The organism is Streptomyces sp. NPDC017676, from assembly GCF_044329325.1.
In the GTDB taxonomy this organism is placed as follows: Bacteria; Actinomycetota; Actinomycetes; order Streptomycetales; family Streptomycetaceae; genus Streptomyces.
In genome coordinates, this window is sequence record NZ_JBIRJA010000019.1 from 1 (window position 1) to 115,343 (window position 115,343).

A 115,343-nucleotide genomic window follows, 5' to 3' on the forward strand; every position below is an offset into this window, starting at 1 on the left:
GCGCCGTTGTTGCGGGATCTTTCGGTGGCTTATGGGGCGCGTGTCGGGGGTGGTGTTCCGGGGTGGGTTCCGTTGCCGGTGCAGTATGCGGATTACACGTTGTGGCAGCGGGAGGTGCTGGGTTCGGAGGGTGATCCGGGCAGTGTGGTGTCGCGTCAGTTGGAGTACTGGCGTGGGGTGTTGGCGGGTTTGCCGGAGGAGTTGGGGTTGCCGTTCGATCGGTCGCGGGGTGGGGTGGCGTCGTTCGAGGGTGGTGTGGTGTGGGGTGGTGTGGATGCGGGGGTGGGCCGGCGGTTGGTGGGGTTGGGGGGTGATTGTGGTGTGACGTTGTTCATGGTGGTGCAGGCTGCGGTGGCGGTGGCGTTGTCGCGGCTTGGTGCGGGTGGGGATGTTCCGTTGGGTACTCCGGTGGCGGGTCGTATGGATGACGCGTTGGAGGATCTGGTCGGGTTCTTTGTGAATACGTTGGTGTTGCGGACGGATGTGTCGGGTGATCCGTCGTTCCGTGAGGTGTTGGCGCGGGTTCGTGAGGTGGATCTGGGGGCTTTTGAGCATCAGGATGTTCCGTTCGAGAAGTTGGTGGAGGTGTTGAATCCGGCGCGTTCGGTGGCGCGGCATCCGTTGTTCCAGGTGTTGGTGCAGATGGAGGATGCCGGGGGTGCCGGGGGACTGGAATTCGCCGGAGTGGAGGCGGTGCCGGAACGGTGCGGCCCGGTGGCGTCGAAATTCGATCTCTCGGTGTGTTTCTTCCGCGAAGCTGAAGAAGGGCTGACGGTTTCGCTGGAGTACGCGGCGGATCTGTTCGACCGTTCGACGGCGGAGCGGATTCTGGGGTGTCTGCTGCGGGTGCTGGAGTCGGTGGCGGCGGACCCGGATGTCCGGGTGGGTGAGTTGGAGGTGCTGTCGGCGGGGGAGCGGCGCCGGCTCCTTGAGGACTGGAACGGTGCCGCGGTGGCGGTGCCGGAGGGTTCGTTGCCGGAGGCGTTCGCGGCCCGGGTGGCGGCGGTGCCGGACGCGGTGGCGGTGGTGTGCGGGCCGGAGTCGGTGACGTACGCGGAGCTGAACGCGCGTGCGAACCGGCTGGCCCGGCTGCTGCTGGAGCACGGAGTGGGGCCGGAATCACTGGTCGCGGTCCTCATGGAACGCTCGGTGGAGACGGTCGTGGCACTTCTCGCCGTACTCAAGGCCGGCGCGGCGTATCTGCCGGTCGACCCGGAGTATCCGCGGGAACGCATCGAGTACATGCTCGCCGACGCCCGACCCGCGCTCCTCCTCACCGACACGTCCTGCGGCACCACCTCGGCGGCGCCGGCCGGAATCCCCCTGGTCGTCACGGACGGCCCGGAGACGGCCGCCGCACTCCTGCGGTACCCGGACGCCGACCCCACCGACGCCGACCGCACCCGCCCGCTCCACCCGTCCCATCCCGCCTACGTCATCTACACCTCCGGATCGACCGGCCGGCCCAAGGGCGTGGTCGTCCCGCACCGTGGCCTGCTGAACTTCCTGGCGGCCATCGAGGAACCGACGGCACTCGGCCCGAAGGACCGGCTGCTCGCGGTGACCACCGTGGCGTTCGACATCCATGTGCTGGAGCTGTTCGCCCCGCTGCTCGCCGGGGCCTGCGTCGTCCTGGCGGACCGTGCCGCCGTGCGCGATCCGGCCGCCCTGGCCCGCATGGCCGAGCGGCACGAGGTGACGATCATGCAGGCCACACCGACCCTGTGGCAGGCGCTGCTCGCGGAGCACGCCGCCGCGGTCCGGGGACTGCGCATGCTCGTCGGCGGCGAGCAACTCTCCTCGGCCCTGGCCGAACGCATGCGGGAGACGGCCTCCGAGGTCGTCAACCTGTACGGTCCCACCGAGGCCACCGTGTGGTCGACCCGGGCCCGGGTGACAGCGGAGCACCAGGGCAATCCGCCGATCGGGCGCCCCCTGGACCGTACCCGCGCGTACGTCCTCGACGAGGGGCTGCGGCTCGCGCCCGTCGGAGTGGCCGGCGACCTGTATCTGGCGGGCGACCAACTGGCCCGTGGATATCTGAACCGTCCCGGACTGAGCGCCGAGCGGTTCGTGGCGGACCCGTACGGCCCGGCGGGGACGCGGATGTACCGCACGGGGGACCGGGCGCGGTGGACGGCGGTCGGGACCCTGGAGTACCTGGGCCGGACCGACGACCAGGTCAAGGTGCGGGGCTTCCGGATCGAGCTGGGCGAGGTGGAGGCCGCGCTGGCCCGGGTCCCGGGTGTCCGGCAGGCGGCCGTTGCGGTGCGTGCGGACGCCGGGGGCGGTCAGCGGCTGGTGGGTTACGTGGTGCCGGCCGAGGAGGGCGCCGTCGACCTGGCGACGGTCGCGCGTGCCGGGGTGGCGTCGGTGCTGCCGGGGCACATGGTGCCCTCGGTGGTCATGGTGCTGGAGGCGTTGCCGTTGACGCCGAACGGGAAGCTGGACCGCAAGGCGCTTCCCGCCCCGCGGGTGGTGGCCTCGGCGGAGGCGCGGCTGCCGCGCACCCCGCGCGAGGAGATCCTGTGCTCGCTCTTCGCCGAGGTCCTGGGCGCGGAATCGGTCGGCGTCGACGACGGCTTCTTCGACCTGGGCGGCCACTCGCTCCTCGCGATGCGGCTGATGAGCCGCGTCCGCAGCGTGCTGGGCGCCGAGCTCACCATCCGCGACCTGTTCGCCCACCCCACCGTCGCCGAACTCGCCGCACACCTGGACGACGGCGTTCGGAGCGACCCGCTCGACGTGCTGCTGCCGCTGCGCACACGGGGCTCGGCCACACCCCTGTTCTGTGTGCACCCGGCCGCCGGCATCAGCTGGGTCTACGCCGGCCTGCTGCGCGACCTCGATCCCCGGTGCCCGGTCTACGGTCTTCAGGCCCGCGGGCTCACGCGTCCCGAGGACCGCCCGGCGACCGTCGCCGAGATGGCCGCCGACTATCTCGACCGGATACGGGCCGTGCAGCCCGAGGGCCCGTACCGGCTCCTGGGCTGGTCCTTCGGCGGACTGGTCGCCCACGCCATGGCCGTCGAACTTCAAGCGGCGGGCCAGCAGGTCGAGTTGCTGGCGCTGCTCGACAGCTACCCCGGCGGCGCCGGGGCGCACGAACCGGCCATGACCGCCGACGCCCCCGAGACCCTCGCCGCGCTGCTGGTGTCCCTCGGGTGCGAACCGCCCGCGGCGCCCGACGGCACACCCCCGCTGGACCCCGCCCGGTTCCTCGACACGCTGCGCACGGCCGGCCACCCGCTGTCGGGTCTCGACGAGCGGCAGGTCCGCAGGATGGCCGAGGTGTTCGCCGCCAGTGACACCCTGATGCGCGCCGGGGCGCGGGGCGTCCACGCCGGCGAGACGCTGCACTTCACCGCCGCGCACGGCAGGACGGCGGACGCGCCACGGCCGGAGGACTGGCGGCCGTACGTGTCCGGCACCCTCACCACGTACGAGGTGGCCTGCACGCACGGGGAGATGACCCGCCCTGAGCCGGTCGCGTTCATCTGCGCCGTGCTCAACGAGCGCCTCGCCGACCCGGCCCCGGAGGACATCGCACCGGCGAGCTGACCGGCCTCTTCCGTCGCGGCGGCGCGCGGGGGGAGGACACGGCGGCTCAGGACCAGGCAGCCACCCCCCTGGGCGCCCGCGCAGCTCAGGGGGGTGGTCCGGTGCGCTCCCGACCCGCCCGATCCGTCACCCCGGGCACCGCTCCCGACCGCCCGATCCGCCACTCCCGGCACCTCTCTCGACGTGCCCGATCCGTCACCCCGGGCACCGCTCCCGACCGCCCGATCCGCCACCCCCGGCACCCCTCCCGGCATGCCGGCCCTCCCCCTCTCCGGTCGCTCTCCCCTCGATCCGCAACCGGATCTCCGTCCTCCGGGGCGCCCGCGCCGGCCGCACCACGGATCCGCGAAGCGCCGGCGCGGAGATCCGGAGTCGAGAGCCGGTGAAGATGGGCCGCCGATCCCGGTCACCGAAACTCACCCCATCACGTAGTCCGCGGCAGTCGCTCGACGACTGGCCGTCATTTCGCCGATCTGAGAGACACCATGGTCTTCGCAGTGCTTTTCCCCGGGCAGGGCGCGCAGACGAAGGGAATGGGGACGGAGCTGTTCGGCCGTTACCCCGGGATCACGCGTTTCGCCTCAGACCTTCTGGGATACGACCTCGTCGCGCTGTGCCGCGACAACCCTGACAACCGGCTCGCGCGCACCGAGTACACGCAGCCGGCGCTGTTCACCGTGAACGCACTGCACATGTTCGAGCGCACCCACCGGGAAGAACGGGAGCCGGACTTCCTCCTCGGTCACAGCCTCGGCGAGTACAACGCGCTCCTGGCCGCCGGTGCGTTCGACTTCGAGACGGGGCTCCGCCTCGTCCAGAGACGAGGCGAACTGATGGCCTCGGCGTCCGGCGGCGGGATGACCGCGGTCATGGACGTCCCGGCGAGCCGGCTGCTGGACATGCTCGGCGCGGACGGGATCGAGGGGATCGACCTCGCGGGGTTCAACAGCCCGGGCCAGACCGTCATCGCCGGCCCCGCCGAGGAGCTGCGCGCCGCGCACGACGTGTTCCGGCGCAGGGGGATCCGCTTCGCCCCGCTGAACGTCAGCGCGCCCTTCCACTCCCGCTACATGGAGCCGGCACGCGCGGAGTTCGAGCGTCATCTGCGCCGGTTCACCTTCCGGGAGCCCACGGTGCCGGTCATCGCCAACGTGACCGGGCGCCCGTACGCGCGGGGGTCGATCGTCCAGACCCTGTGCGACCAACTCGTCCAGCCGGTGCGGTGGGTGGACAGCGTCCAGCACCTGCTGGCCATCGACCCTCGGGTGACGTGTGAGGAAATCGGCGGCCGGGCCCTTCTCCGCATGGTGGACCGCATTCGGGACGAATTCGTCCCCGATCGACTCAGCGAAGCGAGGAATTAAGGACTGTGGACAGGAAAGAACGGATTCGCCGGTTCATGGAGGACCAGTTCCTCATCGACTTCGACCGGGACGTGGCGGCCGACACCGATCTCTTCAAGGCAGGGGTCATCGACTCCTTCGGATACATCCAGCTGATGGCCTTCATCGGGGACGAATTCGGCTTCGAGGTCGCCGCCGAGGACATGCTCATGAACGTCCTCGTCTCCCTGGAGGCGATCGAGGAATTCGTGGCCGGCAGGACCGCCGAGCTCGCTGCCGCGCGGCAGGGGGACGTCACGTGTGCGGAATAGCAGGGTTCCTCTCGCCCCGGACGAGCGCCGGTGCGGCCCCGGACGTCATCACCTCCATGCTGGGTCTCATCCGGCACCGCGGACCGGACGAGGCGGGGTACTACCTCGACGACGGGTGCGCGATGGGCACGGTCCGCCTGGCCGTGGTCGACATCGCCGAGGGGGCACAGCCCATGGCGGACCCGGCGGAACGCTACTGGATCTGCTTCAACGGCGAGCTGTACAACCACCGTGAACTGCGCGCGGAGCTGGAGCGACTGGGCCGTGTGTTCCGCACCCGGTCGGACACCGAGGTGGTCCTCCAGGCCTGGGCGCAGTGGGGCCCCGCGTGCCTGCCGCGCTTCAACGGCGCGTTCGCCCTCGCCGTCCGGGACGCGGTCACGGACGAACTCGTGCTGGCCCGGGACCGCTTCGGCAAGCGCCCGCTGTTCTACACGGAGTGCGGCGGCGACTTCCTGTTCGCCTCCGAGATGAAGGCCTTCCACGCCTTCCCCGGCTTCCGCTTCGCCCTCGACCCCGCGCAGCTCCTGTCGATCTACGCCGCATGGACGCCACTGCCCGACGGCACCCCGTTCGCCGGCATCCGCCAGCTCCCGCCGGGCAGCCTGCTCACCGTCCGGGACGGGCGACAACTGCTGGAGACGTACGAGGAGTTGCGGCTGGACGTGCCCCTGTTCGCGGGCACCGAGGCGGAGGCGGTCGCCCGCGTCCACGAGACGCTGCGCGAGAGCGTCGAGCTGCGGCTGGGCGGCGATGTCGAGGTCGCCGTCTACCTGAGCGGCGGACTGGACTCCACCATCGTCACCCGGCTCGCCGCCGAGCTCTCACCCGGCAAGCTGCGCACCTTCTCGGTCTCCTTCGACGACCCGGCCTTCGACGAGTCGGACAGCCAGCGCGTGGTGGCGTCCCGCTTCGGCACCCGGCACTCGTCGCTCAGGGTCACGGACGCCGACATCGCCCGGCACTTCCCGGCGGCGGTGCGGCACGCCGAGGTCCCCGCGTTCCGCACCGCCTTCGTGCCCATGTACCTCCTGTCGCGCCGGGTGCGGGACGAGGGCATCAAGGTGGTCCTCAGCGGCGAGGGCGCCGACGAGGCGTTCCTCGGCTACTCCCTGTTCCGCGAGACCCTGCTGCGGGCGGCCTGGAACGAGCTGTCCCCGGACGAGCGGGCGGCGCGGATCGCCGGCCTCCACCCCGAGCTGAGCCACTTCGGCCCCGCGCACCGGGCGAGCGTCATGGGCCTGATGCACCAGTTCTCCACCGAACGCCTCCCCGGTCTCTTCTCGCACGAGATGCGGTACCAGAACGGCCGGTTCGCCGCGCGCCTGCTGAAGGACCGGGACGACCCCTTCGCCGCCCTCCTCGCGCTCGTGCGGGAGACACCCGGCTACGCGGAACTGACCCCGGTGCAGAAGGCGCAGTGGCTGGAGTACAAGACCCTCCTCCCCGGATACCTGCTCTCCACACAGGGGGAGCGGATGAGCCTGGCACACGGCGTCGAGAACCGGTGCCCGTTCCTCGACCCCGCCGTGGTGCGGCTCGCGGCGTCGGTGAACTTCCGCTTCGACGACGGGTCCGACGAGAAGGCCATCCTGAAGAAGGCCTTCCGCGGCGAGCTGCCGGAATCCAGCCTGACGCGTCCCAAGCAGCCCTACCGCGCGCCCGGGAGCGCCGTCTTCAAGGACCAGCGGCCGGACTACCTGGAGCTGCTGCTCTCCGACACCGAACTCCGCGCGCTCGACTGCGTCGAGCCGGTCTTCGCCAGAAAGCTGACCGACAAGATCATGTCCACTCCCGCAGCCCAGATCAGCACGAAAGAGGACCAGGCGTTCGTCTACCTGCTGTCGACGGTGGTCCTGAACCAGCAGTTCGTCATGAATCCGGAGAGCCACATGGGCACGCCCTCCCGAGCCGCCGTACCGATGCGGACCGTCGCCGACCGGCGCGACAGCAGCAAGCTCGCCGGAGCGCTGCGATGAGCGCCCCGACGCCGACGCCCGGCGAGGGCGACATCGCGGTCATCGGCCTGGCGCTGCGCCTGCCCGGCGCGGAGACGCTGGACGAGCTGTGGCGGCACCTCGTCGCGGGCCGCTCGCTGATCAGCGAGGTGCCGGCCGAACGCTGGTCGAAGGAGCGGTACTTCGGCGACCCCAGGACGGCGAAGGACAGGACCAGCAGCATCTGGGGCGGCTTCATCGAGCAGGCGGACTGCTTCGACGCCTCCTTCTTCAACATCTCCCCCCGCGAGGCGGAGTCCATGGACCCGCAGCAGCGCTTCGCGCTGGAGCTGTCCTGGAAGGCGCTGGAGGACGCCGGATACCCCGCGAGCCGGCTCGCCGGCACCGACACGGGCGTCTTCATGGGCGTCTGCCACGCGGACTACGCCGAACTGATGGAGAGCCACGACGTCCCCACCGACGTCTACTTCCCCACCGGCACGGCCTACTCGATCATCTCCAACCGCGTCTCGTACTTCTTCGACCTGCACGGGCCCAGCATCACCAACGACACCGCCTGCTCCAGCTCCCTGGTCTCGGTGTACGAGGCGGTCAGCGCGCTGCGCAACGGCGAGTGCGGCCTCGCCCTGGCCGGCGGTGTGAACCTGTGCTGGTCGCCGAAGCACTTCATCGCGTTCAGCCAGGCCAACATGCTCTCGCGCACCGGCCGCAGCCGGGCCTTCGACCGGTCGGCCGACGGCTACGTCCGCGGCGAGGGCGGCGCCGTCCTGCTGCTCAAGCCGCTCGCGCGGGCCCTGGCGGACGGCGACCCCGTCCACGCCGTCATCAAGGGGATCGCCACCAACCACGGCGGACGCACGAACTCCCTCACGGTCACCAACCCGGCGGCGCAGGCGGACCTGATCGAGGGCCTCTACACCCGCGAGGGCATCCGGCCCGAGACGGTCACCTACATCGAGGCACACGGACCGGGAACGCCGGTCGGCGACCCGATCGAGACGACCGCGCTCACCCGCGCGTTCCAGCGCCTGCACGCCGCCCAGGGCACCACGGCGGAGCCGGACACCTGCGGGATCGGCTCCGTCAAGAGCAACATCGGCCACCTGGAGGGTGCCGCGGGCGTCGCCGGGATGGTCAAGGTGATCGCCGCGATGGCGGGCCGTACCCTCCCGGCGACCGCCGGCTTCGAGGAGCGCAACCCGCTGGTCAGACTCGATGGCAGCCCCTTCTACATCGTCGGTGGGACGCGCCCGTGGACCGCGCCGCCCACCGGCGCCGACGGCCGGCCGGCACCCCGCCGGGCCGGCGTGAGCTCCTTCGGGTTCGGCGGCACCAACGCCCATGTGGTGCTGGAGGAACACCCCCTCGGCGAGGACGAGCGCGCCGCGGCGCCCACGGGACCGCAGGTCGTACCGCTCTCGGCGAAGAGCCCCGAGCAGCTGCGCGTCCTGGCGGGCCTGCTCCGCGACCGCCTGCGCGCGGCCGGACCGGACGAGGTCACGCTGGAGTGGCCGGAGGAGCTGGCGGACGTCGCCCACACCCTGCAGACCGGCCGGGAGGCCCTGCCGGTACGGGTGGCCTTCCTGGTCGCCGACACCGGCGAACTCCTGGAACTGCTGGACGCCTTCGCGGCCGGCGACCTGCCGGAGTCCGAGGTGCACACGGGCGCCCGGGCGGCGGAGGGCGACGACACCGACGACACCGACGAGGCCGGGCCGGCCCGGACCGCCGCCCGCTGGGCCGGGGGCGGAACGGTCGACTGGGCGCGCCTGCACCAGGACGCGGCAGCGCCTCCGCGCCGCGTGCGCCTGCCCTCGTACCCCTTCGCGCGTGAGCGCCACTGGTTCTCGGCACCCGGCACGCCGTCGGCCCCGGGCGAGCCGCGGACCTCCGCACGGCTGCACCCGCTCGTCCACCGGAACGTCCCGGACCTGGACGGACCGCGCTACGCCTCGACCTTCACCGGGGACGAACCCTTCCTCGCCGACCACCGGGTGCGCGGCCGGCGCGTACTGCCCGCTGCCGCCCAGATCGAGATGGCCCGGGCCGCGGCCCGCGAAGCCTGGCCCGCCCTCGGGGGCGCGGGGTCCGTCCGCCTGCGCGACCTCGCCTGGCTGCGCCCCCTCAAGGCCGGTGACGCCCCGCTCGACGTACAGACGTGCCTGACGGCGGCCGAGGGCGGCCACCACCGGTTCGAGGTCCGCACCACCGCGCCCGCCGGCGACGGGGCGGCTGCCGTCGTCCACAGCCGGGGCACGGTGGAGGCGTGCGCGTCCGCCGCCCCCGAGACCCTCGACCTCCCAGCGCTGCGCGCCGCCTGCGCCACCGTCCGCGAGCCGGCCGACGTCTACGCGGCGTTCCGGGCCGCCGGGCTGGAGTACGGCCCGGCGATGCGCGGGCTGCGGGAGATCCTGATCGGCGACGGCGCGCTGCTCGCCCGCATCGCGCAGCCCGCGGAGGCGGAAGCGGACGGCGGCCTGGTGCTGCCCCCGAGCGTGCTGGACGCGGCCCTGCAGGCCTCCCTCGTGCTGATGGACGGTCAGGACGCGGGCCCGGCCCTGCCGTTCACGCTCGACCGGATCGACATCCACGGGCCGTGCACGGGCGAGACCTGGGCATGGGTCCGGCGGCGCGGGGGCGGCAGCGGCTTCGGGACCTTCGACATCGACCTGTGCGACGCCGACGGAGTCGTCGGCGCCCGACTGCGCGGGCTGACCCAGCGAGTGGACGAGGGACCGGCCGTCCCGCGCGTGGTCACGGCCACCTCCCGGCTCGCCGAGGCACCGCTCGGCGCGGGCGGCGCACCGGCCGCCGTCGTCCACTGCTACGTGCTGGGCGGCGACTCCGCGACCCTCGCCGACGTGGCGGAGAGCACCGGGGCGGTGCTCACGCGGCTGCCCCAGCCCGCCTCGGGAAGCGGCCCCGAGGACGCGCAGGCGGCCCTGGAGTTCGTCTTCCGGCGCGTGCAGGAGGTCATGACGGCGAGCCCCCGGCAGAGCAACCGGTTCCTGGTCCTCGTGGACGAACAGGTGCCGCGCCCGGTGCACGCGCCCCTCACCGGTCTGTTCCGTACCGCCGCCGTGGAGAACCCCCTGGTCTCCGGGCGGGTGGTCCGCGTGGCCGGGCTGGACACGGCGACACCGCAGCGGCTGGCCGGGATCGTCCGGGGCGAGGCGGCGGACGCCGGGCAGACGGTGGAACCGCACCACGCCGCCGACGGAACCCGCCGAGCCTGGGAGATCGTCCACGCACCGCTCGCCGAGGGACCGCGGGTCCCGCCCCTGCGGGACGGCGGCGTCTACTGGGTGACGGGGGGCCTCGGCGGGATCGGCCGCCACGTCGCCCGGTACTTCGGGCGGCATCCGGGGACGACCGTCGTGCTGAGCGGGAGGAGCGCCGCCGACGCGGACACCGAACGCGCCGTGGCCGAGCTCCGGACGGCCGGCGTCGACGCCCACTACCTCGCCGTCGACGTGTCGGACCGCGCGGACACGGCACGGGCACTCGGCGTCATCGCCGACCGGTACGGGCCGCCGAACGGCGTCGTGCACGCGGCGGGCGTCCTGCGGGACGCCTACATCCTGCGCAAGGACCCGGCGGACCTGGCCGAGGTGACGGCGCCGAAGACACACGGCACGGTCAACCTCGACGCGGTGACGCACGACCTGGATCTCGACTTCTTCGCGGTCTTCTCCTCGGTCGCGGGCGTCTACGGCAACGCCGGGCAGGCCGACTACGCCGCGGCGAACGCCTTCCTGGACGCCTTCGCCCGGCACCGGCAGGACCTGGTCGACCGCGGCGAGCGGTCCGGCCGGACCGTCGCCGTGAGCTGGCCCCTGTGGGCCGACGGCGGGATGACCGCCGGCACGGTGACACGCGACCTGATGCGCAGGCAGCGGGGCTGGGAGCCGCTTCCCACCGAGGAGGCCCTGCGGCTGCTCGGCCGGGTGCTGACGGACGGACCCGTGCACGTCGTCGCCGCGTACGGCAGCGAGGCCACCCTCGCCCTCCAGGGCCGGGAGCCTGCCGCCACCACGGCGGACGGCACCGCCCGGCCCCTCGCCGACACGCCTCCCGCCGACGGTACGACGCTCTCCGAGGACGCGCTGACGGAGCGGGCCTCGGCCCTGCTGAAGCGCCATGTGGGCGAGGTGCTGCACCACAGCCCCGCCGACCTGGACGGCTCCACGAACCTCGTCGAGTACGGCATCGACTCGCTCAGCATCCTGGAACTGACGGCGCGTCTGGAGGAGGTCTTCGGCCCGCTGCCCAAGACGATCTTCTTCGAGTACCTGACCATCGAGGAGGTCGCGCGCTACTTCGCCGAGGCGCACCGCGCCCGGCTGGAGACGGTCCTCGCCGCCGGCCGGGCCCCGCGGGAACCGGAGGCGGCGCCGGCGCGGCCCGCGTCCGGGACCGGGCAGCCGGCGCAGGACGGCACCGCCCCCGCCGTCGGCACCACCCCCGCCGTCGGCACCGGTGCCGTCGTCCATGACCGCCCCGGGCGGGACGCCCACCACGACATCGCGGTGATCGGACTGTCCGGCCGCTACCCGGGCGCCGAGACGACCGAGGAGTTCTGGACGCTGCTGGCCGAGGGCCGGCACGCGTTCGAGGAGGTCCCGCGCGACCGCTGGGACCACGACGCCCTCTACAGCCGTGACCGCGGCGTCCTCGGCAGGAGCGTCATCCGCACCGGGGCGTTCCTGCGCGACATCGACCGGTTCGACCCCCGCTACTTCCGCGTCTCCAAGCGCGAGGCGGAACAGATGTCACCCGAGGTCCGCCTCTTCCTCCAGGCGGGGGTGGAGGCGCTGGAGGACGCGGGCTACTCGCGCGAGACGATCCAGCGGCAGTACCAGGGCGACGTCGGCGTGCTCGTCGGCACGATGAGCAACCACTACAACCTCTACGGCTTCCAGAACAACCTGGTCCGGGGCGCCCCGGCCAGCGGCAGCTACACCGGGACGCTGCCCAACATGCTGTCGTACTACTACGGGCTGACCGGGCCGTCCATCTTCCTGGACACCATGTGCTCGGCCTCCTCCACCTGCATCCACCAGGCCGTGCAGATGCTCCGGGCCGGCGAGTGCAAGATGGTCGTGGCCGGCGGGGTCAACCTGCTGCTGCACCCGTACAACCTCGTCACCTCCTCCCAGGAGCACTTCACGACCGCCACGTCGGACGTGATCCGCAGCTTCGGCCGCGGCGCGGACGGCACGATCCTGGGCGAGGGGGTCGGCGCCGTCGTACTCAAGCCGCTGGTCGAGGCCGAGCGCGACGGCGACCACATCTACGCCGTCATCAAGGGCACCGCGATCACCAACGCGGGCGTGCGCAACGGGTTCACCGTGCCCAGCCCCCGCATGCAGGCCCGGGCCGTGGAGAAGGCCCTCGACGACGCGGGCGTCGACCCGCGGACCATCTCCTACGTCGAGGGCCACGGGTCGGGCACCGCGCTGGGCGACCCCATCGAGGTCAAGGCGCTGACCACCGCCTTCCGCGCGCACACCGACGACTCCGGGTACTGCGCCCTCGGCTCGGTCAAGTCGAACGTGGCCCACCTGCTCGCGGCGGCCGGCGTGGTCGCGTTCACCAAGGTGCTCCTGCAACTGCGCGAGGGCAAGATCGCGCCCTCCCTGCACAGCTCCGAACTCAACCCCGACATCGACTTCACCGACACCCCCTTCCACGTCCCGCAGCAGCTCACCGACTGGAAGCCCGCGGTGACCGTGGACGAGGACGGACGCACTCACGTCCACCCGCGGCGTGCCGGGATCACCTCGATCGGCGCCGGCGGGATGAACTCCCACATCATCGTCGAGGAGTACCGGGGCGGTGAGCCGGCCACCCGCGGCACCGGGAGCGAGGGCCGGGAGGAGCTGTTCGTCTTCTCCGCGATGACCGACCAGGCCCTGGAGGCCGTCCTGCGCCGCTTCCGGGACTTCGTCCGCGCGGCGGACCGGCCCGGTCTCGCGCCGATCGCCTTCACCCTCCGCGTCGGCAAGAACGAACTGCCGCGGCGCTGGGCGTTCGTCGCCGCGGACGTCCACGGTGTGCGTGCGGCCGTCGAGCGCTACCTCGCGGGCGACCGCGATCTCGACACCGCGCTCGCCGGCCAGGACCCGCGGTCGGCGAAGGCCCGGGAGCTGGCGCGTGCCTGGGTGGGCGGGAAGAGCGTCGACTGGCGCTCGCTGGACGGGCCGGAGACCCCCGGACGCGTCTCGCTCCCGGCCTACCCGTTCGAGCGCGTGCGCTGCTGGGTGCCGCGGGAGACCGGTGCCCCGTCGGTCACCGCGCCGCTGGCCCTGCGCGAGAAGGCACACCCCTTCCTCGGCCGCAACGAGTCCGACGTCGACGGCCTGCGCTATGGTCTCGACCTCCACCTCGACGACCTGGCCGACTACGCCCACCAGCGGGACAGGGCCGCCGAGATCGCCTCGACGTACTGTGTCGATCTCGCCCTGGCCTGCGCCAAGGTCTCGGGCTTCGCCGCCGACCCCGTGGTGCACGACCTTCGGGTGCTCGACGAGGTCCCGTGGACGTCCGCCGCCCGCCTGGTGACCTCCCTCTCCGTCACCGGACCCGCCGCGGCCCGCGGCACGGTGTTCGCCGAGGACGCCTCGGGACGGCGTACGGCCGTCCTGGAGTTCGGCGCCCGCCCGCACGACGGGCGGACGTCCCAGCACGAGCCGGTCCGGGTGGACGCGCTGCGCCGGCAGGCGGTGAGCGTCCTCGACACCGCCGGGTTCCTCACCGCGCTCGCCGACGGCGGGGTGACCGCGCCCGCGGCCCACTGCGGTGTCCGGGCCGCGAGCCGGCTGCCGGACGGGCGGCTGCTGCTCGACGTGGGCGCCCCCGAGCGCCGGCACGACCACGCCGCGCGGAACACCACCGTGGCCCCGCACGTCCTGACGGCGGTGGCCCAGGGCCTCATGCTCACGGCCGAGCGGGCCGGCACCCCCGGCTGGGAGCTGACCGCGATGCGGGAGGCCGACGAGATCCATGTGACCGGTGACCCCGGCGACGTGGCCTACGTCCTCCTGGAGGCGGCAGCGGAGCCGGACGGGCTGAACGGCGGCGTCCTGCTGCTCGACGCCGCCGGACTGGTCCTCGGCCGCCTGGACGGGGTGCGGTGCGGCACCCCGCTCCCGGGCGCGCGGGTGAGCCCCGTGACGCCCGCCGAGAGGCCCGGCACCGGGCCCGCGGAGGGCGACAGCACCACCGCGTTCGCGGTGGAGGTCCTGCGGGAGATCGCCGCCGGCATCCTCAAGTTCGACGCCGGGGAACTCGAAGGCGACACCCGGTTCGACGCCTTCGGCTTCGACTCCGTCTCGCTCGTCGCGTTCTCCGACCGCGTCAGGGACAGGTTCGGCATCGAGCTGAGCCCCGCGGTGCTGTTCGACGTCAACACGCTGGACGCGCTCGGCGGCCACCTCGCGGCCGAGCACCCGGAGGCGGTCCGCGCGGAGCGGGAACGCTCGCTCCGCTCCGCCGTACGGCCGTCCGGGCGCCCGGAGCGCGGGCGCGACGGCACGGAGCGGGCGCGTGCCGCGTCGGCACCCGGCCGGCCCGCCGGGACCGGGCAGCCCCTGCCCATCGCGGTCGTCGGAGCTGCCGGCCGTTTCCCCGGCGCGCCCGACCTCGACACCTACTGGGCCAACCTGATCGCCGGGCGGGACTCGGTCAGCGACTACCCCGCGCACCGGCACGGCGACGCCTACCGGAAGACCGTCGACTCCTCCGACTTCCCCAAGCGCGCGGGCGTCCTCGACGACGTCGACGCCTTCGACGCCGGCTTCTTCGGGATCTACCCGCGCGAGGCCGAGCTGATGGACCCCCAGCACCGCCTGGCGCTGGAGACCGTGTGGAACGCCCTGGAGGACAGCGCGCACCGGCCGGCGGACCTGCCGCGGAACACCGGCGTCTTCCTCGGGGTCTCGGGGCACGACTACGAGACCCTGCTGACCACCCACGGGGTCCCGGCGGACGCCTACACCTCGACGGGCAACGCGCACTCGATGCTGGCCAACCGCGTCTCGTACGTCCTGGACCTGCGCGGGCCGAGCGAGCCGGTGGACACCGCGTGCTCCAGTTCGCTCGTCGCGGTGCACCGCGCCATGGAGGCGATCCGGTCCGGAGCGTGCGACGCCGCGATCGCCGGCGGTGTCAATCTCCTGCTCAGCGTCGACACGTTCGTCAGCGCGCACCGCGCGGGCATGCTCAGCCCCGACGGCCGCTGCAAGGCGTTCGCGAAGGGCGCGGACGGTTACGTGCGCGGCGAGGGCGTCGGCGCCGTCGTCCTCAAACCGCTCGCCGCGGCGGAGCGGGACGGCGACGCGATCCTCGGCGTGCTCGTCGGCAGCGCCGAGAACCACGGCGGCCGGGCGAACTCGCTGACCGCGCCGAACGCCGACGCGCAGGCCGATGTCGTGACCCGGGCGATGGGCTCGGTGGATCCCGGCACGGTCGGGTACGTCGAGGCCCACGGCACGGGAACCGCGCTCGGCGATCCCGTCGAGGTGCGCGCCCTCCAGACCGCCTTCCGGCGCCTGGGCGCGACCGGGTCGGGCACCGTGGGGATCGGCTCCGTGAAGGGGAACATCGGCCACCTGGAGGCCGCGGCCGGGATCGCCGGCCTGCTGAAGGTGCTGCTGGCGATGCGCCACGGGGTCATCCCGGCGACGCTCCACTGCCCGGAGATCAATCCGTACATCCAGCTCGGAGAGGGACCGGTCCGCATCGTGCGCGAGAACGAGCGCTGGCAGTCCCCGCGCGACCGCACGGGCGACCGCGCACCGCGGCGCGCCGGGGTGAGCAGCTTCGGCTTCGGCGGCGCCAACTGCCATGTCGTGGTGGAGGAGTACGTCGAGGAGCACATCGTGGAGCACGCCGAGCAGCACCTCGCGGAACACATCGAGCAGCACCTCGCGGAGCACGCCGAGGGGCAGGTCGCGGAGTACGCCGAGGAGCCCACGGTCCGCGGGGGCGCCCCCGGTACCGGACCGGCCGCCGGCGAGGCGGTGGTCGTACCGCTCTCCGCCCGCACGGACGAGCAACTGCGGCAGCGCGCCGCCGACCTGCTCCGGTACCTGGAGCGCTCACGTCCGCCGGCCACGCTGCCCTCGATCGCCTGGACCCTCCAGACGGGACGCGAGGCGATGGCCGAGCGTGTGGGCTGGGTGGTCACCTCCCACGACCGGCTCGCCGGCTGCCTGCGCGCCTTCGTCGCCGGTGACGACCGGCTCCGGGACGGCGCCCGTGGCCGGGTCCCGCGCGTGACCGTGCCCGCGCCCCGCTCGGCGAAGGCTCCGTCGGGCGTGCCCGAGCGCGAGCCGGCCACCGCGCTGGCGCGCTGGGTCGCGGGGGACGACCCCGACTGGCGTGCCCTGTACGGGAGTACGACCCCGCCGCGGGCCCACCTGCCGGGTTACCCCTTCGCCCGGGAGCGCCACTGGATCCCCGGCGACCACCGGCCCGCCGAGCCGCCGGCGACACCCGGGGGTACGGCACCGGCCACGACGTCCGGACCCGGGGTGGCGACCGCGCTCCTCGTCCCGTCCTGGACACCCGCCCCCGTACCGCCGCCGCGGGCCGCCGGGAAGCCGGCCGGTGCCGGCCGTGTCGTCATCCTCTGCGGAGCGGCGGCGGCGACTCGGGAGCCGGTCGAACGGGCCCTGCCCGAGGCCCGCTGCTTCGCCGTCGACTCGGCCCGGCAACGGCCGGACAGCGCCTTCACCGATCTCTCCGCGCAGGTCTTCAAGATCGTCCGCGATCTCGCCACCGCCCCGGACCGGCGCCCCGTCCTCGTCCAGGTCGTCACCGCCACGCACGGCGAGGACGCCCCCCACCTGGCGCTCGCGGCGCTGCTGCGCACCGCGGCCCTCGAACACCCGTGGCTCGGCGGACAGGTCATCGGCCTGGACCGCACGGGTGCCGACGACGTGGTCGCCGCGCTGCTCGCCGAGGACGACCGTCACCCCGGCGCCGACCTGGTGCGCCACCAGGACGGCCGGCGCCTGGTGCGCACCTGGGACCGGGCCGTGCCGCAGGACGGTACGGCGGACACGCCCTGGCGCGACGGCGGCGTGTACCTGATCACCGGTGGTGCCGGAGGCATCGGCACGGCCGTGGCGCACCGGATCGCCCGTGATGCCGCGCGGCCGACCCTGATCCTGGCCGGGAGGTCACCTCAGGACGCCGGCATCGACGCGACCCTGGCCGAGCTGCGGGCCGCCGGTGCCGAGGCCAGGTACGAGCCCGTGGACGTCTCCCGCTGGGAGGAGGTCCGCCACCTGGTCCAGAAGATCCGCGCCGAGGCCGGCGGGCTGGACGGGATCATCCATTCCGCAGGGGTGGTCCACGACGCCCTGCTGGTGCGGAAGACCGGCGAGCAGTGGACGGACGTCCTCGCGCCCAAGGTCGCCGGCCTGGTCAACCTCGACCGCGCCGTCGGCACCGCGCCGGTCGACTTCCTCGTCGTCTTCTCGTCCGGCTCCGGGATCACCGGGAACACCGGTCAGGCCGACTACGCCACGGCGAACGCGTTCCTCGACGAGTTCGCCGCGCTCCGCGCCGCACGCGTCGCGGCGGGCGAGCGGTCGGGACGCACCCTCTCCGTCGCCTGGCCGCTGTGGAAGGACGGCGGGATGCGGGTGGACGAGGCGGCACGGGCCCGTCTGTGGCGAAGCCGCGGACTGTCGCCCATGGAGACGGCGGAGGGCCTGGAAGCCCTGCTGGACGCCTGGCGGCTCGGGACGCACCAGGTGTGGGTCCACCACGGCGACAGCACCCGGATGCCGGCGACCCCGGCGGCCCCCGCGGAACCACCGCCCGTACCGGCCCCGTCCGCCGCACGGCCCTCCGAACGGCTGCGCCGGGACACCCTCCGGCTCCTCGCGGACCTGTTCGCGACGGTCACCAAACTGCCCGCTGCCGCGGTCGACGTCGATCGGCCGCTGGATGAGCTGGGCCTGGAATCGATCATGGTCATCCAGTTGAAGACGGCACTGTCACCCACGTTCCCCGACCTCTCACCGACGGTCTTCTACGAGTTCCCGACGCTGCGCGCCATCGCCGACCACCTGGCGTCCGCACACGGACCGCAGGCCCTGGCCTGGACCGGCGGCGGCACCGAGGACCCGGCGCTCGACCGGCCGCGCCCGCCGCGCACCGCGACCGGCCCCGCGCCGGCGGCCCCCACGCCCCCGGCCGGTACCCCCGAACCCATCGCCGTCATCGGCATGAGCGGGCGCTACCCGAAGGCGGCGAACCTCGCCGAGTTCTGGGAGAACCTGCAAGCGGGCCGTGACTGCGTCGGCGAGATCCCGGCCGACCGCTGGTCACTCGACGGCTTCTTCGAACCCGACCGCGCCAAGGCGATCGCCACCGGGCGCAGTTACAGCAAGTGGGGCGGTTTCGTCGACGGGTTCGCGGACTTCGACCCGCTCTTCTTCCGGATCGCCCCGCGCGACGCCTACGCCATGGACCCGCAGGAGCGGCTCTTCCTCCAGGCCGCGTGGGAGGTGCTGGAGGACGCCGGTTACTCCCCGGAGGAGATCGCGCGCCGCCACCGCCGGCGGGTCGGTGTCTTCGCCGGCGTGACCAAGTCCGGCCACGCCCGCCACGACGCGGCGCGTCTGCCGTCGGGGGAGACGGTGGTCCCCGCGCTGTCGTTCGCCTCGGTCAGCCAGCGGACCTCCTACGTCCTGGACCTGACCGGGCCGAGCCTGACGATCGACACCATGTGCTCGGCGTCGCTCACCGCGATCCACGAGGCGTGCGAGCACCTGCGCCAGGGCTCCTGCGAGGTCGCCATCGCCGGCGGCGTCAACCTCTACCTCCACCCGCAGGACTACGTGGAGCTGTGCCGCTCCACCATGCTGGCGGCGGATGCGCGGTGCCGGAGCTTCGGCAGCGGAGGCCACGGGTTCGTCCCCGGCGAAGGGGTCGGCTGCGTCCTGCTCAAGCCGCTGGCGCGGGCCGTGGCCGACGGCGACCAGATCCACGCGGTGATCCGCGGGACGGGGGTCAACCACGGCGGCCGGTCCAACGGGTACACCGTGCCCAACCCCGCCGCCCAGGCCGAGCTGATCCGCGAGGTGCTGGACCGGGCGGGGGTCTCGGCCGCCGACGTCGGATACGTCGAGGCGCACGGCACCGGTACGGAACTCGGCGACCCGATCGAGGTGGAAGGGCTGACGCGGGCCTTCCGGAACGACACGGACGCCACGCGGTTCTGCGCGATCGGCTCCGCCAAGTCGGCGATCGGGCACCTGGAGGCCGCCGCCGGCATCGCCGGCTTCACCAAGGCCGTCCTCCAGCTCCGGCACCGCAGGCTGGTGCCCACCCTGCACGCCGACCCCGGGAACCCGGACATCCCCTTCGACCGGACGCCGTTCAGGGTCCAGCACGAGGCGGCCGACTGGACCGGCGACCGCCCGCGGATCGCCGCGGTCTCCTCGTTCGGCGCGGGCGGCTCGAACGCGCACGTCGTCCTGGAGGAGTACGTGGCGCCGGCGAGTCCACCGGACGGCGCCGGCGGCGACCGGCTGGTCGTGCTCTCGGCACGGACACCGAGCCGGCTCCGTGACTCCGTCGCCCGCCTCGCCGACTTCCTCGACCGCGAGGACGTCGACCTGGAGTCCCTGGCCTACACGCTCCAGGTGGGCCGCGCGGCGATGGAGGAGCGGCTGGCGATCGTCACCGCCTCCACGCGGGAGCTGCGCGACACCCTGCGCGCCTACCTGGACCGGGGTGCCGAGGCTCCCGGTGTCCTGCTGGGCACGGCCGGCACCGGGGGCCTGGTCTCCGAGATCGCGGCCGACGCCGACCTCCAGCGGATGCTCGTCGAGCGCTGGGCCGAACAGGGCAAGCTCGACAAGCTCGGCGCCCTGTGGGCCGACGGCGCGGCACTGGACTGGAGTGCGCTGCACGGAGGCCGGGTCCCGGGACGCGTCTCCCTGCCGACGTACCCGTTCGCGCGCGACCGGTACTGGATCGCCGACCTGGAGCCCGTGGCCCGCGCCAGCGTCAGCGGCGGACCGTCCGGCACCGGCGCACAGGCCGCCGTGGCCGCCGGAGACGGTACCCACCCCGCCGCGTCCACCGGAACCGTGGGTCCGGATCCGGTGCCGCGGACGCGCCCGTCGCTTGAGGAGCACGTCACCCGGGTGGTGCGCGAACGGCTGGCCCAGGCGCTCGCCATGGACGAGGACGACATCGACGGGACCCGGGCCTTCGCCGACTACGGCGTGGACTCCATCATCGGCGTCCGTCTGGTGCACGAGCTCAACGAGGCCCTGTCGGTCGGACTCACGACGAGCGCCATCTACGACCACAGCACCGCCGACCGGCTCGTCGCCCACCTGCTGACGGACCACACCCCCGCCGTCGAGTGGCCCGCGGACGACGCCACGACGTCCCCGGCGGACAGCGCGAGCGGTCCACGACCCTCGCCGTCCCCGGGGCGCGAGCCGATCGCCGTCGTCGGCATGAGCGGCCGGTTCGCCGGCGCCGACTCGCTCGACGAACTGTGGAAGCACCTGGAGAACGGGGACGACCTGGTGCGCGAGGCCACCCGGTGGGACGCGCCGGCGGCCGGCGCGGCACCGCGCGGGGGCTTCCTCGACCGGATCGACGCGTTCGACCCGCTCTTCTTCGGCATCTCCGGCGTCGAGGCCGCCAGCATGGACCCCCAGCAGCGGCTCTTCCTTGAGGAGTCGTGGAAGGCGCTGGAGGACGCCGGGTACGCCGCGAACCGCGTGCGCGGAAGCCGCTGCGGGGTCTACGCCGGCTGCTGGTCCGGCGACTACGAGCCGCCGGGGGGCCCGCAGGCACCGGCACAGGCGCTGTGGGGCACCATGGCGTCCGTCATCCCCGGCCGGGTGTCCTACACCCTGGACCTCAGGGGCCCCGCGATCGCGGTCGACACCTCGTGCTCCAGTTCACTGGTCGCCGTCGACCTCGCCTGCAAGGACCTGTGGTCCGGCACGACCGACATGGCACTCGCGGGCGGCGTGTACGTCCAGTCGACACCGCGCCTGTACGGACTGGCCGAGCGGGCCGGCATGCTGTCGCCGACCGGCCGCTGCCACACCTTCGACCACCGCGCCGACGGCTTCGTGCCGGGCGAGGGCGTCGGCGTCGTCGTACTGAAGCGGCTGTCGGACGCCCTCGCCGCCGGCGACCACATCCACGGGCTGATCAGCGGATCCGGCGTCAACCACGACGGGGCGACCAACGGGATCACCGCCCCCAGCTCCCTGTCCCAGGAACGCCTGCTGCGCGAGGTCTACCGGTCGTCCGGGATCAGCGCCGGTGACATCCAGCTCGTCGAGGCGCACGGCACGGGCACCGGCCTGGGCGACCCGATCGAGTTCCAGGCCCTCACCCGCGCCTTCCGGGCCGACACCGACGCGACCGGCTACTGCGCCCTGGGCTCGGTCAAGACGAACATCGGCCACGCCCAGTTCGCCGCGGGCATCGCCGGTGTGCTGAAGGTGCTCCTCGCGCTGAGGCACCACCGGATACCGAAGTCCCTCCACTTCGAGAAGCCGAACGAGGCGATCCGCTTCGACGGCAGCCCCTTCTACCCGAGCACCTCCACCCACGACTGGAAGGCACCGGCCGCGGGCCCGCGCCGGGGTGTCGTCAGCGCCTTCGGCGCCAGCGGGACCAACGCCCACCTCGTCATCGAGGAGGCCCCGTCCGCCGATCCCGGCCGCGCTTCCCGCGCCCACCAGCTCGTGGTGCTCTCGGCCCGCTCACGCGAGCAACTCGCCGAGCAGGTCGAACGGTTGAAGGAGCACTGCCGGCGCGGCACCGACCCCGGCTGCGGTGACATCGCCCACACGCTCGCCGTCGGCCGGGAACACCTCGCCCACCGCTTCGCCTGCGTCGTCCGGGACCGCGCCGAACTCCTGCGCACCCTCGACGAAGGACTGGACGGCCCGCGGGCGTTCGTGGGCCGGGCCCCCGCGCGGCGGACCGGCCGCGGCGCCGCGCGGGACACGGCCGTACCGCCCCTCGGCGCCGCGACCCGCGAGGACCTGGCGGCGCTCGCGCGGCACTTCGTCGCGGGCGCCGACCTCGACACGGACGCGCTGTTCCCGGCGGGCGAGTACCGGCGCGTCCCGCTGCCCCCCTATCCGTTCGCCCGGGAGAGCCACGGAACCGTGGGAGCGGAACGCGCCCCCGCCCTGCCGCACCCCGCGCACCGCGTCACCGACGACCACCCCGGGACCGGCCGGCCCGACCACCCCATGGCCGGCCCCACCGCGCCGGTGCCGGGCGAACCGGGAGCGCTGCGGGCCACGACGACGCTGACCGGCGAGGAGTCCTTCCTCCGCGACCACCTGGTGCGCGGACGCCGGGTCCTGCCCGCCGTCGCCCACCTGGAGATCGTCCGGGAGACGGCGGCCCGTGCGCTCGGTACCGACGACGGGCAGCCGCTGACCCTGCGGAACGTCACCTGGGTACGCCCGCTGACCGTCGACGGCACACCCGTGGCCGTCGAGACGACCGTGCGCCCCGCTCCCGGCGGTGGGCTCTCCTTCGAGCTCGCCTCGGTGACGGGACAGGACAGGACCGTCTTCAGCGAAGGGCAGGTGGTCCGCTCCGGCGGCGCGCGTCCGTACTCCGTCGATCTCACGGCCGTCCGGGCCGAGTGCCCCACCCCGGTGCCGCCGGAGGCGATCAGCCGCGCGCTGAGGTCGATGGGGATCAGCCACGGTCCGTCGCTCCGCGCTATCGAGGGGGCCTGGGCCGGCCCGGGCGTCGTGCTCGCCGAGCTCCGCGTACCGGCGGGCGTCCCGTCCGGCGCACCGTACGTCCTGCACCCGTCGCTGCTGGACGCGGCGATCCAGGCGTCCGCGGCGATGCAGCTCGCCGCGGGCGGCGCGGCACCCGAGACCGCCGTGCCGTTCTTCCTCGACCGGCTGGAGATCCTCGCCCCCTGCCCCCGTTCGATGTGGGCCGTGGTCCGGCTGGCGGACGGCGGCACCGAGGCCACCGCGACGAGCACGCTCCACATCGACCTGCTCGACCCCGACGGCGAGGTCCGCGTCCGCATGACCGGGTACACCTCGCGCGTCGTCCCCGCGCAGCCGCCCGCGCTCCTCGCCCCGGTCTGGGACCCCGTCACCGCCGGCCCGGACGACCGGCCGGTGCCGGCCGCCGACGACCGCGTGCTCGTCATCGGCGGCACGGACGGCCAACGGGCCGCGCTCACCCGGATCTTCCCCCGCGCGGTGTTCCTCGCCTCGGTACCGTCCGCCTCACCCGAGGAGACGGACGACGCGCTGCGGACCGCCGGACCGGTCGACCACCTGGTCTGGATCGCCCCCGGCACCCGCGTCGAGGCGACCGACCTGCCCGGTTTCTCCGCCGCCCAGGAGGACGGCGTCATCGCGGCGTTCCGCACCGTCAAGGCGCTGCTGCGCGCCGGCTACGACGCGCGTCCGCTCGGGATCACGCTGGTCACCCGGCAGTGCCTCGCCACCCACCCGGAGGAGGAGGTGCGGCCCGCCCACGCCGGCCTTCACGGACTGTTCGGATCACTCGGGCGCGAGTACACCAACTGGACCGTCCGCAGCGTCGACCTGGACGGCGACGCGTGGCCCGAGGACCTGACGGCGCTTCCCGCCCACGCGGACGGCGACAGCTGGGCACGGCGCGCGGGCCAGTGGCTCGTACGCCGCTGGGCGCCGTACGAGAGCGGGGCGCACGGCCCGGACGCCTACCGTGAGGGCGGCGTCTACGTGGTGATCGGCGGCGCCGGCGGCCTGGGCACCGCATGGACCCGGCACGTCGTCGAACACCACGGCGCCCACGTGGTCTGGATCGGACGCCGCCCCCAGGACGCCACGGTCGACGCCGCGCTCAAGAGCGTCCACGGCAGGGGCGACGTCCGCTACATCGCGGCCGACGCGGGAGACGTACAGGCGCTGCGCCGGGCCCGCGACGAGATCAGGGAGCGGCACGGGCGTGTCGACGGTGTCGTCCTCGCCGCGCTCGACCTGCGCGACCGGACGCTGGCCACCATGGACGAGGCGGACCTGCGCGCGAGCCTGACGGCCAAGGTCGACGTCACGGTCGCCGCGGCCCACATCTTCGCGGACGACGCGCTGGACTTCATGCTCTCCTTCTCCTCGATCCAGTCGTTCACGACCGCCGCGGGACAGGCCAACTACGCCGCCGGATCCACCTTCAGCGACGCCTACGCGCACCTGCTGTCCCACAGCGTGCCCGCAGCGGTGCGGGTGATGAACTGGGGCTGGTGGGGGAGCCTCGGCAGTGTCTCCTCCGACTTCTACCGGGAGCGGATGACGCGCGCCGGCCTGGTGTCGATCGAGCCACCGGAGGCCATGGCCGCACTCGGCCGGCTCCTCGGCGGACCGCTGACCCAGCTCAGCTTCGTCCCGACGTCCCGTCCCGACGCCCTCGCGGCCGTCTCCCCCACGACCCGGGTCACGGTCCACGAGAGCGGGCATCAGCCGGCCGAGGACGACGCGGTCGAACCCCTCGCCGCCTCGCGGGCCGATCGGGAACTGGCGCGTGAGACGGCCCGGTGGCGGCGCGACGAGCGCGATCCCCTGCTGGCCCGGCTCACCCGCGCGCACCTGGCGGCGCTGGGCGCCGTGCCCGGGGAAGGGGAGGCGGACACGGACCTCGCCCGTCTGCGCGACCGCGCCGGAATCCTGGAGCGCTACACGACGTGGCTCGACCACGCGCTGCGGACGGCTCCCCCCTCGGCACCGCCGCTCGGGGAGGTCGTGCGCGAGTGGGACGAGCGCCGCGCGGTGTGGTCGGCGGATCCGGACAGGAAGGCGGAACTCGCCCTGGTCGACGCCACCTTGCGGGCCCTGCCGGACATCCTCACCGGCACGACGCGTCCCACGGACGTCATGTTCCCGCGCGGCTCGATGGAACTCGTCGAGGGCTGCTACCGGGACAACCGGGTCGCCGACCTGTTCAACCGCGCCATGACCGACACCGCCGCCGGCCTGGTGGCGGAGCGCCTACGACGCGACCCCGGGGCGCGCCTGCGCATCCTGGAGATCGGCGCGGGCACCGGCGGAACGAGCGCCGGCATGTTCGAAGCGCTGCGCCCCTACCAGGACAGCATCGAGACCTACACCTACACCGACCTGTCCAAGGCGTTCCTGAACCACGCCCGGACCGCCTACGGCCCCCGGGTGCCGTACCTCGACTACGCGCTCTTCGACGCCGAGCGCCCGGTCGCGGACCAGGGCATCGTGCCCGGGAGCTACGACCTCGTCGTGGCCGCCAACGTCCTGCACGCCACCCGGGACACCCGCAACACCCTCCGCAACGCGAAGGCGGCGCTGCGCGAGGGGGGCTGGCTGCTGCTGAACGAGCTGGCCGCCTTCGACGTGTTCAGCCACCTCACCTTCGGCCTGCTGGAGGGCTGGTGGCTCTTCACGGACGCGGCACTGCGGATCCCGGGTTCGCCGGCGCTGTCGCCCGACACCTGGCGGCAGGTGCTGCGGGGCGAGGGCTTCTCGCGGGTCGTACCGGTGCTGCCGCACGCCCTTCCGCTCGGGCAGCAGGTCATCGCGGCGCGGAGCGACGGCGTCGTGCGACAGCAGGGCCCCACGGGGACGCCCCGTACGTCCGTGCCGCTGTCGTCGGAACCGCGTCGGCCAGGGCCGCAGCCGCAGTCACGCCCGCAGCCGCAGCCGCAGTCACACCCGCAGCCGCAGTCACGCCGGCAGTCACAGGCCACGCCCGCACCGGCCACGTCGGCCACGCCGACCCCGGCCACCGCCGCCCCGCAGGCCGCGCCCCCCGTCGACGCGATGGTCGGGTACCTGCGGCACAAGGCGGCGGCGACGCTCGGCATCCCCGCGGAGAAGATCGCCGCCGACGAACCCCTGAGCGCCTACGGGATGGACTCGATCCTCGTCCTGCGACTGACGAACGAACTGCGCGAGGATCTCGGTGACATCCCCTCCACGCTCCTCTTCGAGCGGGAGACCCTCGACGAGCTGGCCGACCACTTCCTGGCCACGCATGGCGAGCGGGCACAGGCCCTGCTGGCGCGCCTGCGCCCGGCGGACACCGCCCCGACGACGGCACCGGACGCACCCCCCGCACCGGCGCGCTCCCCGCTGTCGCAGGTGCAGACGGGCATCTGGACGGAGCAGCGGACCAGCCCGGAGCTGACCGCCTACAACGTTCCCGTCGCCTGGGAGCTGACCGGCGACCTGGACGAGCGGGCCCTGGAAGAGGCGTGCCGTGCCCAGCTCCGGCTGCACCCGGTGCTCGGCGCGGTCGTCCGCGAGGAGGACGGCGTGCCCCACCTGGAGTTCGGCCGGTCGCACGGGCCGCTGTTCGAGAAGGTCGAGGTCACGTCGGCATCCCTGGAGAAGCAGATCGAGGCCCTGCGGGAACTCGCGAGCGCCCCCTTCGACCTGGAGAACGGACCGCTCCTGCGGGTGCACCTGGTGACCGCCCCCGCGTCCGACGGCGGCGGTGAGCGCCGCCTGCTGCTCGTCACCGCGCACCACATCGTCCTCGACGGGACCTCGGCCGCGCTGCTGGCCGGCTCCATCGCCTCGGCGTACCGCGCGGCGCTGCGGCCGGGGGACGCGCAGGACCCGCCGGTGAGCGCCGACTACACCGAGTTCGTCGAGTGGGAGGCCCGGATGCTGGCCGGCCCCGAGGGCGAGGCCCATCGCGCCTACTGGGTCCGGGAGCTGCGCGCGCCGCGCGCACCCCTGGCCCTGCCCATGGCCCGGCCCGCCGAGGAGCGGTCGCGGACCCGGACGGAAGTCGCCGTGGTGACCCTGACGCCGGAGCTCTCCGCGGCGCTCACGCGGCGCGCCCGGGAGACCCGGGTCAGTGCCACGGTGCTCTTCCTCGCCTCCTACCTGGCGTTCCTGCACCGGGCCACCGGACAGAGCGACCTGACGGTCGGCCTGCCGAACGCGGGCCGGGCGCAGGCGCGGTTCTCCGAGGTCATCGGCCACTTCGTGAACCTCCTGCCGATCCGCGTCACGGTCGGCGCCGGCCCCTTCACCGATCTGCTGACGGCGGTCCGGCGGGCCGTCGTGAACGGCCTGGAGCACGGCGCGTACCCGTTCTCGGAGATCGTCCGGGCGCTCGGTGAGGAGCGCGGGGGTACCGCGGCCGGCCTCGTCCGGACCTGCCTGTCGTTCCAGAACTTCGAAGGGGCCGAGCTCTTCTCCGAGGAGGCCACGGCGGAACCGGGTGAACTGGGTCTGCGGCCCCTGGACGGCGTGTTCCAGCAGAGCGCGTTCGAGCTGACGGCCGAGATCTACCAGCAGGCCGGGGTCTTCAAGATCCTCTGGAAGTACGACGCGGGCCGCTACGACGCCGCCACGGCGCGGGACCTGCTCGACGAGTGGCTGGACCTGCTCGAACAGGTGGCACACGACACCGGTCTGCGACTGGAGACCCCCACGGCTCCGAAGACCGCCGTGGAGTCCGGGACGCCGATGGCGGACGGGGCGTCCACGGGGGATGGGACCCCCACGGCGGATGGGACGCCCATGGCGGACGGGACCCTCGCGGCGGACGGGACGCCCACGGCGGATGGGACGCCCATGGCGGATGAGACGCCCACGGAGGTTGGGACGCCGACGGCGGATGGGACGCCCACGGCCTCCGAGCCCTCCACGTCGGATGGGGCCTCCGCGGCGGATGGGACGCCCACGGAGGTTGGGACGCCCACGGCCTCCGAGCCCTCCACGGCGGCCGAGCCCCCCACGGCCTCGGAGCCTCCCACGGCGGCCGAGCCCCCCACGGCCCCGGAGAGCCCCGCCACCCCGGAACGGGCCCCGCGGGAACGAGCCCCGCGCCCCCCGCGGAACGCCCGCGAGGAGACGCTGTGCCGGCTGTTCGGTGACGTCCTCGGCCGGGACGGCGTCGGGGTGGACGACAACTTCTTCGCCCTGGGCGGCTATTCGCTCCTGGCGATCCGGCTGGCCTCCCGCGCGCGTGCCGCGCTCGGCGTGGAGGTGCCGGTCAGAGACGTGTTCCGGGCGCCGACCCCCGCGGGGCTGGCGGCGCTGCTGGACCAGCCGGCCGCCCGGCGACAGCGACCGAAGCTCCGCAAGGTGACCAACAAGGGAGAGACCTCATGATTCCGTTGTCCTACGCACAGCGGGGACTGTGGTTCCAGCACAGGTTCGAGGGCCCCAGCGCCACCTACAACATGCCCCTGGTGCTGCGGCTCGCCGGGGAGCTCGACCGGGACGCGCTGGAGTCGGCGCTGCGGGACGTCGTCGCCCGGCACGAGGCGCTGCGGACGGTCTTCCCGGAGGAGGCCGGGGAGGCCCGACAACTGGTCCTCGACCCCGACGCCGGCTGGACCGGGATGCGGACGCTCTCGCTCGCGCCGCGGGACGTGCCGCGGGCCGTGGAGGCGGCGGCCCGGCACGCCTTCGACCTGTCCGCCGAGCCTCCCCTGCGCGCGACGCTGATCGAGGTCACGCCGCGCGACCGGGTGCTGGTGCTGGTGCTCCACCACATCGCCTGCGACGGCGCCTCACTGGGCCCGCTGGCCCGGGACCTGTCCGAGGCCTACCGCGCGCGGCTGGCCGGCCGGGCGCCGGCCTGGACCCCGCTGCCGGTGCAGTACTCCGACTACACCCTGTGGCAGCGCGAGCTGCTGGGAGACCCGGACGACCCCGACAGCGCGCTCTCGCAGCAGGTCGCCTACTGGCGCGAGGCGCTGGACGGCATCCCCGAGGAGCTGTCGCTGCCGTACGACAGACCGCGCCCCGCGGTCGCGTCCTACGCGGGCGGCTACGTGCCGTTCGAGATCCCCGCCACCGTGCACGAGAGCCTGCGGCAGGTCGCGCGCGGGCACGACGCGACGCTGTTCATGGTGCTGCACGCCGCGCTGGCCGCCCTGCTCTCCCGGCTGGGCGCGGGCGACGACGTGCCGATCGGCTTCGACGTGGCCGGCCGGCAGGAGGAAGACCTCCAGGACCTCGTCGGCTTCTTCGTGAACACGCTGGTCCTGCGGGCGGACGTGTCCGGGGACCCGTCCTTCGGCGAACTGCTCGCCCGGGTGCGCCGCACCGCGCTGGCCGCCTACGCGCACCAGGACGTGCCCTTCGAGCACCTGGTCGGCACACTGGCCCCGGCCCGGTCGGCGGCCCGCCACCCGCTGTTCCAGGTGGAGCTGGTCGTGGAGGCCGGGGAGCGCACCGGCTTCGCCCTGCCCGGGCTCGGGGTGAGCGCGGAGATGGAGGGCACCGGCCGCTCCCGCTTCGACCTGATGTTCTCCGTGCACGAGCGGACCACGCCCGACGGTTCCGGGGCGGGGATGTCGGGTGTCGTCGAGTACGCCGCCGACCTGTTCGACCGGGACACCGTCGAGCGGCTCGTCGCCCGCTTCGTCCGCGTCCTGGAACAGGTGTCGGCCGACCCGGCGACGCGCGTACGGCAGCTGGAACTGCTCTCGGCCGAGGAGCGCCACCAGGTGCTGTCCGGCTGGAACGACACGGCGGGTGCCGCCGACGCCGAGGACCTGGTGGAACGCGTCCGCAAGGCCGCCGCCGAGACACCGGACGCGACAGCGGTGGTGGACGCCTCGGGCGAACTCACCTACGCCGAACTGCTCGCCCGCGCGGCCGGCGTGTCCGCCGCGCTGCGGGAGGTGCCCGGCTGGGCACCCGGTGAGGTGGTCGCGATCCTCGCCGACCCCGGCGCCTGGTTCGTCGCCGGCGTCCTCGGCGTGCTGGGCGCCGCGGGGGCCTACGTGCCGCTCGATCCCCAGGCCCCGGAGGCCCGCTCCGCCGCCGCGCTCGCGGACTCCGGCGCACGGGTCCTGCTGGCGGGCACCGGCCGGGAGACCGCCGCCGCCCGGATCGCGGCCGAGTCCGGCGGCGGGGCCCAGGTGCTGGCACTCGGCGGGGACACGGGCGCGTGGGCCGGGCCGTGGCCCGCGCTGTCGGCCGATCCGCTGGACCTGGCCTACGTGATTTTCACCTCGGGCTCCACCGGCCGCCCGAAGGGCGCCATGGTCCACCGGGCGGGCATGGCCAACCACCTCGCCGCGAAGACCGAGGACCTGCGGCTGACCGCCGGGGACCTGGTGGTGCAGAACGCGCCGCTCACCTTCGACGTCTCCGTCTGGCAGATGCTCGCCCCGCTCGCGGTGGGCGGCCGGGTCCGTGTCGTCGACCACGCCACGGCCACCGACCCCCGTGCGCTGTTCGGCCTGGTGGAGAGCGAGGGCGTCACCGTCCTCGAAGTGGTGCCCTCCCTGCTGCTCACCGCGCTCGACACCTGGGACGAGACGCCGTTCGCCCCGGATCTCACCGGCCTGCGCCTGCTGGTGGTCACCGGTGAGGAGCTGCCGCCGGAGCTGTGCGAGCGGTGGTTCGCCCGCTACCCCGAGGTGCCGCTGGTCAACGCGTACGGCCCCACCGAGTGCTCGGACGACGTGACCCACGCGGTGCTGACCGGGCCGGTGGGCGCCGCACGGGTGCCGATCGGCCGCCCGGTGCGCCACACCCGGCTCCACGTGCTGGACGACGCCCTGCGACCGGTGCCGGTCGGCGTGGCCGGCGAGCTGTACGTGGCCGGTGCGGGAGTGGGGCGCGGTTACGTGGGCGACCCCGCGCGCACCGCGGTGACCTTCGTGCCCGACCCGTACTCCCCGGACCCCGGCGGACGGATGTACCGCACGGGCGACCAGGTGCGCCGGCGCGCCGACGGCCAGCTCGAATTCCTCGGCCGCCGCGACTTCCAGGTGAAGATACGCGGCCACCGCGTCGAACTGGGCGAGATCGAGGCCGTACTGCGCGGCGCTCCCGGGGTGACCGGTGCGATCGTCGTCGCCCGGCACGACCAGGCCGGCCGCGCCCAGCTGTGCGGCTACGTCACCGGTGCCGCCGACGCCGCAGCCGTCCGCGCCCACGCGGCCGGCCACCTGCCCGGCCACATGGTTCCCGCAGCGGTCCTCGTCCTGGGCGCGTTCCCGCTGACCCCGCACGGAAAGATCGACCGCCGGGCGCTGCCCGAGCCCGAGCTGGGAACGGACGGCGCGTCCCGTCCCGCGCGCACCGCCGCCGAGGAGATGCTCTGCGGCCTCTTCGCCGAGGTCCTGAAGGTGCCGCAGGTCGGTGTCGACGACGGCTTCTTCGACCTGGGCGGCCACTCGCTGCTGGCGACCCGGCTGGCCTCCCGCGTGCGCAGCGTCTTCGGCGTCGAACTCCCCGTCCGCGAGGTCTTCGAGGCTCCGACGCCGGCGGCGCTGGCGCCGCGCCTGGACACCTCGTCCGCCGCCCGGCCGGAACTCTCCCGCAGGACCCGCCCCGACGCCGTTCCGCTGTCCTACGCGCAGCAGCGGCTGTGGTTCCTGCACCGCATGGAGGGACCCACCGCCACGTACAACATGCCCGTGGTCATGCGGCTGACCGGCGACCTGGACACGGCCGCGCTGGAGGCGTCCCTGCGCGACCTCATGGCCCGGCACGAGAGCCTGCGCACCGTCTTCCCCGAGGCGGCGGGGGTGCCCCGGCAGCAGGTGCTGGAGGTCGAACAGGCCTGGCCGGGTCTGGAGATCGTGCCCGTGCCCGAGGACGGCGTCGGCGCGGCCGTCGAGGCCGCCGCCCGGTACGGATTCGACCTGTCCCGCGAGGCCCCGCTGAGGGCGACGCTGCTGGAGGTGTCCGCACGCGAGCGGACCCTCGTCCTGCTGCTGCACCACATCGCCAGTGACGGCTGGTCGCTGTCGCCCCTCGCGCGGGACCTCGCGCAGGCCTACGAGGCCCGCGCGCAAGGCCGCGCCCCGGACTGGTCCGGGCTGCCGGTCCAGTACGCGGACTACGCGCTGTGGCAGCGGGAGATCCTCGGCGAACCGGATGATCCGGACAGCGTGCTGGCCCGGCAGGTGGCGTACTGGCGGCAGGAGCTGGCCGGCGCGCCCGAGGAACTCGTCCTGCCCCACGACCGGCCCCGCCCGGCGGTGGCGTCGCACGAGGGCGGCTTCGTCACCTTCACCCTGGGCGCCGAACTGCACGAGGGCATGCTGCGGATCGCCCGCGAGCACGATGTCACCCTCTTCATGGTCCTCCAGGCCGGGCTGGCCGCGCTGCTGTCACGGCTGGGCGCCGGTGAGGACGTGCCGATCGGCTTCGGTGCCGCCGGGCGGCTGGACGAGGCCCTCGACGACCTGGTGGGCTTCTTCGTCAACACGCTCGTGCTCCGCGCGGACCTGACCGGGAACCCGACCGTCGCCGAGCTGCTGGCACGCGTCCGGCGGACGTCGCTCGCCGCGTACGCCCACCAGGACGTGCCGTTCGAACACCTGGTCAGTGCCCTGGCCCCGGCCCGCTCGGCCTCGCGCCACCCGCTCTACCAGGTCGCGCTCGTCCTGCAGAACAACCAGCACGCCGAGTTCGAACTGCACGGCCTGGAGGCCGGACTGGAGTGGGCGCGGAAGGGCACGTCCCAGATCGACCTGCTCTTCTCGCTGAGCGAGCGGGAGCACGCGGACCGCTCCGTGGCCGGCCTGCACGGCTTCGTCGAGTACGCCACCGATCTGTTCGACCGCTCCACGGTGGAACAGATGGTCGGGCGCCTGCTGCGGGTCCTGGAACAGATGGTGGCCGACACCGGCGCGCGCGTCGGCCGTCTGGAGGTCCTGGACGCGGACGAGCGCCGGGCGCTGCTGAGCGCGCGCGGCGAGACGACGGTGAGCCGAGCGGGTGCCCCCGGCACCTTCCCCGCGCTGTTCGAGGCGCACGTCGTCGCGGCGCCGCACGCGCCGGCCGTCGTCCACGACGAGCGGATCCTGACGTACGCGGAGCTGGACGCCCGGGCCAACCGGCTGGCCCGGCACCTGGCGGGCACGGGCGTGGGACCGGAGGACGTGGTCGCGGTGGTCCTGCCGCGTTCGGCGGACCTGGTGGTGACCGCGCTCGGCGTGCTCAAGGCCGGCGCGGCGTACCTGCCGGTGGACCCCGGTTACCCGGCCGAGCGGATGGCGTACATGCTGGCGGACGCCGGCCCGGTGGCCCTGATCACCGACGGCCGCACCGCCGCCCGGCTGCCGCACTCCGGCGGCCCGCGCCTCCTCCTGGACAGCCCCGGCCTGGCCCGGACGCTGGCGGAGCTGCCGGGCACGCCCCTGACCGACGCCGAGCGCGTGGGGCCGCTGCGGCCCGCGAACGCCGGGTACGTCATCTACACCTCCGGGTCCACCGGCCGCCCCAAGGGCGTCGTCGTCCCCCACTCCGGCCTGCCCAGCCTGGCAGCGGCCCAGGCGGCGCACCTCGGCGCCGACGCCTCCAGCAGGGTGCTGCAACTGGCCTCGCCGGGCTTCGACGCGTCCGTGTGGGAGATGCTGATGGCGCTCGCCTCCGGGGGCACCCTGGTGGTCCCGGACGTCGAGGGCCCGCTGGCCGGGGAGGAACTGGCGGCCGCGCTGGCGTCCGGAGGGGTCACCCACCTGACGGTCACCCCGTCCGCGCTGGAGTCCCTGCCCGAGGGAAGCGAGACGTCCCTGGACGACCTGCGCGTCCTCGTGGCCGCCGGGGAGGCGTGCTCGCCCGCGCTGGCGGCGCGGTGGTCCGCCGGACGCCGGATGGTCAACGCGTACGGGCCGACCGAGACGACGGTGTGCGCCACCATGAGCGAGGCGCTGACCGGCGGGGCGGCCGACGGCGGAGCCGTCCCGATCGGCCGTCCCGTCCACGACGCGCGGGTGTACGTCCTGGACGAGCATCTCCGCCCGGTCCCCACCGGGGTCGCCGGCGAGCTGTACGTGGCCGGCGCCGGGATCGCGCGCGGCTACCGGGGGCAGGCGCCGCTCACCGCGAGCCGGTTCGTCGCCTGTCCGTTCGGCGCGCCGGGCGAGCGCATGTACCGCACCGGAGACCTGGCGGCCTGGACGCGGGACGGACAGCTGGTCTTCCGGGGACGCGCGGACGACCAGGTGAAGGTCCGCGGCCACCGGGTGGAGCCCGGCGAGGTCGAGGCGCGGCTCTCCGAGCACCCCTGGGTGCGCCGGGCGGCCGTGGTGCCGCGCGAGGACGTACCCGGTGACACCCGGCTGGTGGCGTACGTCGTCCCGGACACCGGCACCGACGACGACACCGGCACCGACCCCCGGGCCGGCACCGGCGGGGAGCTGGTGGGTGACTGGCGGGAGATCCACGACCAGGTGTACGCCGGAGCCGGGGACGCGCCCTGGGACGAGGACTTCCGAGGCTGGGACAGCAGCTACGACGGCCGTCCGATCCCCGTCGAGCAGATGCGGCAGTGGCGGGACTCGGCGGTCCGGCTGATCCGGGAACTGCGTCCGCGCCGCGTCCTGGAGATCGGTGTGGGATCCGGGCTGCTGCTGGCGCGGCTGGCGGGCTCGTGCGAGACCTACTGGGGCACGGACCTCTCCCAGGAGGCCGTGGACCGGCTGGAACGGCACCTGGCCGACGTGCCGGCACTCGCCGGACGCGTCCGGCTGAGCTGCCTGCCCGCCGACTCCCTCGACGGCCTGCCCACCGGTCACTTCGACACCGTGGTGCTCAACTCGGTGGCGCAGTACTTCCCCGACGCCCGGTACCTGACCCAGGTCATCGACCGTGCCCTGGACCTGCTGGCACCGGGCGGGGCCATGGTCGTCGGAGACGTGCGCAACCTCAGGACGCTCCGTGCTCTGCGGACCGGCGTCGCCTGCCGGCGCCTGCCCGCCGCGACACCCCCCGCCCGGCTGCGGGCGGCGGTGGACCAGTCGGTGGCGGCGGAGGAGGAGCTCGTCGTCGCCCCCGGGTTCTTCACCGCGCTGGCGGCCGGCGACCCCCGCGTGGCCGGGGTCGACATCCGGCTCAAGCGCGGCTCGTTCCACAACGAACTGACCTGCCACCGCTACGAGGTGGTGCTGCACAAGGCGGCTCCGGACCAGAACGGACTGCCCGCACCGGCACGGGAGGTGCCCGGGGACGAGGCCCGGAGGGGCCAGGTCCCGGTGGGCGAGGTCCCGCACCGGCGGTGGGAGGACATCGCCACGGAGGGCTCCGACGCCTCCGTGGATCTCGCCGCCCTGCTGGCCTCCTCCCCGTCCGGGCTGCGCGTCACCGGGATCCCCAACGGCCGGATCACGGGCGAGTTCCACGCGGCCGAGGCGATGCTCCGGGACGAGGACGCGCACGGAGCGCTGGAACTGCTCCGCGGGGCGGGCCTGGACCCCGAGGAACTGTGCCGTCTCGGCGAGGCCCACGGCATGCGCTCCGTGCCCACCTGGAACGCCGGCCGCGACGACCTGTTCGACATCCTGTACCTGCCCGCCGACGCCACCGGACCGGTGCAGGCCTACGCCGGGGCGGCGGCGGCAGGCACCGCACTCGCCAACGACCCGTCGGCCGCCCGCCGGCGCCGGCGCCGTGCCGCCGGCACCCCCGCCGTCCTCCAGGAGTACCTGGCGGACGTCCTGCCGGCCGCCATGGTGCCCGCGGCGATCGTGGTCCTGGACGACCTGCCGGTCACGCCGAACGGAAAGGTGGACCGGCGGGCGCTGCCGGCACCGGACTTCGGTGCGCCGGCACAGCCCTCCCGGGCACCGGGCAATCCGCGGGAGGAGGCCCTGTGCGCGCTGTTCGCCGAGATCCTCGGCCTCGAACGGGTGGGCGCCGAGGACGACTTCTTCCGGATGGGCGGCCACTCGCTGCTGGCGACCCGGCTCGCGTCCCGGGTGCGCAGCGTGCTGGGGGCGGAACTGCCCGTGCGCGCGGTGTTCGAGGCGCCGACGCCCGCCCGGCTGGCGGTCCGGCTGTCCGCCGGGAGCAGCGCCCCGGCCCGCCCCCGGCTGCGCCGGATGGCGCGCTGACCCCCCATTTCGTAATCGACCTGAAAACCTGTGAAAAGGGAGATCCGCTGTGACGAACCCGTTCGACAACCCCGAAGGGCGCTTTCTCGTTCTCGTCAACCACGAGGGCCAGCATTCACTGTGGCCGGCCTTCGCGGATGTGCCGGCCGGATGGCAGACGGTGTTCGGCGAGGACAGCCGGGAGGCCTGCCTCGCCCACATCGAGGCGAACTGGACGGACATGCGTCCCAAGAGCCTGATCGCGGCCATGGACTCAGCGGCACGGGGAACGACCGACCGATGACAGGCGAGACCCGAGCACCCGGCATTCTCTCGACGATCGGATCCACACCGCTCGTCGAACTCACCAGGATTTTCCCGGACGACCGCGTCAAGGTCTATGCCAAGCTGGAAGGCTTCAATCCCGCGGGCAGTATCAAGGACCGTCCCGCGGTCACCATGCTCCGCGAGAAAATCCGCCGGGGGGAGCTGATCCCGGGAAAGTCCGTGGTCGTGGAGTCCAGTTCGGGCAACCTCGGAATCGGCCTGGCCCAGGTCTGCCGGTACTTCGATCTGCGCTTCATCTGTGTGGTCGACCCGCGGGCCAACCAGCAGAACCTCGCGATCATGCGCGCCCTCGGTGCCGAGGTCGACCTGGTCACCGAGCCGGACGAGGCGACCGGCGACTACCTGCCGAGCCGGCTGCGCAGGGTGCGCGAACTGGTGCGCGCCGTACCGGGCGCCTACTGGCCCGATCAGTACGGCAACGAACTCAACGCCGCCGCCCACTGGACCACCATGCGGGAGATCGTCGAGGGACTGCCCGGCGGGCACCTGGACTACCTGTTCTGCTCGGCGAGTTCCTGCGGGACCCTGCGGGGCTGCGCGGAGTACGCGCGCGAGCACCGGCTGCCGGCGGAGATCGTCGCCGTGGACGCGCTCGGCAGCGCGATCTTCGACGCGTTCCCCCCGGCGGTGCGGCGCAAGCTCCCCGGCCACGGCGCCGCCCTCCGGCCGGCGCTGTACGCGCCCGGCCTGGCCGACCGGGTCGTCCACGTCAGCGACCAGGAGAGCGTCGCCGGCTGCCGCCACCTGGTGGCCACGGAGGCGATCCTGGCCGGCGGTTCGTCGGGGGCCGTGGTCGCGGCGCTGGCCCGGCTGCGTCCGCACCTGCCGGCCGGCTCGACCTGCGTCCTCGTCTTCCCCGACCGCGGCGAGCGCTACCTGAACACCGTCTACGACGACACCTGGACCGCCGCCCACCTGGGTCCCATCCCGGTCGTCCCCGGCACCGCAAAAGAGGAGCAGTTCGCATGCTTGTGATCGGAAACGCCATCGTCCGCGAGGTGCTGGACGGACGTGACGGCGACGTCCTGGACGCCGTCCGGCGCGCCTACACGGCCCACGCGGCGGGACGGTCCGCCGTTCCCCACTCCGTCTTCCTCCGCTTCCCGGAGCACCCCAAAAACCGCATCATCGGACTCCCCGCGCATCTGGGCGGCGCGGACGAGATCGCGGGAATCAAGTGGATCTCCTCCTTCCCCGACAACGTCGAGGCGGGCCTGGAGCGGGCCTCGGCGGCGATCATCCTCAACTCGCTGCGCACCGGTCACCCGGAGGCACTGATCGAGGCCTCGGTCGTCTCGGCACGCCGTACGGCGGCGAGTGCGGCACTCGCCGCGGCGGCGATGCCCGGTGCCGCCGCGGAGACCTCGGTGTCGCTGATCGGCTGCGGTGTGATCAACCGGGAGGTCCTCCGCTTCCTGCGCGTGGCCGTACCGGGGATCCGGTCGGTCCGCCTCTTCGACCTGAACCGCCGGCGAGCCCTGGACTTCGCGCGGTCCTGCCCACCCGGCCTGGAGGTCGAGGTGGCCGAGACGATCGGTGAGGCGATGGCGGCGAGCCCGCTGGTGTCCCTCGCCTCGACGGCGGCCGTCCCGCACGTCGGCCTCGAACACTGCCGGCCCGGGACGCTCGTACTGCACCTGTCCCTGCGGGACCTGACACCCGAGTCGGTGCTGGAGGCCGTGAACGTCGTCGACGACGCGGACCATGTCTGCCGCGCCGCCACCTCCGTCCACCTGGCCGAACAACTCGTCGGCAACCGCGACTTCATCAGCGCCGCCATCGGCGGGATCCTCTCCACGGGGGAGCCGTACCGGCGCGACCCCGGCAAGGTCACCGTCTTCTCCCCGTTCGGCCTGGGCATCCTGGACCTCGCGGTGGCGCGGCTGGTCCGCGACGTGGCGGTCGACCGCGGATGGGGCGTGCGGCACGACGACTTCCTGCCGCACAGCCGGGCGGCGGCACCCGACGTGCTGGGCGCGGCCGGGTAGAGCCGCGGGGCCGGGGCCGCCCTGTCCCGGTCACGGGCCGGCCGTGGCTTGGAAGCACCAGGCCGCGGCCCGCCGGACGCTGCGCACAGCGCCCCGAGGACGCCCCGGCGACCCGTGGCGTGCGGCCGGGCCCGGCCGTCAGGCGGACGGTTCCACCGGGGCCTCAGCATCCCGTGCGCCGGGCCGCGTGTCCGAGGGCGAGCCGGTGGACCGGGAGGCCCCCGCCGCCAGGCGTGGGCTGATCAGCGCGGCCACGAGCAGCAGGACACCACCCGTGAGGAACGGAGCACGCAGCCCGAACGCGTGCGCGGCCAGGCCACCCGTCGCGGCACCGAGCGCGCTGGCGCATCCGGTGACCATCTGGTAGGCCACCGTCACACGTCCCAGCAGCACGTTGGGCACGAGCGACTGACGCTGTGTCAGCACGGTGACGTTCCAGACGGCGTTGACGGCGCCGTACACGGCGATGCCGCATCCGGCGGCCAGGCCCCACGGCGCGGCACCGGTGGCCACGACGGAGAGCGCGCCCCCCACCAGCGCCAGCCGCAGCAGGCGTCCGGGGCCGGCCCACCGGACCATGCGCGGTGTCACGGCGGCTCCGGCGACGGCGCCGAGGGCGGACCCGGCGAGCAGCAGGGAGTAGCCGAAGCCGGACATGCCCAGGGTGTTCCGGGCGTACAGGACCAGAACGGAGATCACTCCGACGCCGACGAGATTGCAGATGCCCGTCACCAGGCACAGCCGGCGCAGCTGCCGATGCCGCCAGAGCCATCGGACGCCCTCGACCGTGTCGCGTCGCAGCAGTGCGGCGGTGGGCTTCGGTCCCCCCGCCGCACGCGGCCGGAAGTCCCCGCTCAGGGTCATGACGAGGAGCGCGGCGAGCCCGAAGGAGACCGCGTCCAGGGCGAAAGGAAGAGCGGCGGAGACGGCGAACACCACGGAGCCCAGGGGAGTCCCGATGAGGGTGTTGCTCGTCAGCGCGCCCATGTGCAGGCGGGCGTTGGCAGAGGCGCGCGCCTCGGGCGGCACCAGCGTCGGCACGAGCCCCGACCACGCCCCTCCGTGCAGGACGAAACCGCATCCCAGGAGGAAGGCGAAGACCGCGAGAGCGGGGACCGACACCATGTGTGCCGCCACCGCGAACGCGAGGGAGCCGGCCACGACCGCCCGTCCGGAGTCGACCGCCGCCATGATCCCGCGGCGGTCGAAGCGATCCGCGAGCGCTCCGGCCACCGGGCCGAGCAGCAACCAGGGGAGTTGTTCGGCCAAGGAGACCATGGCGGTCCGCACCGGGTCGTCGGTGAGCTGAGCGGCGAGCAGGGGCAGGGAGACCAGGCGCAGGCCGTCCCCGAGGCCGGACACGACCACGGCGGCCCAGGCCCGTCGGAATCCTGAGCCCAGCCGCTTGCCACGGCTGACATGAGACATGGGGGTCCTTGCAGTAGGAGGTGGAGCCCGCCGGAACCTTCACGGCGAACCGCCCGGCGGGACGGCTGACGTGGCTCGCCCGGTGGGACGGCTGACGCGAATTGCCTGGCGGGACCTTCACGGCGAACCGCCCGGCGGGACGGCTGACGTGGCTCGCCCGGTGGGACGGCCGACGCGGCCCGCCCGGTGGGACGGCCGACGCGAACCGCCCGGCGGGACGGCCCACGCGGCCCGCCCGGCAGGGCGTTCGCCCGCCCGGTCGGCGGCATTGTCCCGAGCCCGGATCTTCGGGTGATCCGCGCTGATCGAGCAGGCCCGGGCGCTGCCGCCGCGGGTGCGCCGCCGACGGTCCGCCGGCCGTTGATGCGTTGCGTATCGCGCTGGAAAACAGTGGTGCCCTCCATCGGCGCCCAGGCGCCCATCAAGAGAGGCCGGATGCCATGCCCGTCGAGTTCGTCGGCGCCCTCTTCACCGGTGACGGTTCCGAGGTCCGCCCCCGTACCACCGCTGTCCTCGACCGCGACTACGCCCTGCGACTGGCCCGGGCCCACGAGGACCACGGCTGGGACCGGGTGCTCGTCGCCTACTCCGCCGGAACCCCCGACCCGGTGACCGTCTCCACCTACATCGCGGCCAGGCTCGACAGGCTCCGGATCCTGCTGGCGCACCGTCCGAACGCCTGCCACCCCACCGTGGCCGCGCGGACCTTCGCCACCCTGGACCAGCTCAGCGGCGGCCGGCTCGCCGTCCACTTCATCTCGGGCGGCAGCCAGGCGGACCAGGAGCGCGAGGGCGACTTCCTGACGAAGGACGAACGCTACGCCCGCACCGGCGAGTACATGCGCATCGTCAAGAAGGCCTGGACGGCCCGGGAACCCTTCAGTCACGAGGGCACCCACTACCGCTTCAAGGACTTCCACCCCCTGTTCCCGCCGGCCCAGCCCGCCGGCCCCCGCATCTCCTTCGGCGGCTCGTCCCCCGCGGCGTTCGCGGTCGGCGGAGCCGAGGCCGACGTCTACGCCTTCTGGGGTGAGCCGCTCGCCCACACCGCCGCCGAGATCGAGAAGGTGAGGGCGGCCGCACGCGCGGCCGGGCGGACCGACATGCCGCGCATCCAGGTGGGTTTCCGCCCGATCATCGCGCCGACCGAGGAACTCGCCTGGGAGAAGGCGCGCCGCCTCGGGGCCGCGGTCGCGGCGAGGAGGTTCTCCCTGGGTGAGGCCGAGAACACCGCCTCCCGGCGGCTCGCGGCGATCGCCAGGGAGGGCGAACGGTACGACCGCGCGCTGTGGACCGGGATCGCCTCCCTCGTCGGCGGGATCAACGACTGCAACGCGCTGGTCGGCACCCCGGAGACGGTCGCGCAGGCCCTGCTCGACTACTACGACCTCGGCGTCGACGTCTTCACCCTCCGCGGCTACGACTACATCGACGACACGATCGACATCGGCCGGTACGTGATCCCGATCGTCCGGGAGGAGGTGGCCAAGCGGGACTCCGAGGCCGGCGGGCGGCGCGCCGACGGCTGATCGTCGCCGACGGCTCGGCGGCGGCTACGGCATCCGGCCGACCCGGCCCCGGTGGAAGCTGAGCACCGGTCCGCCGGACTCGGCCATGCCGACGACCTGACCGACCAGGATGACGTGGTCCCCGGCGTCGTACTGCTGCCATGTCCGGCACTCCAGGTGCGCGGCACAGCCCGGCAGCAGTGGCGCCCCGGTGGTCCCGGTCACCCAGTCGAGTCCGGCGAACTTGTCGCCGTCCTTGCGTGAGAACCGGGTCACCAGATCGGACCGCCCGGCGGGGAGGATGTGCACGGCGAACGCGCGGGCCCGCAGCCAGACGCCCAGACGCGACGACTCTTTGCCGACGCACCACGACACCAGCGGAGGGGACAGGGAGACCGAGGTGAAACTGTTGCACACCAGCCCCGCCGGCTCTCCCGCGTGCTGGGCGGTGACCACGGCGATGCCCGTCGGCCATGCGGAGAGGACCCTGCGGAAATCGAGCGGAGAGAACGCGGCGGTTCCGGCGTCGGGCGGGGCCGCGTGGTCACGCGTGGCCGGCGGAGGACCGACCGCGGACTCGTCGGAGAGCGTCATGACACCTCATCTGCGTACGGGTGTTCAGGGCGACCCCGGTCAGGAGCCGGTGCTGTTCCACTCGTCCGTGGTGACGCCGTCGCCCGGGCCGTCGGCGCGGACCACCGAGGCGGTGTGGTCGGACGCCGTGCCGCCGGTGAACAGCGGGCCGGCGAAGAGGGCCATCGCGAGAGCGGTCACCGCCACCGACGCGGTGAGCCGCGCCTTGGTACGGAGGGAGAGCTTGCCCTGGCGGGTGGTGGAGGCCTGCTGCTGCGTCATCGGTCTGTCCTTCCAACGGTCCGGTTCGACGCGAGAAGACTCGCAAGGCGTGTTCAGCACGGGATCTGTCGTGAATACAGGCCGATATACGCGCGATCGACGCCCCGTCAACCCGGTGTCGCGGGATCCGTTCCGGACGATGGGCCGGTGGCCGGATGCTGCTGAATCCAGAAGTTCGCTCCTAACCGCGGTGCGGCGCTCTGATACATTTTCGTAAAATGGACAAGAAGCGGCTAGTGCACGGCAACTAGACTCGCGAAAGGAAAGCGTGACCGGCATGACGTCACGTATCGTCATCGTATCGGACTGTACCGATGTCGCCTATGTTGAGATGCGTCTGGCCATCCTGAATGCCGCGTCGACGTTGAATCCCGAAGCAGATGTGAGAATTGAGCCACTGGTGGCGGCCCAGCCCTTCTCGGAAATCAACGCGGCTTTCCTGATGCGACTGATAGCGGAATCCGCCGCCCCGGGAACGACGATCATGTGCGTCCTCAACAGCCTCCCCGAGAGGACCGAACGCCTCGTGGGCCGTACGGGGCGGGGCGGTCTGGTCTTCACCGGAGCGAACACCGGCGCCCTCGGCTGGCTGGCCGAGGACTTCGGAGTGGCCGAATGCTTCCACATCGACGATCCCGGTTTCGTCCCGTTCGGCGGCAGGACGATCCACGCACCCGCGGTGGGGGCTCTGGCCGCCGGCCGGCGGCCGGCGGACCTGGGAAAGCCGTTCCCAGCCGGCGCGGTGCGCCGTATCCCGGTGTCCGAGGGCCTGATCGTCCACGTCGACAACTTCGGCAACGCCAAGTTCGCCTTCGACGCGGACGGCTTGCTCCCGGGCGACCCGCTGAGAGTCACCCTCGGCGACCGGACGATCGACGCGGTCTACGGGCGGCGCATGATGGATCACGAGGACGGGACATGGGTGGTGTACCCGGGCAGTTCCTTCGGGCTCCACGAGCTCGGCCAGGTCCGGTCCCGAGGCCTGCTGGACCACGACTGCGGCGCGGGCCACACCGTGGAGATCCGGCGTCGGCGCTCCCGTGTGCCGTCGGCATCCACGGGACGCTGGCCGCACACCGTGTGAGCGCACCGGTGGACAACTCCCGGGCCGCTTGGGAATCATGGGCTCTGCTGAGACGTGCAGCCGCAGACCGGGACCACGCGGAGCGTGCGGCGCTCGGCGCTCGCGCGGCCGGCGCCGGGAGCTCGGCCACCGGCGCGGAGGCGCCCCTGCGCCATGTCGCCCCCGCAAAGGTCACCCACCTGTGACCAGCCTGTCGAGCCCCGTCGCTCGCGTGCGGCCCACAAAGCCCGCCTCCCGTGCGAACAACCCTCCTGTCGCGCTCCCCGGTCCAAGGTGAAAGGTTCGTGTCATGTTGCATGTGTGTGAGGACGACTCGTCAGCCGTGGTGCGGGACTTCTTCGAGCGCAAGGCCATCGGCTACGACGAGAACTGGCGTGGAGCGTACGGACGTCTGGTCGACGCCCTGCAGTGGTCGGCGCTGGAGCTGTCGGTGTTCTCCCGGCTACCGCCCGGCTTCACCTTCCTGGACATCGGGGGCGGAGCGGGGCGCTGGACCCACCGGATAGCCACACACTTCCCGGACAGCACGGGAATGCTGTACGACCTGTCGTCCGGAATGGTCGGCCAGGCCAGGGACCGGGCGGCCAGGAACGGTTACGACCACCGGGTCCGCTTCCGGAACGCCGATGTCCACGACGCGGCCGACCTGCTCGCCGGACAGACCTTCGACCTCGTCTTCAACAGCCACCATCTGCTCGGCTTCGTCCCCGACCCGGGGTCGGTGATCGCGTCGCTCACCCGGTTGCTCGCGCTGGACGGGCTGATGGTCTCGTTCCTGCCGAACCGCTGGCACGCGGCCTTCGAGGATCTGGCCGCGGGCGAGACCGAACACGTCGTGCGGAGCCTCGAAGGCAGCCGGTGGGCCACCAACTCCGCGCCGTACCGGCATCTGTTCACGCCGGGGGAGATCCGTGCCACGCACGCGGCGTCGAACCTGAGCGTCGACCTGCTCACCGGATTCCCCAGCCTCATCTACCCCGACGTCCCCGACACACCGGGTGCGCGGTCGGAACGCGTGCTCCAGGACGAGAAGGTCTTCCAGCGCGTCCTGTCCATGGAGAAGGAACTGCTCATCGACCCCGACTCGGGAGGCCGGGGCGCCAACCTCTTCGTGGTCGCCTCGCACGCGACACCCCGCATCCGCTGACCGGGCCGGGCGCACACGGACCCCGCACTCACGGCCGGCCCCCCGCCCCCCGGCCGCTGAGCAATGCCGTGAGCCGGGCGGGCTGTCCCGCGCCGGGAGGCAGCCGCAGACCGGCGAAGACCTCGTCGGCGCGGGTGAGGCTCTCCTGGGCGGCCGGCTCCTGCCCGAGATCGCGCAGCGCGTGGCCCAGCACCGTCAGTGCCCGGCCGAGGTTGCGCATGTCGGACACCTCCTCGCACAGCTCGACCGACTGCTTGGCTTCGGCGATGGCCCGGTCGAGCAGCTTGACCGCCCTCAGCGACTCCGCGAGCCGCAGCCGGGCCTGGCCCTCGCGAGCGCGCAGCCCGTGGGAGATGCAGACGGAAAGGCACTCCTCGAACCAGCTCAACGCCGACTCGTACCCGCCGAGACTGTGGTTCGCCAGCCCCAGCACGTAATAGGTGTAGGCGATCCCGGCGGTGTCCTCCTGCGACACCAGCCCGGTGAGGACCTCCTGACAGATCTGCTCGGCCTCACGCGCCTCGCCCATCTGCACCTTCAGCAGGGCGACGTTCACCGTGGTGGCCACCTCGCCCGTCGTGTGGCCGAGCCGGCGAGCCAGGTCGATGGCTTCGTCGTAGCACTCGACGGCCTCCTGGAACCTGCCCTGCATCTGCTTGGCCAGGCCCAGGTCGTTGAGCGCCTGGCGCAGGATGACCAGGTCCTCGGCGGCACGGCAGTGCTGCACCGCGACCGACGCCTGCTGCTCCGCGCGCGCGAAGTGGCTCATCGCGAGTTCGTAGTTGCCGCGCAGGAACCGCACCCTGCCCATGACGTGCGGGTCCCCCGTGCCGGCGACGGCCCGCTCCAGCAGGTCGACGGCGTCCTGGAAATAGGTGGAGTTCAGGCTCTGCCGGTGCGCGCTGAGGACGATCAGCAGGTCGACGTTGGAACGCAGCAGGCTGCGGACGTCGTACTGCGGCTCGGTGCCGTGCGCTCCGGCCCCGGTCGCCATGGCCCGGGCCAACTGCCGCACCAGGGCGAGCGCGCACTCACCGTCCTCCGCGGCCCAGCTCCGCGCCTCCTCGGGCCCGGCGAACCACAGACCGGCGGCATGCGTCGGGCAGAGGGCACGCTCGATGGGATCTCCGGCCACCACCTGGGCGAAGGCGTTCTTCGCCGAGGCCAGCAGGAAGTCCAGCAATCTGGCCATCGCCTCGTGCCGCTCGTCCGGAAGGGCCTTGCGCCGGGCGAAGCCGCGCAGCAGACCGTGGAACCGGTAGCGGCCGGGCTCCGGCGACTCCAGCATCGCCTGGTCCACGAGCGCGTCGAGCAGTATCTCCGCGTCCTCCTCCGACGCGTCCAGCAGCGCCGCGGCGCACGACAGCGAGAGCGAGGGGCTGTCGACGGTGGCCGCCCGGCGCAACGCGCTCGCCTGCTCCTCGGGCAGATGCCGGTACGTGAGGTCGAAGACGGCGGAGATCGTCATGCTCCCCGACCGGAGTTCATCGACGCGTTTGAACTCGTCGGCGAGGCGGGTGCTGAGCGACCGGAGCGACCAGTTGGGCCGGGCGGCCAGCCGGGCGGCGACGATCCGGATGGCGAGCGGCAGCATCGCGCAGGACTCGACGATCTCCACCGCCGCCGCACGTTCGGCCTCGACGCGTCCGGAACCGATGGTGTGCGCCAGCAGGTCCAGCGCCTCCGACGGGTAGAACGCCTCGACCTCCACCTGGAGCGCCGGCAGGCCACCGAGCCGGGTGCGCGTGGTGATGAGCACACCGCACTCCGGCGAACCCGGCAGCAGCGGGCGCACCTGCTCGGCGGTGACCGCGTCGTCCAGAAGGAGCAGCACACGGCGCCCATTGAGCACGGTCCGCAACAGGGCGGTCCGTGCCTCCAGGGTCGCCGGCAGATCGTCGGGACGGTAGCCGAGCGAGACGAGGAAACCCGCCAGCACGTCGTCCGGCGGTACGGGGCCGCCGTCACCGGCCCGCAGGTTGGCGTAGAGCTGGCCGTCGGGGTACGAGTCGCGGATGGTGTGGGCGACGTGCAGGGCGAGGGCCGACTTGCCGACGCCCGCCATCCCCACCAGCACCACCAGGGGCAGCGCCGACCGGTGGGGGCTGTTCATCAGCGAGCTGATCGTCAGGGTGAGGTGGCCGCGCCCGGTGAAGTCGACCAGGTCGGGCGGCAGTTGCGCGGGGTGCGGGTACGGCTGGTCGTCGCGGCCGGGCGACGCGGCGGACGCCTCCTCGGCCGCGGGCGCCGCGTCCTCGCCGGCCGCCGCGGACGAGGGCGGCTCGGCCGGGGGAGTCACCTCGGGCCGCGGCGCCGGCGGGGTCGCCAGCAGCTCCTGGGCCCCCGCCAGGACGCGCTGGTGCAACGCGTGCAGTTCCGGCCCCGGCTCCACACCCAGTTCGTCGATCAGCACCTCGCGCGCCCGGCGATAGGTGTCGAGCGCGTCGGCTCTCCGCCCGGACTGGTACTGGGCGTGCATGAGCAGCGTGTAGAGCCGTTCCCGCAGGGGGTAGCGGTGGATCAGGCCGGGCAGCTCGGACAGGTACCGGATGCCCCGGCCGAGCGCGAGACCTATCTCCATGCGTTCTTCCTGCAACAACAGGCGCACTTCGTTCAGCCGGTCCCGCTGGCGGGCGGCGAACGGCCCGGGAATCGCCGCCAGCGGCTCACCGCGCCACAGCGAGAGTGCCGCCTCCAGCAGGTCGTACGCACCCTCCAGGTCGTCGGCCTGCCGCGCGCGCTGTGCGTTGCGCGCCAGCTCCTCCACGTCCTGGAAGTCGACGTAGTCACCGTCCAGGACCAGGCGGTAGCCGTCCCCGACCGACACCAGGACGCAGGGTGACTTGGTGTCCTCCTCCAGTACCTTGCGCAGCCGCCAGGCGTACGTGCGCAGCGTCCTCGTCGCCGAGGTGGGCTCGTCGTCACCCCACAGTGCCTCGATGAGGTCCCCCGCGGTGGCGGTCCTGCCCTCTCTCATCAGCAGTGCCACGAACAGGGACTGCTGCTGCGGGCTGCCCAGATCCACCTGCGTTCCGTCCCGGTCCAGTCGAAGCAGGCCGAGGATGGAAACGTGAAGTTTTGGCACCCTTCGTCCTTACTGCAGGAGGGGTTTGCCCTGGGAATGTGAACACTGCCATGCCGTTGCGATGATCAGAGTAACGGATGAGGCTTCCTGCGGGAATGTGAACGCCCCGACGGCGTGGCGGGAGTTGGGGCGGTCGCGCGCGACGGCCGTGAGCACGACTTCTCCACCTCTTCTTCACCCGCGCCATCAGCGGATCCGTCATTGACCGCGCCTTCCCCCTGTGTTGACCGCGCATTGATCACCGCTCGCGAACATGGATGCCGCCGGACATGAACCCCGCCCCGAGGAGGAGACCATGAGCAACCCGTTCGACAACCCCGACGGCACCTTTCTGGTCCTGGTGAACGACGAGAACCAGCACTCGCTGTGGCCGGAATTCGCCGAGGTGCCCGAGGGCTGGACGGTCGTCCATTCCGCGGACACCCGGCAGTCCTGCCTCGACTACATCGAGACCCACTGGACGGACCTGCGCCCCAAGAGCCTGAGGGAGCGCACGGGGTGAACCCGCACCGTCACGTCGCCTCCGCCACGGCACGGCGGACCCTGGTCGACAACACCGATCCCTGGTTCCGCCGGTACCCGGTCGACGCGCCCGTGGCCCGCCTGGTCTGCCTTCCCCACGCGGGAGGCACCGCCGGCGTGTTCCACCACCTGGCCGCGAGCCTCGCACCCGGCATCGAACTGCTCGCCGTGCAGTACCCCGGCCGGCAGGACCGGCTGGAGCACTCGTGGCCGCGGAGCCTGGAGCACCTCGCGGAGGAGATCGCCGCCCGGCTGCCGCCCTATCTCGACGTGCCGGTCGCCGTGTTCGGCCACAGCCTCGGAGCGTCCGTCGCCTACGAGACGGCCCGCAGGATCGAGGACTGGTATCCGGGCTCCCTGACCCGGGTGTGCGTCTCGGGGCGGGCCGCCCCCTCCGGGGACGCGTACGACCCCGGGCCCCTGGACGACGAGGCCCTGGTCGACTGGGCGATCGGACTGGGAGGACCGGGCTCCGAGGTGTACACCGACCCCGGACTGCGCGCGCTGCTGCTGCCCGCGCTCCGCGGCGACCTGCGGCTCCTGCGCGCCTACAGTCCCGCCGGGATCGTACGGCTCAAGGCGCCGGTCACGGCCTTCGGCGGCGCCGCGGACCCCACCTGCCCGCCCGAGGAGCTGGCCACGTGGGCGGACGTCACCGCCTCCGGCTTCGACTTCCGCATCTTCCAGGGAGACCACTTCTACCTGGTGCCCCAGGCGGCGGCGCTGGCCGCCGAGATCTCCTCCCGGATCCGCGGATGACCCTCCTCGACCGCCGGGGCGGCGTCCATGACCGTCATGGACGCCGCCCGGGACGGGGAGGGGCGCGGAGGTCCCCGCCCGCCGTGCTCAGGCCCGGCTCACCGGAGCCTGCAGTTCCGTCACCCAGTCGTCGCGGTTCTCCGGGCACTCCAGGTTGACCTCCCGGGGATACCCGGTCGACCGGTAGCCGCCCGCGTCGATCCAGCGGGTCAGGGTCTGGGCGGTGGGCAGCACGGTGTCCGGGGAGCCGCGGTGCACGATGGTCGCCGCCTGGTCGAGGGCAGGCAGGTCGAGGACGCGGAAGGCGCCGTCCTCCTGGAGGGGCGCGGAGACCTGGACGGCCGCGTGGACGGTGATCCTGCCGCCACCCTCCGGGGCGTCCTCGTAGAAGGCGACGCCGGCGCCCGTGGGCGTGATGCCCGCCGAGTCCAGGCGCCGGAACAGCTCGGCGTAGAGCGGTTCGATGACCGGGCCGATGTCCTCGGGGTCGAAACTGGCGGCGGTCGCGGTCAGTTCGGCCACCCGGACGCCGGGGACGCTCTTGATGACGACGTCGTTCGTGGGCATGTGCCCCTCGCTCTCGATCGCTCGGAGCCTCGCCTCGACCTGCACCAGCCGCGCTTCCGCGGCGGCCACGGCGGTCTCCAGTTCGGCCCGCCGCAGCCGCAGCATGCCGCGCAGCTCCTCGGTGCCGACCTTCTCGTCCACGATGTCCCGGACCTGCTGGAGGGTGAATCCGAGGTCCTTCAGCGCGATGATCCGGTTGAGCCGGGCGAGCTGGGCGGCGGTGTAGTGGCGGTAGCCGCTGGCGGGGTCGACGTGGGCCGGGCGCAGCAGACCCGTCGCGTCGTAGTGACGCAGCATCCGGACCGATACGCGGCCGTGCCGGGCGAAGTCTCCGATGGTGAACATGATGTCTCCGAGTCGACCGCCTGACACGGTGTGAGGGTCAAGCAACCCCTCGGCTCGGAACACGTCCCGGCCGGGGGCTGTTCACCAGTGTTCCGGGAATCCGGTTCGCGCGGCCCACCTCCCCCGGTCCGCCGGGGGACGAGGGCCGCGCGTCGTACCGGCGTGGTCCACGGGGACCCGCCCGTGGTGTACGAGGCCACGCGGACCCGCCGGGGTGTACGAGGCCACGCGGATCCGCTCGTGGTGTTACGAGGCCACGCGGACCCGCCCGTGTGTCACGAGATCGGGTCGCCCACGCGGGAGCCCGTGCTGTTCCAGTCCTCCGGGTCCGAGGCCCCCGTCGTCGTACCGTCGCCCCCGGCCACCGCGTGCACCGCGTGCACCGCCGTGCCGCCCCCCGGGGCGGGGGCGGACGCGCCGGTCACCCCGGCGACACCGGCCACCAGCGCCAGCAGCCCGATGCCCGCCGCCGCCAGACGCAGCCGCCTGTCCCCGATGCGCATGACGTTGGACTCGCCCATGAGTGATTCCTTTCGCAGATCCGTGGGGTGTTGGTGCTCCTCGATGCTGACAAGCCCCGATCAACGGCCGATCACCGCCGGAGCACACGGCCCTGCGCGCGCCACCCGATCGGACCGCGCCACCGTGCCCACCCGGTCGACCGCGGGAACGCTGAGGTGCGCGGCGCAGGCGCAGGCGCCGGCAGAGGCGAGGGGAGTACAAGATCGCCGAGGGCTACGGCGTGACGGCGCACCGGGCCGGAAGCCTGGACGAAGTCACCGACTTCATCAGCGCCGGCAAGAACGCGGAGATGCCCCGGCTGATCGAAGTGCCGCAACGGTAGGGCGGGGCCCGGAGTGGCACGGTCCCCGGCCGCGCCGGCCCGGGACCGCTCACGTGCCGGCGGCACGGTCGACGGGCGGGTGTGGCGACCACGGGATGGCGGCCGGCGGAGCGGGCGCCGTATGCACACGGCGGAGCAGGGGCCGTATTCACATGGCGGAGCAGGGAGCCGTGTCCCCGCGGCGGGGCGGGGCTGCGCCTGTCGCGTGCGGTACCGACGGCGCCGGCGCGCGGAAGGCCGGGTCTGACGGCGGGCACCGCCTGGCCGCGGCCACCGCCCGACGGGGTCAGGCCTCGGGTGGCACCCTCCCGAACTCCCTCTCCACGCGGCCGGTGTCCAGCCGCAGCCGCCAGGTGTTCCGGCGGTGCGCGGTCGCGAGTGCCTGCCGGAGCGGGGACGGTGGCACGGCGAGGACGGGGCAGCCGGACCGGGCGAGGCAGTAGCGGCCGGCCGACGGCCACAGCGCCCGGCGCAGGCGGCCACGCCCTCCGGTGCCGACCACGAGGACGTCCTGCGGACGGTCGGCGATCCGCACCAGCGCCGGCCCCGGGGCACCCCGGGCGACGAGCGCCTGTCCGGGCACTCCCGTGTCCGGACCGCCGAACACGGCACACAGCGCCCTGAGCAGCCGCTCCCGGGCCAGCCACTCCCACTCCGGGAGCAGGACGGCCGCCGCCGGCGACCTGCGCGCGGCGAGATCCCCGCCGGGAGGCTCCCAGGCCAGCACCGGCCACAGCTCGGCCCCACGGCACCGGGCCTCGTCGGCGGCCCGGCGGAGGGCGGTCAGACTGCCCGGCGAACCGCTCACCCCCACCACGACGCGACCGGCGGGGGACGTGCGGGACTCGGGCATCGCTTTCACCTTCCGCACACGCCGACGGGGGCTCCCAGCCGGCGAACCTGATCGAAGACCGCTTCCAGCACAGCTCCCCGAGAGGACCCCGACCAGCCCGGGCGCCAGTTCCTGACGCCCCTCTGACAGCACCTCGCATGCCCTCTCGCCAGGCGTGTCAGCATCCCGTCAAGGTCGACCCGATCACCGTCAGCGTCACGTCAGGGCACGCCGGAACCCCCCGGAGACCGGTCATACCGTCGAGGACGAGCCCCGGCCGCCTCCCCGCGGCCGGGGCGTCCCCGACCACCTTCTCCTGCCCTTCGGGAGGCACCCCATGGCAGAACTCCGCTGCGGCGACGACGACCCCGAGCCCTCCGATCCGTTCCCGGCCGGACCCTTGTACGTCCCGGTCCGGCCGGGCCCCTCCGGCTGTGCGGCCCGGCTCTTCCGCACCCCGCTCGGCGACCGCACCGCCGTGGGCTTCACCTCCGTGAGCCGGCTGACCGCCACCCTCGGCGCCGGCCAGGCGTGGATCCGGCTCGCCGAGCCCGCGCTGCGCGCGCTGACCGCGCCGCTCGGCATCACCACCGTCACGGTGGACCCGCAGCTCACCGCTCCGGCTCCCACGCCGGTCACCGCTCTCACAGCGGTCACCTCCGGGTTTCCCGTACTGCGGACCGTCTGAGAGGGGCAGCACCGATGACCACGGTCCACGAACCCACCAGCCCCATCACCGCGTTGACGGTGTGGCCCGCCTCGGCCACCGAGCCCCGCCCGGGCGACCTCCACGTGGGCGGCGTACCGCTCGCCGAGGCCGCCGACCGCTTCGGCACCCCCGTCTACGTCCTGGACGAGGCCGAGGTCCGCGACCGCTGCCGTACCTACCGGGACGCCTTCCCCGAGGCCGGAGTCCTCTACGCGGCGAAGGCGTTCCTGTGCCGGGCGATGGCCCACTGGGTGGCCGAGGAGGGCCTCGGCCTGGACGTCTGCTCCGCCGGCGAGCTCGAACTCGCCGTCACCACCGGCTTCCCGCCCGAGCGGATCGTGCTCCACGGCAACGCCAAGTCGCCCCGCGACCTGGACACCGCCCTGCGTCTGGGCGTCGGCCGCATCGTCATCGACAGTCCCGCCGAGATCGCCCGGCTGGCCGCCGCCGTCGGCCCGGACGGCCACCAGAAGGTCATGGTCCGGGTCGTGCCCGGCATCAGCGCGGGCGGCCACGAGAAGATCCGCACCGGCACCGACGACCAGAAGTTCGGCCTGTCGATCGCCGACGGCTACGCCCAGCACGCCATCGCCCGCATCCTCGACCAGCCACAGCTCCACCTCACCGGCCTGCACTGCCATCTGGGCTCGCAGATCAGCAGCGTCAAGCCGTACCTCGTCGCCGTACGCCGCCTGGTCGGCCTGATGAGCCGGCTGTACGAACAGCACGGCCTGACCCTGCCCGAACTGGACCTCGGCGGCGGCCACGGCATCGCCTACCGCCCCGGCGAGGAAGCCCTGGACCTGACCGAGCTGGCCCGCAGGGTCCGCGCGGAACTCACCGGCGCGTGCGCGACGGCCGGCCTCCCCGTGCCCCGCCTGATCATCGAACCCGGCCGGGCGATCGCCGGCCCCGCGGGCGTCGCCGTCTACCGCGTCCTGGCGGTGAAACACACGGCAGACACGGTGTTCGTGGCCGTGGACGGCGGTATGAGCGACAACCCGCGCCCCGCCCTGTACGGCGTCCGGTACGCGCCCCGGCTGATCGGCCGGCACAGCCCCGCGGCCCCCGCCCGGGTGACCGTGGTGGGCCGGCACTGCGAGGCCGGTGACGTCCTGGCCGCCGGCGTGGAACTCCCCGCGGACATCCGCCCCGGTGACCTGCTCGCCGTGCCCGTGTCCGGCGCCTACCAGGTGTCCATGGCCTCCGGTTACAACCTGGTCGGCCGTCCCCCGGTGGTCGCCGTGCGCGACGGCCTCGCCCGCCTGCTGGTCCGGCGGGAGTCCCTGGCGGACATCCGCGGCCGCGACGTGGGCCTGTGACCCTGAGAACTCCCGGGCGGGGCCGGTCCGGCCTCCCTCACCGACCGGCCCGCCCGGGGCCGGACCAGTTGTCCGGCGGGCCCGCGCGGCGTTCAGGGGGCGATGGTGAGCCCGCTGATGAGGTCGCCGTCGAGGGTGAAGCGGAAGTGGAGGTCGACCGTGCCGCCGGGGAAGTCGCCCCGCAGGCGCTGGGTGACGGTGCACTGGCCGGCGTCCCCGCGGGCGGTCAGCAGCTCGGTGGTGTAGGTGTACTCGGAGGCGGCGCGGGCGAGCCACTGCTCGACGGCGGCGCGGCCCAGGTGGGTGCGGCCGTCGTCGGTGACGGTGGCGTCGGCGGTGAGGGTCGCGGCGGCGGCGGCCGCGTCTCGGGCGTTGTGCGCCTTCAGGTACCGCTGGACGACGTCGGGCAGCTCATGGGTGCCGGGCGCGGGCGTGGTGTCGGTCATGTGTGCCTCGCTTTCGGGTCAGAGGGTGGGGACGGTGCCGCCGTCGATGACGTGTTCCGCTCCGACGATGGCGGAGGCCCTGTCGGACACGAGGAAGGCGACGAGTTCGGCGACCTCCTCGGGACGGTTGGGCCGGCCGAGCGGGATGCCGCCGAGCGAGTCCATGAGCGAGGCCAGCGCGGAGTCGCGGTCACCCGTCCGCTCGGCGATCCGGTCGATGAGCGCGTCGGCGGCGTCGGTCCGGATGAATCCGGGGACCACCGTGTTGACGCGCACTCCGTGCGGGGCCACCTGGTTGGACAGGCCCTTGCTGTACGTGCTCAGGGCGGCCTTGGCGGAGGCGTAGGCCAGCGTGCCGTTCCACAGCGGCATGCGGCGCTGGATCGAGGAGACATGGACGACCGCGCCCCGCCCCTGCGCGATCATGCCCGGGACGAGCGCCCGGTCCAGCCGCACCGCGGCGAGCAGGTTGTGGCCGAGTTCCTGCGACCAGATCTCCTCGGTGAGCACCTCGAAGCCGCCGGCGGGGGCGGACGATCCGCCGAGGGTGTGCACCAGGATGTCGGCCGTACCCAGCCGGCGCGTCGTCTCCCGCGCCACGTGCCCGGCGCCTTCCGGTGTGGTCAGGTCGGCGCCGACGAAGTCCTCCTCGGCGACGTCGTCGGGCCTGGAGCGGGCGGCGACCAGGACGGTGGCGCCGGCGGCGCGCAGCCGCGCGGCGATCGCGGCCCCGGTGCCCTTCGTGCCGCCGGTGACGAGGGCGCGCCGGCCGGCCAGGGAGTCGTCGATGATGGGGGGCAAGGCGTGTCCGTTCCGGTGTGCGCAGGGCACACCCCTTGTCACTGCTAAAATGAAAGCTAGTGACTTCGACTTTAGCAGTGACAGGAGAGGGGGGCGCAATGGCGAGCCGGATCCGGCTTGAGGACCGCGCCTGTCCGTTGTCCACGACCGTGCAGCACGTGGGCGAGTGGTGGACGCTGCTGATCCTCCACGACGCCTTCGACGGCTACACGCGGTTCGACCAGTTCCAGCAGAGCCTCGGCATCTCGACCAGCATGCTCACCGCGCGCTTGAAGACGCTGGTCGCCGACGGTCTGCTGGAGCGCCGTCCGTACCGGACCAATCCGGTGCGCCACGAGTACGTGCTCACCGAGCGCGGCCGCTCACTGCGCCCCGTCATCGTCGCACTGGCGGCCTGGGGGAACCAGCACCTGCCGCCGGAGGAACGGGCCATGATCCTGGTCGACGCGCAGACCGGGGAAGAGGCCGAACCGGTCGTGGTGGACCGGCACACCGGGCTCAGCCTCGACGACAGCGAGGCGTTCGTCTTCACCGCGGGACCGGCGGCCGGCCCGGCCATGCGCGCCCGGTACGCCGAACTCGAACGGCGCCGGCGGGAGGCAGGGGCGGAGGGGTAGGCGCGGGCGGTCAGCGCGATGAGTCGCCGGCCGCGGCCCTGGACGACACGACTGACGGCCCTCGACGCAGGGCGCTGCGGGCGGGCGCGGCGGTCCTCAGCGAACTGGCCGTCTGTGACACCCTCTGAGCGCCCCGGGCGCGGCGCCCGCGGTGCTCCTTCGCGTGCCCCGCGCCCGGTGTGCCGTTTACCGGGCGTCCACGCCCGGCCGATCGGCCGTTGATCAGGGGCTGTTTCGATGCACCCCGTCGCTGCACACCGGTTTCCGCGGGGACCCGGCGAAAGGGGAGTCGATGAACATCACGCAGACGGCGGGGGACGACCTCGCCCAGACCCTCAGCCCGCGCGAACGGGAGATCCTCAGCCGGCTTCCCGGCGGCGGCACCTACGACGCCATAGCGCGCGGCCTGGGCATCAGCAGGCACACGGTCGACACCTACATGCGCAGGATCCGGGCGAAGGTGGGCGCCGCGAACCGAACCCAACTGGTCGTGCTGGCCCTCCGGCTCGAAGAACCGCACACCCCGGCCGAAGCCCTCCGGGAGAGGTGAGCAGCGCCGTGCCGCTCGCCTCCGCGAGGTCCTCGCCGAGGACTTGACGAGCTCAGGCCGTCCGACAAGTCCGGCCGTACCGCGCGGTGACGCCGGCCCGCCCGGTCCCGTCGCCGCGCCGCCGTGCGGGAGCCCCGCCGGTGCGGAGGCCGCGTCGTGCGGGCCCGGGGAGCGAGAGCCGCGTCGTGCGTCGCTCCCCGGCAGCCGGGGGAGTCGGCGCCCACCACCGAGCCGGGCATCTCCCGCGGCCTTCGAGCGGAGGCTTCCTCACCGCGGCGGCGTCCGGGGAAGCCGATCCCCCGCGTCGTCGCCGCGGGTCACCCCACAGGCACCGCTGCCGGTTCCGCACCGGACGCCCCGCGTCCCGGCCGGGGAGTCACGACTCCGGGGACTCGGGCCCGTCCAGTGCCGCGAAGGCCCCCGCCAGCGCCCCGGTCACCTCGGTGCAGAAGTGCGCGTCCAGCAAGGGGCGGACCAGCTCGGCGGCGTCCACACCGGTCGTCCGGGACACCTCCTCGACCGCCACCGGGCGGCCCGACACCAGCAGCCTCAGGGCGGGCAGAGCCTCGGTGGGGAAGGTCAGACGCCGGCCGTTCACGGTCACCACGGCGTTGCCGCCGCCGGCCGTCAGATGCGGCGGGAAGTCCGTCAGGCACACCACCTCGCCGACCGGCCCGAACGCACCGGCGGTGTACGGGTGCTGGGTCTCCCGCCAGCCGATGCCACCGCGGTCGGAGTACGCGGTACGTGCCTGGAGGAAATGAGCGGGCCGGTAGGTCCGCGCGAGCAGCGACAGCGCGGCGGCGACGGCCTCGTCCTCGTCGGTGTCGCCCGTCAGGTCGCGCCGGAACACCTCCAGGTTGCAGGCCAGTTCGGTCAGGGCCCGCAGCCAGTCGACGCCGGTGCGCCGGACCACTCCGAAGGTGACGTGCAGCGAGTAGCCCCCCGCGCCCTGGTCGGACCGGGTCGCGGTGTGCCAGTAGCCACGCGGCACGCTCATGGCCTCACCCGGCCCGAGGGTGCCCTCCCAGAGGATCTCCTCGCTCGGCTCGGCCGACCGGCGCACCTCGTTCAGCGGCACCTTCATGGACTCGCCCCGCACCTGCCAGCTCTTCGTGCCCTCCAGTTGCAGGACGAGCGAGTCGGAGGTGTCCACGTGCAGATTGAAGCCGCCCGCCTCGCCGGTGGCCAGGAACGCCGTCGCGTAGACACGGGCGCCGGTCAGCCACTGGAGGGCACGGCACGCGATGTCGAACACCGGGTCGATCTTCTCGATGCCGCCCACCACGACCTGGCAGCCTTCCCGCAACAGCAGCCCCAGACGGTGGGTGTCGACCATCTCCAGTTCCTCGCCACGGGTGGTCCGCGAGGTCATGAAGCGCTTCGGTGGGAGGAAGGACCCCTGCTGGAGGACCAGGACCTGACCGGTCCGGGTCATCGTGCGGTACGTCAGCATGTCCATCAGCCGGTCCACCGTCAGCAGCCGCGCGCCCCACGGCGGCGGCAGGGAACCCCGCGTGAAGTCCAGGCCGAGCCGCCGTCCCTCGCGTCCGTCCAGTGCCTTGTCCACCGCGCGCACGAATTCCAGGTCCATGGACGGGATCATCCATCGTGTGCGGCGGCCGGCGGAGTCACGAATTCCCGGTACCCGGCCAGGAGTTACCGCATTTACGTGACTTTCCCCGCCGTCGCGGTCCGGAGAGAGTGATGACGTGCCGCCGAGGGAGAAACCCGAGAACGGCACGACATCCCGTCCACCGAATCCTGGAATGAGGTTTCACCATGAACGCTGTCACCGCGTCCGAGCTGCTCCGCGTGGAGACCATCGTCGAGAACCTGCGCGCCATCGACGCCACCGTCGACGGCCAGGAGGCCCTCGCCATGACCCAGGCGCTGGCCAGCCCGGGTGAGCACGGCGAGTTCTGATCTCACCGCTCCCGCGTCACGTGCCTGCCGACGTCGTCCGGTCCCCGGCCGGCGTCCGGCAGGCACGACGCGAACGACCGGAGGAACGAACCATGGCAGGCAGCACGCAGCACCCGCTGCTCGCTCGGTACGCACAGGTCCGCGCGCAGCTGGCCCAGCGGTACGGCCCCGACAGCCAGGCCGTGGTCTTCCTCCTCTACGAGGAGCTGCTGTCCCTGCGGACCGTGCTCCTGGAGAACCGCGCCGCCCGCGAGGTCGGCGCGCGCGTCGGGGCGCTGGCCCGGGAGATCCAGCGCCGCTACGACCACGGCGGCATCGTGTCCGCCGGGCGCGACCGCCGGCGCCTGGTCCACACCGACCCCCCGCTGATCGAGTACGACCGGCCGGCGTTCGACCGGATGTACGCGCCGCTCCTCGACGACCGCCGGCCCGACGTGCTGCACGTGACGAGTGCCGCGGACGCCTTCGCGGCGCTGTCCCCGGGCAGCACCCACATCTACGTGGTGGACGACCGGGACCGCCTGCTGGTCTGGCCCGAGCCGTTCACGCTGGCCGAGACCGTCTTCGGCCGTACACCCGACCGCCGCCGGCAGGGCGCACGAGTGGTCCACCCCATGCTCGTGCCCGAGCGGCTGCGCGTGCGGGCCGCGGGTGAGCTGGTGCTCCTGGGCGACGCGCACGACTGCATGGTCGTCGCCAACCTCAAGTCCGGCCACTTCCTTCCCCCACCGGCCTGCGCGCCCGCGCTGCGCACGGTCCTGGAGCGGGTCCTCCCCGTCGCTCCCGGTGACGTGGACATCTTCACCCTGCCCGAACCGCCGCCCGGCCCGCGGGCCGCGAACCGAGTGGACGCCCTACGATGACGAAGCCGCCGGAACCCCCCGCACCACCGCAGGACCTGCGGGAACTCGTCGGGGTCGAGCACGAGTGCAAGTGGGAGCTCCCGCTGGAGGTCTACCGGTCCGGACCGGAGAACCTGCTGCGCGGCGGACCGCTGCACACCCGGCTGACGCCGCTGCGCCGGCCCCTGTCCTTCGTCTCCTCCACGCTCTACGCCGACGACGCCGCCCGGTCCCTCATCCGGGCGGGGCACACCCTGGGCGCCGTCGTCAACACGGGAGCCGCCGCCGACGTGTGCTGGCTGACGTTCAAGCAGGCCATCCGCGTGCACGCCTGGCGGGACGGACTCGAACTCGCCTCCCGGATCACACCGGACCAGGTGCCGCGGGCGCTGGACGACATCTCGCTGCTGCCGGTCGGACACGTCCGGCGCAACCGGCTGGCCGAGGGCCCGCTGGGCGTCGCCGCCGTGGCGACACAGCGGCGTACCAAGGGCCTCGGGCGCACCGCCGACGGGGTGGAGGTCGCCTACAGCGTGGACCTGGTGAACTTCCTGGCGCCCGAGGACGGACGGACCGTACTGGGCGAGTACGCGTGCGTGGAGATCGAGGTCAACTCCTCCGCGCCGAACGCGCTGCGGGCACTGGCCGGCCTCGCCACCGACATGGACCACTGGCTGGCGCGTCCGCGCGCCCGGCGTACGAAGGCCCAACTGGCCCTCGACGCGGCGGAGCCGGCCGGACGACAGCAGGAGGACGCGGCATGACCGCATCAGCGCCGGCCGCCGGCGCCGCCCACCGGGAAGCGCTCGGCTCCGTCTTCTGGACCTTCTGGTTCGGACGCGGCCTGTCCACCCTCGGCGGCTATCTCCAGTTCCTCGCACTGCCCCTGTGGGTGCAGCGGACCACCGGTTCCGCGCTGGCCGCGGTGGTCTCCTTCGCCGTGTTCCATCTGCCGAAGCTGCTGATCTCGCCCTTCGCCGGGCTCATCGCCGACCGCTTCGACCGGCGCCGGGTGGTCATCGTCACCGACCTGGCCGCCGCCGCGGTCGTCGCCGGCATGATCGGCGCGGTCCGGCACCGCGAGGTCACCCTGCTGCTCCTGCTGCTGTTCGTCCTCCAGGCCCTGGCCGTGGCCCGGGTCCCGGCGCTGTCCAGCCTCCTCCCGGACGCCATCCCGCGCAGCCGACTGCTGACCGCCAACTCCCTGCTGGACGCCACGACCGGTCTCGCCATGACCCTCGGTCCGCTGATCGGCACCGCGGCGCTGACGGCGTTCGGCATCGAATGGGTCCTGCTGCTCAACGGTCTGACCTTCGTCGTCGCGGCGATCTGCATGACACCGCTGCCCGCCGCCCGCCACGAGCCCCTCCCGCACACCGGCCTCGCGGCGCTGCTCGGCGGCGTGCGCGCCGTCCGCGAGGACACCGTGCTGCGCGACGCGCTGATCGCCGAGGCCGCCGTCTACCTCTTCTTCGGCGCGGTGACCGAACAGCTCGCCGTCCACCTCGGGCAGCACCACCCCGGCTCGCTGGTGGGCGTGTTCGGCGTCGGCACCGGCCTGGGCTGGATCGCCGTGACGGCGCTGACGGCCCGCGCCCGCGACACGCTGTCCCCGGCGCGCCTGCTGTGGTGGAGCTCCCTGGCCTGCGCGCCCGTGGGACTGGCCGCCGTGTGGCTCGTCGGCCACGCGCTCTGGCCGGCCGTGGCCCTGGCCGGAATCGTCATCAGTGTCCACCAGTTCGCCTACGGCATCGGCCCCGTGCTGCTGTGCCAGTTGCGCGCCCCGAACGCCGTACGCGGCCGGGTCATGGCCTTCCGGCGCATGCTCACCACGAGCGCGCAACTGGTCGCGCTGACCGCGGGAGCCCTGCTCGCCTCCCGCACGCCGGTGACGGTGGCCGTGTGCGGGGTGCTGGCCGCCGTCGCCGCCGCACCGTTCGCCCACCGCGCGGCGCGACCGGCCTCCCCCGGGAGCCATCGCCCCGCCGACCCTGCCGTCGACCCCGCCACCGCCCCGTCAGGACAGTGACCATGAGCACCCACCCGTCGGCCCCCCACCCCACCGAACCGGCGCCGCCACGCGGCTCCGGGCGCGTGGGGGGCGACTGCCTCCCGGGCACGGGGCCCTACCGCGGCGAACCACCGCCGTTCGGCGGGCCGGGGCACGCGGTGGTCGTCGAGCTGCCGCACGGGCACGAGGACGACCCCGCCGCGCACGCGGGACTGGCCGCCCTCGTCGCCCGGCTGCTCGCCGACCCGCGCGGGGGTGGTGCCGCCGCACTGGCCCGGCGCGAAGGGTGGCTCACCCGCCACCGGCTGCGGCCCCACCGTTCCTCGTTCGCGTACTGGTCGCGGCACGACGATGTCCACGCGGCCGGCGCGGCCTTCACTCCGCACGCCATCGTCCTGCCCGACGACGACCGGATCCGGGCCGCGGCCACGGCGCAGGCGGCCCTGGCCGCCCGCCGTGCGCAGGACGTCCTGGTCCTGCTGAACCAGGCGTCCCGGCAGGCCGCCTTCGGCGAGCCCGGAGCGGACGCCCTCGGCACACCGCGGACGGTCGCGTCGATCCCCGCCGATGTCGTCCGCGCCGAGATCGAGACCGTCGTGGCCCGCCGGACCGTCGTCACGGCCGGCCCCGGCCGCGACCTCCCCGCCCCGCCCGGCGCGCCCACGGCCCGCGCCGCCTCCACCGCGCCGGCCCTTCTCGCCGTGCCCGCCCCGCCGGCCGGACCCGCCGGACCCACCGCTCCCGAGACCCCGCCCCCCGCCCCCGCCCGCGCCTGGCGCGGCGGCTACGCGCACCAGGACCTGCCGGGCGACACGGCGCGGCTGTCCGTGCGGATGCCCCTGGCCGAAGCGCCGCCGGGAGCGCTGGAAGTGCTGGTCGAGGTGCTGGGCTCCGGGCCCGAGGGCCGCCTCTACGACGCGCTGCGCGGCGGCGAGGACACCCTCGCGTACGGATACTCCGCCGGATACTGGCCAGGACAGGACGACGGCCTTCCGTCCGTGGCCGTCACCGCGGCCGTCCGCCCGGCGGACGTTCCCCGGGTCGCCGGGCTGCTGCGCGCGACCCTGCTGCGCACCCTGCGCGAGCCCGTCCCCGTCCAGGAGTTCCACGCGGCCCGGGACCGCTGCCTGGCCCGGGTCACCATGCTCCTCGACGATCCCTACGCGGCCGTCGACGAAGCGGCCGCGGCCGTGGCCGGGGACACCTCGCCCGCCGGGCTCGCCGCCGCGCTGCGCACCCTCCAGGTCCCGCCCGTCCTGCGCCCGTTCGCGGCGCCGCCGGCCGTCGCGGTGGCCGGCCCCGACACATGCCGGCTGAGCGACGAGCAGGCCGCCCGGCTCACGAAAGCACCCGCCCTGTGACGACGTACCGCACCGCCCCCGACGCCACGCCGGCCACCGCCCCCGACGCCACGCCGGCCACCGTGACGCGGATCCACGGACTCCGCGTCGTCCTGCATCCCCTGCCGTGGGCCCACTCGGCCGCCGCGTGCCTGAGCGTGGAGTGCGGCTCGCGTGACGACCTGCCCGCCCCGCCCGGCACCGCCCACCTGGCCGAGCACGTCCAGATCGCCGCCACGCGCCGTCCCGGTGAGGCGCGGACGCCGATCCTCGCCGAGACCGGCAACGCCCGGACCGTGTTCCGCGCCACCACCACACCGGACAACGCGGCGGACATGGCCGCGCTGCTGCTGCGCGTCCTCGCGCCGTACGACTGCCCGGCCACGGTGCTGGACGCGGAACGCGCCGCGGTCACCCTGGAGACGGCCCGGATGGACGCGAGCCCCCTGCTGCGGGCGGGAGGACTGCTCGCCGCGGCCGATCCGGCGGGCGAGCCCGGCTCGGACGCGGTGGCCCGGACCTTCGTCACGGACGTGGCCGCCGTGACGGCGGCGGACGTCCGGCGGCTGGTCGGCCTCCGCTACCACCCCGGCAACGCCGTCCTCGCCGTGGCCGGTCCGCCCGCGTCCCTCGCCGGGCTGACCGACGCCGTCGCGGACCTGGTCCCGCACCGGCCCGCGCCGCCGTCGGCCCGTCCGGCGCCGCGTACCGGGCAGCCGCTGGCGCTCCCGGCGCTGGACGGCCTGGTGGCCGTGACCCACGCCCGGCCCCGCACCGCCTGCCACCCCGGGGTGGACGCCCTGCTCGGCGAGTCGGGTCCGGTGACGGCGGCCGCCGCCGCCCTGGGCGTCCCGCTGCTCGGCCGTACCACCATCGACAACTCCGGCCGGGCGGTGGACGTCTGGTGCTGGCGCCCCGAGCGGGCACAGGCCGGCCGGCTCGCCGCACGACTGCGGGAGGTGTGCGAGGCCATGGGCGGCCGGATGCCGGCGGACGCCGTCGCGCGGGCCGAGGCCCGGACGCTGAACCAGCGCGCCTTCGACACGTGCACCCCGCTGGGCCGGGCCACCGCCGCGGCCACCGAACAGGGCCCTGCCCCGGCCACCGCCGCCCCCGGCCCGCTGCATCTGTGGACGATCCGCGACGGCCGCCCCCGCCCGGCCGGTGTTCCGGTGCCGGTCGGTGGGTGACGGCAGGCGGCTCCGCCCCCGTCGACGCTGTCGCGGGGGCGGAGGGCGTACCGGTCCGGTGTCATCGTGGCGCGGTGGGGTCCGGCCGGGTTGTCACGGTCGGGTTCGAGCGGTCAGCGTTCGAGCGGTCAGGGTGCCGTCACCCGGTGAGCGAAGCCGCCAGGGCTGCCAGGGAGAGGTCCGCCGGAGGCGTCGGCATGGCGTCGAGGCGGGCCTGCCGGGCCCACGCCACCAGGTCCCCCGGGCCGATGTCGGCCAAGCGCCGGCGCGCCCCTTCCAGCAGGGCCGCCGCTGCGGCCGTGATCGCGTCCTCCGTGACCGGCAGCGGCGGCAGCGCGCTCCCGGTGTCGCCGAGCGCGATCCGCTGCAGACCCGAGGACAGGTCGGCCACCCCGACCTCCCGGACCGTCAGGGACAAGTGCGCGGACAACCCGTCCTGACCGTGGGCGCGGTGGGCGAAGCCGCGCGGGATGTACAGGACGTCACCCGGGCGGGTGACGGTCGTCAGCACCTCGGCCGGCTGCGGCTCGCTGCCGAGCACCCGGCCCGCGTGCCAGTGGCCGTCTGCCGGTCCCTCGTGCACGCTCCAGCTCTTGCTGCCCGCCACCTGCACGACGAGGACGTCGGCGTCGTCACGGTGCAGCGGCAGCCCCGCGTGGCCGGCGGGCGTGACGAAGTAGAACGACTCCACGGCCAGCCCCAGTTCACCGGCGAGCGCGCGCAGCAGGGCACGGGTCGGCGCGTGCCACTGGTCGACGCAGCGCAGCAGCAGGGTCGCCCCCGCGTCGAGCAGGGCGCGGATCTTCGCCGGATCGGCGAAGCCGTCCGGTTCCGCGCGGGCGACGGTCCGGGAGGCCGTGAACTTGCGGGCGGGCAGCCGGTTGTCGTCGGCCCACATCTCGATGTACGGCTCGCGGAAGAATCCGGTGGCCAGGGCCTGGTCGAAGTCGGTCAGCGCGAAGGGACCGGACGCACCGCCCCGCGGGGTGAAGCGCTGTGGCTGCCGGCGCCAGTACTTCTCGAAGAAGACGTCGGTGTCGCCGACCCATTGGCCGAGAACGGGGGTTCCGCTCATGAGAGCTGCTCCTGAGTTTCGATGACGGTCGGGTTTCTCAAGCCGGCAGGACTGCTTGCGGATAACGGGCCAGGGCGGCGTCGGCCAGCTCCTGCGGGACGAGCACGTCGTCCACCAGCAGGAAACCGCCGACCGGACAACGCAGCACGGTCAGTCCGGGGGATTCCTCGACCCGCGCCGGGAATGCGCGCAACGCCTCCCCGAGGAAGAGGCCGTAGCGCACCTTCGTGCCACCGCCGCCGGACGCGGACGCCTCGGCCGCGCGTCTGGCCCGCTCCCGTTCCGCCTCGTCCACCAGTGCGTCGGCCGCCCAGCGCGCGGCGGGCGTCGACAACAGCGGGATGTCGCAGACCCGTTCGGCGAGCTGGTGCAGCTCGGGCGCCAGTGACCAGTCCCGGGCGGCCCGGTGCAGCGCGCCGCGCTCCGCCTCCGGCACGGCGGCCAGGAGCAGGGCGGTGTCGACCAGATCACGGCCGCGCGGCGGCTGTTGGAAGAGTTCCTCGGCGATCAGCAGCAGCCCGGCGAGGAGCGGATCGTCCGGGCGGCCGGGACGGAGCGGGACCGTCGCGTGGTCGCCGACGAACGCGGCGGTGAAGAACTCCACCGCGTACGGATGGTCCAGGTCGGACTCGGGCGAGGGCCAGTTGAGGGCCACCGCCCAGTCCCTGCGGCCCGGGCTCTCGATCATGCTCACGCGGGCCTCGTCCACCGGGCGGGAGGCGGCGACGGCCGCGACCGCCCGCCACATCGCGTCCTCGTCGGGCATCAGCAGGTCCACGTCCCGGCTCGACCTGAGGACACCTTCGGGGTACAGCCGCTCCAGGGCGGCGCCCTTGAGCACCTCCGCCCGCCCGCACCCGCGGGCCAGATCCGCCAGGCGGCCGTACTCCGCGCGCCGGGCGTGCTCGGCGGCCAGCAGGGCCTCGCCCAGCCGGCCGAGCCGCGCACCCTCCACCGCCGCCAGCGAGCACACCGTGCCGCCCAGCCGGTGCTCCCGGCGGCCCGCCCGCTCCAGGACGAGGCCCAGCCGTATGTCCTCGGCGACGCCGAGCACCGCGCGCACCGTCTCCATCGACAACCGCAAGTCCACTCCCGGGGTGACACGTCGAAGCAGGGACGAGCGGAGCCTAACGGCGGCCGATTCGGCGGCGACCGGATTTTCCGTAAACGGCAGACCCGATTTCCGGAATCAGCAGCCGTCCGTCGTCCGGGAGACTCCGCGGAGAATTCGACTGCGGAATGCAGAAATGCCTGTTGCTGTCACCGTTTCGGGCTGGCTACGGTCACTGCCGTCGGATTCCGTTCACCCTTGAGGAGGTACACCATGGCGAACCACGCCTCGATCCTGCGTCCGCGTCTGGACAAGGTGAAGCCGCAGGACCGCTGAAAAAGCGGGAGGAACACGGATGCCGCCACCTCCGGGTGGCGGCATTCCTCTTCGCGCCGGCGTACGTGAAGGACGCGACGACTTTTTCAAGGAGGGTTTGCTGTGTACGAGTTCGGCAGGGTGGAGGGCCCGGTGCCCGTCATCGCGCTCGTCGACGAGCGGCTGAGCACCACGACCGTGTGTCTGGCGTCCACGTACGGCTCCCGGCACGACCCGGTCGGGGAGTGCGGTCTGGCCCACGTACTGGAACACGTGCTGATGTCGGCGCCGGTGGGCACGGTGCCGTCGTTCAGCGAGCACGTCGAGCGGCTCGGCGGTTACGCGAACGCGGAGACCGGCCTGGACCGGATGCTCTTCCACGCCCGGGTGCACGCCGACGACGCCGAGGAGATCGCGGGCCTGCTCTACCAGGCGGTGCTCCAGCCCCGTCTGGGCGAGGAGACCCTGACGCAGGAGAAGCGTGCCGTCTTCCGGGAACTCGCCACCGCCGCGGCCGACCCCGGCGACGTGGTGCAGGACGCCTTCCTCGCCCACCTCTTCCCCGACCACCCCCTGGGCCGCCCGGTCGGCGGTACGACGGCGGACGTGGAGAGGATGGACGTGGCGGCCGTCGCCGCCGGACACGCGCAGCGGCTGCTGCCGGCGTCCCTGACCGCCATCGTCGTCGGACCGCGCGTCCCCGCGGCGATCGATCCGGTGGTCGCCGGCATCGACCGCGACGTCCTGGCCACGATCGGCACCGCCGTGCCCGCGCCGCTCCCACTGCCCGCCTCCAGCACACCCGAACCGCCCGCCTGGCCCGACGAGTTCGCGTGGGTGTGCGCAGGGGGCCGCTCGGTGCCGAACCACGATCCGCGCCGCCCGTACTTCAACGTCCTCGCGCAGCTCCTCGGTTCCAGCCCCTCGTCGCTGCTCTACCGCCGGCTGCGCGGCGAGGCGGGGCTCGCCTACGCCTTCCAGGCGTGGAACCGCGGCTACGGCGAGACCGGCGCCTGGCGGGTGCTGGCCGGCGTCGAGCCCGGCAACGGTCCCGACGCCCTGCGGGTCATCCGCACCGCGCTGGAGGAGATAGCGGCCGACGGCCCCAAGCCGGACGACCTGGCCTCGGCCCGCCGCCAGGCCCAGATGCGCATCCTGACCTCCGTCGACAACCCGCTGGAGTGCGCCAGGTTCCTCGCGATGCGCAGCGGCGGCCCCGCCGCCTGGTCGCCGGCCGCCGAGGTGGAGTTCCTCGCCGGGGTGAGCGGCGAGGACCTGCGGCAGGCAGCGGCGCAGGTCCTGGACGGCTTCCGGGCCGTGGTCCGCCCGGAGCCCCGGTGAACGCCGTCGAGCACTACCTCGACCGGGCCCGGCGGGCCGGGCTGGCGGACGAGGTGCGCGGACTCGCCTACGTCGCCGACCGCTGCGACGATCCCGTCAGCGGCCGTCCGCAGGTGCTCGTCGAGTACTGCGACCCACGGCTGACCGGCGACGCCCTGGCCCTCGCCACGCTGCGCCGCCGGCTGCGCGAGCGGCACCCCGGCGCCACCTCGGTGCTGCTCCGCTCGGCCGGGGACGTCCGCCCGCCCGGACCGTGGCGGCCACGGCTGACCTACATCCGCCACCTCGGCGCCGCCGCCGTCCCGGACGGTACGGCCGTGACCGTGCGTCCCGCCACCCCCGCCGACGACCCTCGCGTGCACGCCTGGCTGGTCCAGGCATTCCGCAACGCCTACCCCGGACACGAGGTCGACCCCGGGCACGCCGGGATCGCGGCGATCATGGCGAATCCCGCCAGGCGGTCGTTCATCGCCCAGGTCGCCGGCGAGCCCGTGGGGCACGGCACCGTGCTGACCGGGGAACGGGACGAGGTCACCGGTGAGCCGTTCGCCGAACTCGTGGACATCCTCATCGACCCCGCGGAGCACCGCGGCGCCGCCACCGCGGCACTGGTGGCCGCCATCGCGGAGGCCGTCCGTGGCCGCAAGCTCTGCGGCCACGTGGTGCATCCCCACGAACCGGCGGAGGGCCGGCGGGCGGAGACGGTCCTGCGCGGGCTGCTGCGCGCCGGCTGGTCCGTCGACCACTGCTTCTGGGAGAGCCCGCTGTGACGGGCCGTACCGAGTCCGCGACGACGGGCCGTACCGAGTCCGACGTGACGGGCCGGGGACCGGACGGCACCGGCCGCGGGCCCCGCACCCCGTGGTGGTCCCCGGGCAGGCGTGACGACGAGAGGCGGCAGGAGGCGGCGACGATGGACGCGATCGTCATGGAGGACCTCACCCGGTCCTACACCGACCGGCGCGGCGGTACGGCGAAGGAGGTGCACGCCCTGCGCGGGCTGAGCCTGACCGTGGGAGCGGGCGAGGTGCACGGACTGCTCGGCCCCAACGGCGCCGGCAAGACCACCCTGTGCCGGATCCTCACCACCGTGCTGGAGCCGACGACGGGCAGGGCCACCGTCCTCGGCCACGACGTGGTCCGCGACTCCCGGGCCGTACGCCGGTCCATCGGGCTCGTCTTCGGCGGGGATCGCGGGTTGTACGGCCGGCTCGACGCACGGCAGAACCTGCGGTTCTGGGGTGCGATGTACGGGCTGCGCGGCCGGCCGCTGCGGGCCCGGACGGAGGAGCTGCTGGACCGGGTGGGCCTCGCGGAACGCGCGGCGTCGCGGGTCGACACCTTCTCCCGGGGGATGAAGCAGCGCCTGCACCTCGCCCGGGGCCTCATCGGTGACCCGCGCGTGCTGATCCTCGACGAGCCCACGGTCGGCATGGACCCGGTCGCCGCGCTCGACTTCCGCGCGCTCGTCGCCGACCTGCGTGCCGAACGGCGCACCGTCCTGCTGACGACGCACGACATGGCGGAGGCCGCCGCGGTGTGCGACCGGGTCACGCTCATCGACCGGGGGCGTCCGGTGGTGACGGAGGACCCGGCCGCCATCGGCCGCCTGCTGTCCGGACACGAGCGGATCGTGGCCGAGGACGTACCGGCCGGCCTCGTACCGGCACTGGAGGCGACCGCGGGGGTGGTCGAGGTCCGTCACGACCCCGGCACCGGCCGGCTGGAGGCGCACACGCGCGACCCCGCGGCGGCGGCGAAGGCGCTGGCCCTGCTGGCCGGGGCCGGGGTGTACCGGGTGACGACCGCGCCACCGGGTCTGGAGGAGGTCTACCTCCGTCTCGTCGGCGGACGCGGCATGGCGGTCTCCTCGTGAACCTCTTCCTGGCCTCCCTGCGCTTCCAGCTGCGGCTCGCGCCCCGCTCCCCGGGCACCCTCCAGGTGTGGTGCACCGCGCCTCTGTTCACCGCGGTGTTCCTGTCCATCGCGGACCACGCGGGCCGCCACGACATCGCGCCCTACGCGATCGTCGCCCCCACTCTGATGGGTCAGTGGGCGCTCGCCCTGGGCATCGCCGGCGAGCTGATCACCGACGAACGCAACCAGGGCACGCTGGAGGGCCTGATCGCGGCCCCCGGCCGGCTCTCCGGGGTGATCGTCGGCCGGATCTGCGCGGTGAGCCTGCTCGGCACCTCGACCATGCTGGAAGCGTGGCTGACGGCGGGCCTGTTCTTCGGCCGCTGGATCGCCGTACCGCACCCGTTCGCCCTGGCCGCCGGGGTGCTGGCCACCGCGGCGGCCATGGCGGCGACCGCGAGCATCCTGTCGCCGCTGTTCGTGCTGCTGCCCTCCGCCCGCATCGTGCAGAACACGCTCAACTACCCGGTGTTCCTGCTCAGCGGTGTACTCGTGCCGGTCACCACGCTCCCCGGGTGGATCCGGCCCGCCGGCCGGGTGATCTTCCTCAGCTGGAGCGCCGACCTGCTGCGCGACGGTCTGGCGGCTCCGGCCATGCACCAGCCGCTGTTGCGCATCACGGCCGTGGCGGTCCTCGGACTGCTCGGTTACCTCACCGGAGCCCTGCTGCTGGCGGCCGTCCTCCGGCGGGTCCGCAGGACCGGCACGCTGAGCCACACCTGAGAGAGCTGTGAGAGTCCGTATGTCCCTGACCTCCTCGTCCTCCTCCCCGTACGCCCCGCCGGCCGGCCCCGCGTATCCCACCGCCCCGCTGCTCGTGCGCTACGGCCTGCTCAACGCCCTCGCCGACTTCCGCGCCACCTACAGCTGGCGGAGCTGGCTGTTCGGCTGGCTCGGCCGGATGCTCGCCCAGGTGGTCTTCTTCACCGGCCTCGGCCGCGCCCTCGGCGACCCGGCGACGGTGCGCTATCTGGCGCTGGGCAACGCGCTGATGACCTGTGTCATCGACACCATGGCGGTGGTGGCGAGCACCAGTGGGGAACGCCGCGCCGGGACGCTGTCCCTGCTGATCGCCGGTCCCGCCGACCCCGTCTGGGTCTTCGTCGGCCGCAGCCTGCACTGGCCCGCCAGCGGGGTGGTGACCTCCCTGGTGGCGCTGTTCGGGCTGGGGCCGGTGTTCGGCGTGACCTGGCGCCCGGCGCAGGTGCCGGGCGTGGTGGCCCTGGTGGCGCTCACCGCGCTGGCCACCTATTGCGTCGGCCTGTTCCTGGCCATGATCGTGCTGAGTGTCCCCCGTCTGCGGAACGTGGTGTCCAACTGCGCCTATCTGGCGATGATGGCGTTCTGCGGTGTCCAGGTGCCCCTCGGCTACTGGCCCGCGCCGGTGCGCTGGGCCGCCCAGGCGGTGCCGCTCACCCACACCCTGCGCGCCCTGCGTCTGGTCGCCGAAGGCGCCGGCTGGACCGCACCGCTGTGGCCCGCGACGCTGGCCCTGCTGACCGCGGCGGCCTGGCTGCTCGCCGCGTTCGCCACGTTCCGCTGGCTGGTCGCGGTACCCGCCCGACGGGCCGGCACGCTGGACCTGTCGGTCTGAGCCGGCCGGCCGCTCCGGGCGAGGGCTCCGTCCGGGCGCCGGCGCGCCTCGCCGTTCGAGCCGAGTCGCCGGCAGCAGGCTCGCTGCCGGCGGGAGCCGGGTCGCTGGTAGCGGTTGAGCTGCCGGCGGGTGCCGAGTTGCAGGCGGCGGGTGCTGAGTCGCCGGCAGCGGTTGAGTTGCCGGCGGGAGCCGGGTCGCCGGTACGGGCGGCAGCGCGCCCCGCCGTGGTGGCGAGGGCGCGCTCAGCCGTACCCCGGGACGGTCCGCGTGGGCTCAACCGCAGCCGCACCCGGCGCCCGCTGCCGGCCGCTCGGCGGCGAGGCAGGTGACGAGGGCGGCCGTGGCCTCGTCCAGCGCGGCGAAGTAGGAGTCCCAGCTCGCTCCCGGGGCCCGGTCCAGGCCGAGGTCCAGCACCGGGTGGCCGTCGCCGCTGCGGCCGCAGGTCAGCAGGGACCGGTTGAGCGACACCCGGACGGGCGCCGGTACCAGGGGCGTGGCCGTGCGTACCGCCCGGCACAACGCGGCGGCGATCGCCAGGAGTTCGGCGCCGGAGCGGGGCAGCACCCCGACCCGCCGCTGGGCCGGGGGCAGCGCCGGGTCCCGGTAGGCGTGCCCCTGGCAACTGTCGTACGTCGTCAGCGCCCAGTCCCCACCGGTCAGGGTGTGCACCAGCGGCCACACACCGTCCTCGATGGCCGCCCGCCAGTCGGGGTGCGCCGGGTCGAGGTCCTCGGCCTCGTGGATTCCCGGGAGCCCGGCGGTGTTGATGTTGCCGGCCTCGCTGCGGTGCAGCCGGGCCGGGCGCCGGGCGGCGCCGGGGCTGTCCCAGCGGGCCAGGAACCCGGCGACGTCGGGCATGACGTTCGGGTGCCGGTCACGGAAACCCAGAATCCGGCACGGCGGGGGAGCAGCCCCGGTGCCGGCCGGCGCCGTTTTCGTCTCGGTGTTCAAGAAACCTCCCGTGTTCGGCCGTTCAGTACGCACGATTCCCTGGCGAATTATGTGGCTCCGCCCCTTCCGGAGGACGCGTCCCTGCGCATTTCCGTAAATCCAGCCGGGAGGGGGTTCGTATATCCGCAAGGAAGTCGTCACCGGCCCGCGCGGTCCGGTAAGCCTGAGGGCCGGATGCCGTCGCGGCAGCCGAAAGGAAAGCTTCGTCTTCCCGTCACGAGAAGGAGTCGGGCCATGGCTGGACCAGCCGGACCGTACGATCTCGTCGTCATCGGACTCGGCTACGCCGGTCTTCCGCTGGCCGTCGAGGCGGCCCGCACCGGTATGCGGGTCGCGGGTCTCGACCAGGACCCGGAGCGGGTGGCGCGCCTGGCGGCCGGCCGCTCCTACGTCGACGACATCTCCGACGCCGACGTGGCGGCGGCCCGGGCCCAGGGGTTCCACCCCACCGGTGACCCGGAGGTGCTGGCGCGGGCGGAGGCCATCGCCATCTGCGTGCCCACGCCGCTGCGCGACTCGGTGCCGGACCTGACCGCGGTCACCGACGCGGCCCGGCTGATCGCGCCCCGGCTGCGGCCGGGTGCGCTGGTCGTGCTGGAGTCGACCACGTACCCCGGCACGACCACGGACGTCCTGCTGCCCCTGCTGGCCGTGGACGGCCGGGTCGTCGGGCGTGACTTCCGGCTGGCCTTCTCACCGGAGCGCACGGACCCGGGGAACCAGGCCTTCCGGCTGTCCAACACCCCGAAGATCGTCGGCGGGGTGACCGCGGAGTGCTCGGCCGCGGCCACCGCGCTGTACGACCGGCTCGTGCAGAAGGTCGTGACGGTGAGCACCCCGGCGGCGGCGGAACTGGCGAAGCTGCTGGAGAACACCTACCGCCAGGTCAACATCGCCCTGGTCAACGAACTGGCGGTGTTCTGCCACGGCTTGGGCGCCGATGTCTGGGAGGTCATCGACGCCGCCGGCACCAAGCCGTTCGGCTTCCAGGCCTTCCGGCCAGGGCCGGGCGTCGGCGGCCACTGCATTCCCGTCGACCCCGGGTACCTGGCCTTCCGGGGCCGCAGCCTCGGCCATCCCCTGCGGTTGACCGAGCTGGCCCAGGACATCAACAACCGCATGCCCGACTACGTCGTCGGCCGCGTCACCGATCTGCTCAACGACGCCCGGCGCAGCGTCCGCGGGGCCCGCATCCTGCTGCTGGGCGCCACTTACAAACCCGATGTCGCCGACGGGCGGGGCGCCCCCGCGCTGGCCGTGGCCGAACGCCTGGTGGCTCTGGGTGCGGAGCTGTCCTTCCACGATCCGTACGTGACCCGGCTGCCGGCCGGCGGGCGCACGCTGCGGCGCGTCGCGGCGCTGGACGCCGCGGTGGCCGAGGCGGACCTGGTCGTCCTGCTCCAGCCGCACCTCGACTACGACCTGCCCGCGATCGCCGAGGCCGCCCGGCTGCTGTTCGACACCAGCGGTCGGGCGGTCGGCGCGGGCGTCGTGCACCTCTGAAAATCCGCTGCGGATATCGGAAATCTCCGGCCCGGAAATTCATTGAGGTCGATTCTCGGGGGCTGCTAGATTTTTCGGCAGGGGGGAATTCAATCCTCCCGCGCATCTCGCACATCTACGAAAGAGGTGGAACATGTCCGAGGGTAATGAGCTGGAATTCGAGGCGTTCGTCGACGCGGTCAAGTCCTACGACCTGGAGACGGTCGGCGCCACGGAGACCGCCCACTCGTCCGCGGTCTCGGTGAAGCCGTGGCAGCACGTGGACGAGCAGACGGCCCAGGCCGACGCCTGACCGTCGCCGCGGCGCACCGCCGGCGGGTGGCTGGCCTCCGGCCACCCGCACGGCCCGCCCCTGCCCCCGACCCGACTCCGCGCACCGATGTGAGGTCGCCCGCGATGCCCCACCCCACTCCCGAACGGCCCCACGGACGCGACGAGATCGTCGAGACGGAGGTGCTGATCCTCGGCGGCGGTCTCGCCGGCCTCGCGGGCGGCTCGCTGCTCGGCGACCGGGCCACGGTGCTGGAGGCCGAGCCCCGGCCCGGCGGACTGGTCCGCACCGAGCGGGTGGGCGCGTACTGGTTCGACCACGTCATCCACCTGCTCTACTTCAGCCACCCCTCCGTGGAGGAGCGGATCCGCGGGATGCTCGGCGAGACGCTCCGGCCCTGCCCCCCGGTCGCCTGGGTGGAGACGGCCGCCGGCACCACCCGCTTTCCGGTCCAGCTGCACCTGGCCGGACTCGAACCGGAGGCCCGCGCCGCCTGCCTCACCGACTTCGCCGAGGCCGCGCGGGCGGACCGCGCGGACGCGGCCGACTACGCGGAACTGCTGCTCAACGCGTTCGGACGCACTCTGTGCGACCTGTTCTTCTTCCCCTACAACGCCAAGCTGTGGCGGCGCCCGCTCAACGAGCTGTCCGCCTCCGGCTTCCACTGGAACCTCACCCGGCCCGGCCTGGCGGAGGTCGAGCACGGCGCCGATCCGGCCCGGCCGGTGACCGCGCCCTACAACGCGCGCGGCTGGTACCCCCGGCCGTCCGGCCCCGGCCGGCGGGGCATGGAGGTTCTCTCCGAGGCGCTGGCGGGCCGGGTCGCCGACCTGCGGCTGCGGCACACCGTGGAGCACATCGACCCGGAGCGGCGCCTGGTCCGGGCACGGACGCCCGAGGGGCCGGTCCACTTCCACTACACCCGGGAGTGCCTGTCCACGCTGCCGCTGCCGACCACGGTCGAGCGGTGCGCGTCGGCCCCGGCCGACCTGGTCGCCGCCTGCCGTGAACTGCCGCGCAACCGGGTCCGGTCGGTGGCGCTCGCGGTGCGCGGCCCGCGCCCCGCGGGCACCGGCCACTGGCGCTACTACACGCGCGCGGACGTGCCCTTCACCCGCCTGGTGTTCATGACCGAGTTCGACCCGGCCATGGCCCCGGCCGACGGGTGGGGGGTGCTCGCCGAAGTCGTCGAACGCTCCGGGGAGCCGGCCGTCAGCGACGCCGAACTCACCGCGCGGGTCCTGCGGGGCGTGCGCGCGGTGGGGATGCTGGACGAAGGCGAGGTCGTCGAGTCGCGCGTGTTCCACGCCGACCCGGGCTACGTCGTCTTCACACCCGCCGCCCAGGCCGTCACCGAACGCGCCCTCGGCTTCCTGGCCGAGCGGGGGCTGACGGCCCTCGGGCGCTACGGCTCCTGGACGTACTCGTCGATGTCCCAGGTGATGGAGTCGGCGTTCGCCTGGGCGGAAGGCCTGGGCGGCGCACCCGCGGCCCGGCCGCCGGCGGCCACCGCGCCCGCGGCGCCCTGAGCCCGGCGCCCGCGCCCTTCCCTGTCCAACGCTCGCAGGTACGGAGAACCCCTTGCTGCCCACCAGCCCACACCGCTTCCTCGCCCTTGAGGGGATCGACGGATCAGGCAAGACGACCACCGCACGGCTCATCGCCCGCCACGTCCGCGGCACCGGCCGCCCGCTGTCCCGGATCGGGCAGCACTCCTGGCTGGACCCGCGGGCCGCCCGGGTGATCATCGACGTCCGGGAGCACCGGCCGCGCCGGCACACCCCCGCCGAGATCGCCGACGCCTACTTCCGCGACAAGCGGCTCCAGGCCCGCGCCATCGGCGACCTGCTGGAACACCGCACCGTGCTCTCCGACCGGTACGTCTTCAGCGACGCGGCCTATCTGGAGGCGCTGTACGGCATCCCGGCTCGCGAGACCCTGGACCGCCACCACCTCGCCGGCACCCGCTTCCCCGACCTGATCATCTATCTCGACGTGCCGGTCGCCGAGGCCGCGCACCGCGTGGTCACCCGCGCCAAGAGCATCCGCCACTACGAGAACAGCTACACCCTCGACCAGGTGAGCGGCGTCTACCGCGCGCTGCTGCTGGAGGACCCGCCGCCGTACCTGCCCCCGGTGCACGTCTTCCGCAACACCGCCGGCGCCCACGACGACGCCAGGCTGGCGGAACTCCTCGACACCATCGACGGCCGGCTGGCGCCCGCGCCGCAGCCGGTGGGGCAGCCGTGAGGGACATCGCCGTCATCATCCCGTGCCACGACGCGGCCCGTCTGGTGGGCGGTCAGCTCGCCGCCCTGGCCCGGCAGCGGACCCGGTACGACTGGGAGGTGGTCGTCGTCGACGACGGTTCCCGCGACGACCTGGCCGGCACGGTCGACCGGTACCGCGACGCCCTGCCCGCCGTGCGGATCGTCGCCCACCACCCGCGCCGCGGCACCGGCGCCGCCCGCAACGCCGGCGCACGGGCGTCGGACGCGCGCCTGCTGCTCTTCCTCGACGCCGACGACGAGGTGGCCGACGGTTACCTGGACGCCATGGCGGCGGCACTGGACGAGGCCGGCATGGTCACCGCCGAGATCGACTACCGGCGGCTCAACCCTCCCCGGGTACTGCGCAGCACGCCGCCCGACCAGCTCTGCGACGTGCTGACGCCGAGCCTGTTCCTGCCGAACGTACCCGGCGGGCTGATGGGCACGACCCGCGAGCTCTTCGACGAACTGGGCGGCTTCGACGAGGAGTTGCCCGCCCTCGCCGACATCGACCTGTCCTGGCGGGCGCAGTTGGCCGGTCGGCGCATCGCCGTCGCCGCCACGGTGGTCTCGGTCGCCCTGCGCACCACCCACCGGGCCCGGCTGCGACGCGCGCGGTTCCAGGCCCGGGACGCCGTCGTCCTGCGGGCGAAGTTCGCCGGCCAGGGGCTCGACCCGGTCTCCCGGGCGGAGCACGCCCGTGAGTGGATCCGGCTGGCCGGACTCCTCCCGGGGATCGTGCGCCCGGCGGGCCGGGCCCGGCTGGCGTGGCAGCTCGGCTGGCAGCTCGGCACCCTCGACACCCTGCGCGGTGCCCGGCGGGCCGGCGGCGTCCGCGCCGTCCCGGCCGGGTCCACCGCACCGGTGCGCCCGTGGCGGAGGCAGGCGTCGTGATCACACTGTCCCGGGGCATGAACCCGCACGAGACCGGCACCGCCGAGCCCGTCACCGTCTCGGACCCGCCCTTCGAGCTGCTGTCCGGTGTCCCGTCGTACATCAACGTCCTGGACGCGCTCCTCGCCCGGGACCTGGCCGACCGGCTGGAGCGGCAGACCGGCGAGGCGGCCTGCGCCACCTCGAAGCACACCTCGCCCGCCGGCGTCGCGCTCGGCACGCCCCTGGCCCCCGGCGCCGAGGAGTTCCACGACCGCGGCCCGCTGCCGGCCGACCCGGTGGGCCGCGCCGTCCTGCGGGCCCGCAGCACCACACCCAAGTACGCGTACGCCGACTTCGTGGCCGTCTCCCGCCCGGTCACCGGCGACGTCGATCCGTCCCTCTTCGCCAACGCCGTCGGGGTGATCGCCCCGGACTACGCGCCCGGGGTCGCCGACCGGCTGCGGCGGTTCAACGACGGCACGTTCATCGTGCTGCGCGGACCGGCCCCCACGACCCCGCCCGTACGGCGGGAGGTCCAGGAGACGTACGGACTGCGGCTCACCCGGGAGATCCCCGGCGGTGCCGGGTTCGCCGGCGGCCTGCACACGGTCTGCGGCGACCTCCACGACCCGGACAGCCTCGCCGTGGCCGTCCTCGCCGTCGCGCAGGCCCAGTCCAACTCGATGGTGTTCGCCGTCGGCGGGCAGACGATCGGCATCGGCATGGGGCAGCAGCACCGGCTGGACTGCACCCGCCTCGCGGCGCACCGCGCGCTGGTCTGGCAGCGCCGCCACCACCCCGACCTGCTGTCCCTGCGCTTCGCGGACCACGTGGACGCCGCGCAGCGAGCCGTCTGGCGGGCCCGGGTCGCCGAGGGCGACCTGACGCCCTCGGTGCGCGACCAACTGGTCGGCGTCCTGTGCGACCCGGGGCAGGCCGCGCACGAACCGGACTGGTCCCGGACACCGCCCCTGACCGGCGTCACCCTGGCGGCCGACAACCACTTCCCGTTCGTCGAGGTGGTCGAACTGGCGGCACGGGCGGGCGTCACCCAGCTCGTGACCCCGCGCGGTTCCACCGACGCCGGCGCGCTGCGGGAGGCCTGCGTCCGGCACGGCATCAGCTGGATCGTGACCGGTGAGCGCTTCTTCCGGCACTGAGGCGGTGCCGTGGCGGCACTCGGGCTGGGCGACCGCGGCGACCGCGCGCATCGACGCCGCGCTCGCCCACGAGGGCATCAGCCGCACCGGCCCGGTCACCGAGGTCAAGAACTGGGTCCTGTCCGCGGTGCTGCGCTGTCCGACCCCGCAGGGCCCCGTCTACTACAAACAGGCCCTGCCCTGCCTGGCCCACGAAGGACCGCTGCTCGCCCGGCTGGGTGCCCGCCGGCCTGGCCTCGTGCCCACCGTGCTGGCCCCGGACCTGCCCGGGCCCGGCTGGTGCACGCGCGGCGTCCGCCTGCTGCCCGGCACCGGGCTGCCGGAGCGGGCCCGGGGCGACGCGCTGCGCGAACTCGCCGTGCTCCAGCGCCGTCTGCTCGAAGAGCCCGGCCGGGTGGCGGAGCTGACCGGGCTCGGCTGCTGGGACCGTCGTGCGGACGCGCTCGCCCGGGAAGCGCGGGCCCTGGCCGGACGGGCGGACGTGTTCGGGCCGGACGCCCCGCTGCCGGACGCGCTCACCCCACGGGAGGCCCGGAGCTGGGCCGAGGCGCTGCGCCGGATCCCCTCCTGGTGCGCGGAACTGGCCACCCAGCCGCCCGGCGACACGCTCGTCCACGGCGACCTGCACCCGGGCAACTGGGGCGTCGGTGCGGCCGACGGCCGCATCATGCTGCTCGACTGGGCGGAGGCCGCCGTCGGCCACCCCTTCCTGGACATCGCCCCCGCGCTGCGGAGCGCCACCGATGCCGCCGAGCGGGCGCGGGCCCTCGCCCGCTGCTTCACCGGGTGGGTGCCCCTGATGTCGCCCGCCCGGTGCGCGGCGGTCTGGCGGATCGCCGAGCCGGTCGCGGCCCTGAACCAGGTCGTCACCTACGTGCGGTTCCACGACGAGACCGCCCCGCCCGAACGGCGGAACTGGGCGCCGCGCGTCCTGTGGTGGGCCAGACGCCTGATCGGCCTTCTGGACGGCGCGGGCCGCCGCACACCGTGAACTCCAGCCCCACCGACCGCACAGCACACCCGAGGAGGGTTCTCCATGTGGGACATCAACGCGCCCGGCAGGCCGGTCCTGGTCACCGGCGGAGCCGGCTTCATCGGCGGTCACCTGGTCCGCGCCCTGACGCGTGCCGGGCACCGCGTCCGCGTCCTGGACGACCTGTCGACGGGCCGGCCCGACACGGTGGCCGGGCTCCCGGGGGTCGAACTGGTCCGCGGCAGCGTGCTCGATCCCGGCGCCGTGGCCGCGGCGTCGGCCGGTACCGGCCTGGTCCTGCACCTGGCCGGCGTCGTCGGCATGCGTCTCGCCGCCGACCAGGCGGGTCTCGCCTACCGGGTGGGCCGTACCGGCACCGCGAACGTCCTCGCGCGCACCGGTGACGTACCGGTGGTGCTGTTCTCCAGCTCGGCGGTCTACGGCCTCTCGGACGGGCGGGCCCCGCTCGACGAGGACGCACCCATCGACCGGTACGTGCCGCTCGCCTACGACAGCGGCACCGAGGGCTACGCCACCGGCAAGTGGGAGCTGGAACGGCTCGGCGCCGAAGCGGCGGCCACCGGCCGGCCCGTTCTGGTGGTGCGCCCCTTCAACGTCGTGGGACCGGGACAGCGCAGCCGCTACGGCATGGTCCTGCCCACCTTCCTGCGGCAGGCCGCGGCCGGGCAGGCGCTGACGGTCCACGGCGACGGCAGCCAGCGGCGCTGCTTCACCGAGGTCACCCAGTTCACCGACCGGCTGCTGCGCCTGATGGCGGCGGCGCCGGCCTGGCGGCCCGGCGGCAACGTGTACAACATCGGCTCCACCCGCGAGACGAGCATCGGCGAACTGGCCCGCCTGGTCCTGGCGGCGACCGGGAGCACGGCCGGCGTCGTGCACGTGCCGTACGAGCAGGTCTTCCCCGGCCGCAGCGACGTCACCGGCCGCGTCCCCGCGACGGACCGGCTGCGCGCCGTCGTCGGCGAGACACGCTGGCTGCCGGCCGCGGAGATCGTCGCGAGCATGTCCGCCGACGGGCCCCGTTCCCGGGTGCGGGTTCCCGCAATATGACCGGCGACGCGTTGACGCGTGAATCCCGGACCAGAGAACATTCTTCCCACCGCATTCCTAAGGAATGGAATTCCCCATGGAGCTGAGGCTTCCGGCGCCCGGCGAGACAATTCTGGCGATGCTGAAACTCCCCGGCGAGATATGCAACATCAATTGCCATTACTGCTATGAGCGACGCAAGCCGTACCCGAACGCCCTCATGCTGAAGCCGGATGTGCTCCGGCGTTTCCTCGACGCGTGCCAGGGACGGCCGCTGGCCGTCGAACTGCACGGCGGCGAACCCCTGTTGCTCGGCCGGCGCAGGCTGGGCGAACTGCTCGCCGTCCTGCGCGGTTACGAAGGCCGGGTGACCCTGTCGATGCAGACCAACGGCATCCTGCTCGACGACGCCTGGCTGGACTTCTTCGACCGGGAGTGGCCGGACATCGAGATCGGCGTCAGCCTCGACGGCGACGAGCGGGGCAACGCCCACCGCGTCGACTTCCGTGACAAGCCCACGTATCCGAAGGTGGTGCGCGCGCTCGAACTGCTCGCCGCGCGGGGCCGGCAGGTCGGCGTGATCGTCGTCGTCACCCGGCGCGTCCTCGGCCGGGCGGGCGAAGTCCTCGACTCCCTGGGCGGCTTCGAGGCGGTCAAGGGCGTCAAGCTCTCCGGCTGCCTGGACTTCAACGTCAGGACGAAGGACTACCGGACCGCCAACCGCGAGTCCCTGCGCCTGCTCAACCCGGACGGGGTCGGCATGCCCGGCTGGGCGACCACCCCCGACGAGTACGCCGACTTCCTCGTCCAGGCCTTCGAGCACTGGCGTGCCACCAAGGCGTACCGCTCCTACGTCCTGGAGCCGTTCTTCACCATCATCCGCGCGCTGTCCGGCCTGCCGACCAGCTACACCAGCTACAGCGAGCGCAAGGAGCCCTACATCGTCACGCTCTACCCCGACGGCCGCATCGGCAGCTCCGACGAACTCACCATGCCCGGCGCCCTGCTGGGCTCGGTGGACACCACCGAGTCCCTGGACGACCTGCTGACCCTGGACACCAATCCCCGCCTGCGCGGTGACCTCACCGCCCTGCTCGCCCAGTGCGCCGGCTGCTCCCATGCCCGGACCTGCCGCGGCGGTGCCCTGCCGGACCGGCTGCGGTTCGCGGGCACCGGGTTCGAGGAGGACTACTGCGACCACCGGCGCAAGGTCATCGACCACGTGGCGGCCGCGCTGCCGGCCGCCGTCTGAAAGGCACCCCGTCCCATGTTCCTGCTTCCCGCCATCGACCTGGACCCGTCGGAGAACCGCGTCTGGAACGCCTCGCTGGACGGCCGGGCCATCCACTCCTACCTGCTGTGGATCGAGCCGACGGCCGCCGACCGGGCTCCCCGGGCCGCCGTACGCACACCGGCCGGGCCCGGCGTCGTACCCCCCGGCCCGGACCGCGTCGTCACCCCCCTCGACCGGGCCCTGACCGCCCTGGTCGCGCTCGCCGAGGCAGCCCCCGCCCGGGTCGCCCTGGACCGGTTCGACCGGTCCGCGGCATCGCTCACGCTCGGCGGCACCGCCGACGACGGACCGGAGGTGCTGGTCCTGGAGACCCCGGCGGACGAGCCGCGGGCCCCGGGCCTGCCCCGGACCCTGCTGGCGGCCGGCCCGGCGGCCCGGGAGGTCACCACGGCCGCCGCCGCCGTACTGGACGAGGTCGGCCTGCGCTACGTGCTGGACCTCGCGCTCGGCGCGGTCGTCTACGCGCCGGAGCCGCACCCGCGCCCCTACTCCGACGGCTCCTGCGAACTCGCCTGGATCGTCGGCCGGCCCGACGACCCGGTCGTCGTCGCGGAGGCCCTGCTGCGCGAGGGCGCCCGCGCCTGGACCGGTCAGTGGCTGCGGGCCGAGGAGTCCGTCGGGATGCGCACCGCACCGCTGCGCCACCCGGACCGGGACTGGCTGGCCGCCCTGCTCGGCGACTGCTTCGCCTACCAGCTCCACGACCGCCTCGCCCGACGGCGCGGCGGACGGCCGGGCCCCTCGCGGGAACGGGCCGACGCGCTGTACGCGGCACTGCTGGCCCAACGCCCCGGACTGGACGAGCGGCTCGGCCGCACGGCCGGGTTCGGTGTGCTCTGCGAACTCGTCGCCTTCATGTACCCGTGCTGGAACCGCCGGCAGTTCGCCACCAAGTCCCCGTTCGACTACATGCGCGAACTGCGGGCCGTGACCGACGAGGAGAAGGCGCAGCACCTCGCCAAGTGGTCGGCCCCCGAGGCGGCCCGCTGACACACGGGCCGGCAACGGCCCGCCCGACGCAACCACCCCACAGCACCAGAAGGGAACACCAGCATGGTCGCGACCGCCGTCGATCTCTCCGAGCTGCTGGACGGGCTCACCCAGACCCTCCTCACGGAGCGCGCCGAGCGCGAACGCCGCGTCCTGGCGAGTCTCGGCGCGCTGGCGCCCACCGCCCGACTCGCCGGTACCGAGGGAACGCCGGACGCCTTCGACACCGCGATCCTCCACCACGCCTTCCAGCAGGCCCAGCTCGCCGTGCGCACCCGGGACGCCGAGCGCGCCCGGCGGGCCCTGCGGCTGTGGCAGGAGCGGGACCGGCTGCGCCGCCGGGCCGTCCCCACCGCTGTCGGACCGGTGCTGGTGGTCCGAGCCGCCGACTGCGCCGAGGTCGAGGACGGCCGGCTGGGCAGCCGCATGTTCCTCCTCGAAGACCCGGTCCCCGAGGTGCCGCGGGAGATGGCGCGGACGCTGAACGAGGCGGTCGACGCCGCCCTGGCCGTCGGCAGCGACGTGCTGCGTTCCTCCACGGCCGTCGTCATCTGGACCGAGGTCCGGTCCCTGGAGGAGACCTGCCGCAGCTACACGTTCGACTTCCTGCCCGGCAGCGTGGTCCTCAACTGGACCGAGGAACCCCTGCGGCTGGCCGAGACCCTCGTGCACGAGGCCACCCACTCGTGGCTCAACGAAAGCCTCGCCGCCGAGAACGTCGTCCTCCCCGAGGACGTCAGCTTCCATTCACCCTGGAAGAACGAGGAGCGGCCGGCGTTCGGCATCGTCCACGCCGCTCTGGCGTTCGCCCATGTCATCGCGTACCTGTCACGCATCCAGCCGGCTCCCGAGGACACCTCGCCGCTCGCCAACGTGCTGCGCCACCGCCTCGCCGACGAACTGCGCTCGCTCGAATCCGGTCGCGAGGCGGCCCTGAAGTGCTTCGAACTGGTCGGCTCCGCAGAGCTGCGGACCTACCTGGAGGCGGCCGTCGCGGCCGCACGGCATGCCGCCTGAGCCGGCCCCGGACGGCCCCGCCACCCGGACGGACGGTCCCCCCTACCGGCCCGGCCCCCCGCTCGACCTGCTCCCCGCCGACGTGGTGCAGCCGGTGCGCACGCTGCTCGGCGACCCGGCCGCCCGGGTGACCGACGTCCAGGCCACGCCGATCGGCTACGAGAGCTGGAGCAGATCCAGCGACGGCCTCTACGACGTCAGCGGAACCGCCCGTACCGCCCACGGCGACCGCGCCTGGCGGCTGGTCCTCAAACAGGTCAGCCACCGCCGCTGGACCCCCGCGCCCGGTGACCTCGCGCGGCAGATGGACGACGGCGGGGACGCACCGGGGGACTGGGCCTACTGGCGTCGCGAGGCTCTGCTCCTGGAGTCGGGACTGCTGGACCGGCTGCCCGACGGCTTCGCCGCACCGCGCTGTCTCGCCACGACCCCTCGGGGCGGCGCCGGACAGGGACTGCGGCTGTGGCTGGAGCGGGTGACGGGCGTGCCCGGTGACCGATGGACGGCCGACGACCTGCTCACGGCGGCGTACGACCTCGGCCGCTGCCACGCCCGCTACCTGGCCGAACCGCCCGCGCCCCGGCCCTGGTTCTGCCGGCCCTTCCTCGAACAGCGGGCCCTCATCGGCCGGGCCGCCCTCATCGGCCGGGTCGAGGAGGCCGCCGGCACGGCCGACCCGCTGCTGCGGCGGCTCTTCCCGCGCGCGGCGGCCACGGCACTGCGCACCCTGTGGGAGCGGCACGCCCAGGTCGTCGACCTGATGCGGCGGCTGCCCCACACCCTGGTGCACCGCGACCTGACCCCCGGCAACCTCTTCCGCGCCCCCGGCCGGACGGTCGCGATCGACTGGGGCCAGACGGGGCTGGGACCGGCCGGTGAGGACCTGGCGACGCTCGTCCTGTCGTCCCGGCCCGCGGGGCACCTGGACGCGCAGGGGCTCGCGGACCTCGGCACGGCCGCGGCCGCGCGGCACCGTGCCGGGCTGGCCGAGGGCGGCTGGCACGGCGACCCCGAAACGGTCGCGGTGGCCTACCGGCTCGTCGCCGCCTTCCACTACGGCCTGCCGCTCGCCCGCACGGCGGACAAGCTGCTGGCCCTGCCGCCGGAGCGGCGGCGGGTGGCGGCGGAGGACACCGGCCTGCGGACGCGGATCGCCACGATGATCGCCCACCTGGAGACCGCCCAGCCGGACCTGCGGCGGCTGGACACCCACGTCTCCGCACCGAGTCGCCGGACCTGTTCCGGGAGGACATCATGAAGATCACGTTTCTGGGACACGCGGGCGCGCTGATCGAGACCGACGAGGTCCGTCTGGTGTGCGATCCGTGGTTCTCCGAGACCGGCGCCTTCCTGGCGGGCTGGCACCAGCTCCCGGACAACAGCGCCTGTGCCGGCCTGCTCGACGGCGCGACGCACGTGTACGTCTCCCACGACCACGAGGACCACTTCGACGCGGACGTCCTCGCCGCTCTCGATCCGTCCGTGCGCCTGCTCATGCCGGACTACCGGCTGCCCGGCTGGCACCGGCTGGTGGCCGCGCTCCCGGGGCCGGCACCGACCCTGCTGGGTGACGGCGAGGTCTTCGAGGCCGGCTCGCTCCGGCTGCGCCTGGTCATGTCGCCGATGGCCCAGCACCAGGACTCCGCACTGGTCATCGAGGACACCGCGACCGGGCAGGTCGTCGTCAACCTCAACGACTGCCAGGTCGACCGGACCCAGCTGCGCATGCTGCGCCGCCTGCACCCGCGGATCGACGTGGTGATGGCCCAGTTCTCCGGAGCCACCTGGTTCCCGTTCGCCTACTCCTTCCCCGCCGAGGAGGCGGCCGAGGCCGCGGCCCGCAAACGGACCAACTCGATGCGCCGCTGGGCCGGTTACATGCGGGCGCTGGACCCGCGCACCGCGGTGGCCTTCGCCGGACCACCGATCCTCCTCGACCCCGCCCTGACCCCCCACTTCTTCGATCCGGCGTCCATCTTCACCACACCCCCGGAACTGCTGCGCTGGCTGGAGGCGGAACACCCCGGCCTCGCCGCCCGCTGCGTCGCCCCGCTGCCGGGCGACGTCCTCGACGTCGGACCGGCCGAGCTGACACCGGACGCCCGGATACGGCAGGACTTCGACTGGGCGCGGCTGGAGGAGTACGCCGAGCGGTACGCGCGGCGGCGGGCGCCGGCCATCGAACGCGTGCTGGCCGCCCGTCCCGAGCCCCGCACGGACCTCTTCGACGCGTTCCGTGACCACTTCCACGCCCTGTTCCGGTCGGCGGAGAAGACCTGCCGGGCCGTCGACGCGGTCGTCGCCTTCGACGTCCGCGGCCCGGGCGGCGGATTCTGGCTCGTCGACTTCCGCCGGCTGCGGGTGTGGCGCGGCGGCGATCCCGAAGACGCCGGTCACGACTACCGCTTCACACTGGAATCCCGGTTCCTCCCGCCGATCCTCAGCGGTGAGAGCACCTGGGAAGAGTTCTTCTTCTCCTTCCGCTTCACCGCGTGGCGGCCCTCGGTCGGGGCCTACAACGAGGAGCTGATGTCCGTCCTGCGGCGCAGTTCGCCGGGCGACCTCGCCGAGCACGCCGCCCAGCTCGACCGGGCCCGGCGGCAGCCCGGCGGCACCTTCCGGCTGACCACCGCCGAGGGCGCGTACCTGGTCGAGGACACCTGCCCGCACATGGGCGCCCGGCTCCAGGCGGAGGACCACGACCCCGGACAGAACGTCGTCGTCTGCCCCCAGCACGGCTGGCGCTTCGAGGTGCCCGGCGGTCGCTGCCTGAACGGACGGGCCCGGCTGGGCATCGTCCCGGCCCCGCCCGAAGGGGCGGACGGCCCCGGCGAGGCCGACCCCCGACGAGAGGACGACTGACGTGATCGACCTGACCGCCCTGCACCGCGGGCCCGGCGACCCCGCCGCGGACCGCCGGCGCACCGACCCCTACGACCACTACGTCTGGGACGGACTGTTCGACCCGGACGCCCTGCGGGCCGCGGCCCAGGGGTACCCGGACGTGGGCCGGATGACCCAGAAGCCCGGCATCCCCCGCTGGTTCTCGCTCGACCTGGAGTCGGCGTCCCCCGCCCTGCGCGCGCTGTGCGAGACGCTCCTGTCCGCCGAACTGGCCGAGCACATCGGTGCAGTCACGGGGACGGCCGGGCTGCGCACCGACCGGACGGGCGACTGGGGGAGCTACCGCGTCTCGACGCGGGGAGCCGTCCACACCGCGCACATCGGCGGCAACCGCCACCCGGTCACCGGCTGGCTGCGCCGGTACTCCCTGTTCACCTACCTCAACGAGGGCTGGCGGGACGACGACGGCGGCTTGCTGGAACTCTGGCGGCCCGGCGCGGACGCCCCCAGCGCGCGCATCCTCCCCGTGTTCAACCGCAGCGTGCTGATCGAGACGACCGACCGGTCCCTGCACGGCGTCTCCGAGGTGCTCGGCTCCCGGCCGCGCCGTATGGTCACCGTCCACTTCTGGACCACCTCCCCGGGGCCGGACGGGCGGGACCTGACGTGAAGCACCGCCGGCTGGGCGACAGCGGGCTGTACGTCAGCGAGATCGCCTACGGGAACTGGATCACACACGGCGGCCAGATCGACGCGGACCGGGCCACCCGGTGCGTACGGGCCGCGCTGGACGCCGGCATCACCAGCTTCGACACCGCCGACGGGTACGCCTTCGGCGCCGGGGAGGAGATCCTCGGGCGCGCCCTCAAGGGCGAGCGGAGAGAAGGGCTGGAGATCTTCACCAAGGTGTTCTGGCCGGTGGGGCCCGGCCCCAACGACCGCGGGCTGTCCCGCAAGCACATCCTGGAGTCCGTCGAGGCGTCCCTGCGACGACTGGGCACCGACTACGTCGACGTCTACCAGGCCCACCGCTACGACCACGGCACCCGCCTGGACGAGACCCTGGTCGCGTTCGCCGACGTCGTACGCCAGGGCAAGGCGCTCTACATCGGCGTGTCCGAGTGGCGGGCCGAGGAGATCCGGGCGGCCCAGGCGCTCGCCCGGGAACTGCGGGTGCCGCTGGTGTCCAACCAGGCCCGCTACTCCGCCCTGCACCGGGTGATCGAGGCGGAGGTCATCCCCGCCTGCCGCGCCGAGGGCGTGGGCCAACTGGCCTTCTCCCCACTGGCGCAGGGCGTCCTCACCGGCAAGTACGCGCCCGGACGCCCCCCGCCGGCCGGTTCCCGCGCGACCGACACCAAGGGTTTCGGCCGGAAATTCGTGAGCGGACTCCTGCGCGACGAGATCCTGCGCCCGGTCCAGCGGCTGCTGCCGCTGGCCGACCAGGCGGGCGTCCCCCTGGCGACGCTCGCGCTGGCCTGGGTGCTGCACGAGCCGAACGTGTCGGCCGCGATCATCGGCGCCAGCCGCCCGGAGCAGATCCAGGCCAACGCGGCGGCCTGCGAGTTCGTCCTCGGCGAGGATCTGAAGGCGGCGATGGACGAGATCCTGGCCCCCGTGGCGCTCACCGACCCCGCGCTCACGACCAGCCCCGGCGGAGGGCGGTGACCCTCCGCCGCCCGGCCCACCCCGTCATCCGGTGGCGGCTTCCGCGGCCGGGTGCGGGGTGATGGCACCGTGCCGTACGGCGAGGTACACCGTGCGGGCCGCGTCGAGGGCGTGCGGCAGGTCGGCGAAGCCCCGGTCCAGCGCCGCCAGTTCAAGGTCGGCGGGAGCGCGATGCCACAGTTCCGCGAGCCAGGGCAGGACGACCTGGGCCGGCAGGCGGCCCGGCTCGAACTCCGGGCGCACGGCGCGCGCGAGCCGGTTGAGCTCGGCCGCCCTGCGCCACATCCGCTCGGCGTCGCGGTGGAAGGGCCGTGCGCGCACCACCGGAAGGGCCAGGGCGTCCGGGGGGAGACCGGGGCGGAGCCGGAAGCCGCGCACGAGGAACGCCGTCAGCAGTTCCCGTACGCCGAGCGTCCGCCGCTCCTCGGGGCTGGTCCACCGCTCGATGCAGGACGGCAGCCCGGCCCCGTCGAGCCGCAGCAGCCCCGCGTGCTCGGCGTGCAGGATTGCCGCGTCGACCGCTCGGTCGGTCTCCTGCGCCGGACCGGCGAGGAGGCCGGGGACGACGCGGTCCTCGGCTGCCCGGGCGCACTCCGGGCACCCGGCGAGGAAGCGTATGACGAGCTGCTCGTGCACCCGGGGGTACTCCGGATCCAGGAGCTGGCAGACGCGAAGCGCGCCGTGCGCCGCGCCCCCGGGGTCGTCGTGCGCGACGCGCCACTGGTGCAGGTGGATCGTCTCGTTGACCCGGACCGGCGGCGGTGGCGGGCCGGGGTCGGGGGCGGTCGCCGCCGCGATGAGTTCCAGGGTGTCGGCCCGCTTGAGGTCCACGTAGTCCCGGCGGCACAGGTCGGCGAGTTCGCCGGCCCGGAGCGGGTCGATGCCCGCCCGCCGCGCGACCACGGCCACCTGCCCCAGGGCCCTGCTCTGGTAGGGCATGCCCGCCAGTCCGGTGACGACCGCCTCGGCCTCGTCCCGCGTGCACTGCCCGCCCGCGACCGCCCCTGCGAGGGTGGCCCGGAGGTTGACGAGGGGTTCGGACAGCCGCCGGTATCCCTCCTCCGCCGGTGCGTGCACCAGGGTCACCTCGTCGTCCGCCTCCAGGGTTCCGTCGCGGAAGCCCTCGTAGATCCGGCCGACGCCGGTCATGCCGAAGGGGGCGAGTTCGGCGGCGCGCAGAGCCCCCATGCTCGCGCCGCCCCACACCCGGACGCCCCGCGCCATGAGCGCCAGGATCTCCTTGTGCCGGACGGCCCGTACGTGATGGAAGTATCCGTCGGCGATCACCACCGAGTCCCCGGGCCCGGCGGGCAGCGCCAGCAGGTCACCGGAACCGACGGGCGGACGCAGCTCGGCCACCGAGGAGTCGACCAGGCGCGCCGCGTCGGGCAGGGACGGGCCGACGAAGAAGTACGTCCTGTTCATGACGGTGCCGTGTTCATCAGGGGAGTTCCGTTCCTCGGGGGAGTACTGCGGGGGACGTCGGATGTTCCTCGGCGGGGCCTGTCCGGTGGTCCCGGCGGCCCTGCTCAGTAATCGTCGGGGCACGACGTACCGGGACACACCACCCGCACGACCGGTACGTCGAACTCCTCGCGGCGCAGGTCCACCACCACGGGCGTGCTGCCGTACACCGCCGCCACCGCACGGCTCAGACCCAGCCATTCGGGCCCGGTGGTGTCGGGTGGCACCGGAAGGCCCCGGAAGTCCGCCCCGTCGCCCCCGTCGTCCCACGGCTCCCCGGCGGAACCGGGCCTGCCGCTGTAGATCGCCTTGGTGAGGTCCTCCCTGGTGCCCGCGATCGCGGAGAGCCGCGACTGGGCGGCCTCGGTGAGGGCCCGGGTCAGGGCTCGCCCGGGGTCGCGGTGGGCACCGCTGCCGATGAACTCGACCGGCAGGTCCTCGCTGCGCAGCCGCGCGGTGAAACACGGAGTCCCGACCGGCGACGGGCAATGCTCCACCAGGACGTCCATGCCGGCCGCGGCCAGGCGGTCGAGCAGCAGCCGCGGGGTCCCGGTCACGCTGTCCGGTGCCACCCGGGACCGGTTGCCGGCCCGTGCGCTGGCGGCCAGCGCGTCGCGTTCGACGACCTCGTACAGGGCGTGCGTCACCGCCTCGTCGTAGGTGGTGCCGCTCGCCAGGCCGTTGCTGCTGACGGTGAACAGCGCAGGCCGCCACTCCGGCGCGACCAGCGCGTCCAGCCGGAACAGCGCCGCGGGCAGCAGGGTCTCGCGGGAGTCCTCGTCGAGGGTTCGGGCGGGCGCCCACTCCAGGACCGTGTCGCCGCTCAGACAACTGCGGGGTGCCAACCGCAGATCGTCGACCTCGTAGGTGAGGGACCCCTGGACATCGCTCACGCGGGCGTGGACGCCGGTGGGCGGGAAGTGCTCCGCGTGCCAGACCTCCAGGGCCTCCATCGCGGCCGACACCCGGGCCGCCGCCGGTGTCGTGCCCTTGCCCTGCGACACCGACAGGGTCAGGGCATTCGGGCGGACCGCCTGGAACACCGGAATCCCGATGTGGTCCAGCCAGGTGACGTCCGCGACCCGGGTCACCCCGGCTCGCGGCAGCAGCCCCCGGATCGCGGCCCATGTCTCCTCGGCCGTCCGTGCTCTCGTCTCCATGTCTGCCGGCCTCTCCCGGGTTCGCGCGCCGAGCGGCCGTCAGGACCCCGTGCTGTTCCAGTCGTCGACCGGGTCGAGGGCGCGGACAGCGGTCCGGTCGGTAGCGGTGGGGTCGGCGCTGTGCACGGTGAGCGCGGCAACGGCGGTGAGCGCGGCCACGGGAAGCAGGACCGCGGCCCGCACCGCGAGGGAACGACGGCCGCGGGCCGCCGGGCGCCGGGCCGGAGTGCTCGCCGCGCGCTCGCCGTTGTCCCGGCTGTCGGCCGCGTTCATGTCCTTGCCGTACCGGTTCATCGATGTCGCCTTTCGTGGAGGTGGTGCCGGGCGGGGACGGGCCCGTGGTCAGTCGTAGGGGCGGGCAGGGCGGCGGTCGGGCACCCGCTGGGCGGGAGGGCTGCCGTCGTGCACCCGCTCCAGCAGCAGGCCCGGCCCCACCGGCCGACGCGCGGGAGACGGGGCGGGGCGCATTCGGATGCCGAGGGCCACGCCGAGCTGGAAGCGGTTGTCCACCCCGAGCCGGTCCATCAGGGACCGCAGGATGTTGGTGACGGTCCGGGCACTGATTCCCAGCCGGTGGGCGGCGCTGGAGTCGGTGTGACCGGCCAGCAGAAGCGAGATGAGCCTGCGCTGCCGCTCGTCCAGCGGCACCAGCGGCGGGACGGTGGGGGAGGGCGAAAGGAGGCGGGGACGAGGCAGCGGGTTGGTGTTCGCGCTCACCAGGACTCCCTCTCTTCGGTGTTCGGCCACAGGGGGCGGGCCGGGCGCTTCGCGTTCCGGCCCCCTACGAACACTGGCAGCCACCGGTCAATGCGCGATCAGCGCGTACGGCAGTGCCGCTGGACGACGGATCGACGCCCCGCCCGCTCCCGGCACCCGTCACCCGCGGCGCCGACTCCGGAGCTGGTCAGCGGCGTCGATCGAACGTTGATCCACGCGGGCGCCCAGCCCTCGACAGGGCGCCGCCGGATGGAGACCGGCGCGTCGGCCCGAGGGTCATGGGCGTGGCACACCCCCGCGTTCGGGCCGCAGGTGGCGGGCGCATCCGTGCACCGGACGGTGACGACGGTAGTTGTTCGGGGTCCGGGCCGGCGAAGCTCGCCGACGCGCTCGTCGCCTTCAGGCCGCGGTCGTCCTACTGACCCACGAACCAGCTCACGGAACCGCCTGATCCGTATGTGGCGGTCTCTGAGGAAGCGGAGAGACCAGCGGCCGACGGGAGACGTTTCCCGGTTCAACGGATCAGATCGGTTGTGGGGGTTCCAAGGAGGTAGGACAGTGCCCGTTCTCGCGCGGATGCCGCTGGAAGGCGGCGGGGCGATTCTGCTGGAAGAGGTGGACGGCGCAGCGGAGTCCGACGGGCCGGTCAAGGCGGGGCGGGTCGGTGAGCGGTGCGCGACCTCCCTACCCCAACGGCAAGGGACAGCCGTTCACTTGGTACGACACCCGGACGAAGAAGAAGATCCCCGTACCTGACCCGAAGCGGAGCAGCAAGCAACTTTTCGGCCCGGTCGTCTTCAGTCCGGACGGCGAACTAGCCGCCCTGAGCGCGAAGGGCGGGAAGGTCCGCGTGTACCACCGTGCGGAGGGCTATTGGGACACAGAGCTCACCGGGGGTGACGACCCCGCGATGTACCCCCTCAGCTTCAGCCGGGACGGCCGCTACCTCACCCAGGGCGGTGTCGTCTGGGAAACGGCCGCCCTGGGCCAGACGAAACCCCTCATGCACTACTCGACCACCGACAGCGAGTGCTTCAGCGACAACGGCCTGCTCTTCACAGCCGACGACTCCGAACTGCGGTGCGTCGGAATCGACGGTGCCGTCCGTTCACTCGACATCAGAACAGTCACCGAGGCGCCCAAGGGCACGGGCGAGTTCTATTCGCAGAGCGCGGTCAGCGCCGACCGGCGCACCCTCGCGCTCCTCAACAGCAGCACCATCGAGATCTGGTCCCCGCTGACACACACCAGACGGGCCACCATCCCCAGTCCGGGCCCGACGGTGGCCAATCCCACCCTCAGTCCCGACGGGCGCCTTCTCGCCGTCCAGAGCGGCGTCCCCGAAGTCGAGATCCGGGACCTGGCCAGGAAGAAGAGGCTCGGCACCCTCCCCACTCCGCTCGACCGGGACCAGAGCAGCGGGGCGATGCAGAATTTCGCCTTCTCCCCCGACAACCGGTCGTTCGCCGCCCAGGCGGTGATGCCCGACGGGACCAACGCGCTCCGGTTCTGGGACCTGACCACCATGCACCGGATCCGGGACGTACGCGCGAAGCTCGGTTACGACGGCAACGGATCAGCCGTCTTCTTCGACCCAGGCGGCACGTCCCTGATCGCCGCGCCCAACTTCGGGCGGGTCGCGTTCCCGTCCGGCCGGGTCCTCACCAAGAGCGCCGGGAACCTCCAGATGAACGCCATCAGCGACGACGGCTCGACGGTCTACTCCTATCCGCAGGGATTCCAGCCGTATCTCAGGACCTTGGACGCCCGAATCCTGCTGCCCGTAGGGGAAGACCTGCGTACCGGGGCGGTGTCCACCGAGTCCGGCCCCACCGTCGCCGTCTCGCCCGACGGCCGCCTGTTCGCCACGGTGCACCGGGACCTGGGCGAGCAGGTACAGATCATGGTGTGGGACAGCCGCACCCACAGTCAGCTCGGCCCTCCGTTCACGGGCACCCCGGACCCCTCGGGCTCGGTCGTCGCGGTCACCTTCTCACCCGACGGTTCGATGCTGACCAGCGTGGACAAGGACGGCAGGTTCCTCACACACGCCGTGACGCCCGCGAAGCTGATCCGGGAACTGTGCACCAGGAGCGGTTCCCTCACCGAGCAGGAGTGGAAGGCCCACATCCCCGACGTCCCCTACCGCGGGACCTGCTGACCCGGCTCACTCCTTGGTCGCGCCCGCCAGCATCCCCGAGACCAGGGTGCGCTGGGAGAACAGGAAGAGGACCAGGACGGGGAGGATGGCGATGATGACGGCGAGGGCGAGTTCCGGGGTCGTGATGTCCAGGCCCGCTCCGGCCACCGGGTTGAACGACGGGGTGGACGACAGGAGTTGGTTCAGGCCGACCTGGATGGGGAACTGGTCGCTGTTCGGCAGCACCAGATACGGCAGGAAGAAGTTGTTCCAGTTGCCGACGAAGCTGAAGAAGGCCACGAGACCGATCACGGGCTTCGCCAGGGGCAGGGCGATGCGGGTGAACAGCTGCCACTCCGAGCAGCCGTCGATGCGCGCGGCGGCGAGCAGATCGCGCGGCAGGCTGGTGGCGAAGTAGATGTAGACCAGGTACACGCCGAACGGGTAGAAGGAGAACGGCAGGATCACCGACCAGGCCGTGCCGATCAGGTGGAACGCGTTGAGCTCCAGGAAGACCGGCAGGACGAGCGTGGCCGACGGCATGATCATGGTGACGAGGGTGATGGCCAGCAGGACCTTGCGGCCCCGGAAGCGGGTCAGGGCCAGGGCGTAGCCCGCCGGGACGCTGGTGAGCAGGGTCAGCAGCAGCGAACCGCCGGCGTAGACGGCCGAGTTGCGCAGCCACACCAGGACCGCGCCGTCCTCGAAGGAGAACAGGTGCCGCCAGGCGTCCCCGATCCTGCCGAACGAGCCGAAGGACAGCGGGTTGTCGTGGACGATCTGCCCGGCGGTCTTGCTGGGCGCCAGCAGCAGCCACAGCACGGGCAGCACGAAGAAGACCAGCAGGACGGCGAGCAGCAGGCCCACCACCAGGGCGGAGACGGCCCGCGACGGCGTGGTCCGCGAGCGCGTGGGCGCGAGGAGTCGTGTCGTCATCTGTCCTCCAGGGTGAAGAGGCTGGAGCGCCGGACCAGCACGCCCGCGCAGAGCAGGCCGAGGGCCAGCAGGAAGACGGAGATCGCGGCGGCACCGTTGAAGTCGCCCTGCTGGAAGGCGTACACGTAGGCGAGCTGGTTGGGTGACCAGGTCGGGCTGACCCGGCCCAGACTGGCGGTCTGGAGCAGCTGCGGCTCGACGAACAGCTGGGTGCCGCCCGCGAACGCGAGGATGGTCATGTAGGTGATCCACTGCCGGATCATCGGGATCTGGACGGACCAGGCGATGCGCCAGGGTCCGGCCCCGTCGATCCGGGCGGCCTCGATCACCTCGTCGGGGATGTTGTTCAGCGCCCCGTACATCACCACCATCCAGCCGCCCGCCCCCGTCCAGAAGGCGATCAGCACGAGGATCACCGGGAGGTTGCCGGGGGCCAGCACGGCGGCGAAGCTGTCCAGGCCCATCCGGTGCAGCAGCCAGGACACCGGGCTGACGTCCGGGTCCAGCATGAACAGCCAGACCAGGACGCTCGCCACCCCGGCCAGCGCGCCGGGTATGTAGTAGAGGAACCGCAGCAGCGCGGAGACTCCCGCCCGGACCCGGCTGCGCAGGACGACGGCCGTGAGCACCGTCAGCACGACGAGGACCACCAGCCAGAGGGCGAGGTACAGCAGGATGTGGCCGAAGGCGGGCAGGAAGCGGTAGTCCCGGGCGACCCGGAGGAACTGGTTGAGGCCGGTGAACCGGCCGCGGTCGTTGGTGAAGGCCAGGTAGAACGCGTAGCAGGTGGGGAACACGCCGAAGGCGAGCAGCAGCAGCGTATAGCCGGCGACGAAGAGGTACCCCGTCGTGCCGCCCCGCCGCCGCGGCGCGTCGCCGCGGCGGGTGGGGGCGGGTACGGCGACGGGCTGGGCGTCCAGGAGCGTCATCGGTCGGTCACCTGGTACCCGTTGGCCCTGGCCTGGTCGCTGATGGCCTTCTGCCACTCCGGCAGGGTCGCCATGAGGGTCTTTCCGGCCGTCAGGGCCGGCAGGACGACGCTCGACCAGGACGTGGCGTCGGAGAACCTGGTGTTCGACCAGCCGGTCCACACCTCGTCGGCCGCCTGCCGGAACGGGCCGCTGACGTCGTCGGCGAAGTAGTCGCGGTGCGCCGGTTCGGCGAGCCAGGCCTTGGCGGCGGGCGCGTAGGCCGGGTAGGTGGGTGCGGTGGCCTGGTTCGCGTCCGACGTGGTCAGCCAGGTCACCAGGTCGGTGGACGCCTTGAGGTTGGCGCTGTGCGAGGAGACCATCCAGACGCCGCCGCCCACGTTGCCCGTGCCGGCGGTGGTCTCACCCGGCCACTTCAGCGGGGCCGCGGCGGCGATCCGCTTGGCCGGGGTGTGGAAGGCGGCCTTGAACAGGTACTGGCCGTACCAGGAGGGGCCGTAGGCCATCAGGACCTTGGAGCCGCTGCTCTTGGCGAACCCCTGGCTGAAGAAGCCCTGGGTGGTCACGGCCTTGGCGGAGATCAGCTTGTCGAGCAGGGACGCCATGCGCGTGCACGCGGGGTCCTTCAGGTCGACGCGCAGCGTGTCCGGCGTGGTCAGGTGGAAGGCCGGGCACCGGCTGGACCAGAAGTACGACTCGTGCGAGTTGGTGTCACCGACCGAGCCGACGAGGTATCCGGGGTGCTCCTTGGCCACCTTCAGCCCCAGGGCCTGGTACGCGGCCCAGGTGGTGGGGACCTGGTAACCCCACTTGTCCATGAGGGACTTGTCGTACCACAGGACGACCTGGGCGATGTCGTTGCGCAGGCAGTAGGTGTGCCCATGGAACTGACAGGGCGTCAGCGATCCCTTGGCGAAGCCGTCCAGTGTGCTCCGCGGGACCAGCTTGTCGTCCAGCGGGGCCGCGAAGGCGGCGGCGCCCGGCTTGGTGGGGGAGGAGGCCCAGGTGACGTCCGTGGGGGAGCCGAAGACGACGTCGGGCCAGCCCTTGCCGGTACGGTCGAACAGCTGCACCTTCGTCTGGAGGTAGGTCGAGCCGTCGGCGCCGCCGTCGTAGGTGACGATCTTCATCTTCACGTCCCGGTGCGACTTCTGGTACGCCTGCACCGACGGCAGCCGCGTGGAGTCGGTCCAGACGGTGATCTCGGAGCCGTCCTTCTGCGAGGCGGGCGTGAACCGGGACGTGCCGCCCCGGTGGTCCGGCCCGGTGGACGGGTCGGCGCTGGCGCAGCCGGCCAGCGCGGCGACGGCCGCGAGGGCGGCTGAGGCGGCGAGGGCGCGCACGGCTCTGCCGCGCCGGCCGGTGGTCGGAACGCGCGAAGACGTCATCGTCTTGCCTTTCGTGGTTCGGGATCGTGCGGGGTGGTGACGGCGGCGGGTCAGCGGGGCTGTTCCACGAACCGCTGGAGCGCGCTGCCGTAGCCGAAGTCGAGGGGCAGGGCGATGCCCGGCCCGGTCGGGGCGTGCACCAGGCCCCGGTCGTCGACGTGACGCTCGCGGACGACCGTGGTCGAGGTGACCAGGGACTCGTAGTAGGTGGTGTTGGAGATGGCCATGCACAGGTGCTGGTTCGGGATGTCCGAGCCGTGCACCTCGGCCCGCAGCCGGAACGCGTCCGCCAGGTGCGCGGTGCGCATGGCGCCGGTGACACCGCCGCGCAGCGTCGTACTGGCACGGACACCGAAGGTGGCGGCGCCGCTGCGGATGAAGTCGGCGGAGTTCATGTGGGCGCCGTCGGAGGTCTCGGCGACCAGCAGCGGTACGGCGACGGACTCGGCCAGCCGCCGGTAGGCGCTGATGCTGAACTCCCGCATCGGCTCCTCGTACCAGAGGTAGTCCGCCTCGGCCAGGGCGCGCCCCAGGTAGAGGGCGTCGGGCAGGTCGAAGCCGGCCGAGCCGTCGTACATCAGCGGCACGTCCGGGCCGACGTGGTCGCGCAGCGCCTGGCACAGGGCGGCGTCGCGGCGGGCGTCGCCCCAGGCGTGCAGCTTGATGCCGTGGTAGCCGAGCGCCAGGCACTGGTCGGCCACCGACAGGAACTCCTCGGTGGTGGCGAAGGTGGAGGTGGAGGCGTAGGCGGGGATGGCCTCCCGGAAGCCGCCGAGCAGCTGCCACACCGGCCGGTCGTGCACCCGCCCCGCCAGGTCCCACAGCGCCACGTCGACCAGGCCGAGCACGGGCAGCGGGAGTTCGTGGATGCGGTCGAGCTCCCAGACGCGGTGCCAGAGCCATTCGCGGCGGAAGGGGTCGGCCCCCAGGAGTTCCTCCCGGAAGACCCGGTCGACCAGGTCCCGCAGGGTGACGGCCGCCCCCGGCCGTGCGAACACCGCCACCCCTTCGGCACCCTCGTCGGTACCGATGTGCAGGACCGCGCCGTCACCCACCGGGGCGCTGCCGCTGAGCCCGTGCCGCCAGGAGAAGGGCGGGTCGGCGGCGGGGACGTCGATCCGGTGGACCTCGACATGTGTGATCTTCATGGTCGCTTTCTGTTCCTGGTGTGGGGTACGGCAGGCCGGGAGCCGCGCACCTGGACGCCGGGGGCGGGAGGCCGGTGGCCTAGGGCCTCTCGTTCGGATCATGCCGGGCTCGCGGGCCCTGGCACCGCGCCTCGCCGCGTTGTCGTCGGTTGCCATGGCTCCGCCATGGCGCCCTGCTCCGCCTTGCGATGCACGGCACCAGACCCCGCTCCCTGATCCGGCCTGATCCAAACGAAAGACCCTAGAAGCCGCCGTAGGCCTGGAGTTCGTAGAGGCTGCCGCCGTTCCAGCTGGAGGCGGTCACGGTCAGGCGCAGATAGCGGGCGTCGACCGGGGTGTCGGGGAGGGAATAGGCGGTCTGGGCCGTGGTGTACCCGGTGGTGTGGTCCTCCAGCGCCGACCAGTTCAGGCCGTCGGCGGAGTACTCCAGGAGGTACTTGTAGCCGCTGGGCTTCTCGAACGTCGTGACCACACCGGAGACGCTGGTGACCTTCCCCAGGTCGACCTGGATCCAGGACGGGTCGGGCAGGCCGAGGCCCTGGGCCCAGCGGGTGGACAGGTCGCCGTCCACGGCCAGTTCGGGGGTGTTCGGCTCGGAGTAGGAGGAGACGGTGACGGGTGCCTTCAGGGCGAGGTCGTGGTCGGCCGGCATGGTGACCGTCGCCGCAGGGCTCGGCTCGGAGGCGTTGAGCGCCGCGTCCCTGGCCACGACGGTGAAGCCGTACTCCTTCCCGGGCGTGAGGCCGCTGACCCGCAGCCGCGTCGCGTCGGTGACGGCGATCCGCTTGCCGTCCTGGTAGACGGCGTAACTGGTGACGCCCTGGTCGTCCGGGGCGGCCGGCCAGCTCACCTGGGCGAGGCTGGGCAGCAGCGGGGTGACGGTGGGCCTGGCCGGCGCCTCGGGAGCGGTGTGGTCGTCGCCGGGGGCCAGCGGGGTGCCGTAGACCTGGAGTTCGTAGATGCTGCCGCCGTTGAAACTGGAACCGGTGACGGTCAGCCGCACGTACCGGCCGTGGACGTCCTTGTCCGCGAGGGAGTAGTTGGCCTGGGCGGTGGTGTCACTGCCCGTGTGGTCGTCCAGGGTGGACCAGTGCGCCTCGTCCGGGGAGACTTCCAGGCGGTACTTGTAGCCGCTCGCCTTCTCGAAGGTGGTGATGGCCCCGGTGACGTCGTACTGCGCGCCCAGGTCGACCTGGATCCAGGAGGGGTCGGGCAGGCCGAGGCCCTGGGCCCAGCGGGTGGACAGGTCGCCGTCCACGGCCAGTCCGGGGGTGTTCGGCTCCGAGTAGGAGGAGACCGTGACCGGCTTGCGCAGTGCCAGATCGGCCCCGTCGGGCAGGGTGACCGTCACGGGCGCGCTGGGCGGCGACTCGTTGCCCGCCGCGTCGCGGGCGGTCACCGTGAAGGTGTACGAGGCCCCGGCGGTGAGGTTCGGGATGCGGACCGAGGTGCCCTTGGACGCGCTGACCACCTTGCCGCCGCTGTGGACCGCGTAGCCGGTGACGCCGTTGTCATCGGTCGCGGCCGGCCAGCTCAGATCCACGACGGTGGGCAGGCCGGCGACCGCGCCGGGCTTGCCGGGCGCCGTCGGCGCCGTGTGGTCGCCGGTCTCCGGATCCGGGTCGAGGTGCCGGTACGGCGGCTGGAGGCCGGCGTTGTCGACGATCGAGGCGGGCAACTGCTCACAGCCGTCGACCGTCGTGTTGTTCACGATCGTGTCGTCGGTGCTGTTGAACTGCGCGCTGAACCTCGGCGTGGTGGTGAAGTTGTAGTCGGCGGTGATGTCCATGCCGTGGTTGAGCAGCAGCCACTGGTAGGCCACATCACAGAAGGCGTTGCCGGTCGTGTGCCAGTAACGGCTGCCCTCGTCCTGGTAGATGGCCCCGTAGGCCAGCTCCGGAACCTTCCTGATGTAGTTGCCGGAGACGATGCCGCCGGGGTTGGCGCTCAGGGTGTAGATCGCGCCACCGTCGGCCTGTGACTTCATGATGTCACTGATCTCGTTGTCACTGATGACGTTGTCACGGGAGGTGGTGGGGGTGTCCCACACCGGTACGCCGGAGTTGCCCGGGTAGTTGGTGTCGCCGCCCGGATCGGTCAGGCCCCAGCCCCAGCCCACGGAGATGCCGCTGTACGGCAGGTCGTACACCTTGTTGTGGGTGATGACGGTGTGGTCGGTGTAGCCGGCGAAGATGCCCAGGGAGCCGTTGTACTGGTCGGCGACATGGGTGACGACGTTGTTGTCGACCGTGTTGTCCTTGGTGACGTCCCGGGGATCGTCCGGGTGCGCGTCCACGACCTCGACCCCGCCGACCTGGACACCGGTGGCCGCGATCTGCCGGAACACGTTCCCGGTGACGTGGGTGCCCCGGGTCCCCGTGTTGAGGTTGAGGCCGACGGCGCCGAGGTGGGTGAAGGTGTTCCCCTCGAAGGAGATGCCGTGGCCGTGGCTGACGTTGACCGCGCCGGGCGTCTTGGCCCACTTCAGGCGGGTGGAGTCGAAGTCCGGGTTGTCGTCGCCGACGATCCGGAATCCGGCCTGGCCCTCGATCAGCCCGTCGTCCGAACTCGGGGCCAGCCAGGTCGAGTAGGAGAAGGTGATGCCCCGGAAGGAGATGTCGCCGACCGGGTGGTCCTTGGTGCCGTCCAGGTCCACGAGATCCTGCACGCGCGGGACGGTCACCGTCGCCTTCGCCAGGTCCTGCCCCTTCTTGGGCATGTAGTAGAGGTCGCCCTCGCTCTTGTCGAGGTACCACTCACCGGGGGTGTCCATCAGCTCCCGCGCGTTCTCCAGCCAGGTGGGGTTCTGGATCTCCTGGCCCTCGTGGAGGTTGGCGTTGTGGAAGCAGGGCTGCCGCATGGTCATCGTGGTGCCGGAGATGGACTGCACGGGGCAGCGCATCATCATCCAGCCCCACTTGCTGACCACCTCCATGTCGGACTGGTTCTTGTACGCGTCCAGACGGGTGTCGGTGATCTTGTAGCCGGTCGCCGTCTTGGAGAAGCCGGGCGGGTTCTCCGGACCACGGGCCCGTGTCTGGAGCTCGCCGTCGACGTAGAGCTGCCGGGTGTCGAGGTCGCCCACGTGCGCCTTGTACACCGTGCGGCCGGCGTCGACCGGAGCCCAGCCGGTGACCTGGCTGCCGCCGCTGATCACGGGGTGCGCGCCCGGAGCCGCCTCGTAGACGACGCGGTGGCCGTTGGTGCCCGAGTCGCGGGGCGTCAGGGTGAAGGTGTCGGTGAGCCGGTAGGTGCCGGAGAGCAGCTCGACATCGATGTCACGCCGCATGTCGCGGTTGATCTTCCGCACGTGGTCCCGGGCGTGACCGAGCGTCCGGAACGGGTGCTTGGAGGTGCCCGAGCCGCTGTCGCGGCCGTACTCGGGAGACACGTAGATCTTCAGCGGGGGCGGGTCGGCGGCACGCGGAGCGGCCTGGGCGTGCGCGGCGGTGAGGGGGAGGGCCGCGGTGGCCAGGGCGATGACGGTCAGTGCGGCTCTTCGCCGGGGGCGGCGGGGTGGGGCTGAGGGTATGGACATGGGAATCCAATCGCCTGCGGGGAGGGGAGGGGAGTTGGCGGCTCGTTCCGGGGGCGTGCCTGTGGGGGCCTCGGGGGTGGTTCCGTGTCACCCCCGACCGGTGACCTCGTGTCAGGAGGCGGAGGGCACCGGCGGGGTGGGCCTGGGGGCGGCGTCGGTGTCGGTGTCGGTGGTGGTCTCCGACACGGCGGCCGCGGTCGGCTCGGTGCCGCGGGCGGCGACATTGAACAGACGGTCGCGGATACGGCGCTCGAACTGCTGCCGTGTCGTGGCGATGTGCTCGGTCATCAGCGCGGCGGCCCGGTCGGCGTCCCCCGCGGCGATGGCGTCGGCGATCGCCAGGTGCTGGTGACCCGCCACCTCCAGCGAGCCGGGCGTGTCGCCGTGGAAGAGCAGTACGTCGGACTGCGCGGCCAGACGCCGTACGTTGGTGACGCTGGAGCGCAGGAAGATGTTGTGGGCGGCGATGCCGACCGCGTCGTGGAAGAGCTTGTCGGCCACGGCGAACGCGTCGGCGTCGTCCGCACGGCCGGCCTCCAGGGAGCGCTCGGCGCCCTTCCGGATGTTCCGAACCTCGATCGGCGCCGCCTGGCCCGCTGCCCTGCGGGCGGTCTCGGCCTCGACCAGGCTGCGGTAGTCCAGCAGCATCAGCACGTGCTCCATGCTGGTCGGCTGGAAGTGCCCCAGGCCGTCGTCGGCGAGCCCGCCGGGCGAGTCGGCCACGAAGATGCCGGCGCCCCTGCGGACACTGAGCCGGCCGAGGGCCGCCAGCACCTTCACCGCCTCGCGGGTGACATTGCGCGAGGTGCCGAGGATCTCGGCGAGCCCCGCCTCGGTCGGCAGCCGCGCGCCGGGCCGCAGGCCCTGTTCGGCGATGTACCCGAGGAGCTGCTCGGCGACCAGCTCGTAGCCCGGCCGGTAGGGCCTGGACGTCGTCCCGTCGCCCTTGGCCGATACCTTGCGCTCTGCTGACACGGAAACAACTCCCGGCGCCCGAAATGAATCTGACTCATTGGCGGGGCAACTATGGCACCGGGGTGGGAGGTCGACAAGGGTTGCGGCCAACTCCGTTGTGTTCGCATCCCGGCTATTGCGTCCGGAAGGAGCGGAAGCCTATCGTCCGTGCGGATCCATTCGGGCGAGGCGACAGCGAATGAATCAGACTGTTGACGGCGCCTTCCGGTCGCCGGAACCGCCGACCGCCCCCGCACTGCCTCCGGACCCGGGCAACGCGCGCGGCGAAGGCGTCGCCCGGGAGCGCCGCCGACCGGGGACGTCCACCGGTGAGCCCTGGCGTGCCGGCCGGGGCGCGCTTCCTCCTCCTCGGCCCGAGGCGTGTTACGTCGCCCCGGCGGCTGACGCCTCCCGAGGAGGCGTCAGCGGCCTCCACGCGCTCCGGGACGCCCAGTCCCTCCGCCGTGGACGACCTGTTGCCGGCCCACCGGTTCGGCAGGGGCATGGCCGCTGCCGGTCCGCACGGCGTCGGACCGACCTGGCCCGAGCGAGCAGGGCCCGTCCGCCGCCCCCCGCCGGCCCAGGCTCCTCCTGTGCCCGTCCAGCGGCAGGACCGCGTCAACCCAGCCTGTCTGAGCCGGACCCGTTCACGCCGGCGGCCCGGTCAGGGCGGCCGTGATGTGGTCGGCGACACGGGGCAGCCAGTCGGGGCGGGCGTTGCCGAGGAGGTGGTCGCCGTGCGGGACGGTCAGGTAGGTGCCGTGCGGTGCCAGGCGGGCCAGGGGTTCGCCGTCGGTCACACCGGGGATGACGTCCTGGCCGCCGTCCACGACCAGCAGCGGGGCCGCGATGCGCGGAGCCAGGTCGGTGAGGTCGACGTGGCCGGCGAACGCGCGGGCGGCCTCCGCTCCTCCGGTGCGGCGCGCCATGATGTCCCGTACCGGCGGGGGCAGTTCGGCCCAGTCGAGGCGGAAGGGGCCGCTGACGGTGGCGACCGCCGCCACCCGCGGCTCCAGCGCCGCCGCGCGGGCGGCGAAGTAGCCGCCCAGGCTGAGGCCGACGAGCCCGACGCGGGCGATGCCGAGGGCGTCGACCACCCGGCCGACGACCTGCTCGTACTCCGGTCGCAGCGCCGTCGTGGCCGCGAGCACCCCCTGCCCCGGGCCGTCCATCGAGAACACCGCCAGGCCCCTGGCCAGCAGCGCGGCCACCAGGTCCAGGAACTCCTCCTTGGCGGAGTCCAGCCCGGGGACGACGACCACGGTGCCCGGCGCGTCGGCGGGGCCGCGGAGCCAGCCGGTGAACCCTTCACCGGTCACCTGCCGCGCACCGGGCTCCAGGAGGGCGAGGGCGCGCCCCAGGGCCCGGTCCGCCTCGGCCGCGGCACGCGGGGCGTCCGGGTACGGGGCGAGCGTGGCCAGGTGGAACCACCGGGCCGCCATGAGCAGATGCCCGCCCGCCGAGACGGCGGAGCCGGCCCGCTCCGCGCGCTCCAGGTGGGTGTGCCCGGTGCGCACGAAGGCGGGTCCCCAGTCGGCGACGGAGACGAGGCCGTCGGTGACGCGCCGGTACTCGTGCGGATCGACGCCCGCTCCGGTGGCGCGGGTCCACTGGGCGGCGGCGAAGTCCGTGGCGTTCATCGTTCCTCTCCCGTCGTCAGGACGGCCTTGCCGCGTATCCGGCGCTCCCGCAGGTCGACCAGGGTTCCGGCGGTCTCGGCCCAGTCGGCGACCCGGCCGATCTCCGGATGCAGCCGCCGCTGTTCCACGAGGCGTACCAGCGCGGCGAGTTCGGGTGCGTACGGGGCACCGGCGTAGTGGAAGTGCTGGATCGTCACCCGCTCGGGACCGCGCAGCAGCTCGAAGAAGTCGAGGGTCACCGGGGTGCGGCTCGCCTGGCCGAACCAGACGAGCGTGCCGCCCGGACGCACCTTCGACAGGGCCCGCGGCAGATCGGACCCGCCCGTGGACTCCAGTAGGACGTCGAACGGCCCCCGAGCCTCCGCCACGTCGTGGACCACCTCGGCGCCCAGCTCCGCGAGCCGTGCACCGCGCACCGGCGTGGCCGTCACCGCGGTCAGCTCGGCACCGGCCCGGACGGCCAGCTCGGTGACGTAGTGCCCGACCCCGCCCGAGGCGCCGGTCAGCAGCACCCGCCGGCCGGCCAGGGAACCGGCCGCCCGCAGCAGGCGCAGCGCGGTGATCCCGGCCAGGGGCAGGGCCGCCGCCCGTACGGCGTCGATGCCGGCCGGGAGCACCGCGCGGGAGTGCGTGGGCACGGCCGCGTACTCGGCCCAGCCGCCCAGCGCCGGATGCCCGACCACGCGGGTGCCGACGCCGGGCCCCGAGCCGTCGGCCGCCGCCTGGACGACGAGCCCCGCGATGTCCTTGCCGGGCAGCAGTCCGGGCCGGGGGCGTTCGAGGAGGAACGTCTCGCCCCTGTTCGGTGCGAACGCCTCGACCTTGACCAGCGCCTCATCGGGTTCCGGGACGGGCAGGGGGACCTCGGCGAAGGCGACCGGACGAGCCGCGTCCCCCGTGGGAATCAGTCTTCGCATGCCGGGAATGGAACCCCCGCGCCCGTGCCGGGATCCAACAACGAACCGGCATGATCCACAACCGTTGGTTGTCACCTATGGTGAGGGGCATGGATCTGGACGGAGCGCAGCTACGCGCCTTCGTGCGCGCCGCCGAGGAAGGGCACTTCGGACGGGCGGCGGGGACGCTCGCCATCTCCCAGCAGGCGTTGTCGAAGCGGATCGCCCGGCTGGAGTCCCTGCTCGGCACCGAGCTGTTCGACCGCGGGGGCGGCGGAGTACGCCTCACCGAGGCCGGCCGGCGCTTCCTGGGACCGGCCCGGCAGACCCTGGCCGCGGCCGACGCGGCGGTGGCGGCGGCGGTGGGGGAGGACCGGCCGCTGCGGGTGGACGTGTGGGGGCATCTGTACGCGCCGATGCGGACCTTGGCCCAAGTAGCCGGGACCGCCGAGCGGGCCGGACATGCCGAACGGGCCGGGCACGCCGAACGGACCGCACTTGTCGGCGATCTGGTACTGGGCCACGGGCGTGATCTCCCGTCGGTGACGGCGGCACTGCTGCACGGCGACATCGACGCGGCCTTCGGCCGGGTCCACCCCCCGTTGCACACCGGACTGGCACACCGCCTGGTCCGCCTCGAACCGGTGGACGCCGTCCTCAGCGCGGACCACCCCCTCGCGGCCGAACCGGCCCTGCGGCCGGACCAGTTGCGCGACAGCCTGCTCTGGGCGCCCGGTCCGCTGGACCGCCTGGACTTCCTCCACCAGTTCGCCGACCGGTTCGCGATCCGGAACAGTGCCACCAGCGTCAACCTGGGCCTCGCCCACCTTCTCGCCGAGGTGGCGGCCGAGCCGCACCGTTTCTCGCTGCTCCCCGCCGACGTGCCCCTGCCGGACGTCCCCGGGCTGCGCTCCGTACCGCTCGTCCGGCCCACGCCGCTGTACGCCTGGTCACTGCTGTGGCGCACCGGCACCCGGCACCCGGGGCTGCACGACCTCATCGCCGCCTGCGCCGCGCGGGCGGGACACAGCCGGTGGCTGGAGTACGACCCCGCCCGCGACTGGCTGCCCGAACCGCAGGCACCCGGTCCTGCCGAGTGACCCGGGGGCCGGGGCGCGCTTGCCGATGTCCCGCCGGGGCCACCGGTTTGATCGCCGTACGCAGCGAGGCACCGTAGGCGTCGTGGGACGGGCCCGGGAACGAGGAGTTCCCGGGCCGGCGGCTGTGGCTCCGCTCATGAGGCTCCGCGCGGGAGCCGGGTCACGGTTCCCGCGCCGGCGGCACGACCGTGGTGGCGGAAGGCGAAGGACTGGCCCACCTCAAGGGCGACGGGCCGTCCGAGCGCGACCGTCACCGCGCCCTGGTGCAGCGGCTGGAGCGCGTCCGTGTCCTCGATCGACGTCACCACGCCCGACACCACGGCGGCGCGGATGTGGAACCGGAGCCGCTCACCCGTGCGTACTTCGGCACCCCCGTGTACTTCGGACAGCAGGGTGATGTCCGCGGCGAAGCCGGCGTGCGCGGCGACCGATCCCGGTCCCGCGAGCACCTGTCCCCGCTCGACCGCTCCCGCCGCCACACCGCGCAGCAGCAGACCCACGTTCATGCCCGCGCACGCCTCGTCCATCGGCGGCTCCCCCGCGTCGATGCCGGTGACGTGCGCCGTCGCGCCGTCGAAGCCGACGAGTTCCACCTCGTCGCCCTCACGCACCCGACCCCGCTCGATCCGGCCCGTCGGCATGACCAGCCGGCCCCGGCGGAACACGTCTTCGACGGGCATCAGGAACGGCTTCTCCACGGCACTCACCGATGCCCCCCCTCACAGCCCCGCGGACCGGTCCCGTTTGACATGGAGCGCACCCCAGTACCTAGCGTCCCAGGTGAACGGTCCGACGAGTGCAGGAGGCAGCAGCATGACCGACGTCCCCACCCGGTACCTGGGCGAACTGGCGGTCTCCGCGCAGGGGCTCGGCTGCATGGGCATGAGCCACGGGTACGGCGCCGCGGACGACGCGCAGTCGATCGCGACGCTGCGCCATGCCCTGGACCTCGGGGTCACCCTCCTCGACACCGCCGACTTCTACGGCGCCGGGCACAACGAGGAGTTGATCGGGCGGGCCGTCGCCGACAGGCGCGACGAAGTGGTGCTGGCGACCAAGTTCGGCTTCGCCAACCGTCTGGGCGAGCCCACCCTGATCCGCGGCGACGCCGCCTATGTGCGTCAGGCGTGCGAGGCGTCCCTGCGCCGGCTCGGGGTCGACCACATCGACCTCTACTACCAGCACCGGGTCGATCCCCGGGTACCGATCGAGGAGACCGTCGGGGCCATGGCCGAGCTGGTGCGGGCCGGCAAGGTGCGGTACCTGGGGCTGTCCGAGGCCGGCGCGGGGACCGTCCGGCGGGCGCACGCGGTCCACCCGATCTCCGCGCTGCAGAGCGAGTGGTCGCTGTGGACCCGGGACCTGGAGGCGGAGACCGTCCCGGTCTGCCGCGAACTCGGCATCGGCCTGGTCCCCTTCTCGCCGCTCGGGCGCGGCTTCCTGACCGGCCGTCACAGCTCGGTCGACGGGCTGGCGGAGACCGACGTACGGCGCGGCCAGCCGCGGTTCGCCGACGGCAACCTCGAACGGAACCTGGCGATCGTGGCCAAGCTGGAGGAGCTGGCCGCCGCCCGGTCCGTCACGGCCGGCCAGCTCGCCCTGGCCTGGTTGCAGCACCGGGGTGACGATGTCGTGCCGATCCCCGGCACCCGGCGGCAGCGGTATCTGGAGGAGAACCTGGCGGCGCTGGACGTCGAGCTGTCCGCCGAGGACGTCGCCGCGATCGAGGCCGCGGCCCCGCCCGAGCTCATCGCGGGCAGCCGTTACGACGCGACCAGCCTCACCTTCGTCAACCGCTGACCCCGACAGGAGCGGGTGCCGCCGGGCGGCCCCGCTCCCGCGCCGTACGCGCCGGTGGCCGTACCCGCCCGCTCACTGACCCGCGGCGGCGCCGAACCACCGGGACAGGTGGTCGAGCAGATCCCGCTGGTCCTCGCCGACCCAGGCCACATGGCCGTCCGGCCGCAGCAGGACCGCGGGCACGTCCAGTTCCTCGCTGACGTCGGCGACATGGTCGACCCGGTCCGCCCAGCCCGCCGCCGAGAGCCGGCCCGTCTGGTCGAGCAGCAGGCCCCGGCCGCCGTGCATCAGCCCGTAGAGGCGGCCCCGCTTCAGCGGGACGTCCCGCAGACGCCGGCCGAGCAGGTCGTGCCCCTCCCCGAGGTCGTAACGGACGTCGACCGCGGTGATGATCCCGGTGACGTACCGGTTCACCTCCTCGAAGTCCATGAGCCTGCCGAACAGTTCCCGCAGCGCGGTCGCGCCCGGGTCGGTCCCCAACAGCGTCATCTGCGCACGGGTGTTGTCCAGTACGGCGGCGCCCACCGGATGCCGTTCGGCGTGGTAGCTGTCCAGCAGGCCCTCCGGAGCCCAGCCGGCCACCTCCGCGGCCAGTTTCCAGCCGAGGTTGAACGCGTCCTGGACGCCGAGGTTGAGCCCCTGCCCCCCGGTCGGCGGGTGGATGTGCGCCGCGTCGCCGGCCAGCAGCACCCGGCCGACCCGGTAGCGCTCGGCCTGCCGGGTGGCGTCACCGAACCGGGACAGCCAACGCGGCGTGTGCGCGCCGAAGTCGGTGCCCGCGACCGCCCGCAGCCGTGCCTTGAACTCCTCCAGGGTCGGCGCGGCCGTACGGTCCTCGGCCACCCCGTCGGCGGGTACGCCGATGCGGTACACCCCCTTGTTCCCGTCCACGTCGGGAATGGCGCCGAACCGGAGCTGGGTCTTGCGGACCTCCGCGACGACGGCGGCGATCGTCGCCGGATCCTCGGTCACCTCCATGTCACCCAGCAGCGTCTCGACCTTGGAGGGCTCACCGGGGAAGCCGACGCCGAGCAGCTTGCGCACCGTGCTGCGGCCGCCGTCGCAGCCGACGAGGTACCGCGAGCGCAGCCGCGTGCCGTCGGCCAGTTCGGCCGTCACCCCGTCCGCGTCCTGGCTCAGCCCGACCACCTCCTGGCCGCGCCGGATCTCGGCCCCGGCTTCCACGGCACGCTCGTTCAGCAGCCGCTCGGTGGCCTGCTGCGAGATGGCGAGGCCGTACGGGTGGGCCGTGTCCAGCCGTTCCGGCCACGGCTTCATGACACCGCCGAAGAGCCCGCCGACGCGGAACTTCTCACCGGCCGCCAGGAACCGGTCGAGCAGGCCGCGCTGGTCCATGATCTCCACGCTGCGCGCGTGCAGACCGCGTCCGCGGGACTGCGCGGTCGGCTCGGTCAGCTTCTCCAGCACGACCACGTGTACGCCGTGCAGCCGCAGTTCGCAGGCCAGCATCAAGCCGGTCGGTCCGCCGCCGACCACGAGCACGTCGATCATCAAGGCCCCCCATTTCCGCAGGTTCTGGTCGAGGCCGGAGATTCTGCAACACCAAGGGGGCCTTGCCGCAAGGTCCCCCGTGCGCTATATGTTGAGAGTGGCAAGGAGTGGGTGACCTCCTTGCCTTTGTCATGTGTGTCGGGTCATCTGTTCCGGGTCATGCGTGCCGGGTCATGTGCGCCCGTTTCTCCCACCCGGGCCGGGCCCCGTACGCCTCAGCGTTGGAGACGGACGGTGAAGTGCCGCTCGGTGGCGCCCGCGGGAACGGTACGGACGAATCCCCGGGCGGTGCTGTAGGCGCCCGAGCCGCCGGTGATGCCGACGTCGACGGAGGACGGGGCGGGCAGGTGCAGCAGCGATTGCGCGCTGAACTGCCCCTCGGGAAGCGCGAAGGTGCCGATGCACTGGAGGGCGGCCGGGCTGACCCGGGTGAAGGTGCAGACCGAACTGTGATCGCCCACCTTCTCGCCGTCGCGGTAGAGGTCCTCGTGCACGATCCGCTGGTCGCCCACGCTGATGCCCGGTGCGCCCAGGTCGACGTCCCCGGACGAGGTCTGCTCGCCGACCAGTTGGAAGGTTGTCGCGTGCGGCATCGCGACGGCCGCGTCCGCCGACGCCGACGGTGCGAGCGCCGCACCGCCGACGACGGCCACGGCGGCTCCGGCGGCGGCCAGCAGGTGGCGTGCCTTGCGCGTTCCGGTGATGTCCGGCATCTGTGTGCTCTTTCTGTTCAGGGGTCTGTGAAGTGGGGCCGACTGCCCCGGCAGGGGCGGCGGAGTCAGGCGGTGGCGGCGGAGTCAGGCGGTGGCGGACGCGCGCCGCCGTCCCCGGCGGCCACGCGGGACGAGGAGCACCGAGGCGACGACGGCCCACAGGGCCAGCGTCACGACGGGTCCTGCCGCGTGCGCGCCGTGGAAGTAGCTGAGGTCGGCGATGGCGCGGACGGCGGCGCCGGGTGGCAGCAGCGCGGAGACGGCCCGGGCGGCGGCGGGCAGCAGGTCCGCCCCGATGGTGGCGCCACTGGTGGCGTTGCCGACGGTGAGGAGCAGGAGGGTGGCGACCGGCAGCCCGATGGGGCCGAGGTAGGTGCCGAGCAGCTTGGTGGTGAAGGCGGCCGCCGCGGCGAGCAGGGCGAGGGTGGCGATCAGTGGGACGACCGGTGCCGGAACGGCTCCCAGCACCGGCCCCGCGATGATCGCGGCCACGGTGCCGATGGCCGCGGAGGCACCGGTCAGCAGCCAGAACCGGTGGCGCAGACGGAGGAGACCGGCCAGGCCGACGGCGTTCGAGCCGAGCACGAAACCGGCCAGGGTGACGCCGAAGGCCAGGTAGAAGCCGGCCAGCCCGCGGGCGTCGTAGTGGGCCAGCGGCCGGACGTCCTCGGTGCTGACGCGCACGCCCGCCCCCTGGGCGTAGGCGCCGACGAGGGACTTCACGGCGGCTGTGGTGGACGTGCCGTTGGCCCCCGCCACCTCCAGGCGCAGCTCGCCCGGACCGTCGCTGCTGAGCGCGGCGACGACGTCGTGGTGCTCCAGGGCCCGGCGGGCCGCGTCGGCGTCGGCGGCGGGGCGCACCTCGACGCTGTCGCCGAGTGCGCGGTGCATCTCGCCCGGCAGGTCGGTACCGGCGACGGCGAGGGGGACGTGGTGCGGCTGCGGGTCGCGCTGGAGCCCCACGTAGCAGCTGACGAAGGCCGCTACGACGATCAGGGCGATGAGGGCCGGTTGCAGCCAGGCTCTGACCGGCGGCCGACGATGGACGGCGGTGTGACCGGCCGGGGCGGGGGTTTCCATGATGAGGCTCTCTGACGGTGGGTCGGGGAGTGTGCGGGGGGATGTACGGGGCCGTACGGGGCGCCGGATTACGAGCATATGCTCCTATTTTGGTGGGGGCAAGGGTGGAGGCCCTGTCATGGGCGGGGTGCCCGCGCGAGACCGTCGAGACGGCGCCGAACGACCGCCGGGCACGCATCGCCGCGGTCACGCCGGACGGAGGTGCGGCGACCGTTCCCGCCGTTCCTGCTGTGCCGACGTTCCCGTCGTTCCGCCGTTCCTGCTGTGCCACCGTTCCCGCCGCGCCGCCATGGCCGCGGCGGCTCAGTGTGGGTGCGGGTGCGCAGGGGAGTGGTCGTCGGAGTGGTCGTGGCCGGCAGGGCGCTGGGCCAGGGCTTCGGCGCGCGCGGCGACCTCCTCCGTCGTCACGGCGCGCAGGCCGGTGAGCACGTCCTCCAGGGCGGCGAGCCAGAGCCGGTAGTAGTCGTAGGGTTCGTCCGGCGCCGCCGTGGACTCCCAGGCCGAGATCCGGGCGACCAGCGCGGCCTGGAACTCCGGCCAGGTGAACGCGCCCGCCTCGTACAGGCTGACGGCCATGCCGAAGGCGCGGCTCTCCCACGGCTCGGCGAACACCAACTCGCCGTTGGAGCGCGGCGGTGCGGCCGGCCCCTCGATGTCCAGCGGCGCGCTCATGGTGCCGCCACCTTCGCCACGCCGACCATCGCGTCCCGCGTCACCAGGGGCACGAGCTCCTCCTCGGACAGATGCTCGGTTCCGGCCGGACGCTCGGGCAGCACGAGCCAGCGCACCTCGGCGGTGGAGTCGTGGACGGTGATCCGGACGTCGTCGTCCAGGTCGAGTCCCATCTCGGACAGTACGGTGCGCGGTTCCTTGACCACGCGTGAACGGTAGGCGGGGTCCTTGTACCAGCTCGGCGGCAGGCCGAGCACCGGCCACGGGTAGCAGGAGCACAGGGTGCACACCACCACGTTGTGGGTGGTCGCCGTGTTCTCCACCACGACGATGTGCTCGCCCTGCGCCCCGGAGAAGCCCAGTTCTCTGATGGCCGCCGTGCCGTCTTCGAGCAGCCGGCGCCGGTACTCCGGGTCGGTCCACGCCTTGGCGACGACCTTGGCGCCGTTGAGCGGGCCCACGTTGGTCTCGTAGGTGGTGATGATCCCGTCCATCGTCTTCGGGTCGATCAGTCCCCGCTCGGTGAGCAGTTGCTCCAGCGCCTCCGTGCGCAGGGAGGGGGGAAGGCGGTCGGCCGTTCCGCTGGTGGTGGTCATGAGGTTCGCTCCAGATAGCTCTCGTACATCTCGACGGTGAGGGCGAAGGGCGCGGCGTCGGCGCCCCACAGCTCGCGCGAGTCGAACCGCACGGAGTAGACGTGCTGCGGGTTCTCGCCCAGGAAGTGCGCGTTGGTGTCCGGCAGCACGGAGGCGGGCTGGACGCGCTCGACGACACCGGTGTGTCCGCGCACGTAGGCCGGCAGCCGGGTGTGGCCGGGCACCGGCGTGTCCCTGGTCCGCACCCGCTCCCCGGCGGTGAAGGCCGGGTCGGTGTCGACGGGGCGCAGCGAGCCGGCGCCGACCGGCGCCGCGGTCGGCGCGTAGTCGGGCCGCGGGGCCGGGACGGGAGGCTCCTCGACGTGCTCGCCCCGCAGATTGCGGGCGCGGGCGTCGATCGCGCCCGGAGCCAGGGTGGCGCTTTCGGTGAGCATCAGCTCCGCGCCGTTGAGCCAGCGTCCGAAGTAGCCGTCGTCCAGGTAGGCGGCCCGGTCCAGGCGCTCCAGGGCATGGCGGAAGGCGTCCGCGTTGTAGCCGCCGCACGCGATGCGGCTGGAGAGGAGCGCCAGGGCGAACGCCCGGCCCTGCCAGGGTTGTTCGAAGACCGGTTCGTCGGCCCTCGGTGGGTGAAGGGGGCCCCATCCCGGGGTGCCCCCCATATCGGCGATGCCGTCCATGGGTGACCTCTCGTATATGCCTGATAAAGGATATTTTCGATCGCTTTGGGGTGGATGGCTCGATCGGCGGGGTGCGGGCCCCGGTGAATCCGCCGCGGGATGCCGTGCGCGGGGAGCGCGGGTGGTTCACTCGCCCAGCAGGCCGAACGTGGCACCGAGCGTCACCCACGGCACCAGCGCGGTGGCGACCGACCAGGGCGACGGCGGTGACGGCGACGGCGGCGTCACGCGGCGGGCGAGCCGAACACCGCCATGGAGTCACCGGCTGCGGACAGGGGTGGGCCTGGCATGGGGGTTCCTTCGTGGGGGCCCCGGGGCAGCGGGTGGGTCGGGACGGGCTCGGGCCTCCCGGCCACAATACGAGCAACTGCTCCTAATGGGAAGGGGTGTCCCCGTCGGGTTCCGGAAAGGCTGCCCCCAGCCTGGTAACAGCTGTTACCGTCGAGGCATGGCGAAGACACAGCTGGGCGCGCGCGTCGATGAGGAGATCGCGGAACTGGCCCGGGCCCGGGCCAGGGACCGCGGCCTGAGCGTCGGCGACTACATCGCCTCCCTCGTGCGGGACGACACCGGCGGACTGCGGCAGCGCGGCATGGACGCCGCCCGCCGGTTCCTCGACGAGCACCAGGCCGTCTTCGACGCGGCCGAGGACGCGGACCGGGGCACCCCGGGCGTGCACGCGGCCTGATGGAGCTGTACATCGACGTCCCCTGGATCCTCGATGTCGCGGAGCTGGCCGGGGCGCGGGACCCGGCCCCCGAGGACTACGGCGTGCCGGTGGCCGCCGTCGCCTGCCACCGCGCGGAACTGCTGGAGCAACCCGTCTACGACGGCCCCTTCGCCCGGGCCGCCGCCCTGGTGCACATCCTGGGCCGCTGCCGCTGGCTGGAGCGCTCCAACATGGCCGTCGCCGCGGCGACGGGCGTGATGTACCTGGAAGCCTCCGGCATCCCGGTCAAGCCCACCCACGACGACGCGGTGGCCCTGCGCGACCTCCTGCGGGACCCCGGGTGCACCGCTCCGGAGATCGCCGCCCTGCTGCGCACCTGGCCCCGGGCGACCTGACCGCCACGTCCGCCGTCGCGTTCAGGACCACAACGCCTGGGCGACGGCGGCGCCGATGAACGCGGCACCGAGGCCGGTCACCACGCTGGCGATCACGTTGGCGGCGGCGAAGAACCTGGCGCCGCTCTCGGCCAGCCGCAGCGTCTCGTAGGAGAACGTCGAGTACGTGGTCAGGGCGCCGCAGAACCCGGTGCCGAGCAGCAGTTGCACCGAGTGGGAGGCGGCGCCGTAGGTCACGGCACCGGACAGCAGGCCCAGGACCAGGCAGCCGGTCACGTTGACGACGAACGTGCCCCAGGGGAAGACGGTGTCGTGCCGGGCCTGTACGGCGCGGTCGGTCAGGTACCGCAGCGGCGCTCCGACCACGGCACCGGCGATGACGAGCAGCCAGTTCACTTCCCCTGCTTCTCCCTGTCCTGTCGGACGTAGTGGATGACCTCGCACTCGTCGAGGATCACCAGCCCCTCCGTGACCAGCTCGTCCAGTCGGGGCAGGAAGGCGCGGACGCGGGCCGCGTCGTCCACGATGACGATCGCCACGGGCAGGTCCTCGCTGAGCGACAGCAGGCGGCTGGTGTGGATCAGGGAGGAGGCGCCGTAGCCCTCGATGCCCTTGAACGCGCTCGCGCCGGCCAGCCCGGCCTCGTGCGCGCGGTGGATGATCTCGTTGTAGAGCGGCTTGTGATGGAAGGTCTCGCCCTCGCTGACGAAGATGGTCAGGCGGAGCGCGGAGCCGTGCAGCCGTGTCACTTCGTCCTCCTCATCCTCCACGAGATCAGGCCGCGGGTGGCCGCTGCCGCGAGCCACACGGCCGCGAGCGCGGCGAGCAGGGTGGCGGCCAGGTAGGCCAGGCCGGTGCGGGCGTGGCCGCCCTGCACCAGTTGGTGGATGTCGACGCTGTAGGTGGAGAAGGTCGTGAAGCCGCCCAGGACGCCGGTGCCGAAGAAGGGGCGCACCAGCCGGTGCGCTGCCCACACCTCCGTGATGACGACCATGAAGGCACCGATCACCGCGCAGCCGGCCGCGTTCACCAGGAGGGTGGTCCAGGGGAAGGCGCCGGGTGCGGTCGGCCAGAGCAGGGAGGCGCCGTAGCGGGCCATGGCCCCCAGCGCGCCGCCCGCCGCGACGACCGCGATCACGGGCGCCTGCCCGTCGGCGAGTCCGCGGCGTCGCGTGGGCGCGGGCGCTCTGGCGCCGGGAACCGTGGGCTCCGTGGTCTGATCGCGGGGAGCTGTCATGCGCGCGCGTCTCCTACTCGTGCGGCCGCCCGGCATGCGGGCGCGTGCGCTCACAAGCAGGGGCTGTCGGCGGCGTCGATGCCGCGGTTCGGGTGCGGCGAGCCCCACCGCCGCGCGACCGCCTGTTCCGGGCTGCCGTCGGTGACCAGCGTAACCGGGGGCACGGAGCACCGTCGCGCCGGCTGCCGTGGAGCGGCGTCGGGGGGTCAGCAGAGGTCGAGCGCCGCTCGCAGGTTGTGCTCGGCGATGCCCGCCATCGCCGCCCGGTCGGGAAAGTCCCCGCCGAGCAGCCGCAGCGGTCCCGCCGTCAGCGAGAGCCGCTGCGCCAGCAGGTAGAGTGCGAGCCGGTCCTCGTCCAGGCCGGCCATCGCCAGCGGCCCGTACGCCTCGCCCAGGCGGATCCGCAGGAAGACGTGCTCCCATTCGACGTCGAAGTACATCGTGCCCTCGATGTCGATCACCACGGGGTGGCCGTCCGTGTCGACCAGCACATGGTCGGGTCCCAGCTCCCCGTGCACGACCGCGTACCGCTCGCGGGGCCGCACCGCGCCCGCCAGGTCCCGCAGCCGCTCCTCCAGCCGGCCGCGGGCCGCGTCGATCCGCTGATCACGCGAGGCGGCCTCCGCGAGGTCCCCCAGCGCGCGGGCGAGGACGACCCCCTCACACGACGTCCCGAGTGACGTCCCTCCGCCGTCGACCACGGCTACCTTGCCGTAATAGGGAGCACGGTGACGCCGCATCGCCTCCAGCGCCTCCCCGAGCCGGTCCAGGACCG

Annotated in this window: 85 protein-coding genes (1 of these 85 running past the window's edge); 49 read left to right on the forward strand and 36 right to left on the reverse strand. The window is 73.4% G+C overall.

Features of this window, described 5'->3' with window-relative positions; all coding sequences use genetic code 11:
• Positions 1-9: 9 nt before the first annotated feature.
• From ACH4LD_RS33770 to sbnB, 9 genes are all read left to right on the forward strand, one after another.
• Complete coding sequence (locus tag ACH4LD_RS33770) at positions 10-3,561, forward strand: amino acid adenylation domain-containing protein (protein ID WP_398106207.1); 3,552 nt, start codon at positions 10-12, stop codon at positions 3,559-3,561.
• Positions 3,562-4,046: 485 nt separating this feature from the next.
• Positions 4,047-4,925, forward strand: a complete 879-nt coding sequence (gene fabD / locus ACH4LD_RS33775) for an ACP S-malonyltransferase (protein WP_398057931.1) — start codon at positions 4,047-4,049, stop codon at positions 4,923-4,925.
• A 35-nt stretch (positions 4,926-4,960) separates the two neighbouring features.
• Positions 4,961-5,215, forward strand: a complete 255-nt coding sequence (locus tag ACH4LD_RS33780) for a phosphopantetheine-binding protein (protein WP_258055510.1) — start codon at positions 4,961-4,963, stop codon at positions 5,213-5,215.
• The gene (gene asnB / locus ACH4LD_RS33785) at positions 5,203-7,194 is read left to right on the forward strand and encodes an asparagine synthase (glutamine-hydrolyzing) (RefSeq protein ID WP_398057932.1); all 1,992 of its coding nucleotides are present in this window, start codon (positions 5,203-5,205) and stop codon (positions 7,192-7,194) included. The genes ACH4LD_RS33780 and asnB overlap by 13 nt, the downstream gene beginning before the upstream one ends.
• Positions 7,191-28,304 carry an SDR family NAD(P)-dependent oxidoreductase gene (locus tag ACH4LD_RS33790; protein ID WP_398057934.1) on the forward strand — a complete coding sequence of 7,038 codons (21,114 nt, stop codon included), beginning with the start codon at positions 7,191-7,193 and terminating at the stop codon, positions 28,302-28,304. Before asnB ends, ACH4LD_RS33790 begins: the two co-directional genes overlap by 4 nt.
• The gene (locus tag ACH4LD_RS33795; RefSeq protein WP_398057935.1) at positions 28,301-36,001 is read left to right on the forward strand and encodes an amino acid adenylation domain-containing protein; all 7,701 of its coding nucleotides are present in this window, start codon (positions 28,301-28,303) and stop codon (positions 35,999-36,001) included. The genes ACH4LD_RS33790 and ACH4LD_RS33795 overlap by 4 nt, the downstream gene beginning before the upstream one ends.
• A gap of 49 nt (positions 36,002-36,050) precedes the next feature.
• Entirely contained in the window at positions 36,051-36,284 is a 234-nt protein-coding gene (locus tag ACH4LD_RS33800; RefSeq protein WP_398057936.1) for an MbtH family protein, read from the forward strand.
• Complete coding sequence (gene sbnA / locus ACH4LD_RS33805; protein WP_398057937.1) at positions 36,281-37,303, forward strand: 2,3-diaminopropionate biosynthesis protein SbnA; 1,023 nt, start codon at positions 36,281-36,283, stop codon at positions 37,301-37,303. The genes ACH4LD_RS33800 and sbnA overlap by 4 nt, the downstream gene beginning before the upstream one ends.
• Positions 37,294-38,316 carry a 2,3-diaminopropionate biosynthesis protein SbnB gene (sbnB, locus tag ACH4LD_RS33810; protein ID WP_398057938.1) on the forward strand — a complete coding sequence of 341 codons (1,023 nt, stop codon included), beginning with the start codon at positions 37,294-37,296 and terminating at the stop codon, positions 38,314-38,316. The genes sbnA and sbnB overlap by 10 nt, the downstream gene beginning before the upstream one ends.
• 138 nt (positions 38,317-38,454) lie before the next feature.
• Here sbnB and ACH4LD_RS33815 read toward each other — a convergent pair whose 3' ends face one another.
• Positions 38,455-39,744, reverse strand: coding sequence for an MFS transporter (locus tag ACH4LD_RS33815; RefSeq protein WP_398057939.1), 1,290 nt, complete (start codon positions 39,742-39,744; stop codon positions 38,455-38,457).
• Positions 39,745-40,184: 440 nt separating this feature from the next.
• On the opposite strand from ACH4LD_RS33815, the gene ACH4LD_RS33820 reads away from it, so the two are divergent.
• Complete coding sequence (locus ACH4LD_RS33820) at positions 40,185-41,273, forward strand: LLM class flavin-dependent oxidoreductase (RefSeq protein ID WP_398057940.1); 1,089 nt, start codon at positions 40,185-40,187, stop codon at positions 41,271-41,273.
• 24 nt (positions 41,274-41,297) lie between these two features.
• Here ACH4LD_RS33820 and ACH4LD_RS33825 read toward each other — a convergent pair whose 3' ends face one another.
• Both ACH4LD_RS33825 and ACH4LD_RS33830 read right to left on the reverse strand, forming a co-directional pair.
• Positions 41,298-41,846 carry a flavin reductase family protein gene (locus tag ACH4LD_RS33825; protein ID WP_398057941.1) on the reverse strand — a complete coding sequence of 183 codons (549 nt, stop codon included), beginning with the start codon at positions 41,844-41,846 and terminating at the stop codon, positions 41,298-41,300.
• Between the two features lie 39 nt (positions 41,847-41,885).
• Entirely contained in the window at positions 41,886-42,107 is a 222-nt protein-coding gene (locus ACH4LD_RS33830; protein ID WP_398057942.1) for a hypothetical protein, read from the reverse strand.
• 268 nt (positions 42,108-42,375) lie between these two features.
• Between ACH4LD_RS33830 and ACH4LD_RS33835 the strand changes: the two genes are divergently transcribed.
• Positions 42,376-43,191, forward strand: coding sequence for a hypothetical protein (locus ACH4LD_RS33835; protein WP_398057943.1), 816 nt, complete (start codon positions 42,376-42,378; stop codon positions 43,189-43,191).
• A gap of 289 nt (positions 43,192-43,480) precedes the next feature.
• Positions 43,481-44,338: a class I SAM-dependent methyltransferase gene (locus ACH4LD_RS33840; RefSeq protein WP_398057944.1), complete on the forward strand. Its 858-nt coding sequence runs from the start codon at positions 43,481-43,483 to the stop codon at positions 44,336-44,338.
• Between the two features lie 28 nt (positions 44,339-44,366).
• Here the strand turns inward: ACH4LD_RS33840 and ACH4LD_RS33845 are convergent, their stop codons facing one another.
• Positions 44,367-47,363 (reverse strand): AfsR/SARP family transcriptional regulator, encoded by a 2,997-nt coding sequence (locus ACH4LD_RS33845; RefSeq protein WP_398057945.1) that lies wholly within the window; start codon positions 47,361-47,363, stop codon positions 44,367-44,369.
• 355 nt (positions 47,364-47,718) lie between these two features.
• Between ACH4LD_RS33845 and ACH4LD_RS33850 the strand changes: the two genes are divergently transcribed.
• Complete coding sequence (locus ACH4LD_RS33850) at positions 47,719-47,925, forward strand: MbtH family protein (protein WP_398057946.1); 207 nt, start codon at positions 47,719-47,721, stop codon at positions 47,923-47,925.
• Positions 47,922-48,704, forward strand: coding sequence for a thioesterase II family protein (locus ACH4LD_RS33855; RefSeq protein WP_398057947.1), 783 nt, complete (start codon positions 47,922-47,924; stop codon positions 48,702-48,704). Before ACH4LD_RS33850 ends, ACH4LD_RS33855 begins: the two co-directional genes overlap by 4 nt.
• Positions 48,705-48,791: 87 nt before the next feature.
• Here the strand turns inward: ACH4LD_RS33855 and ACH4LD_RS33860 are convergent, their stop codons facing one another.
• From ACH4LD_RS33860 to ACH4LD_RS33870, 3 genes are all read right to left on the reverse strand, one after another.
• Positions 48,792-49,616, reverse strand: coding sequence for a MerR family transcriptional regulator (locus ACH4LD_RS33860; protein ID WP_103810608.1), 825 nt, complete (start codon positions 49,614-49,616; stop codon positions 48,792-48,794).
• Between the two features lie 275 nt (positions 49,617-49,891).
• The gene (locus tag ACH4LD_RS33865; protein ID WP_398057948.1) at positions 49,892-50,137 is read right to left on the reverse strand and encodes a hypothetical protein; all 246 of its coding nucleotides are present in this window, start codon (positions 50,135-50,137) and stop codon (positions 49,892-49,894) included.
• 609 nt (positions 50,138-50,746) lie between these two features.
• Entirely contained in the window at positions 50,747-51,313 is a 567-nt protein-coding gene (locus tag ACH4LD_RS33870) for a universal stress protein (protein ID WP_398057949.1), read from the reverse strand.
• Between the two features lie 316 nt (positions 51,314-51,629).
• Here ACH4LD_RS33870 and ACH4LD_RS33875 point away from each other — a divergent pair, with 316 nt between their 5' ends.
• Both ACH4LD_RS33875 and lysA read left to right on the forward strand, forming a co-directional pair.
• The gene (locus tag ACH4LD_RS33875; protein WP_398057950.1) at positions 51,630-51,980 is read left to right on the forward strand and encodes an SAV_915 family protein; all 351 of its coding nucleotides are present in this window, start codon (positions 51,630-51,632) and stop codon (positions 51,978-51,980) included.
• Positions 51,981-51,994: 14 nt separating this feature from the next.
• A complete protein-coding gene (lysA, locus tag ACH4LD_RS33880) occupies positions 51,995-53,323 on the forward strand; it encodes a diaminopimelate decarboxylase (RefSeq protein ID WP_398057952.1) in 1,329 nt (442 codons plus the stop codon).
• 92 nt (positions 53,324-53,415) lie between these two features.
• Here the strand turns inward: lysA and ACH4LD_RS33885 are convergent, their stop codons facing one another.
• Positions 53,416-53,769: a nuclear transport factor 2 family protein gene (locus ACH4LD_RS33885; RefSeq protein WP_398057953.1), complete on the reverse strand. Its 354-nt coding sequence runs from the start codon at positions 53,767-53,769 to the stop codon at positions 53,416-53,418.
• 18 nt (positions 53,770-53,787) lie between these two features.
• Complete coding sequence (locus tag ACH4LD_RS33890) at positions 53,788-54,561, reverse strand: SDR family oxidoreductase (RefSeq protein ID WP_398058090.1); 774 nt, start codon at positions 54,559-54,561, stop codon at positions 53,788-53,790.
• Between the two features lie 107 nt (positions 54,562-54,668).
• Between ACH4LD_RS33890 and ACH4LD_RS33895 the strand changes: the two genes are divergently transcribed.
• Both ACH4LD_RS33895 and ACH4LD_RS33900 read left to right on the forward strand, forming a co-directional pair.
• Positions 54,669-55,187: a winged helix-turn-helix transcriptional regulator gene (locus ACH4LD_RS33895; protein ID WP_398057954.1), complete on the forward strand. Its 519-nt coding sequence runs from the start codon at positions 54,669-54,671 to the stop codon at positions 55,185-55,187.
• Positions 55,188-55,479: 292 nt separating this feature from the next.
• Positions 55,480-55,737 carry a response regulator transcription factor gene (locus tag ACH4LD_RS33900; RefSeq protein WP_398057955.1) on the forward strand — a complete coding sequence of 86 codons (258 nt, stop codon included), beginning with the start codon at positions 55,480-55,482 and terminating at the stop codon, positions 55,735-55,737.
• A 376-nt stretch (positions 55,738-56,113) separates the two neighbouring features.
• Here the strand turns inward: ACH4LD_RS33900 and ACH4LD_RS33905 are convergent, their stop codons facing one another.
• Positions 56,114-57,331 (reverse strand): JmjC domain-containing protein, encoded by a 1,218-nt coding sequence (locus ACH4LD_RS33905; protein ID WP_398057956.1) that lies wholly within the window; start codon positions 57,329-57,331, stop codon positions 56,114-56,116.
• A 188-nt stretch (positions 57,332-57,519) separates the two neighbouring features.
• Between ACH4LD_RS33905 and ACH4LD_RS33910 the strand changes: the two genes are divergently transcribed.
• The 6 genes from ACH4LD_RS33910 to ACH4LD_RS33935 all read left to right on the forward strand — a co-directional run bounded on the left by ACH4LD_RS33910 (position 57,520) and on the right by ACH4LD_RS33935 (position 63,046).
• Positions 57,520-57,663 carry a hypothetical protein gene (locus ACH4LD_RS33910; protein ID WP_165951710.1) on the forward strand — a complete coding sequence of 48 codons (144 nt, stop codon included), beginning with the start codon at positions 57,520-57,522 and terminating at the stop codon, positions 57,661-57,663.
• Positions 57,664-57,755: 92 nt separating this feature from the next.
• Positions 57,756-58,526, forward strand: a complete 771-nt coding sequence (locus ACH4LD_RS33915; RefSeq protein WP_398057957.1) for a hypothetical protein — start codon at positions 57,756-57,758, stop codon at positions 58,524-58,526.
• Positions 58,523-59,269, forward strand: coding sequence for a hypothetical protein (locus tag ACH4LD_RS33920; protein WP_398057958.1), 747 nt, complete (start codon positions 58,523-58,525; stop codon positions 59,267-59,269). Before ACH4LD_RS33915 ends, ACH4LD_RS33920 begins: the two co-directional genes overlap by 4 nt.
• Complete coding sequence (locus tag ACH4LD_RS33925; RefSeq protein ID WP_398057959.1) at positions 59,266-60,534, forward strand: MFS transporter; 1,269 nt, start codon at positions 59,266-59,268, stop codon at positions 60,532-60,534. Before ACH4LD_RS33920 ends, ACH4LD_RS33925 begins: the two co-directional genes overlap by 4 nt.
• 2 nt (positions 60,535-60,536) lie before the next feature.
• Positions 60,537-61,877: an insulinase family protein gene (locus ACH4LD_RS33930; RefSeq protein ID WP_398057960.1), complete on the forward strand. Its 1,341-nt coding sequence runs from the start codon at positions 60,537-60,539 to the stop codon at positions 61,875-61,877.
• A complete protein-coding gene (locus ACH4LD_RS33935; RefSeq protein ID WP_398057961.1) occupies positions 61,874-63,046 on the forward strand; it encodes an insulinase family protein in 1,173 nt (390 codons plus the stop codon). The genes ACH4LD_RS33930 and ACH4LD_RS33935 overlap by 4 nt, the downstream gene beginning before the upstream one ends.
• Before the next feature lie 139 nt (positions 63,047-63,185).
• Here the strand turns inward: ACH4LD_RS33935 and ACH4LD_RS33940 are convergent, their stop codons facing one another.
• A complete protein-coding gene (locus tag ACH4LD_RS33940; protein ID WP_398057962.1) occupies positions 63,186-64,121 on the reverse strand; it encodes a JmjC domain-containing protein in 936 nt (311 codons plus the stop codon).
• 37 nt (positions 64,122-64,158) lie between these two features.
• A complete protein-coding gene (locus ACH4LD_RS33945) occupies positions 64,159-65,205 on the reverse strand; it encodes a hypothetical protein (protein WP_398057964.1) in 1,047 nt (348 codons plus the stop codon).
• Positions 65,206-65,610: 405 nt separating this feature from the next.
• Between ACH4LD_RS33945 and ACH4LD_RS33950 the strand changes: the two genes are divergently transcribed.
• Genes ACH4LD_RS33950 through ACH4LD_RS33970 form a run of 5 tightly spaced genes read left to right on the forward strand, consistent with a single transcriptional unit; the run spans position 65,611 to position 70,339 of the window.
• A complete protein-coding gene (locus tag ACH4LD_RS33950; protein ID WP_398057965.1) occupies positions 65,611-66,828 on the forward strand; it encodes a M16 family metallopeptidase in 1,218 nt (405 codons plus the stop codon).
• Positions 66,825-67,598: a GNAT family N-acetyltransferase gene (locus tag ACH4LD_RS33955; RefSeq protein ID WP_398057966.1), complete on the forward strand. Its 774-nt coding sequence runs from the start codon at positions 66,825-66,827 to the stop codon at positions 67,596-67,598. Before ACH4LD_RS33950 ends, ACH4LD_RS33955 begins: the two co-directional genes overlap by 4 nt.
• The gene (locus tag ACH4LD_RS33960; RefSeq protein WP_398057968.1) at positions 67,595-68,704 is read left to right on the forward strand and encodes an ABC transporter ATP-binding protein; all 1,110 of its coding nucleotides are present in this window, start codon (positions 67,595-67,597) and stop codon (positions 68,702-68,704) included. The genes ACH4LD_RS33955 and ACH4LD_RS33960 overlap by 4 nt, the downstream gene beginning before the upstream one ends.
• A complete protein-coding gene (locus tag ACH4LD_RS33965; RefSeq protein WP_398057969.1) occupies positions 68,701-69,468 on the forward strand; it encodes an ABC transporter permease in 768 nt (255 codons plus the stop codon). The genes ACH4LD_RS33960 and ACH4LD_RS33965 overlap by 4 nt, the downstream gene beginning before the upstream one ends.
• A gap of 19 nt (positions 69,469-69,487) precedes the next feature.
• The gene (locus ACH4LD_RS33970; protein WP_398057970.1) at positions 69,488-70,339 is read left to right on the forward strand and encodes an ABC transporter permease; all 852 of its coding nucleotides are present in this window, start codon (positions 69,488-69,490) and stop codon (positions 70,337-70,339) included.
• 273 nt (positions 70,340-70,612) lie between these two features.
• On the opposite strand, the gene ACH4LD_RS33975 is transcribed toward ACH4LD_RS33970, so the two are convergent.
• Positions 70,613-71,197 carry a hypothetical protein gene (locus tag ACH4LD_RS33975; protein WP_398057971.1) on the reverse strand — a complete coding sequence of 195 codons (585 nt, stop codon included), beginning with the start codon at positions 71,195-71,197 and terminating at the stop codon, positions 70,613-70,615.
• Positions 71,198-71,524: 327 nt separating this feature from the next.
• On the opposite strand from ACH4LD_RS33975, the gene ACH4LD_RS33980 reads away from it, so the two are divergent.
• The 15 genes from ACH4LD_RS33980 (at position 71,525) to ACH4LD_RS34050 (ending at position 87,206) form a co-directional block, all read left to right on the forward strand.
• Positions 71,525-72,793 carry a nucleotide sugar dehydrogenase gene (locus ACH4LD_RS33980; RefSeq protein ID WP_398057972.1) on the forward strand — a complete coding sequence of 423 codons (1,269 nt, stop codon included), beginning with the start codon at positions 71,525-71,527 and terminating at the stop codon, positions 72,791-72,793.
• A 133-nt stretch (positions 72,794-72,926) separates the two neighbouring features.
• Complete coding sequence (locus tag ACH4LD_RS33985) at positions 72,927-73,085, forward strand: hypothetical protein (RefSeq protein WP_366764157.1); 159 nt, start codon at positions 72,927-72,929, stop codon at positions 73,083-73,085.
• A gap of 104 nt (positions 73,086-73,189) precedes the next feature.
• On the forward strand, positions 73,190-74,593 hold the full coding sequence (locus tag ACH4LD_RS33990; protein WP_398057973.1) for a protoporphyrinogen/coproporphyrinogen oxidase: 1,404 nt from the start codon (positions 73,190-73,192) through the stop codon (positions 74,591-74,593).
• Between the two features lie 52 nt (positions 74,594-74,645).
• Entirely contained in the window at positions 74,646-75,314 is a 669-nt protein-coding gene (locus tag ACH4LD_RS33995; RefSeq protein WP_398057974.1) for an AAA family ATPase, read from the forward strand.
• Positions 75,311-76,228: a glycosyltransferase family 2 protein gene (locus tag ACH4LD_RS34000; protein ID WP_398057975.1), complete on the forward strand. Its 918-nt coding sequence runs from the start codon at positions 75,311-75,313 to the stop codon at positions 76,226-76,228. The genes ACH4LD_RS33995 and ACH4LD_RS34000 overlap by 4 nt, the downstream gene beginning before the upstream one ends.
• On the forward strand, positions 76,225-77,370 hold the full coding sequence (locus ACH4LD_RS34005) for a hypothetical protein (RefSeq protein ID WP_398057976.1): 1,146 nt from the start codon (positions 76,225-76,227) through the stop codon (positions 77,368-77,370). The genes ACH4LD_RS34000 and ACH4LD_RS34005 overlap by 4 nt, the downstream gene beginning before the upstream one ends.
• Positions 77,348-78,361: a phosphotransferase gene (locus ACH4LD_RS34010; RefSeq protein WP_398057977.1), complete on the forward strand. Its 1,014-nt coding sequence runs from the start codon at positions 77,348-77,350 to the stop codon at positions 78,359-78,361. The genes ACH4LD_RS34005 and ACH4LD_RS34010 overlap by 23 nt, the downstream gene beginning before the upstream one ends.
• A gap of 45 nt (positions 78,362-78,406) precedes the next feature.
• A complete protein-coding gene (locus ACH4LD_RS34015; RefSeq protein WP_398057978.1) occupies positions 78,407-79,414 on the forward strand; it encodes an NAD-dependent epimerase/dehydratase family protein in 1,008 nt (335 codons plus the stop codon).
• Between the two features lie 76 nt (positions 79,415-79,490).
• Positions 79,491-80,645 (forward strand): radical SAM protein, encoded by a 1,155-nt coding sequence (locus tag ACH4LD_RS34020; RefSeq protein WP_398057979.1) that lies wholly within the window; start codon positions 79,491-79,493, stop codon positions 80,643-80,645.
• A gap of 15 nt (positions 80,646-80,660) precedes the next feature.
• Positions 80,661-81,677, forward strand: coding sequence for a hypothetical protein (locus ACH4LD_RS34025; RefSeq protein ID WP_398057980.1), 1,017 nt, complete (start codon positions 80,661-80,663; stop codon positions 81,675-81,677).
• A 63-nt stretch (positions 81,678-81,740) separates the two neighbouring features.
• A complete protein-coding gene (locus ACH4LD_RS34030; RefSeq protein WP_398057982.1) occupies positions 81,741-82,694 on the forward strand; it encodes an aKG-HExxH-type peptide beta-hydroxylase in 954 nt (317 codons plus the stop codon).
• The gene (locus ACH4LD_RS34035) at positions 82,684-83,952 is read left to right on the forward strand and encodes a phosphotransferase (protein WP_398057983.1); all 1,269 of its coding nucleotides are present in this window, start codon (positions 82,684-82,686) and stop codon (positions 83,950-83,952) included. The genes ACH4LD_RS34030 and ACH4LD_RS34035 overlap by 11 nt, the downstream gene beginning before the upstream one ends.
• The gene (locus ACH4LD_RS34040; RefSeq protein WP_398057984.1) at positions 83,949-85,556 is read left to right on the forward strand and encodes an MBL fold metallo-hydrolase; all 1,608 of its coding nucleotides are present in this window, start codon (positions 83,949-83,951) and stop codon (positions 85,554-85,556) included. The genes ACH4LD_RS34035 and ACH4LD_RS34040 overlap by 4 nt, the downstream gene beginning before the upstream one ends.
• Before the next feature lies 1 nt (position 85,557).
• Entirely contained in the window at positions 85,558-86,208 is a 651-nt protein-coding gene (locus ACH4LD_RS34045) for a 2OG-Fe(II) oxygenase (protein ID WP_398057986.1), read from the forward strand.
• Positions 86,205-87,206, forward strand: coding sequence for an aldo/keto reductase family protein (locus tag ACH4LD_RS34050; RefSeq protein WP_398057987.1), 1,002 nt, complete (start codon positions 86,205-86,207; stop codon positions 87,204-87,206). The genes ACH4LD_RS34045 and ACH4LD_RS34050 overlap by 4 nt, the downstream gene beginning before the upstream one ends.
• Before the next feature lie 24 nt (positions 87,207-87,230).
• On the opposite strand, the gene ACH4LD_RS34055 is transcribed toward ACH4LD_RS34050, so the two are convergent.
• The 4 genes from ACH4LD_RS34055 to ACH4LD_RS34070 all read right to left on the reverse strand — a co-directional run bounded on the left by ACH4LD_RS34055 (position 87,231) and on the right by ACH4LD_RS34070 (position 90,547).
• Positions 87,231-88,631, reverse strand: a complete 1,401-nt coding sequence (locus ACH4LD_RS34055; protein WP_398057988.1) for a TfuA-like protein — start codon at positions 88,629-88,631, stop codon at positions 87,231-87,233.
• Between the two features lie 104 nt (positions 88,632-88,735).
• Positions 88,736-89,830, reverse strand: coding sequence for a YcaO-like family protein (locus ACH4LD_RS34060; protein WP_398057989.1), 1,095 nt, complete (start codon positions 89,828-89,830; stop codon positions 88,736-88,738).
• Between the two features lie 39 nt (positions 89,831-89,869).
• Positions 89,870-90,124 carry a hypothetical protein gene (locus ACH4LD_RS34065; RefSeq protein WP_398057990.1) on the reverse strand — a complete coding sequence of 85 codons (255 nt, stop codon included), beginning with the start codon at positions 90,122-90,124 and terminating at the stop codon, positions 89,870-89,872.
• Between the two features lie 48 nt (positions 90,125-90,172).
• Entirely contained in the window at positions 90,173-90,547 is a 375-nt protein-coding gene (locus ACH4LD_RS34070; RefSeq protein WP_398057991.1) for a helix-turn-helix transcriptional regulator, read from the reverse strand.
• A gap of 664 nt (positions 90,548-91,211) precedes the next feature.
• Between ACH4LD_RS34070 and ACH4LD_RS34075 the strand changes: the two genes are divergently transcribed.
• On the forward strand, positions 91,212-92,708 hold the full coding sequence (locus tag ACH4LD_RS34075; protein ID WP_398057992.1) for a WD40 repeat domain-containing protein: 1,497 nt from the start codon (positions 91,212-91,214) through the stop codon (positions 92,706-92,708).
• Between the two features lie 6 nt (positions 92,709-92,714).
• On the opposite strand, the gene ACH4LD_RS34080 is transcribed toward ACH4LD_RS34075, so the two are convergent.
• From ACH4LD_RS34080 to ACH4LD_RS34115, 8 genes are all read right to left on the reverse strand, one after another.
• Positions 92,715-93,623 (reverse strand): carbohydrate ABC transporter permease, encoded by a 909-nt coding sequence (locus ACH4LD_RS34080; RefSeq protein ID WP_398057993.1) that lies wholly within the window; start codon positions 93,621-93,623, stop codon positions 92,715-92,717.
• Positions 93,620-94,552, reverse strand: a complete 933-nt coding sequence (locus ACH4LD_RS34085) for a carbohydrate ABC transporter permease (RefSeq protein WP_398057994.1) — start codon at positions 94,550-94,552, stop codon at positions 93,620-93,622. Before ACH4LD_RS34085 ends, ACH4LD_RS34080 begins: the two co-directional genes overlap by 4 nt.
• Positions 94,549-95,940 (reverse strand): ABC transporter substrate-binding protein, encoded by a 1,392-nt coding sequence (locus ACH4LD_RS34090; protein ID WP_398057995.1) that lies wholly within the window; start codon positions 95,938-95,940, stop codon positions 94,549-94,551. The genes ACH4LD_RS34085 and ACH4LD_RS34090 overlap by 4 nt, the downstream gene beginning before the upstream one ends.
• A 50-nt stretch (positions 95,941-95,990) precedes the next feature.
• Positions 95,991-97,088 carry an enolase C-terminal domain-like protein gene (locus ACH4LD_RS34095; protein WP_398057996.1) on the reverse strand — a complete coding sequence of 366 codons (1,098 nt, stop codon included), beginning with the start codon at positions 97,086-97,088 and terminating at the stop codon, positions 95,991-95,993.
• Between the two features lie 241 nt (positions 97,089-97,329).
• Entirely contained in the window at positions 97,330-100,626 is a 3,297-nt protein-coding gene (locus tag ACH4LD_RS34100) for a discoidin domain-containing protein (protein ID WP_398057997.1), read from the reverse strand.
• A gap of 111 nt (positions 100,627-100,737) precedes the next feature.
• Positions 100,738-101,601 (reverse strand): FadR/GntR family transcriptional regulator, encoded by an 864-nt coding sequence (locus ACH4LD_RS34105; RefSeq protein ID WP_398057998.1) that lies wholly within the window; start codon positions 101,599-101,601, stop codon positions 100,738-100,740.
• A gap of 626 nt (positions 101,602-102,227) precedes the next feature.
• Positions 102,228-103,220 (reverse strand): alpha/beta hydrolase family protein, encoded by a 993-nt coding sequence (locus ACH4LD_RS34110; protein ID WP_398057999.1) that lies wholly within the window; start codon positions 103,218-103,220, stop codon positions 102,228-102,230.
• Complete coding sequence (locus ACH4LD_RS34115) at positions 103,217-104,137, reverse strand: zinc-binding dehydrogenase (RefSeq protein WP_398058000.1); 921 nt, start codon at positions 104,135-104,137, stop codon at positions 103,217-103,219. The genes ACH4LD_RS34110 and ACH4LD_RS34115 overlap by 4 nt, the downstream gene beginning before the upstream one ends.
• 89 nt (positions 104,138-104,226) lie before the next feature.
• Here ACH4LD_RS34115 and ACH4LD_RS34120 point away from each other — a divergent pair, with 89 nt between their 5' ends.
• Positions 104,227-105,216 (forward strand): LysR family transcriptional regulator, encoded by a 990-nt coding sequence (locus tag ACH4LD_RS34120; RefSeq protein ID WP_398058001.1) that lies wholly within the window; start codon positions 104,227-104,229, stop codon positions 105,214-105,216.
• Positions 105,217-105,350: 134 nt separating this feature from the next.
• On the opposite strand, the gene ACH4LD_RS34125 is transcribed toward ACH4LD_RS34120, so the two are convergent.
• Positions 105,351-105,923 (reverse strand): EF-Tu/IF-2/RF-3 family GTPase, encoded by a 573-nt coding sequence (locus ACH4LD_RS34125; protein WP_398058002.1) that lies wholly within the window; start codon positions 105,921-105,923, stop codon positions 105,351-105,353.
• A gap of 106 nt (positions 105,924-106,029) precedes the next feature.
• Here ACH4LD_RS34125 and ACH4LD_RS34130 point away from each other — a divergent pair, with 106 nt between their 5' ends.
• Entirely contained in the window at positions 106,030-107,016 is a 987-nt protein-coding gene (locus tag ACH4LD_RS34130) for an aldo/keto reductase (RefSeq protein ID WP_398058003.1), read from the forward strand.
• Between the two features lie 72 nt (positions 107,017-107,088).
• Here ACH4LD_RS34130 and rox read toward each other — a convergent pair whose 3' ends face one another.
• From rox to nthB, 6 genes are all read right to left on the reverse strand, one after another.
• Positions 107,089-108,528 (reverse strand): rifampin monooxygenase, encoded by a 1,440-nt coding sequence (gene rox, locus ACH4LD_RS34135; RefSeq protein WP_398058004.1) that lies wholly within the window; start codon positions 108,526-108,528, stop codon positions 107,089-107,091.
• Positions 108,529-108,743: 215 nt separating this feature from the next.
• Positions 108,744-109,241 carry a hypothetical protein gene (locus tag ACH4LD_RS34140; protein WP_398058005.1) on the reverse strand — a complete coding sequence of 166 codons (498 nt, stop codon included), beginning with the start codon at positions 109,239-109,241 and terminating at the stop codon, positions 108,744-108,746.
• An 84-nt stretch (positions 109,242-109,325) separates the two neighbouring features.
• The gene (locus tag ACH4LD_RS34145) at positions 109,326-110,321 is read right to left on the reverse strand and encodes a hypothetical protein (protein ID WP_398058006.1); all 996 of its coding nucleotides are present in this window, start codon (positions 110,319-110,321) and stop codon (positions 109,326-109,328) included.
• Positions 110,322-110,624: 303 nt separating this feature from the next.
• The gene (locus ACH4LD_RS34150) at positions 110,625-110,993 is read right to left on the reverse strand and encodes a nitrile hydratase accessory protein (RefSeq protein ID WP_398058008.1); all 369 of its coding nucleotides are present in this window, start codon (positions 110,991-110,993) and stop codon (positions 110,625-110,627) included.
• Positions 110,990-111,589: a nitrile hydratase subunit alpha gene (gene nthA, locus ACH4LD_RS34155; RefSeq protein ID WP_398058009.1), complete on the reverse strand. Its 600-nt coding sequence runs from the start codon at positions 111,587-111,589 to the stop codon at positions 110,990-110,992. The genes ACH4LD_RS34150 and nthA overlap by 4 nt, the downstream gene beginning before the upstream one ends.
• A complete protein-coding gene (gene nthB, locus ACH4LD_RS34160) occupies positions 111,586-112,266 on the reverse strand; it encodes a nitrile hydratase subunit beta (RefSeq protein ID WP_398058010.1) in 681 nt (226 codons plus the stop codon). Before nthB ends, nthA begins: the two co-directional genes overlap by 4 nt.
• 448 nt (positions 112,267-112,714) lie before the next feature.
• Between nthB and ACH4LD_RS34165 the strand changes: the two genes are divergently transcribed.
• Together ACH4LD_RS34165 and ACH4LD_RS34170 are read left to right on the forward strand one after the other, a co-directional pair.
• Complete coding sequence (locus ACH4LD_RS34165) at positions 112,715-112,954, forward strand: hypothetical protein (protein ID WP_030991631.1); 240 nt, start codon at positions 112,715-112,717, stop codon at positions 112,952-112,954.
• The gene (locus ACH4LD_RS34170) at positions 112,954-113,331 is read left to right on the forward strand and encodes a fic family toxin-antitoxin system, toxin component (RefSeq protein ID WP_398058011.1); all 378 of its coding nucleotides are present in this window, start codon (positions 112,954-112,956) and stop codon (positions 113,329-113,331) included. Before ACH4LD_RS34165 ends, ACH4LD_RS34170 begins: the two co-directional genes overlap by 1 nt.
• A gap of 21 nt (positions 113,332-113,352) precedes the next feature.
• Here ACH4LD_RS34170 and crcB (ACH4LD_RS34175) read toward each other — a convergent pair whose 3' ends face one another.
• The 4 genes from crcB (ACH4LD_RS34175) to ACH4LD_RS34190 all read right to left on the reverse strand — a co-directional run.
• Positions 113,353-113,727 (reverse strand): fluoride efflux transporter CrcB, encoded by a 375-nt coding sequence (gene crcB / locus ACH4LD_RS34175; RefSeq protein ID WP_132787613.1) that lies wholly within the window; start codon positions 113,725-113,727, stop codon positions 113,353-113,355.
• A complete protein-coding gene (locus ACH4LD_RS34180) occupies positions 113,724-114,080 on the reverse strand; it encodes a DUF190 domain-containing protein (protein WP_398058012.1) in 357 nt (118 codons plus the stop codon). Before ACH4LD_RS34180 ends, crcB (ACH4LD_RS34175) begins: the two co-directional genes overlap by 4 nt.
• Positions 114,077-114,568 (reverse strand): fluoride efflux transporter CrcB, encoded by a 492-nt coding sequence (gene crcB / locus ACH4LD_RS34185; protein ID WP_398058013.1) that lies wholly within the window; start codon positions 114,566-114,568, stop codon positions 114,077-114,079. The genes ACH4LD_RS34180 and crcB (ACH4LD_RS34185) overlap by 4 nt, the downstream gene beginning before the upstream one ends.
• A 206-nt stretch (positions 114,569-114,774) precedes the next feature.
• Positions 114,775-115,343: the 3' portion of a phosphotransferase family protein gene (locus ACH4LD_RS34190; protein WP_398058014.1), read on the reverse strand. It continues 415 nt past the right edge of the window; 569 of the gene's 984 nt are visible here — the last part of the coding sequence; its start codon lies beyond the right edge, outside the window; its stop codon occupies positions 114,775-114,777.

Bases quoted from the DNA above. Each gene is read 5' to 3' on its own strand.
- fabD (WP_398057931.1), top strand. From the start codon at position 4,047: ATGGTCTTCGCAGTGCTTTTCCCCGGGCAGGGCGCGCAGACGAAGGGA.
- ACH4LD_RS33780 (WP_258055510.1), top strand. From the start codon at position 4,961: ATGGAGGACCAGTTCCTCATCGACTTCGACCGGGACGTGGCGGCCGAC.
- ACH4LD_RS33790 (WP_398057934.1), top strand. From the start codon at position 7,191: ATGAGCGCCCCGACGCCGACGCCCGGCGAGGGCGACATCGCGGTCATC.
- ACH4LD_RS33795 (WP_398057935.1), top strand. From the start codon at position 28,301: ATGATTCCGTTGTCCTACGCACAGCGGGGACTGTGGTTCCAGCACAGG.
- sbnA (WP_398057937.1), top strand. From the start codon at position 36,281: ATGACAGGCGAGACCCGAGCACCCGGCATTCTCTCGACGATCGGATCC.
- sbnB (WP_398057938.1), top strand. From the start codon at position 37,294: ATGCTTGTGATCGGAAACGCCATCGTCCGCGAGGTGCTGGACGGACGT.
- ACH4LD_RS33815 (WP_398057939.1), bottom strand. From the start codon at position 39,744: ATGTCTCATGTCAGCCGTGGCAAGCGGCTGGGCTCAGGATTCCGACGG.
- ACH4LD_RS33820 (WP_398057940.1), top strand. From the start codon at position 40,185: ATGCCCGTCGAGTTCGTCGGCGCCCTCTTCACCGGTGACGGTTCCGAG.
- ACH4LD_RS33825 (WP_398057941.1), bottom strand. From the start codon at position 41,846: ATGACGCTCTCCGACGAGTCCGCGGTCGGTCCTCCGCCGGCCACGCGT.
- ACH4LD_RS33830 (WP_398057942.1), bottom strand. From the start codon at position 42,107: ATGACGCAGCAGCAGGCCTCCACCACCCGCCAGGGCAAGCTCTCCCTC.
- ACH4LD_RS33840 (WP_398057944.1), top strand. From the start codon at position 43,481: ATGTTGCATGTGTGTGAGGACGACTCGTCAGCCGTGGTGCGGGACTTC.
- ACH4LD_RS33850 (WP_398057946.1), top strand. From the start codon at position 47,719: ATGAGCAACCCGTTCGACAACCCCGACGGCACCTTTCTGGTCCTGGTG.
- ACH4LD_RS33860 (WP_103810608.1), bottom strand. From the start codon at position 49,616: ATGTTCACCATCGGAGACTTCGCCCGGCACGGCCGCGTATCGGTCCGG.
- ACH4LD_RS33865 (WP_398057948.1), bottom strand. From the start codon at position 50,137: ATGGGCGAGTCCAACGTCATGCGCATCGGGGACAGGCGGCTGCGTCTG.
- ACH4LD_RS33870 (WP_398057949.1), bottom strand. From the start codon at position 51,313: ATGCCCGAGTCCCGCACGTCCCCCGCCGGTCGCGTCGTGGTGGGGGTG.
- ACH4LD_RS33875 (WP_398057950.1), top strand. From the start codon at position 51,630: ATGGCAGAACTCCGCTGCGGCGACGACGACCCCGAGCCCTCCGATCCG.
- lysA (WP_398057952.1), top strand. From the start codon at position 51,995: ATGACCACGGTCCACGAACCCACCAGCCCCATCACCGCGTTGACGGTG.
- ACH4LD_RS33885 (WP_398057953.1), bottom strand. From the start codon at position 53,769: ATGACCGACACCACGCCCGCGCCCGGCACCCATGAGCTGCCCGACGTC.
- ACH4LD_RS33895 (WP_398057954.1), top strand. From the start codon at position 54,669: ATGGCGAGCCGGATCCGGCTTGAGGACCGCGCCTGTCCGTTGTCCACG.
- ACH4LD_RS33900 (WP_398057955.1), top strand. From the start codon at position 55,480: ATGAACATCACGCAGACGGCGGGGGACGACCTCGCCCAGACCCTCAGC.
- ACH4LD_RS33905 (WP_398057956.1), bottom strand. From the start codon at position 57,331: ATGGACCTGGAATTCGTGCGCGCGGTGGACAAGGCACTGGACGGACGC.
- ACH4LD_RS33910 (WP_165951710.1), top strand. From the start codon at position 57,520: ATGAACGCTGTCACCGCGTCCGAGCTGCTCCGCGTGGAGACCATCGTC.
- ACH4LD_RS33915 (WP_398057957.1), top strand. From the start codon at position 57,756: ATGGCAGGCAGCACGCAGCACCCGCTGCTCGCTCGGTACGCACAGGTC.
- ACH4LD_RS33920 (WP_398057958.1), top strand. From the start codon at position 58,523: ATGACGAAGCCGCCGGAACCCCCCGCACCACCGCAGGACCTGCGGGAA.
- ACH4LD_RS33925 (WP_398057959.1), top strand. From the start codon at position 59,266: ATGACCGCATCAGCGCCGGCCGCCGGCGCCGCCCACCGGGAAGCGCTC.
- ACH4LD_RS33930 (WP_398057960.1), top strand. From the start codon at position 60,537: ATGAGCACCCACCCGTCGGCCCCCCACCCCACCGAACCGGCGCCGCCA.
- ACH4LD_RS33940 (WP_398057962.1), bottom strand. From the start codon at position 64,121: ATGAGCGGAACCCCCGTTCTCGGCCAATGGGTCGGCGACACCGACGTC.
- ACH4LD_RS33970 (WP_398057970.1), top strand. From the start codon at position 69,488: ATGTCCCTGACCTCCTCGTCCTCCTCCCCGTACGCCCCGCCGGCCGGC.
- ACH4LD_RS33975 (WP_398057971.1), bottom strand. From the start codon at position 71,197: ATGCCCGACGTCGCCGGGTTCCTGGCCCGCTGGGACAGCCCCGGCGCC.
- ACH4LD_RS33980 (WP_398057972.1), top strand. From the start codon at position 71,525: ATGGCTGGACCAGCCGGACCGTACGATCTCGTCGTCATCGGACTCGGC.
- ACH4LD_RS33985 (WP_366764157.1), top strand. From the start codon at position 72,927: ATGTCCGAGGGTAATGAGCTGGAATTCGAGGCGTTCGTCGACGCGGTC.
- ACH4LD_RS33990 (WP_398057973.1), top strand. From the start codon at position 73,190: ATGCCCCACCCCACTCCCGAACGGCCCCACGGACGCGACGAGATCGTC.
- ACH4LD_RS34015 (WP_398057978.1), top strand. From the start codon at position 78,407: ATGTGGGACATCAACGCGCCCGGCAGGCCGGTCCTGGTCACCGGCGGA.
- ACH4LD_RS34020 (WP_398057979.1), top strand. From the start codon at position 79,491: ATGGAGCTGAGGCTTCCGGCGCCCGGCGAGACAATTCTGGCGATGCTG.
- ACH4LD_RS34025 (WP_398057980.1), top strand. From the start codon at position 80,661: ATGTTCCTGCTTCCCGCCATCGACCTGGACCCGTCGGAGAACCGCGTC.
- ACH4LD_RS34030 (WP_398057982.1), top strand. From the start codon at position 81,741: ATGGTCGCGACCGCCGTCGATCTCTCCGAGCTGCTGGACGGGCTCACC.
- ACH4LD_RS34035 (WP_398057983.1), top strand. From the start codon at position 82,684: ATGCCGCCTGAGCCGGCCCCGGACGGCCCCGCCACCCGGACGGACGGT.
- ACH4LD_RS34040 (WP_398057984.1), top strand. From the start codon at position 83,949: ATGAAGATCACGTTTCTGGGACACGCGGGCGCGCTGATCGAGACCGAC.
- ACH4LD_RS34055 (WP_398057988.1), bottom strand. From the start codon at position 88,631: ATGAACAGGACGTACTTCTTCGTCGGCCCGTCCCTGCCCGACGCGGCG.
- ACH4LD_RS34060 (WP_398057989.1), bottom strand. From the start codon at position 89,830: ATGGAGACGAGAGCACGGACGGCCGAGGAGACATGGGCCGCGATCCGG.
- ACH4LD_RS34065 (WP_398057990.1), bottom strand. From the start codon at position 90,124: ATGAACCGGTACGGCAAGGACATGAACGCGGCCGACAGCCGGGACAAC.
- ACH4LD_RS34080 (WP_398057993.1), bottom strand. From the start codon at position 93,623: ATGACGACACGACTCCTCGCGCCCACGCGCTCGCGGACCACGCCGTCG.
- ACH4LD_RS34085 (WP_398057994.1), bottom strand. From the start codon at position 94,552: ATGACGCTCCTGGACGCCCAGCCCGTCGCCGTACCCGCCCCCACCCGC.
- ACH4LD_RS34090 (WP_398057995.1), bottom strand. From the start codon at position 95,940: ATGACGTCTTCGCGCGTTCCGACCACCGGCCGGCGCGGCAGAGCCGTG.
- ACH4LD_RS34095 (WP_398057996.1), bottom strand. From the start codon at position 97,088: ATGAAGATCACACATGTCGAGGTCCACCGGATCGACGTCCCCGCCGCC.
- ACH4LD_RS34100 (WP_398057997.1), bottom strand. From the start codon at position 100,626: ATGTCCATACCCTCAGCCCCACCCCGCCGCCCCCGGCGAAGAGCCGCA.
- ACH4LD_RS34110 (WP_398057999.1), bottom strand. From the start codon at position 103,220: ATGAACGCCACGGACTTCGCCGCCGCCCAGTGGACCCGCGCCACCGGA.
- ACH4LD_RS34115 (WP_398058000.1), bottom strand. From the start codon at position 104,137: ATGCGAAGACTGATTCCCACGGGGGACGCGGCTCGTCCGGTCGCCTTC.
- ACH4LD_RS34120 (WP_398058001.1), top strand. From the start codon at position 104,227: ATGGATCTGGACGGAGCGCAGCTACGCGCCTTCGTGCGCGCCGCCGAG.
- ACH4LD_RS34130 (WP_398058003.1), top strand. From the start codon at position 106,030: ATGACCGACGTCCCCACCCGGTACCTGGGCGAACTGGCGGTCTCCGCG.
- rox (WP_398058004.1), bottom strand. From the start codon at position 108,528: ATGATCGACGTGCTCGTGGTCGGCGGCGGACCGACCGGCTTGATGCTG.
- ACH4LD_RS34140 (WP_398058005.1), bottom strand. From the start codon at position 109,241: ATGCCGGACATCACCGGAACGCGCAAGGCACGCCACCTGCTGGCCGCC.
- ACH4LD_RS34145 (WP_398058006.1), bottom strand. From the start codon at position 110,321: ATGGAAACCCCCGCCCCGGCCGGTCACACCGCCGTCCATCGTCGGCCG.
- ACH4LD_RS34150 (WP_398058008.1), bottom strand. From the start codon at position 110,993: ATGAGCGCGCCGCTGGACATCGAGGGGCCGGCCGCACCGCCGCGCTCC.
- nthA (WP_398058009.1), bottom strand. From the start codon at position 111,589: ATGACCACCACCAGCGGAACGGCCGACCGCCTTCCCCCCTCCCTGCGC.
- nthB (WP_398058010.1), bottom strand. From the start codon at position 112,266: ATGGACGGCATCGCCGATATGGGGGGCACCCCGGGATGGGGCCCCCTT.
- ACH4LD_RS34165 (WP_030991631.1), top strand. From the start codon at position 112,715: ATGGCGAAGACACAGCTGGGCGCGCGCGTCGATGAGGAGATCGCGGAA.
- ACH4LD_RS34170 (WP_398058011.1), top strand. From the start codon at position 112,954: ATGGAGCTGTACATCGACGTCCCCTGGATCCTCGATGTCGCGGAGCTG.
- crcB (WP_398058013.1), bottom strand. From the start codon at position 114,568: ATGACAGCTCCCCGCGATCAGACCACGGAGCCCACGGTTCCCGGCGCC.